The sequence below is a fragment of the Candidatus Halocynthiibacter alkanivorans genome (genome assembly GCF_003333265.1).
GTDB lineage: Bacteria > Pseudomonadota > Alphaproteobacteria > Rhodobacterales > Rhodobacteraceae > Halocyntiibacter_A > Halocyntiibacter_A alkanivorans.
Genome location: NZ_QOLB01000091.1, coordinates 1 through 105,136, shown reverse-complemented (window position 1 = coordinate 105,136; position 105,136 = coordinate 1). Strand labels below are relative to the sequence as shown.

The following is a 105,136-nucleotide window of genomic DNA, read 5'->3' as shown; positions in this document are numbered from 1 at the left end:
TACCGGATCCGGCACCGCGCTAATTTTAGTAATAAGCGCCGAAACCGACTTTTGGCTCCACTTGGCGATCCGAAGGGCATTCAGAGATTCGTCGATATCCTCGGGTGCGAAACGACACGTTTGGTTTTTTCAATCCGGCCATTCACAGGGAAAACATCAAACCGGCTGACCTGGGGCAGCAGAGCGGACAATGCCGCCGCTCACTTTTTTAGCACAAATGGCAAGCCGCAACCCAATTCGAATGTTTTGGCTGGCGCATCCTGTACCGCTGGATAGGGGCCAATGTGGTCACTCTCACAACTCCTGGAAATTACTGAACCGCACGGAATTCGGACGGGGTCAAACCCACACTAGCACGAAAATCCCGACTGAAATGGGCACTGTCGGAAAACCCGGCGCAAAATCCGATCACTGTCAGCGGGGTATTGCCAGGTTTCAGCAGGTGACAGGCCTCAAAGATACGCACCAGGCGCGAAAAACTAAGCCCGGCCTAACCCAATCTGCGTTGGAGCGTACGCGTTGACAGACCCACCGCGCGGGCCAGTTCGCCGGTTTTCCGTTGGCGTGCAACATCCCGCATCAACAGATCGGTCACTGCGTTAACCAGGGCCGTCAAGGATGTATCGGGGATCGGCGGCAAATCTATTTGCGGCAGGTCATCATCCGTGGTGCCGATGCCTTTGGGAGCGGAATGTGTCTTCCACCCGATAGTCCAGCCACCGGTCACAAGGCTGGCAGGATTATCAGGAAGCCAAAAGCCGCGTTTGTCGCGGATGCGCACAACCCCGTCACCCCGCGCCGCCATATCGCACCACAGTCCATGACAGCCAATGCCTTCCAAAAGGCCAACGATCAATCCACAAATCAACAGGTTTTCCGGTGTCGTTGGTATGCTGCCGCCGGTGGTATACCGTTTGAACCGAGCTTGGTTTTCGCTGGTAAAATCAATTTCCACTCGATTTTTTGAATGGGAAAACACTTCAAACCGACGCCACTTTCCAAACAATACCGACGGGTTTTCAGAGCGAAGTGCACTACGCCATATCGGATCATATGTGACGAGGCTGATCCCTGGCCGATTGATAACAGCGCTTCGGGACCACACTCGCGCCCGACAATTTGGAATAAATCGCGCTTGAGCTCCGCCGGAATATGAGCCTGACGCAACGCATCTGTGCCACCGGAACCCGCAGGGAGTAATTCCGGATTGGTTAGTCTGAGATAAATAACAACAAGGTCGATCAGGCTCGCTTTGGCGAAATCGCGAATGGGACAACCTCCACAATAATTTAGTAGCTCAGGTAACCGGCAATTCAGGCCGCATTTGATGCCGGACGGGATCGGCCACTAAGTTCTACAACAGATTTGTTTGGCCAGCCTCTGCAAAAGTACTTTCATAAGTCAACGGCAAGCTTCGGATGCGCCGCCCTGTTGCTGCAAATATAGCGTTGGCAATCGCGGCGGGAACCGGTGGAAGCGCTGCTTCGCCTACCGCGGAAGGAGCTGTATCGGCGGGCTCGACCAGAGCCACGGTCACTTCGGGGGCTGAAGCGTGGCGGAGAGGTTCGTACATATGGAAATTGTCTTGCTCGACACGCCCTGCGGCAATTGTGATCTGCTCCTTCAAACTCATACTGCAGCCCCAGATAATATTGCCCATTATCTTGCTTTCGACCTGATGTGGATTAACGACCAGTCCGCAATCCTGAGCGCACCAGGCCCTGGTCAGGCTCATTGCGCGCGCTGTGTGATCGATCTGAATATCCACAACAACGGCGACAACGGTTTCATCCTTATATACAGCACAGGCCAGACCGCGTCCGGTGTCGGGAAGCGCAGGTTGACCCCAATTGGATATTTTCGCCACACGGCGCAAAACATTGGCCAGGCGATCACTGCTTGCTGGCAGATTTTGCAGGCGAAACTGCAACGGATCGATACCGGCCTTGTTTGCCAGTTCATCCATCATACTCTCAATGGCAAAAGCATTTGGTCAGACCCAAGGCCGCGCCAGGCGTTGACAGGAACCGGGGTGCGGACTGCCGAATGACGGATGCGCCGGTTTAACATGTCATATTGCGGAACAATGCCGCGAACCGTTCCATCATCTGCTTTTGCCATGTCGATTGCCTTGCCGACAAAATTCGGCACCAATCCGGTTAAGATAGAAGATGATACAACGTCATGATCCCAGTGACTTATGGTCCCATCATCGGTGACACCTGCCTCGATGAAATGGGAAGATTTCGGCTGGAAATAGTTGTTCTGTAACTCAGTTTTCCGGTCCCATTGCACGCGCACTGGCCGATTGAAGGCGGCCGACAAACGCGCCGCGGCCTCGGTCGCCTGACTCGGCACCCGCCCGCCAAATCCACCGCCGATACGATGCGTGTGTACCACTACATCATCGACCTCGCGGCCAACGATCTTCGCCACCCGTTTTTGAGCAAAATAGGGGTCCTGTGTGCCGCACCTAACCTCAACTTTGTCGTCTCTGACCCAAACCAGACCAGAGCGTGGCTCAATCGCTGCGTGGGCTGCGAACGGCGTTTCATAACGACCAGTAACGCGATGCAAGGCAGTCTGCCGTCCGACACCAAGATCACCGGATGACAACAAAGTGTGGGCGAAATCATCGTCCGAACGGAATTTCTCGACATCGAGGCGTGACACAATCTGGCTTTGATTAAGTTCTTCGGCTATTTGCCATTGCGCATCCAATACCGCTATCGCGTCCGCAAGGACAAACGGGTTGTCCGCAACAATCCCTACAAAACCATCGCCCTTGTCGATATCAACGCCAATGACGCCCGGTATCGCTCTGGCCTTCGCCGGGTCGGCTTTTACAAACCGGGCCCCAAAGGCAGGCGGGTATATCGCCGCACCAAAGGCCATATCGGTGATCGAGACGTCACGGGCGTAAGTCATCTGACCCGTGACAATCTCCGCCAACTCGTGATGCCGCCTGCCTTGTCCGATGGCCTGACGTTTATCGGCAGATCTAAGGGCATACCGTGGCAATGCGTTATCCGCCAACAACTGATCGCCAGTGACAATGACCTCTGCGGCAGGCACCAATGCGCCGTAGCCGAGGGTGCTGCCGTCCGGCATGATAAACCCGGCCCGCCCGTCTTTAATCTGATCCATGGGCAGGCCATTTTTTTCAGCCGCCAGCCGCCAGCCTCCGCAATGCCTCGCGCAGTTGCGCGGCACCCCAGGAAACCGGATCAAAGAAATGCGCGATGCTCTGGCTGCCGACTGTCATCTGAAACGGCGGAGCCTGATCGGTATCAGGAAGAATGCACTCAATGTCGGCCTGATCAATATTCAGTTCTTCGGCCACAACCTGACTAAGACCCAGCCCAGCACCTTGCCCCATCTCCATTCTGGGACAGAAAAACCGGATACGCCCGAAGGCCAACGCCTGAACCCATGCCACCCCATCCTGTGCTCCAGGGGCATCAAATGTTGGCAATGCGGGCATTTTGGCGCGCACCTGACGATAAGAACCATAAACCGCAACTGTTACCCCGGCGGCAACCCAGCCGCTCTTTTTCAGAAAATGCCTTTGACTGATGGGTTTCGGATCAGTTTGCTTCCCCATTTTCAAGCCTCCTGCGCGGCACGGGTGATGGCACGGCGAATTCGATCATAGGTTCCGCACCGACACAGGTTTCCACCCATCTCCTCGCGGATGTCTGTGTCCGTTGGGTCAGGAATGCGACGCAGCAGTGCCGATGCGGTCATGATCTGTCCGGCCTGGCAGTAGCCGCATTGCGGGACACCTTCGGCGATCCACGCCTGTTGGACCGGATGCAACGCCCCGCCTGCGAAAGTTTGCGCCAGCCCTTCGATCGTGGTGACCTGTGCGTCGCCGACTTCTGCAACATGTATCTGGCAGGATCGTGTTGCCACGGCGTCAATATGCACAGTGCAGGCCCCACACAGCCCGATCCCCCAGCCAAATTTGGTGCCCGTCAGCCCGACAAAGTCGCGAAGGAAGTTCAGCAAAGTCACGTCCTGTAGTTTTTCAGGCACGGCAACCGGGCTGCCATTGATAGCTATTTCCATGAAAGGCCCCTTTTTTACCGGATTAACTACAAAGCTTCGGCGTTGATATGATGATCGCGCCAAAGAGTATGGCACCCGAGAAATCCAGATTGTATTCATCTCAATGTCACTCCGACTTGAATTGGAGAAGGGGCTCCTAAGCAGTCGGCAAGCTCACCCGCAGATAGGCCGCGACTCGTACGGATCAAAACTGTCAAACGCCTTTTCCAATTCCGCCCATTTGGCCTCGACAATTTTCCAATTGAAGCCAGCTTGGAACAGGCATATGGCCATCGCCGCGAGCCACCGCTCTGCCAAAGTCACAGAAAGCTCTGTGGGTGTGAGTGGCTTGCTGAAAAGCGCTTCGAGAGCCTCCACGCCCCCTTTTCGGTCGGCCGCTATAGTGCAGATTGCTTCAAAATCACGCAAGGTTGCCCTCGCGATACAGTCCTAGTCCCTCGAGTGTCGTTTTCACGCTCAACCACAGCTGTTCTTCATCGCGTAATGCTTTGGAGAAAACATTGATGCCGACCATGAGGTTTTGAAGGGCAAGCGCCTTTGCGTGCACGTTTGTTGTCTCGGGCAGTTCTCCATTCTGAACAGCAATGCTCAGTAATTCTTCAAGGCGGGCAGCACCGCTGAGAACAGCGCCTTTGATCAGGTCTCGAAGTTCGGCATCCGACTCGTCGAGTTCAGACAAGCTGTTGATTACCAGGCACCCGCGTCCTTCGGGGTCGCCAGCGCGCGCAGCACATATGGCCCGAAACATGTTCGTTAACAGTTCGAGGACCGGCATTTCGGGAAGCTCGCCGCGCAAGATGTTATCCGGGGATTGTGCAAAATAGACGGTCAAAGCTTCCTTAAAGAGCTCTTCTCGCGACCCAAAAGCATTGTAAAAGCTTGAGCGTTTAATGCCGAGTGTCTCGGAGATAGCTTTGACGGAGCTTGCATTGTAACCGTGACGCCACATTTCTTGCATTGCTGTTTCTATCGCCGCATCACGGTCAAAGCTTGATGGTCGACCCATCGTATTCTCCTCCTACAAAAGTTTTGTACACATATGGACAAAACTATTCGAATCTGTTTTATACATACATGTACAAATCAACTCAGGTCAAGGAGACCCTAGAATGACTGCTTTTTTTGTTTCTCGTATTAAAGTGAGCGATCCGGCGAAGATGAAGGAATATGCGCAGGCGGCTGGCGCCACAGTTGGCGCTCATGCTGGTAAGCTCGTGCTACGCGGTGATTTTGCCAAGACTCTGATCGGTGAGAGTGCCGATAATCACATAACCGCCATCGTTGAATTCCCAGACCTTGCCACTCTTGATGTCTGGTTCAATTCGCCTGAATACCAATCCCTTAACGCGTTGCGCGTTAGCGTTGGCGAGATGCAGTTCGTCGCCTACGAAGTGCCCGCAGCCTAGTCAAACTTTTCATCATCATTGGAAGAAACAACCGAGCGGTTCCACTGTCTCGGACTGGAGAAACTATGTTTAATCTAATCAAAACAACCTCCCTTGCGGCCGCCGCCGCTGTGTCCCTCACACCAGCATTTGCACAAGAGACAAGTGCTAAGTTGCCCACGCCCGTGATTTCGGAAGAACTGACCATCGAGCGCAGACAAGTAGCGGTTCTTGGGTCGACGATGTCTTATCTAGAAGAAGGCAAGGGCGATGCTGTTGTGTTTCTGCACGGCAACCCATCGGCCGCTTACCTGTGGCGCAATGTAATGCCCTTTGTCAGTACCACCCACCGTACGATTGCGCCCGACCTGATCGGAATGGGGCATTCTGGCAAGCCTGATATCGGCTATACATTTGCGGATCACGCTCAGTATCTGGATGCCTTTATCGATGCACTGGACTTAACAGAAATCACACTTGTAAGTCACGACTGGGGCGCCGCTCTCGCATGGGATTTTGCTCATCGCCATCCGGAAATGGTTGTTCGAATGGCCTTCATGGAAGGTGTTCTACCACCTGCATTCCCTCAGGCAAGTTATGACGCGATGGGTGAAGAGATGGGTGGTATGTTCCGAGCCTTACAAGATTTCGAGCAAGGGTATCAAATGGTTATGGAGGGTAACATGTTCGTAGAAAACATTTTGCCTATGATGATCAACCGTCCTTTGGGCGAGGCCGCGAAAGCCGAATACGGTACCCCATACACGACCGTCGAAAGCCGCCTGCCCACGTGGATGTGGCCTCGTGAGGTACCGATTGGTGGTCAACCAGAGTCGAGCGTACAATTGATGGACGACATCGAAACCTTTATGGGTGAAACCGATATGCCGACGCTCTTGGTCTATGCAGAGCCGGGCGTGCTTGTCCCGCCGCAAGCGGTTCCGTTCTATTCCAGTTTGATACAAGACCTCGAAACGGCCTTCATCGGCCAAGGACTCCACTTCATTCAAGAAGATCAACCCGATGCTATCGGGCGCGCGATCTCTGATTGGCTACGCCGGAATTGATCAATCTGAGGGCGCGCAGCTTTGCGCGCTCTTTCACGCCAGCCCAGCGAAGCGGACGTCCAATTATATGTCATGAACCGCGTGTTTGCCCGCAATGCTTTCTTTGAAGTATAACGCAGCGAATGGCCGGTTCCCGCCCTTCTTCATCAAACCACTGGTCCAAAGGGCGGATACCGCGATCAGCAACTGAGGCTCTGCACTGAATACAAATGACAATAGCGGCATGTACCAATCCAAGATTTCAACTGGGCTATGCATTCCTTAATCGGCTGCCTCAACATCCCAATAAGCGATATCGCTGCCAATACGATCAACCAGAAAGTCGGTAAACGCCCTGACTTTCGCTGGTATGTGACGTCGTTCAGGGAAAACTGCATAAAGTGCCTGCTCTGGCAATATGTGTTGAGGAACAACTCTTATCAAGCGACCAGCCGCAATATGCGAACTGGCAACAAACGTCGGCAGTCGACCCACCCCCAGGCCGTCAATCAGGGCTCGGCAAAGAGCTTCGCTGTTGTTGACCCGTAGCGTCCCCTTCGTTCTGATTTTCGCTTCTCCTTCTGGTCCTGCAAAGGTCCACTCCAGCGCGTCGCGCGAATACGTATAGTGAAGGCAGTTGTGATCGATCAGATCTTCTGGATGCATGGGCGCTCCATAATCAGAAACATATTTTGGAGAGGCGACTATCACGCTCTTAATAGTGGTCAGCCGCCGTGCAATGAGCGCGGAGTCGGGCATCGCTCCTGCTCGGATCGCCATGTCATATCCCGCGCTAACAAGGTCGACCACTCTGTCATCCATTGCTAAGTCCAAGGTGATCCCAGGGTGATTTTGCAAGAAGTCCGTGACCAAAGGTGCAACGTGTAAAAGACCAAATGATACTGGCGCACAAATCCGAAGTTGACCGACAGGCCTGCCTTGCAGCGCTGCAACAGCATCCTCAGCTTCACGCGCCGATCCAAGGGCCTGTACCGCATGTGCCAGATATATTTCACCTGCTTCGGTGAGCGAAATGCTTCTGGTAGAGCGATGGAACAATTGTGCGCCTAAATGCGCTTCCAATGTGGAAATACGCTTACTTACTGCAGATTTTGTCAGCCCCAGCAGCCGTGCGGCGGCTGCAAATCCCCCGGTCTCTGCCACTTTAACAAAAACAGGGATAGCTCCGATTTCGATCAAGACAACCTCACTTGGGTGAGTTAAATTCACCAATCAGTTTCAATCATAAGGCATTATCGTGAATTTGGAACCCTATTATGTTGACTGCAGTCAACTACCGGAGGCTTCCATGCCCAAAATACTCATCAATGGTGAACTCCACCAAAAGCCTGTGCAGGCAAACGGCCAGTTCCAGCGGATACCAAGCAGTTTTCGCGATTGGATAAGTGCCAGTCCTGATGCGAAGTTCCCTGCCGCACGCGGACGCTACCATCTCTATCTCTCAAAAGCCTGTCCTTGGTGTCATAGTGTCGAACTCGTTATGACCCTGAAAGGCTTAAGTGACGCATTCAGCATTACTTGGATGGACCCAATTTCGTCGGAAGAAGGATGGGTTATTGACCTATCTGACTTCAAAGAGACAGATGGGATCCTGCGGGACCAATTTCTTTATCAGGTCTATCAACGTGCAGTGCCGGACTATACAGGATCGATTTCTGTTCCATTGCTTTTAGACAAAGACACGGTCCAGATCGTCAGCACTGAGTCAGCCGACATCATGCGGATGCTCAATTCAACTTTTGCCGTTCATGGAGCCATAGGGCGGGATCTCTACCCCGCGAACCTTGCGAGTGAGATTGATCAGGTCGCGGAGCTTATTCAGGCACCAATACGCAACGGGGTTTACCGTGCAGGTTTTGCGACATCGCAGGAAGCTTACTCCGAGGCAGTCTTAACGCTGTTTGAAAGTTTGGAAGAGATCGAAGAGCTTCTCACGCACAAGCCATACCTGGCTGGAGCAGAAATCACGGAAGTAGATCTAAAGCTCTTCCCCACACTTGTTCGGTTTGATCCTGTCTACGTCACCCACTTCAAAACTGACCGCAAACGGATCGCAGATTACCCAGCACTCTCGCGATATATGCAGGCTATCGCGCGGGTCCCAGATGTCGCTTCGACAATAGACATGGGACATATTCGGGAACATTATTTCCGAAGTCACCGCCAGATCAACCCAACAGGCATCATCTCCATCGGGCCTGCAATGCAGCCCCGCAAGACTGCGGTGAAGGAAATGGTTCTATGATGTCCTTATTTAGCAAACCACTACCACCGATCGTGCTGATCATCAGCATCGGGTCGATGGTTGGCGTGAGTTTCACACTTTCCAAAGTAGCGGCAAACGCGGGAGCACCTCCTTTCACCGCGCTCTTTTGGCAGTTACTTGTGGCGACCTTAGTTCTTTTAACCTTGGGCATTGTGACGGGTCGGAGACTGCAACTCACACGCAACCATTTGGCCTACTACATGGGGGCTGGCATTCTTGGCATCAGCGCACCAGCCCTGATCGCGTACACGGTTCTGGGGCATCTATCGACAGGTTTTTACTCCGCACTTGTAACTCTATCGCCGCTTTTCACTTTCGTTATAACAGCTGGTGTCGAACGTCAGATGCTGCCGTTGCATCGTCTCATTGGGATACTGGTTGGGCTGATTGGAGTTAGCCTTGTGACCCTGACTGGCCTTGATCTGGTCGGAACCGGGATGATCTGGATCGGCCTTGCAGTGCTTGGCCCACTGGCCTTAGCCATGGGCAATGTGTTTCGAAGCCGCGCGTATCCAGTTGGCGGAGACCCCATCATGATGGCAACAGGAGCTTTGCTGTCCCAGCTCATCATAGTATGGCCTGCTCTATTTTTCTTAGGCGATAAAACTGGCGCGGAGGTCCTGGCTACGGGCCCACAGCTCGCAGTGATCTGTGTCGGTCTGATAACAGCAATCGCCTATGTTCTGACCTTTGAAGTTCAACGGCGCACTGACGGCGTGGGGTTTGCTCAGGTTGGCTATTTCGCCACGCTGTCAGGGATCGGTGTAGGTGCAGTCACATTCGGAGAACATATTAGTCCAATGCTCCTGATCGCACTATCCATTTTGTTCATGGGTCTCGCCATATCAAACGGGCAAATCAATCTTTCTTACCTCTGGCGTCGCTTCAGAATTCACGCCGGGAGATAGATATTCACATCAAAGATGAAGCTTCGTCCCCCTCACAATCAACCAAACCCTAAAAGGAGATACTCCTGTGAAAATTACCTCTAAATCCATGACTGAACACACACCTCTGATCGCTGAACTTTATTCAGCCGTCGACGCAATGGATGCGAACAAAGTAGCCAGCTTCTTAGTGGATAACGTGACCTTCCAACTTGGTAACTTTGACAAACTCACAAATCGAAAAGACGTGGAGGAAGCAAACGCGTCATTCTTTAAAACCATCAAAGCCATGCGCCACACGATTTCGGGCATTTGGGCAAGCGGTTCTACGGCATTCTGCGACGGGTTGGTCCACTACACTCGTAAGGATCTGAGCGAGCACGAAGTTCCGTTTGCTACACGACTGGAGTTACAAGACGGCAAGATCACTGACTATCGCGTCTATGTGGACATCTCTGGACTATAATCTCGGTAGACAGGTTACCGAGGAAATGCAGCCCGGCAAACGCGAAGCACTGCTCCAGTTGGGCGAATGTATGGGCAATTTCCAGAACCCAGGTGAGAAGGCCGTTGATGCGCTCACCTCACTGATCGCTGAGATTTCCGGATCTGGCAGCACCGCGCCGATTGCGACTGACGAGGAACCGCAAGACGCTGCGGGCGATGAGGCACCACGACCGCCAAACGGGAGCCCGTCGATCATGACGACGAGGGTGACAAATGAGTTTCGCCCCCACTGCCCCATCATTCCGGCCACAGAACTAGGCCGGAATGGACCAGTGCCTGAAACCCAGGCACTGGCGGATGTTTTCCGGCGTCCTTTATAAAGCCCTGATCAAACGGGACAACCCGTTGATGGGAACCATTTCACGGGCGACGACCTTGTAATTTATGTGCTGGGCTGGAGGCCCACTTCGTCCGCTCAACGGGCGTTCAGACGGAGCGCAATAAATGGCTGGTTAGAGCCCTTTCTGACAGATGCTGCTCCGAGCACATGTTGACGCGAAGGGCGGAGTGCTGGCTTTCGCTACGCGTCGCAGCAATGCCTGCTGTGCGGGCTTCCCGGACCTTCGCTCGGATCCGACCAAATAGTGTTTCCAGCCCTTTGTGGCTGTCTGTGACCACTGTGGCGAATTTCCGCTTCGTGCCCAATATTGTCAAAAAAATTCAAGCTCCAAATTTCGCCTTAGGAACGTGTTCTCCAAAGTGGGTGGAATTCAAACACTGTTTGGAACACCCTGCTTCTCGGGAATAGTATCCTGCCCGACCGGGAAAATTGAGTCGATTATCAACTTTCTCAACAGGTTAAGCCTGCACCAGCAAATGATCTGATTTGGAAAGGTATCACGGGAGCGCAAATCCGCTTCAGTCTATCGGAAAAGCGTTGAACCCTGAATCAACCAGGTCGCCAATGTAGGTGCGTGCTGCCTCTGGATTGATCGTTACAATGGCAGGCCGACATGCAAGCGACACCAGCCCGTGCACAGAAGCCCACAATAGTAGAAAAAACTGCCGGTGTTGCTCTGATTTCGGGTCGGCACCGCCAGCCTGGATCAGCATTTCTAAAAGACCAGACTGGAAATCTTGAGCCTTCAGGTCAGGCGGAACGTTGGATCTGTACTCGAACATCAACCACCAACGTTGCGGCTCTGCGATGGCAAAGTCTAAATAGGCCTCTCCCAAAGCGACAACTCGCGAACGCTTGTCCTGCGCTGATGATTCAAGGGCGGAATGCAAGCTTGCAGACAGCATCGCGGCACAATTCGCGATAACAGCGCGCACAACCGCATCCAGATCGCCAAACGCGTTATAGAGCGAACCAACAGACACATTCAGTTCTTTAGCCAGTCCGCGTGCACTAAGCGTATCGATCCCATTTTCCAGGACGATGCGCTCAGCAACTTTGGTTGCCCGTTCGCGAATGTCAGCGAGGTTGCGCTCGCGCTTCGAAAGTGTCTTCTCTTTGATCATGTTAAGTTCTTGAGACATCTTGCTGCCCTTGTCAATTTGCTACAAGAGGTCAGCTCTGTCGGGCGTTAACCGATATACTTGTGACGCCAGATCATTTGCTCGCATGAACCGAGAAATGGCTCCGAATGTCGCTGTCATGACCCTGGACCCATGGTCTTCGGTCGTCAGTGCTTTTGAGGCAGCCGGAGCCAGAAACCGCTGCAACCCATTGAGTGGGATTGCCTGTGGCTGGAAATGAGCTGCAACATTAGCTTTGATCTGGGGCACATTGTTGGTGCCGTATAAACTTGCCATCAGAACATCGAGCATATGTTCAGTGCAGTTCTGGAACTGGCTCGTGTTCGGATTGGCCAGCACTGAATAATTTGGGTTGTGCAAAGACGAATACGTAGGGCTGGCGATCACCTGCAACAGTTGCTTCTGCAGCCGGGCATCGGGTATGATGACGCCCGCATCCAGACTGTGTGCGCCTGCAAAGAAATCGGCGGGACTGTCCTGAATAAGATTGCTTCGCGTTTTGTTGTCAGCCTGCTGATATAAGTTGTACACTCGATACCCGCGCCCCGTGCTTCCGTCCGCAGATGTGATCTTTGAGTAAACCCAAAATCCCACATGCGTGTACCGGACGCCCTCCGGCAGTCGCGCTGGGTTGCGCCCTATCCGTGCCACGATCGCAACAAGCACACCGCGCGCGGCAAGATCTTGCTGGACCCGGTTGGAGAATGTCGCCACTTCAGCAGCCGGTAGTATGGGCTTGCTGGCTTCGCTGCTACCTGCCCATGCTACGGGTGGCACTGCGATAACCAGTGCGAATAATATCAATAAAATTAGGCGTGCCATAACAGCCTCCTGTGGTCGGTTCAATCAAGGGTTGGTGCAGCATTGGGCTGCACGATGGAGACGACTGCAGGTTCGCCTGCGCCCGCTTGAACAAGGTCTGCGCCTGGCAACAGCGCACCGGTGCTGGTTTCCACCAGTGCTATACCGGAAACTGTGACCGCTGATCCAAACGCAATAATTGGAACGGCGACCATCATCGAAGCGGCTGAAACAGCAGCGACAGACCCGTGACTGGCAGCCTGAGCACTGTGATCTGTGGCCTGCGCAGAATGCTGGTAACTGGGCCCGGCAAAGGATGGGGTAAAAGTAAGCGAGGCTAAAAGGGCAAGTAAAATGGAACGAAGAGTCATGAGTTCCTCCTTTTTCTGAACAGCGTTCATGTTGATTGTCGGGCAATGTATCGGATGTTAAATTGCAGGGTGACCGAAACTGCCAGAGCCCGCAAAGGGGCGCTGGCGATTTTCGAATTAGATTGTGTCGGAAGAACTTGCTTCGGCCAAAAGGCGTTCGGTTTTAGCGTCTTCAATTTTGTTGTACAGGCGATCACTTTCCTCTGAGTCCCGGATCGATTTTGTGATGGAGACAGTTGAACTGACCAACAGGATAGCAGCCATAGCGTAGAAGCCTTTTGCGGCGAAGCTTGCCTCCAGGAAGAAAATGCCTCCAGCCATCATTGAACTGGCAATAGCGAACTGAAGATAAGTAAAAAGGCTCCAGGAATTTGAAGATTTGCTAGTGTAAGCGTTCATGATTTTAGTCCTTTGGTTAGAGTTCGATTTAACCGAACTGTTGTTTTGAACTGAAGTTGGGCTTATTGAGGTTTACTTTGCTTTCTTTTTTAAGCGGTCGAGCACAGCAGTTGCGTCAGGTTTCATCGGAGCGCCGTAACCTGCTTCAGCCAAACGCTCGGTAATATTTTCGGCACTGGTGTCAGCCGACAGTTCTACCATCGCAGTGGCCGTCGCTTCGGCATGTTCTTGACGCTCCTGCAAGCGTTTCAAGGTTGTTTCTGCATCCTTTAAGTCGTTGACAAAACCAGATGGCATAACCCCACGTAGGCGTTGTGCCTTGTCGTTTGCCTCCGCCATATGCTGCCCCTGTTTTAATTCACGGAGGCAGGTCTCGCTTTCCGTCAGGCATTGTCTCAGCCTGACGATTTGCGTTTGATATGCTTCGATCACCTTACAAGTTGCGTCCCGCTCCGCTTCTAGCTGGGCAATGATACCGGCCGCCTCGGAAGCGAGTTCTTCACAATTCTGTTCCAGCGCATCCAATGCGCGTGTTTCGAGATCTAAAATCTGAGCTTCAATCCGCTTAAGAGATGCTTTTTCGCGTTCCGCATAGGCCATTACGACAGCCACTGCTTTTCGGGATTTGTCAACGCCGCGCGCGGCGTCCCGCATTTGCTGACGTAACAATGACAATGCATTCGCGTCTAACATTGCTTGTGAGCCTTCAGTCGTTTGTCCGCGAACCAAAGTTAATAATTGTTTGAACATTTTGACTTCCCTTGCGTTGTGAACGATGTTCATGGTGAGTGATATATACAATTGTGAACGATGTTCAAGTCTTTTTGTGAACATCGTTCAAAAAACTTAGAAAGCTCTGTATGGGAAGCAAATGCGAAGCCAGACGGGAGACTGTCCGAGTGCGACCATTGATACTGCGAAAGCGCGGACCGGCGCCCAAGGCTGTATGTACGGCCGGTAGCAAGTGGAAACCGCCTTGGCCGAGCATTGGTGGACGTTCGGATGAAGGCCGCTCAGGAGATGGGCTGGAAAACCCTTCTGGTTAATGCTGTCAAAGGCAATCAAGATATGTTTCGCATCTACAAGAGCCTCAGTTTTCGTTTGATTGAACGATACCCGGAGTGCTCCGACCCGACCACAAAGCGGTCATCGGTCCGTGCGGCATTGAAACCCGATACTGACAACTGAGCGGACAACCTTACACCGGAATTCAAGTCAAAAGCTTTTCATCAGGTTCACCGCAAATGTGTTGCGAAATTCCCTGCGACGCCATCGTTTTTGGGGTGACAATTCGTCAGATATTGCAGACTTTTGTGACTGATGATAGAAATGGTGCGCACCGAACCACCTATCCAAAAGACAATAGTTTCTCTGAATTTCCAATTGGTATAGCCCTTTAAACGCAGGCCACTACTACGGCGCTCCGCATCTGGAAAATGGCTACAAAATATGTCGCAGGCAATCCCCCTGGAGGGCACATGTCATCGAATGTAAGGCACAAGAACCTGCTGCGCGGAATCGTGTTCAGATTTCGCACCGGTCCATTGCGTCGCTTCCGCGCAAAAATCTCCGCAAACCGGAGACTGAAGAGCACGGCGTGCTTTATTGCGATTACAGGCAGTTCGGGGAAATCGACAACGGCTGGTCTGCTTAGCCATATCCTTTCGGTACAAGGCTCTGTTCGGAGCCAAATCCTCGACAACACTATTAATTCAGTAATCCGCACCCTCAATCGAGTGCTTCCAAAGCATCAGTTTGTTGTGGCTGAGCTAGGCGTCGGCAGCAAAGGCGAAATGGCACCGATGGCAAATATGTTCCGCCCAGAGGTTGCGATCGTAACCATGGTTGGACAAGAACACTATTCTGCGTTCCACGGGGCGGAAGCTGTTGCAGTTGAAAAAGGTGCCTTATTGGAGGCGCTGCTACCAGACGGCCTTGCTATCCTGAATGCGGATGATCCCCTGGTCATGTCGATGGCCAAGCAAACTTCGGCACGGGTTGTCACATTTGGACGAGCTGAAGACGCCGACTACCAGGTCATCGCGGTGCATGCGGCATTTCCAGAAATGATGTCCGTTTCCATTGTCGGAAAAACCGGGCAACTGGATCTTGGGAGTTGCTTTCCCGGCGAACATTTTTGGATGCCAGTTGTTGCCGCGGTAGCAACTGCAATGGAACTCGGAGTGCCACCCGAAATCATAAGGGACCGGGTTGCCGATTTTGCCCCCGTTGTGAACCGCTGCCACATTGAAGGGACACACAACGGCCCAACATTTATCGTCGATACAGTCAAGGCGCCCGCCGATACGCTTGGGACAGCATTCAAGATGATTGCCCGCGCCAATGTGCCTTTCAAAAGAATTGTTTTAGGCTCCATTTCTGACTACCGGGGTAAGTCGTCGAAACAATACAAATCCGCTTACCGCGAAGCGCGGGCAGCAGCGGATCAGGTGATATTTGTTGGCCACACTTCGGCGCGAGGGAAACCATCCGAAGCCGACCTGGCCTCTGGCCGTTATGTCCATTGCCCAACACCCAAAGATGCATTTGAACATATTCGGCGCACCGCCAGAAACGATGAGCTCATCTTGCTAAAAGGGTCTGCCAATCTACATCTTGAACGGATTTCCTTGGCGTTTCGCCATCCTGTTAACTGCTGGGAACCTGCATGCGGTACTATGGTAAACTGCGTCGCTTGTGGTGCATTTTCACAGACATTTGACCGCAAAGCGCTGCGTAAAAAGAAAAATGCAGCGCGGCTGAAATTCTGGCGCCCGCAGCAGGAAACGGAAATACATTCCGTCCGTTAATTCCCGTATTCGCCACCGCTGCTACTCCCGCTCAAACGTCGGCCCAATATTCTGGGGCGTCATAGACATTCAGTTAGACGGGCCTTCAAGACGCGGCGATATTCCACTTTGTCCCACTTATACTGACCCACTGAAAATTCGGAATCTGGCAAGGACCTCAGAAGCTGAGGCGTTAAACTGTGCATTGTCTTGGGTGCATCAAGGGTTGAAAAATAGTCATCGAATTTATACCGACCGCCCATCATTTTATCCGACGGTGCAACCCACAGGTTTGGAATTTCCAACGCATCGGCCACGATCAGCCCATGGAGCGACTGGCAGATGACCCTGCGACAACTTGAGATGTCACGAACCACGGCCCAGGGGTCGCGGCCTACGTCAATCAGGCGAATTTCGGGCGGTGTGATCAGACGCGCCCATTTAAGCGACAGGACATGAGGCACAAAACCGGTGTCACCACCTGAATCAGGAGATAGCAGTTGATCAACAAGCACCATCGGATCCCCAAGAATGACGGAATCGTCCAGTCCGAGCGCATCCCGGGACAGCGCGCCCCGCAGACTGATGATCTGTGCTGGTTTTGGCAGATTGACCGGCGGCTTCAAAAAGCCGGATCCCAGAACCAGAGACGTTTCGGTTGCTTTTTCGAGAATGCTTCCCATGCCTAAAAAATGCCTGGCGTCACGCCGTGTAACTAAGCGGGGACGCAAACCGCAAAGTGCTTCATAAAAAGACGGGTTGATATCGTCACCAAAATTCGGGCGTCCGACATGCCAAAACATCGCAGGAGCGTTTTTCGGTCCAAGTCTTGCAGACCAGTATCGTTTGACTTTAGTTAGCTTTCTGATCATGCCCGGTTACGCCTCGATTTCAATGCCACAATAGCCCGATAAATTGGTCGCCGCAGTTCACGTGATATGCGATCACCGACGCCCTTCGTTTCGCCGATCAAGCTGCCGCCCAAATCGGCAGACATCTCGGTCACACCGGATGGCCAGACTGACAACACATCTGCCTCATGCAACCACCGTGCCTGAATGAACGTATCGACCGGACGATCGAAGCAATTCGAAGTTTCGAGCAGTCTTTCTGCAGCACCCCGTGTCACAAGTTGTGCCTGCATTCCAAGGCCTATGACCCGAGGCCGAAATAGTTGTGTTTTTTGTCGCGTCGCCAGCACCCGATCCGGTCGTTCACGGTTTTGTACGGGAAACCGGATCAGCATACTCTCACCCAGTGAGCGTCGGCTCAATTCAAGGGCTTCGTCGAAGCGCGTATTCAGAAAAACGTCATCTTCGATCACTAGAGCCGCATCCACCCCTTCATCCAAGATGCGTTTCCAACACGCGCGGTGGCTAAGGAATGCTGCTATCTCTCCGCGCCTCAGCGTAAAAGGATAGCGCGGTGCGAAGCCATCGCCCATCACTTCAGAAATATTTTGCCGCGTCAGTTGTTCGCCGTCTACACCCTCGTGCACCAGGGCGTCACCCCCGAACACATTCATAAGCCGGTCCACGTTCTGCTTTCGTGCTCTGGAGCGTGGCAAATGTAAAATATAGGTTTTCAGACCTGTCATATTTTTATCCCCCTATACCGCATCCGGTGTTTCATGACCCGGAACCGGGCGTCCAGATTGGAGAGGCCAAGCAGGCTCTTAAACTTGCGGGTACGGTGGTATCTGGAGATCTCCGCATCAAGTTGCGGGAGCAGATCGGAACGCCCTTCGGAGTCTGCCTTGTCTCTGAACCTGACAAATTCAGATAGGATCGCATCGTCAAGTATATGAAAACTGCCAACCGAAGGTTGAAACACTGGAAGGGTCTGCGACTTGTCTGACATTGACAATAAAGAAAGGGCCGCCATGACAAATGTACATTTATCACAGACACCGCAATTCGACCGGGAGACATTGCAGACACGAAGGTGTCGCATCAACGTATTGACGGTCGAAATACGCGCGATCTTGTCCACTCTTTCTTCCAGGCCGAAGTGCTCAACCGCTAGCTGCTCCGTTCCAAATAAGGGGTCCAATTCTGGGTTCGAGCCCCACGGGACGTTCCTTGCAAATTCATTGCCCGAAGCGGAAATCAGTACCCTGCAAAATCGATCAGAAAGCATGTGACCGATCGCCGACAGAACCGAGCCGTGATATTCGGTCCATCCAGCATAGCGGTGAAATATCTCGCGTACATTTGTTTCAATGACGACCGGCTCGATGCCGAAATCTCTCGCTACATCGCGGCACGTCTGATCGAGGCGATCATTTGCCTCACGATCATTTAGCGGAATATCTGCCCCCAGAATCGTAATAATGCCCTGAAGATTTTCATGTTCTTGCGCGAGCGTAAAAGAGGAATCGACACCGCCCGAAAAGAACACAGCCGCCGCCCCCTTAGCAACTGATCGCGTGGGCTCGGCGACTTCGGCATCAACGCTCACTGTTCTGCACCCCGGCCACCAGGAACGGAACATACCGCTTATCTGACCTGCCCGCTCCAACAGATTGCGGTCAACGGCGGCTTTGACAATTAATCGACTTCCAACTTCGGACGCAGGAAAAAGCCCCAGGCAAAAAAGGGCGTTGCCATTTGGACCCAAAGCACGGCCTGTCCGGCTGCGAAACCAGGCCGTCCCAAGTGATTTGGACCCGGCCATTACATTAACGCGGATTTCGTCCGCACGCGTTTGGTCAGCGAAGGACAGGATCAGCGGTTCTGGCATTGTTAACTCCTTGAATACTTTTCTTGCGCCGCCATCTCTGCATCGCAGACAAACGCGCAACTACTCGGCTCAATTGGTACAAAACTGATTTTCGGCGCAAACGAATGCGCGCATCACAAATATCGACTTCCAAGAATAACGACGTGGTCTTTGCTGGCGTACCTGTCGGCGGACCAATGCGTGAATATATCCCAGTAACTGCCTGGGGCGTTTGCCCTGCCATGTCCGCCCAACTCATTGCAAAATACCGCCCAACGCCGCGAAACCTTTTCTCCAGATCTTCCAGTGTCAGGGCCGACGTCAGCACCTTTTCCGTTTGACTGACACGCCTGTATGACCCGCTGCCCGGCACTTGATCCTGCGCACGTAAATTACCGTTTAGAAATGCAGGCAGTTCAAGTTCGACCATGCTTGCTGCGCTGCGGGCGATCATGTGGTCCCATTCAAACATGTTTGACGCGTCTGATGCCGGGCATCGCCGCTGTGCAATAATCGGCCCTTCATCAATTCCCTCGGTCAGGCAATGCATCGTGATCCCACCAAATTCATCGGCTGCGTCATCCAAGAGCATTCCTTGCCGTGGTGCAGATCCACGGTAACCAGGTAACAGAGAAGGGTGAAAATTTATGGCGTGGTCTCCAAAAACCGACAAAACCTCTTGGGGCACAATATTGAGTGTCTGCAAAGTCACCAGAACGTCTGCCCCCGTGGCCCGGGCGGCACTACAGGCGCCAGCCCAATGCTTCAATGGCGGGCAAAGCCGAACATTTACACCAGCCCTCTGCAGGATTCGAACTGAGTCAAATTCAGGAAATATCTTACCGGCCAGACTTTTTGGCGGCCTCAGAAACGGGCTGTCTGGCTCACAACACCAGACTTCGGCAATCTCATTTCCCGTTTCCAACCAAGAACTAATGACCTCCGCTGTGATCAACGTCGGACTGGCAATAATTAAACTTCGATACATTTAGAACACTTTTTTATCAATCAATTTATGACTTAAGCGAGATTCAGCAAGACAAAAATTAGGCAACGTCAAGTAAGCGTCCAAAATGTTTCCAACACTTGGAGAGCTGTCCAAACGGCTTCAACAGCGATACCAAAACCCAGCGTCGCGGTTTGCGGGAAACTGACCTTGATTTGGCGAAAATCTTGAGGACGGAATAACTGCGACTGAGTGGTTCACTCGCATCGGCAGAGAATGTCGCCTTTCTCCCGTCGTGGGCCGGAGCGTGCAGCCGCGGCAAAAAGGCAGCCCCCCATCCTGACAAATTTATGCGGGTTCAGCATTGGGCATAAGGGCTCAGACCAGCCATTCGCTGCGTGAAGCATGAATGGAAGGTGAGGGCCGTTCTTGACAGTTATTGTAGAGGAACGTGGTCCGATTGCTGCACCAGATACAATTCGACGCGAAGGGCGGAGAGCCGCCATTCGCTGCGAGCCGCACCAATGCCCGCTGTGCGGACTTAGCGAACGTCCACGATATGATTTGCGCAGTACATGCAGCAGCGCTTCTCGTCCTTTAGGTCATATAGACATACCGGCGATTGACTTCCACTCTCCACCAATCGGATAATCCAATTAGAGGATTTTTGAATTTGAAACATATCATTTTTGCCACCACTTTCGTTCTTGCACTGCTGGAGCCAGCTAATGCGCAAACGCGACCAAGTGAACAAACAAACGAGCTTGTCCGAAATGTAACTGAGGCATTTTTTGACCTGCTCCCACAAGATAGTTTTGATATTGAACGCGCATTTATGTCGGATAGTTTTGCGTCTGCTATGACGCAAAAGTCGTGGCAAAATGTGCGCGAGAAATTGATCGAAGCTGCGGGAAAAACAACCCGCTATGTCGCTCACAATTTAACCTACTATCAGCGTGATTTTTTGATCGCTGCCGTCGACTTTTCAGGCCAAGCTACAAAACCGGATATGTTCATTTGCGGTTATATTTTGTGGGAAATTAGCGATCCAAACACGATCGGTTTTGTTCGTCTTGAACAAAACGTAGTGCCGGTCTCTGTATTCCAGAGCATGCCAATACAAGAAGCAGCCCAATTGATGGGCGATTGGCGCTGTCCAGTTTCCCTGATCGAAACCGTTTTGCGGTTGAACTGAATTAGTCCAAATTTGCTGTCTTTCGGTTTCGGAACGGCAGAATGTGGTGAGCACTTTGCTCGCCGATCTGAAGTGTTCGTCCAAGAGTTCTGATCAGCCCTTCGCTACAGCTTGAACGAACAAGCGCTGAGCGAAATTTGTTTTTGCGATAAGCATCGATCATAGTGGAGACAGGGCGCGACTTTCTATCCCGACAGGAGGATCAAGCGAATGACAGGAGACGTGTTTGTTCAAAGGACGTTCGAAGTCGACGGACGTGAAGTGAAGTGCCGCTTCTTCCGACCGGAAGAGTGTGAAGTCGATTATGTCTGTCGATACGAGATCGAATGGCCTGGTCAAACGCGTTCTTTTCGAGGATACGGTGTTGATGAAGTGCAAGCCCTTCTGCTCGCCATGCAAAATGCCCATATCGAACTCTTGGTCGCTCGCACGAAACAAGGACTACGGGTTGAATGGCTCGACCAGCAAAGTCTCGGTTTGCCAATTGCCGAAAACGTCCGCGATCTGGATCCTGACAACCGTTTCTGACTTAAGCCAAGCGACCGCGTACCACCCAAGTCTGGAACTTAGCTAAGTTATACAGACAGCGAAATAAGGCTCAAATCGGCGCTTCGCCGCAGTGGTTACGAATGGCCGCAATGAGTCGTTCTTGACAGTTATGGCAGAGGGACGTGGTCCACCCCTTGCATCAGTGCACTTCGACACAAAAGGCGGAAAGGAGCCATTCGCCGCGCTAAGCGCCGACGGCAACTGTGCGGACCTTGCGGTCATTCACTGTAGTTGACCCAAATTGCGCGAACGGTCCAAGCCTGCCATTTGCGATAACGCCGGCCTGAAACAGAAAGCTGTCATTCAATCATCTTGCAGCATGACGGGAACAGGCGTCGCTTGGGCCCTGCATGCGAAAAAACTCTGCCGTTGAGAGCTTCTGCAAGGCCATCAAAGTAGAGTTGCTTTGGCAGAGGACAAGCGCGCTGCGATGTATTATTATTCAAGGTCTGTCTGACGTGGTTGTCAGACAGACCGGTTTCAGAAGGCCGGCGCGCCCGTCACTGGTTGGAATATCCCGAACAGCAATGGTTTAACGCCCCGTGATCCCAGGGAACATGATTAGCAGCGCCAATGCAAAAATCTGTAATCCAATAAAGGGCAGCAAGGCCTGGAAGATTTCGCCCAACGATATATCTTTGGGGGCAACGGATTTGAGATAGAATGCCGCCGGACCGAAGGGGGGCGACAGAAAGCTGACCTGCATATTCATCGCAAAGACGACGCCGAACCAGACCGGATCAAATCCGAGATCGACCACAATCGGCACGAAGATCGGCATGGTGAGAAGCGCAATGCCAACCCAATCAAGAAACATCCCGAGCACAAACAGCATCAACATCATGAAAAGAATGATGACAGTCGGGTTGTCGGAAATGCCCGTGATAAGCGCCGAAACGAACCTGATCCCGCCCATCAGATTAAACACACCCACCAATGCTGTTGCGCCGATGCCGATCCAGACGATCATGCCAACAGTCGCCAGTGTCTGACGCGCTGCCCCTGTCAGCAACGCCAGCGAAAATTCACGCCGCACCATTGTGGACAGGGTTACGCCAAAGACGCCGACAGCAGAGGCTTCTGTCACACTGGCGATCCCGCCGTAGATTGAGCCCAGAACAAAGGTCACGACCAGCACCGGAAGGATCAGCCCTTTCAGCAGTCGCAGTTTTTCAGCGCGTGGTATCGATCCGGCTTCCGGCACCGGCGCGAGGGACGGGTTCAGGTAGGCCCGGAACAGGATATAGGCGCAATACAACCCTGCCAGGATCAGACCCGGCAGAAATGAGGCGGTAAACAGGTCGCCTATCGATACATTGGCGGTCAGACCATAGATAATCAGCACGATGGATGGCGGGATCATTGTGCCTAGCGCGCCACCGGCGCAACAGACACCAATCGCCAGTTTGCGGTCGTAGCCAAGGCGCAGCATCTGTGGCAGCGCAATCAATCCCAAAAGCACTACTTCTCCGCCGATAATGCCGGACATTGCCGCAAGCACAACCGCAACCAGCAACGTCTGAATCGCCACACCACCGCGTAACCGCCCCCCTACAAGACGCATCGCGTCAAACAGGTCACGTGCAATGCCGGAGCGGTCAAGTATGGCGGCCATCAAGACGAACATCGGCACCGAGACAAAGACAAATGAGTTCACAAAGCTGAAAATTCGACTGGTGATCAGCGGGACCGCGTTTGCCCCGAACCATCCGAGTGCAAAGATCAGCGCCACGAGCAAAGTCACAAAGGCAAGTGGCATGCCGGTCAGAAGCAGTATCAGAAGCATACCGAACATAGCGAAGGTCGCCCACTCAATGCCCATCGCTTTGAAGTCGGTCAGGTAAGAAAGCCATTCCATCTTAGTGCTCTTTTCTTGAGATATAGGAGAGGGCAAAAATCAGGAATTGAATTGCCATGATGATCAGGATGAAGAGCAGGAACAATTTCAGCATGCCTGGCGTTGGAGGGTTCCAGGCCGATCCTGATGTCTCAAGCCGGAAGTCACCGGCAGGGGTCCAGACCGCGCGTTTTACGCCCTGCCAGGCGGCCCAGGCAAAAAAAGTGGTCGCGGCACAGCACGCCAGCGAAATCCAGATATCAAATATCCTGCGGGTCGGAGTTGCAATCCAGTCGTAGATCAGCACGACCCGGATATGCGCATTGCGGGAAGCGACAAATAGACCGCCGAACAAAAATGCTATCGCGTTCAAAAAAATGACCGTTTCATGTGCCCAGATTGTCGGTCTGTTCAGCGCGTAGCGCAGGAACACTTCCAGAACCAGAATGCCAGCCGAAATCAGAATGCCAAGGGCGAAGACGATGCCGACAGCATTCACAACCCGCCCCAATATTCCCGCGCACGGGTCGGCACCCGATGTGTTTGACGGGGCGTCCCCATCTTCGTTTAGTTGATCCATCATCTTCCCCCCAAGTCGTAGAAAGGTCAGCCAGGTGATGACACCAGGCTGACCCAGCAGTTTATCCCGTTGCAGGGTTTATTCAGAGGTCATGCCCTGGTCACGCAGGTAAGTTGTCAGCGTGTCATAGACTTTCTGAGCATTTTCGGACCGGCTGGCAACGGAGGCCCACTGACCTGTGGCGATGGTACGGAAACGGTTCCGTTCTGCTGCCGACCAGTTGGAAACCGTGATATCCGGGTTGGCGTTCGCTTCTGCCACCGCTTTGAGATCCTTTGCTGCCAGTTGCGCAATCATATTGTTGGCGAAATCACGCACAGACAGTTCCAGAATGGCCTGGATGTCGGCGGGCATTTTTTCCCATGTGTCTTTGTTCATCGACACTTCAACCAATGGCATCGAGTGGAAACCCGGATAGACCGGGTACCTGGCGACATCGTGCAGCCCTTGTGCCTGGTTGGTCGAAAACACCGTGTAGTCAGCGGCGTCGATCACGCCCTTGTCCAGCGAAGTGAAGACTTCTGAACCAGGCAGGTTCACAGGCACGGCACCAGCAGCGGCGAATACTTGCTGAACCAGTCCCTCAGGCGCGCGCATTTTCAACCCCTTCAGGTCGTCAACGCCATTTAGTGGCTTGTTGGATACGAATGCCTCCAGACCAGGTGTTGTAGCGCCAATAAAGTGCAGCCCATAAGGTTCAACCAGATTTTCCATCAACTCGTTACCGCCACCATCGCGCATGAATGCAAGCATCTCATACGGCGAAGACCAGGCACCAACCGGGTTCGCGATCAAGCTGAAAGCAGCGTCTTTGCCCGAGAAGTAGGACGTATCTGTGATGTGACCGTCAATGATCCCTGCGGCGACCGCGTCCTGTGTCTCAGTGTGCTGAACGATCGAGTTCACCGGCAGCATTTCGATGGTAACACGACCACCGGTCAGGTTTTCAACACTTGCAGCCCATTCGCTTTGCAATACAAAGTTTGGATTGCCTGCTGGATCAGAGGACTGAAAGCGCAAGGCAAAATCCTGCGCCATAGCTGCGCTTGAAAGGCCAAGCGCGATGGCTGTTGAAACCACGAATGTTGTCAGTTTAAAAGTCATTTGGTTCTCCCTGTGTGTTGTCTTCATTGGTAATTTAGTATGGGTGTCAGCATCAGGTGCTGAATTTCTCGAGTATTGTTTTCACCACCCGGTCGTTGACCTGTTCTGGTGTTCCCGCCACATCAATGACGATTGAATTTTCATCGGATGCTGGCAATTCCAGAGTCGCGATCTGGCTGTCGAGCAGAGCTGGCGACATGTAATGGTCCTTGCGGGCCTGCAGTCTTTTTGCGATCAGATCCCTGTCGCCGACGAGGCAGATAAAAGACGTATTGTGGACGTGGGCGCGGATCAGGTCGCGATAGTTGCGCTTGAGTGCTGAGCAGGCGACAACAACCGGGCCGTGCTTGCGCACCGTTTCGACCGCTGTCGACAGACCTGTCAGCCAGGGTTTGCGCATTTCATCAGACAGTGGCACGCCGTCCCGCATCGCAGTGACGTTTTCAGCCGGGTGATAGTCATCCGCCTCAATATAGCTTGCGCCCAGCCGCAAAGCGATATGACGACTGACCGAGGTTTTCCCGACACCGCAGACCCCCATCACCAGCAATGCCCGATGTTCGCATGTCGTTTGCATTCAGATCTCCTCCTGCCAATACCTTAAATGATTGCGCAATCATTTGTCAATTTGCAATTCATTTTGCGGTGAAACCATGCTAAGCAGTAGTAAATAAAGGATATGTGTATGAAAAAGCCAACTTTGGTAGATGTAGGGCAAGAAGCTGGTGTTAGCGCAATCACGGTATCACGCGCGTTGCGGCAACCCGAGAAAGTATCTGATTCGATGCGTGCCAAAGTGAATGCAGCCGTGAAGAAGCTCGGATATGTGCCCGATGTGGCAGCAGCCGCGCTGGCATCCAAACGATCCAACATCATTGGAATGGTTGTACCCTCCTTCTCCAACAACGTTTTTGCCGATGTGCTGGCGGGGGCCTATGACGCAATCGAAGGAACCGGCTTCACCATCCAGATCGGTAACGTCAACTACAGCGCTCTCACCGAAGAAACTCTGTTGCCCAACTTGCTGAATCTCAGGCCGGTCGGATTGATTGTCGCCGGGGTAGACCAGACCCGACGTTCAAAAGAGCTGCTGAAAATGGCCGCATGCCCGGTGGTTCAGGTTATGGATACCGACAGTGATCCGCTGGACATGATAGTCGGATTCTCCCACTCCGACGCAGCGGCGACTGCAGTCGGGCACATGATCGATATGGGTTTTCGTCGTATCGGGTTTCTAGGGGCCCGGATGGATCCCCGGTCCCAGAAACGGATGGCGGGATACCGCTACGCACTGGAACAGCGCGGGTTGTTTGATCCAGCGTTGCAAGTCACCACGCAATCCTCCTCCAGCGTTTCGGTTGGCGGCCACCTGCTTGCCGACCTGCTTGCCATTGCGCCGGACTGCGATGCAATATTTTGCAACAATGACGACATTGCTGTCGGCGCGGCATTTGAGTGCCAAAGACGTAATCTTGCCATACCGCGTGATATGGGGATTTGCGGTTTCAACGATCTCGGAACAGCTGCAGAAATGCATCCGCGCCTGAGTTCGGTGTTCACGCCGCGTTTTGAAATTGGCCGACGCGCGGTGGAAATGGCAGTCCGGGCGATAAACGGCCCTTTGCCAGCAGAAGACAGGATTGTCGATCTGGGTGTCGAGCTCCGGGTACGTGCCTCGACCAATTTGGCGAACGTTAGCTGATTTGACGATCATGCCGCCAGGAGCAGCATGTGCTCAGCCATGAGGCACCCAAGCAGATTCATATGTCAGTTTTACTGCGCTTTACGCCCCTCGGTGCACGGCGCAGAATCATACCCTGTCGGCTCAAAGCGGAAGTTTGCTGCGCTTCGTCTGAACGGCCGGTTTGGGCGGCGGTCTCAACTGATCGACGCAAGACATGCGTTGAAACGCTCTGCGGGAGTTTCGTATCCCAGCGTTTTTCGAGGTCGCTCGTTGAGTTGTCTGGCGACGGCACTCAGCTTTGCCTGGCAATGTATCGATAAATCCGCGCCTTTTGGAAAGTACTGTCGCAGCAGCCGTTGGTGTTTTCGTTTGCGCCGCGTTGCCACGCATTGCCCGGCAGGCGATTGCCTTAGCAATCTGCCGGGAAGGGGCTGTAAGGTTCGCACGGGAAGACATCGATATCCGTCGCCAAGTTAAAGCTATTGTGCCCTGCCATCTCCTATCCGCGCTCCCAGGTCAGTGAGCGATACAGCTCTTTCGGCAACTTGCGTGACTGTTTGTTCAACGCCTGAATGACGCTGTGGCTGTCTTTGTCGCCTGCCTTGGCCAGCATCACGTAGCGCCAATGCCGCTCGACGAGAATGGCAATGAAGCTGTTGCCAGAGCCCGCAATCAAGTCGTCGTCCTGTCAGCTGGCAGGTGATGCATGCATCACCGAGAGGCCAGCGCCTTGGCACGGCCCGATCTTCGACCTCTGCTGGTCGGTCACGGATCGATACCGCGTCGTAAACCGGCCCGGGCCGATGCGCTTCAAGGTGGCGTGGCGAGACCGGCGAATGGATCGGGTGGCACGCAGATGCGCAAGCAATTCGTTCTTAAGTACGTCACGTGTCTGGATAAACAAGCTTCGGCAGATCGTCTCCCTCTCGGCAGGTTGTTTCACAATCGCCTGACGGGCAGCGCATGTGCGACCCGTTTACGTTCCTCATTGGGATGTTCGCGCATCAGCCAGCCTGCGATTTGTTGCGGGGACCATTTACGCGTCAGCCTGGCTGATATCGCGCGGCAGAGACAGGTATTGCCTTCCAACCTGCAGGGCTTTGACCGTCGCTGCTGGCGTCACTAACGACCGCAATGGGCCGTTTGCGTCCATGAGCTTCAAAACTCCCAATCTGCTGTCCGTCCCCGTCCGCCCTGTTTTAAAGACAGGATTCGGGTGCAGTCCTTGCCGACTTTCTCCCATTCAGTGGTAATGGCCTGACGGCGCAACTCACTTCCAAATGTGCTGGGCAGACGCGGGAAGGCCTCTGCTGCCTCTGTGAGGGCTGGGATACGCGCAATCAAAATCCGGTGGCGGAGCGAGGATACGTTCCAGCGCGGCGGGGCTGTCGTCGCCAAACACTTGATGCATCGACGCAACAAAGCGGGCCGTTTTGAGATCGAGGTTTCTGTGGTTATTTTCGTGGCGACGCGATTTTTGTGTTGCAGCTTCTTCCGGCGGCCTGACAGGTCACAAAGAAAGAGGTACCTTGTAGCGGACGAATCACGATGGAGAATTGTTGATGATGTACTTCGGGCCCCTGAACCAGCGCTGACAGCCGGTCCTGAAGGGTGGCGTCGCGCCACTTACGTTATTCATCACATTTTTTACCTTGCCCGGTGGAGGGCATCATGTTTCGTAAGTTTGAAAATCTCGTCAATCCGTTTGCTCACGTCGCTTCCGATACGCCGCCGGCGACGCTGTGGGCCTACATCAACACTCAACTCAGACCGTTTCGCCCCTGGTTGCCGTGGATGGCGCTGACCGGATTTATCGTCGCGATTATGGAAAGCGGGCTGATTTTTTACTCAGGTCGGATCATTGACCTGATGGCAGAGGCCGGGCCGGCGGAATTCTGGGCTGAACACCGGGCCGAGGTCATGCTGGTGGCACTTTTCATTCTGCTGCTGCGGCCGCTGATAATCACCTTCAATCATCTGTTTCTGGAACAGACCCTGGCATCGAACATGCAGGAACAGGCCAGGTGGAGGGCGCATAAACACCTGTTGGGGCAATCGTCCAGTTTCTTTCAGAACGATTTTGCCGGGCGGCTGTCCAACCGCGTTATGCAGATGGGCCCGGCAGTCGAAGACAGTATTTATATGGCATTTGAAGGCATCTGGTTCGGGGCCACCTACGTGGTTGGCGCGATCCTGATCCTCAGCCAGATCGACATCCGGCTCGGTCTGCCGCTGGCGATCTGGCTGGTGGTTTACATTCTCTACGTACGGCGCATCGCCGTACGTGTTGCTTCGGCGTCCGAGAAATGGTCCGACGCGCGTTCGCTTGTGACCGGACGGGTCGTGGATGCCTACAGCAATATCGAGACTGTAAAACTGTTCGCGCATGGCGCGCGGGAAGAAGCATATGCGCTGTCGGCCATGCGCCGTTTGCGACTGCGTTTTCAGCGGTTTTTGCGGTTGATGACCGAGTTGGCTTTCGGGTTGAACGCCATCAACGGCTTTTTGATGGTCGGCGTGGTCGGCCCGGCAATCTGGCTGTGGATGCAGGGCATCGTCAGCATTGGCGAGGTTGCGGCGACCACAGCGCTGACAATCCGCCTGAACGGGATGAGCGGCTGGATCATGTGGGTGACAATCCGTTTGTTCGAACATGCCGGCGTGATCCGCGAGGGGCTGCGCTCTATTGCGAAACCGCAGGACGTCGTGGACAAACCCTGGGCCGCCCCCTTGGTGGTGCGGAGCGCCGAAATCAGGATCGAAGGGCTGACCCACCATTACGGCAAAGACCGGGGTGGTCTGGACGCAATCAATCTGACCATCCCCAGCGGTCAGCGTGTCGGGCTGATCGGGCGTTCAGGCGCTGGCAAGTCCAGCCTGGTCAATCTGTTGCTGCGGTTCCGCGATGCCGAAGGAGGGCGCATTCTGATTGACGGGCAGTCTGTGGCGGATGTCACTCAGGACAGCCTGCGCAGCCAGATTGGCATGGTCACGCAGGACAATTCTTTGCTGCACAGATCGGTGCGGGCGAACATCCTCTACGGCAACCCAGATGCCACCGAGGATCAGTTGATTGCCTCAGCCAGGCGGGCGGAGGCGCATGAATTCATCCTGGATCTTGAGGACCCGGAAGGGCGGCGCGGCTATGATGCAAAGGTTGGTGAGCGTGGCGTCAAGCTGTCTGGCGGGCAGCGCCAGAGGATCGCGATTGCGCGCGTGATTCTGAAAGATGCGCCGATCCTGATCCTGGACGAGGCAACATCCGCGCTGGACAGTGAGGTCGAAAGCGCGATCCAGAAGACACTTTATGGCGTGATGGAGGGCAAAACGGTCATCGCTATCGCCCACCGCCTGTCGACCATTGCGCAGATGGACCGGATCGTTGTGCTGGATCAGGGGCAAATTGTTGAGGACGGCACGCACAAGGAATTACTTGCCAGGGAGGGCATTTATGCGAACTTGTGGACACGGCAGTCAGGTGGGTTCCTGGGGTAGAAATGGCACGAGCGCGATCGTGTGGATGGAAGCGTTCGTCATCCTGCCAATTGGAATTCCTCGTGTTTGAGGAGGCTGTGTTGGGAAACGTGAGCGCAGCGGGCCGCGCGGTCACGCAGCCTGTGCGGATGACCCGTGCATCGGAACGTTCTTGATATTTATTCACCTGTATTGCCCCTGTTAATGGGAACGCCTTGCGCCCTACGCGCCGCTATCGGGTCAATAATGGATTGGAAATAGTAGCAGAGAGGCGGTTATAGGATTGAGAATACAAGGTTAGGGTCGCGTTCGCTTATGTCGCTTCCATTGCTCACTGTAAACATGCTGCTGGCTACACCATCGATCAATCTTTCATGTCGTAGCGCTGCGCTATCAAGCCTAGGTGTACGGCTGCTGTGAGCTTAAAGCTGCCCTATTGCTGCTGCGCAACAATTAACACAAAGGGCGGAAAATGGGCTTTCGCTTTACGTACGCAATGGAAGTTAGCTTTGCAAAAAAGCGGACCCGGCCAGGTCCTTGGTAAATGAGCAGGCAGCCATCAGAGAATTTTGATATTCACAGCGAACGTTTTCGCCAAGTTATCTTTGCCGATGCAATGCTTGGCCGAGTGGGGTGAAAAATGTTTCCTCAGAGGTTCCGAAGCCGTTTTGCATGCCGCTGAAACAGCATGTGTATTGCCATCTGCATCGCCGGAACAACCGATTCCACGTGCCCTACACAATATACCGGAGGCCAATGATCATGATGACAGCGATAAAAGCGGTCTCTGTGACGAGCAGTGCAATGGCCGGGCCGCCGACTCTGACCACCTCCCGCAGGGATGTTTTTAAGCCGACCCCCGCGATGGCCGTCAGCAGCGCCCATCTGGACAGGCTGGCGGAGGCATCGACAACGGCCTGGGGGAACAGACTGAAGGAACTGAGCGCCACCAGCGCAACAAAGGCCAGCACGAATCCAGGCATGATCGGCGGCCGGGATCCGGCATTTTTGTCAGCGGCGCCGATAGTACGAATGATCACCGATGCCACCAGCACGACCGGGGCGAGCATCGCCACCCGGATCAGTTTCACCACTGTCGCAATTTCTCCGGTCTGCTCGGAAATCGAAAACCCGGCACCGACAACCTGAGCAACATCATGAATCGCGGCGCCGAGGAAAATCCCCGCCGTTTCATCATTAAACCCCAGCGTGCTGGCCAGCACGGGATAGAGTATCATCGCAATCGTCGACATCAGCGTGACCCCGACCACGGTGAAGACCAGCCGCTGCTCGGTATGCTCATCGCGCGGCAGGATCGCAGAGATCGCCATCGCGGCCGAGGCGCCGCAAATGGCCACGGAGCCCGCCGACAGAAATGCAAAGCGCGGCCCGTGGCCGAAAAACCGGGCAACCAGCAGGCCAAATCCGATCGTCAGGCACAGGCTGGCCACCACGAGAAGGATCACTTTCGGGCCCAGATCAGCCGCCATGCTAAAGCTGATCCGCATGCCCAGCAGCGCGACGCCAAACCGCAGGATGGTGCGGGCGGAAAACCCGATACCGGCAGCACAGCGGCCTTCGTCAGACAGAAAATTCAACGCGATGCCGAACAACAGCGCCATCAGCATGGAAGGGGCACCGTACTGGTCGGCGATAAACTGACCGGCGAGCGCGATAAGCGCCGCGACAAGAAAGCCCGGGAAGACAGATTGCGCGCTTTCGGGCAGGCGGGAAAGGGAAAGTGTGGTCATCAGAAAGGTCCATTATTGACGGCACAAAAACCAGAACATCTGGCGGGGTTTCGCGCGTCTGACTATTGTTTTTTACTGCGCTGATCAGCGTCAGCAGCTAATCTTGTCGCGCAATGGCGCCGCACTGCCCCGGATGTTTGCGTGTAAAATTCCGGATGCGGTCCGCAAATCCAGACCCGCCCTTGTCCGACGCTGGGAGTATTGGATCCGCGAGCGGGCAGAAGGGCGCGCCTGTCTGGTTCTCCGGAATAACGGCGTGCGTCCGGATGTGTAGTTCCGCGCCGCTGGGGAAAGCGGCGCGGTCAGGATCAGGCAAGGGCAGTGAGAACACGCCGCAGCGTTGCCATGATCTGATCGATTTGTTCTTTGTTGACGATCAGCGGCGGCGACAAGGCGATGATGTCACCGGTGATGCGGATCATAACCCCCTCATTATAGGCCAGCTGAACCGCTTCCGATCCACGGGCGCCCGGGGCACCTTCACGTGGGGCCAGTTCAACCGCACCCACAAGGCCGAGATTGCGGATATCGACCACATGCGGGCAGTCGCGCAGCTGATGGATCGCCTCTTCCCAATAGGGGGCGAGCGCCGTCACATTCTCATACATCCCGTCTTCTTCATAAGCGTCGAGCGCCGCCAGAGCCGCCGCAGCCGCGATGGGATGACCGGAATAGGTGTAGCCGTGGAACAGTTCAATCGGCGTATCCGCCTCCTGCAGCATAGTGTCGTGGATCTCGTTCTTCACCACCACGGCCCCCATCGGGATGACTCCGCTGGTCAGCCCTTTGGCGGTGGTGATGATGTCTGGCGTCACGCCGAAATACTCGGCTGCAGTTGCGGTGCCAAGGCGGCCAAACGCGGTGATCACCTCGTCAAAGATCAAAACGATTCCGTGGCGGTCGCAGATTTCGCGCAGCCGCTGCAAATAACCTTTGGGCGGCAACAGCACCCCGGCGGAGCCGGACATCGGCTCGACAATCACGGCGGCGATGGTCGAGGCGTCGTGCAGCGCCACCAGCCGTTCCAGATCATCGGCCAGTTCGGCGCCATGCTCGGGGCAGCCTTTGGAAAACACGTTGCGCTCCGGATCATGGGTGTGGCGCAGGTGGTCGACACCTGTCAGCATTGAGCCGAACCGCATCCGGTTGCGCACCATGCCGCCGACCGAAATGCCGCCAAAGCCGGTGCCGTGATAGCCACGTTCGCGGCCAATCAGCCGGGTGCGTGTGCCCTCGCCGCGGGCGGCCTGATAGGCCAGCGCAATTTTAAGCGCACTGTCGACAGATTCTGAGCCGGAATTGGTATAAAAGACATGGTCCATGCCTTCGGGAAACTGTGCCGCCAGCCGGTTGGAGAGTTCAAAGGCTTTGGGATGGCCAAAATTGAAACAGGGGGCGAAGTCGAGCTCTTCCACCTGGCTCTGCACCGCCTTGCGGATTTTTGGATGATTGTGGCCTGCGTTCACGCACCAAAGGCCGGCCGTGGCGTCAAGAATGTCGCGGCCGTCGTCACTCTGGTAATGCATGCGATCGGCGGAGACCAGCATGCGCGGCGCCGCCTTGAAGGCACGGTTCGCGGTAAAGGGCATCCAGAATTGTTCAAGAGAATTGGGGCGTGTCATAGGGTCACTCACAAATTTGGGTGGGGGCGGCACAGGTAGCGCCGCCCCGATGGCAGATCAGACGTCCTTACCGCCAGTGAAATTGAACTCGGCGCCGGTGCGGATGCCAGAGGGCCAGCGTGTCGTCATCGTTTTGAGACGGGTGTAGAAGCGCACACCTTCCATGCCGTGGATGGAGTGATCGCCAAACAGGGACCGCTTCCAGCCGCCGAAGGAGTGATAGGCCACCGGGACCGGGATCGGCACGTTGATGCCGACCATGCCGATGCGCACCCGCGCCCAGAAATCACGTGCCGCATCACCGTCGCGGGTGAAAATGGCGGTGCCGTTGCCGTATTCATGGCTGTTGATCATCTTAACGGCTTCGTCATAGCTTTCCGTGCGCACGACTGAGAGAACCGGACCGAAAATTTCGTCCGTGTAGATCGACATATCGGTGGTCACGCCGTCAAACAGACAGCCGCCAACAAAATAGCCGCCCTCATGGCCCGGCAGTTCGATATCACGCCCGTCCACAATCAGCTCAGCGCCCTTGTCGATACCCTGCTGGATATAGTCATGGATCTTGTCATAGCTCTGTTGGGAGATGACCGGTCCAAGCTCAGAAGACGGGTCGGTGTAGGGGGCAACTTTAAGCGCACGGATGCGGGGTTCAAGCGCAGCAACCAGCCGGTCGGCGGTGTCCTTGCCCACGGGCACAGCAACCGAAATCGCCATGCAGCGTTCGCCAGCCGAGCCGTAGGAAGAGCCGATCAGCGCATCAACCACCTGATCCATATCCGCATCCGGCATGATCAGCATGTGGTTTTTGGCGCCGCAAAGTGCCTGCACGCGTTTGCCATTGGCAGTGCCGCGCGAATAGATGTAATGGCCGATCGCAGTGGAGCCAACAAAGCTGACAGCTTCAACGACCGGGTTGTCGAGCAGCGCGTCCACCGCTTCTTTGTCCCCATTCACGACGTTGAACACACCCGCTGGCAGACCGGCTTCAGCCAGCAGTTCAGCGATGCGCATCACAACGCTGGGGGTTTTCTCGGATGGTTTCAGGATGAACGTATTGCCGCAGGCGATGGCCACAGGGTACATCCACAACGGCACCATGGCCGGGAAGTTGAACGGTGTGATACCGGCAACAACACCCACAGGCTGGCGCACCGAGAAACAGTCAACATTTCTGGCAACGGCCTCAGAGTATTCACCTTTGATCAGCTGCGGAATGCCACAGGCAAATTCCACCACTTCGATACCGCGGGCGATTTCACCCTTAGCGTCAGGCAGGGTCTTGCCATGCTCAGCCGACAGCAGTGCCGCCAGTTCGTCCATGTGTTTCTTCAGCAGGTCGCGGAAGTTGAACAGCACCATGGCGCGTTTCGCAGGTGGGGTCGCGGACCAGCCTGGCAGCGCGTCGGCTGCGGTCTGAACCACCGCATCAACGTCGGCTTTTGAGGCCAGCGTGACCATACCAAGAACACCGCCGGTTGCCGGGTTGATGATGTCCGAGACGCGGCTGGTGGTGCCAGGCCAGGATTCATTAGACACAAAGTGACCGATAGAGTTCATTGAACTTCTCCATTCGATTAAGATTAGTGGGGGGGAGCGGGGCCGCAGCCCCGCTGGTCAGAAGGCCGTGCCGCGCAGGCGTTCAGACCGGCGCCGCAGGATTTCAAGCGCCACCAGCAGCGAGACCGATATCAGGATCAGCAACGTCGCGACGGCAAGGATTGTCGGGTTGATCTGTTCGCGCAGTCCCGAGAACATCTGGCGCGGGATCGTGCGCTGTTCGGGGCCGGCAAGAAACAGCACCACCACCACCTCGTCAAAGGAGGTAACGAAGGCGAACAGCCCGCCCGATATCACCCCTGGCCGGATCAGCGGGATGACAACGTCCCAGAACACTTTGAGCGGCGAGGCGCCCATGCTGATGCCGGCGTTGTACAGCGAGCGGTCAAATCCACTCAGTGTCGCGGTCACGGTGATGATCACGAAGGGCATGCCAAGGGCAGCGTGCGCGATGACCAGGCCGGTAAAGCTGCCGACGAGATTAAAACGCGAGTAGAAGAAGAACATGCCGGCGGCGACGATGATCAGGGGCACAATCATCGGTGACAGCAGCAGTGCGGTGATAAGCCGCTTGAATGGCATCACCGGCGACGAAAGCCCGACAGCCGCGATGGTGCCCAGAATGGTCGAGAGCGTTGCCGCCATGGTGCCGATCAGAAAGCTGTTCCTGATCGACAGCAGCCACTTCTGATCGCTAAAGATCGCGGCGTACCAGCGGGTCGAATAGGCCTCCGGGTCGAGCGCGATCATGCCTTCCGTGAAGGAAAAATAGGGCTCAGCATTGAACGACAGCGGCACGATGATGAGGATTGGCAACATCAGGAAAGCGAGCACCGTGAAGGCGGTCCACTTCAGCGCGTAATGGCCGAAGATATGCCAGAAGGTGAAATAAGCAGGCAGGTGTTTCATGGTCATTATCCCAGCTTAATGTTGCTTGCGCCGACGAAGCGGTCATAGACCCAGTACAGCACCAGAATGATCGCCAGCAGCAGGGAGCCGAGCGCGGCTGCGAGTTCCCAGTTGTTGGACTGCTGCATATGGAAGGCGATGATGTTCGAGATCATCTGGCCATCCGTGCCCCCGACCAGTGCCGGCGTGATGTAATATCCGACCGAAATGATGAACACGAGCAGCGCGCCGGCACTCAGCCCCGGCAGGGTCATCGGCAGGTAGATTTTCAGGAAAGCGGGGATCGGCCTGTCGCCCATCGACATCGCCGCACGCATGTAGCTCGGATCGATGCCCTTCATCACGCTGTAGAGCGGCAGGATCATGAACGGCAACAGAATATGTGTCATCGCCAGAACCGTCGAAAACTGGGTGTAGAGCATGTCAAAGGGAGAGCTGGTCACCCCGATACCCATCAGGAAAGAGTTTACTACCCCATTGGTCTGCAAAAGCGCGATCCAGGCGGTGGTGCGCACCAGAAGCGAGGTCCAGAACGGCAGCAGCACGAAGACCATCAGCATATTCGCAGTTTTTGTCGGTGCATTGGCCAGGTAATAGGCCAGCGGATAACCCGCGATGAAGGTCAGTATTGTGATGATGAACGCGACACGCAGGGTCTTGGTGTAGAGCGTGACATAGATCTTTGCGCCGTCGCGCGCCTGAATGCCGCCCGCTTCGGATGCTTCAAGATCCAGTGCGGTCAGGTAGTAATTCGGCGTGTAAACCGAGCCGGTTTTGGCCATGGCCTTCCAGATTTCAGGATCGCCCCAGCGCGCATTGGCCTGCAGCAGCAGCGCGCGCCCCTGTTGCTGCAGGTCGGCATCTTCAACACGACGCATGCGGCGCGCGGTGGATTTGATGACGCTGGAGCTGCCGGGGAATACACGGTTGACCTGTTCCGCCAGCTTGCCGGAGCTGCGCTCGTTCGCCAGACGTTTGAGGTCTGCAGCGAAAACGGCCTGAGCGGCGTCGGAGGGCAATGCGTTCCCGTCCCACTCCGCAAGTTGTTCAAGCGTTTCTGGGATCAGGTTTGCAACGGTCGGGTTGTAAAAACTGCGCACCAGCATCGTTGCGATCGGTGCCACAAAAGCGAAAAGGAGAAACAGCAGCAGCGGCGCGACGAACAGAAAGGCGCTGAGTTTGCGGCGGCGCAACTCGCGGCGGGCGAGAACGACGTCGGCGGCGGAGAGTGTATTGTCTGTCATGTCAGCCATCCGGTTGGATATTTCTTGGTGGTCGCGCGCTGCCAAAGCAGCGCACGACCTGGGGTGGGTGAGATCACTTCAGCAGCCATTCGTTGAACCGCTCGCCCAGCGATTCGCCGTAATCTGCCCAGAAGATACCGTCGGCTTTCAGGCCTTCGTCGATATGCGCGGTCGGCAGGTCGTTGTTGACTGAGGGATCGACATAAGGCGCTGAGGAGATGCGGGTCGGGCCGTAGGCCACGTCTGCCATGCCTGACAACGGCTTGGAGCCGGTCGCGTAGGAAATGAACTCCAGCGCCGTTTCTTTCTCGGGGCTGCCGGCAACGACGGCCCAGACATCGAGATCATAGACATTGCTGTCCCAGACGATCTCGAAGGGTTTGTTGTCGTCTTTCATCGCCGAGAAGATGCGTCCGTTGGCAGACTGAACCATCACCGCGCCGCCATCATTCAGCAGCTGTGGTGCCTGGCTCCAGCTGTCAAACCAAACGATGTCGTCCTTGATCGTGTCCAGCTTGGCCAGCGCGCGGGCCTGACCGGCGTCGGTCGCGAGCACCTCATAGACCTCATCCCGCGCCACGCCATCAGCGATCAGCGCCCACTCCAGGTTCACCTGCGGCCGTTTGCGCAGCGCGCGTTTGCCAGGGAAGTTCCCGGTGTCGAAGAAATCAGCAATGGTGGAAGGCTGTGGGCCGTCGGCAGCGCCATTATAGGCGTAGACGATTGACCAGACGATCACTCCGACGCCGCATTCGCTGGCCAGCGCGTCCGGGATAAAGTCATCTTTGGCCGCGACGCCGTCATCACCGGCCGGCAGCATATCCTGAGGAATAACTTCAAGCAGACCTTCGGAACAGGCGCGTTCAAGATCAATCACTTCGATGTCGACCACGTCCCACAGGATGTTGCCAGCCTCGACCTGCGCTTTGATCTCGGCAATGCCGCCGGAATAGTCTTCGAACAGAATATTAGTGCCGGATTCCGCGACATAAGGGTCGATCATGTGGGTTTTCTGGGCCGCGCCATACGCGCCGCCAAACGACACAACGGTCAGGCTTTCGGCTTGTGCCTGCCCCAGTGACGCCATCAGCAGCGCAGCGGTTCCAGCAAGCAGTTTGGATGTGGTCTTCATAGTAGTCCTCCGGTTGGTTTATGGATCTGCACCGGGTCTGCCGCCCGGTTTAAACAGATTTATTGCGTCGTTCAGGTCGGGAACGCGATGCAATCTTTGGTAAGCCAGACAAGCGTACCTTCGTCGCCTTCTTTGAAGTCAGGCGCGGCCAGGTCATTGAGAACCTTGATGTTAATCTCAGTTCCGTTGGCAAATTTGAAGTAGTAGCGGATGAAGTCGCCGACGTAATAATGGGTCACGTGTTCGGCTTTGACCTCATTGTCATAGGCATGGCTGGTGGGCTGGATGAACAGCTTTTCCGGGCGCACCGAAATCACGCAATCGCCGCCTTCGCGCAGCCCTTCAGACGCAACAGCCGTGATCGTTGCCCCTCCGGACACTGCGACCGTTGCCTGATCCTGTGCGATCTTTACAACCTTGCCCGGGATGAAATTGTTCTCGCCGATGAAATCCGCCACGAAAGCGTTCGCTGGCCGCTCATACAGCTCTGCCGGGGCGGCGCATTGCTGCACGACACCGTCATTGAACACCGCGATCCGTGAAGACATCGAAAGCGCTTCGGTCTGGTCATGGGTCACGTAGATCACCGTAAAACCAAGTTTTTGGTGCAGGCGGGTGATTTCGTATTGCATCTGTTCGCGCAGCTTTTTGTCCAGCGCGCCAAGCGGCTCATCCATCAGGATCAGCGTGGGTTCAAAAATCAGCGCCCGTGCCAGGGCCACCCTCTGGCGTTGGCCACCCGACAGCTGACCGGGATAGCGGCCGCCAAAATCGCCCATTTCGATCAGGTTCAGGTATTCGTTCACCCGCTCCTTCACATCTGCTTTCGGCATTTTGCGGACCTGCAGCGGATAAGCGAGGTTCTCGGCGATGGTCATGTGTGGGAACAGCGCGTAGTTCTGAAACACCATGCCAATGTTGCGTTTGTAAGGCGCGGTCCTGGTCACCGACTGGCCCGCGATGCTGATATCGCCGCCAGTGACGCCTTCAAACCCTGCCAGCATCATCAGAACGGTACTTTTGCCGGAACCGGACGGGCCAAGCAGGGTGATGAATTCGCCTTTTTCAACATCGAGGCTGAAATCTTTCACGACCAGTGATTTCTGGTCGTAGCTTTTCTTTACGTTGTTAAACTTCAGAAACACTTCGCTTGTGTCTGATGGCATTCCGGTGATCTCCCCATCACAGCGCTGGCATTGCCCAGCTGTGGCCGCTTACCGGCCCGTTTTGCCGGGCGCTTTGCGGCGTGTATTTGTTCTGCTGCCCTTGAGTAGCGGCAGAAGATACAGGGGGTACAGACACAGATCTTCTGGAAGTATAGGTACAGATCAGAGCGCGTCGATCACCTTGCGCAAGATCGACAGACCAGGTTCAATCCGGTCTGCATGCACGGCGGAAAATCCGACCCGGAAGCTGAAATGTTCGGTTTTTGTGGCGAAAAAACAGGGCGCTACGGATTCCACGACCACACCTTCAATGAGTGCGTTTTGCACCACGTCTGCGGCGGGCCATCGCTTTGCCGGATCGCTCAGCATAAAGCTTGTGCCCCCGACCTCACCCTGGATACCGAAGTCGGAAAAATCGCTTTGAAGGATTTGGTTGGCGATTGTCCAGCGCCGCTCATAGGCGCCGTGAAGACGCGAACACAGCGCATCATAATGGCCGAATCGAAGGAACAATGCCGCCGCGTGTTGCAGGACCAGAGGCGGGTGGCGGATCATCATGCCCCGCAGCGCGCGCAGTTCGGTCACCAGATCCGGAGGCGCGACCAGAAACCCCAGTCTCAGCCCGGGCGCCAGGCTTTTTGACAAGCTGCTGATATAGACCACGCGGCCTGTCCGGTTCGACTGGTAGAGCGGCAAGGGAGGATTGACGCGGAAATCGACGTCACTCTCGTAATCGTCTTCGATGATCAGGAAGTCTTGTTTTTCGGCGACCTCCAGCAGGCTGGCGCGACGTGCAGCTGACAGCGAAACCGTGGTCGGGAATTGCCGGTTCGGCGTCAGATAGACCAGATCGCAGCCCTCCAGGCGGTCATCGACGATGAGCCCTTCATCATCCACAGGGATAAACCGCACTTCGTCGAACAACTGCTCAAAGATATTTCGCGCGTCCGGGTAGCCGGGGTCCTCCATTGCAACGACCCGGCCAGGGCCGCGCAACAGCGATGCGATCAGATAGAGGGCCTGCTGCGCCCCCACCGTGACCAGCACGTTTTCACTGTCGGCGGTGATGCCGCGCCGGGGCAAAAGCCGGTGGCAGATCTGATCAAGCAGCTCCTGTGAGTCCCAATACTGGTTGTCGCCGGACCAGATGCCGAGATCACGCCGGTTCATCGCCATCCGGGTGCATTCCCGCCACTCAGAGATCGGAAAACGCTGGATGTCGATCTGGTTGCAGACGAAGGGATATTCATAATCCTGCCAGTTGGGCGGCCGCAGGATGTAACTGTTTTTCGACGGCAACCGGTGCGGTGTGATGCGCGCGACAAAGTTGGCCTGTGGGGGCGCCCCCGTTTGAACAGGATCGGCAACCCGTTGATGTGGAATGCGCAGGTCGTCACATATAAAATAGCCTGATCTGGCGCGTGCTTCGATCAGATTGTCGTCACAGAGTCTGGAGTAGGCGCCAAGCACAGTGTTGATCGAGACCTTCAACTCGCCAGCCAGTTTCCGGCAGGACGGCAGCCGCGTTCCGGACCTGAGCGCCCCACCCGAAATCAGCCTGGAAATCTCGGACTGCACCTGATCGCGCAGCCCCACATCCAGGCTGCGATCGAGTTCTATAAGCTGTGCGGCGAGGTTGGCGGGAGAGGTGGGCTTTGTGCCGGAATCAGTCATGCGCTCTAGTGTCTGGCTTTTTACGCCATATGCAAGGGGTGCCAATTTCTCAGGAAAACAAGGTGGAATCGGACCGGACAGGGCCCGCACACGAGCGTCTCGTTCCATGTGGGCGCCTGGGCACAACGACATTGAACGGCGCGAAACGCCTTGGTTAGAGACTACTTTCAACAATCGTTGAGGCTGGCGCGGCGTGGGGTTTTTGCATGCGAGCCTGTGCCTGCCCGCCAGGTGACCGAAGGCGCGTTTTCCGAAAGGCTTCGCACTGCGGTAAAGCATTCTGTCTGTCATAATCCGTGCGATGAATTTTACAGCCTGGGCCATCGAAACAATGTGACCATCAAGAGCAGGCTTACGCACTGGAACGGTGCGGGATGGTGCCGTCATTGCGGATCTGTTGCGCCAGATCCACGTCTCTGCTGCGGCGGGACCACATGCGGGAAACACGCTGCGTTTGCGTCTCAGAAGTTGATCGCTGCGGCAGCGGTCTGCGCCCGAGTCCCCTTGCCCTGCGGACGGGCCATCGCTCAGATGGACGTCCACGAGCGCGTTTGATGCGCAAAACCCTGACCCGTCAGAGCCAGTAAAATGACCGGCGCCCGTTGACCATCCTGAGGTGAGTTTGCCTCTCAGCACAATTCCCTCGCAACTCTGACAAATGAAACGATTGGCTCCGTCCAGGCTGCAGGTGCCCGGCAAATATCGTGAATACAGCGCAACTTCAAAACTGGTATTGACAATGCTACTTTGAAGTAGCATCTAAAATGCATCTTCGGAATCAACCCTGACAGAGGGCCAGAAAATTCCGCGGAATACGTGATCTGCATGAAGGAAATGGTCAATGGAACACTCAGCTATCTCACGTCGCAACCTGGTAAAGCTTGCGGGTCTGGGCGCAGTTGCATCGACAACAGCGGCCCTGGCGGGCGGCACGCTGGCGCAGGAGCAGACCGCCGCCGCAGAAACACCAGTGGACCCCGGCGAGGCCACAACCCATAAATTTGACATGACAATCGAAGAGACCCGCCTGAGCGTGGCGCGGGGTTTTGACACCAATGTCTGGGCCTATAACGGTCAGGTCCCCGGCCCGCTGATCCGGGTGCGCCAGGGCGATACCATTGAAGCCAATGTCACCAACAATACCACCGGCACCCATACAATCCACTGGCACGGCATCCACCAGAAAGGGACCTGGCGCAATGACGGCGCCCCGGGGATCAATGGGCTGGCGATTGATTCAGGCGGCGCCAACGAGACGTATCGCTTCACTGCGAACCGTCCGGGCAGCCTTTGGTATCACTGCCATGTGGAAGTGCCCAACCATGTTGGCGTGCGCGGCATGTGGGGACCGTTGATTGTCGATCCGATTGATCCGTTGCCGATCGAGAAAGAAGTGACCAAAGACGCGATCCTGATGTTCTCGGGATGGAACAGCGAAGTTGCCGATGACTTTTTCGCCAAGGAAGACCCCACCGGCGGGCTGAATTATTTTTCGATCAACGGCAAGTCCTTCCCCTACAACCAGCCGATCCGCGTGCGCGAGGGCGACGTGCTGCGGTTGCGGCTTTTTGCGGCCAGCGTGCCGGTGTCCTTCCACCTTCATGGCCACGATATGCTGGTGACCCACCGCGACGGGCTGCCTGTGCCGGCGCCTTATTATGCTGATACCGTACATGTGGCGATGGGGCAGCGGGTCGATGTGATTGTGCGCATGGACAATCCCGGGCGCTGGCCGGCGCATGACCATGATGACGGTCACCTCAGCAACAATGGCAATGCGCCGGGTGGCCTGTTCACCGTGGTTGAGTATGAGGAAGTCGGCCGCGACGACCCCTGGTATCTCTGGGCCCGCAAAAAATATGACCCCGATTTCTACTTCGTTGACAGCATGAAACGCGGTCACGGACTTATCACCCAGTCGGGCTTCAGAGCCGCGAGACTGGAAAAATAACAGCCCCTCCCACGAAAGAAGACCTGAAATGAAACTTCGTAATAAATTGCCCGTACCGGCGCTGGTGGCGCTGCAACTGTCTCTGAGCCCGCTGGCGCTGAGCGTGAGCGGCATGGCCTATGCCCAGGTAATTGTACCGTTTGAAGTCCGCGCGCTGGACCGCGGCACCGATGGTGCGGCCAAAGTGTTTGAACCGGCGGTGATCCGGATCCAGCCGGGTGAGACCGTGGATTTTGTGGCCTGGGATTTTGGCCATGACCTGATTGCGGTCGACGGGTTGCTGCCTGCCGGTGCGCCCGGGTTCAAGGGCTATAAAAACGCCGATACTTCGGTGAGTTTTGACAGCGAAGGTGTCTATGTCTACCAATGCGCCGCCCATAAAGCGGTGGGCATGGTTGGCCTCGTTGTTGTCGGCGACCCGAAGGTGAATCTTGATGCGGTCCTGGCCAGCTATCAGGGCAACATGGCGCTGTCTGAACCGGGTATCGCCCGCGTCGGCGCGCTGCTGGACGCACTCAAATCTGAGTAGGCCCCGCGTCTTCCCATCCTCAATTCTGAACACCCACTCACTGAGAAACACTCAAGGAGACATCCGATGTCTGACTCAAATACGTTTACCACCAACCGGCGCAAATTTGTTCAAATGGCCGGGCTCGGGCTTGCGGCCTCCGGCGCAACGGCGCTGGCCAGCACGGCCAAAGCACATGCGGCGGTGCCAAAGCCGCCCGTGGTTGAGGGCAGTTTTGCCGGCGCAACCATCACTCCGGACCTGGTTGTGGCCGACCCTACGGTGCTGCCGGCCCCGGTGACCTGGAACAGCCCGCGCACCCACAACATCGAACTGGTGTCCAAACGGGTGGTGTCGGAAATCCTGCCCGGCGTGACCCATTCCTTCATGACCTTCAACGGCCAGGTGCCGGCGCCGATGATCCGGGCGCGTCAGGGCGACACACTCAATATCACCGTCACCAACCCGGCGGAAAACGAGGCCTCACATTCGATCGATCTGCACGCTGTTTATGGCACCGGCGGTGGTGGCGCCTTTACCGAAGTCGCGCCCGGCGAATCCAAAAGCTTCAGCTTCAAAGCCCTGTTCCCCGGCGCTTTCATCTATCACTGCGGTGTCAGCAATATGGATGAGCACATCAGCCGCGGCATGTTCGGTATGATCGTGATCGAGCCCGAAGAAGGCCTGCCCGAGGTGGACCGTGAATTTTATCTGGGTCAGCACGAACTTTACACCAAAGAAGGCTTTGGCCAGCCGGGTGAGGCGACATTCAGCGGCCGCGACATGGCGGCAGAAAACCCCACCTATGTGATGTTCAACGGCGCCGTGGCCCCGTTTGTGGCCAGCCGTTTTGGCACTATGAAAGCCGAAGTTGGCGAAACCGTGCGCGTGTTCCTCGTCTCCGGCGGGCCGAACAAAACCTCCAGCTTCCACCCGGTGGGCAACATCTGGTCCCGCGCCTGGCCCCAGGGTGGCCTGGCCAATGCACCGCTGCAATATATCCAGACCTGGCCGGTGTCGCCGGGCTCCGCCTTTGTCGGTGATATGAAGCTGCCGGTTCCGGGCCTTGTGACCCTGGTCGATCACGCGCTGTCGCGGGTGACCGCCAAAGGTAACGCTGCTCAGATCGAAGTGATCGGCGATGAGCAGCCTGAGATCCTCGACACAGGCAAATAAAGCCCGCTGAGAAAACAAAGGCCGCCGGAGACACTCTGGCGGCCTTTTTGTTCGCCAACGCCAATGTGGTCAGAGCTCGGGCAGGTTCAGCATCCTGGCCAGGGCATTTTTCGGCCGCACCAGATCGGCCAGGGTATATTTGCCCAGCACATCCAAAAAGGCGTTCATCGCCTCGGCCAGCACGCCGGTCAGCACACAGTTCCCCACCAGCGGGCAAGTGGACAAACCGCATTCGAAACACTCAACGATCCTGAAATCGGGTTCTGATTTCTGGATGACTTTGCGCAATGAGATGTCTTCCGGTGCTCTGGCCAGCAATATGCCACCAGTTTTCCCGCGCGAGGTTTCCAACAGACCCTCGCGGGCCAGGTCCTGCACGATTTTCATCACATGGTTTCTGGAGATGCCGTAGCTCTCACAAATCCCCTTCATCGTCGCCTTTTCGCCATTCTTCAGGCTGACATACATCAGCACCCGCAACGTGTAATCAGTGTAGGTGGTCAAACGCAATTCCAGTGCCTCCGCAGCAACAAATGAACGATCCGGGAAATATAAGTAGCATACTCCATCCTTGTTCACAAAAACAATCTGTTCTGATCCCGGAGCAGCAAAAAAGGCGCGCACCCTGGCCCTGTCATATCTGAGGTGAAAATCATTCAAGAGGTGTTTTGCACGAGGCTATCACGCTGCCGCAAATAACACTCAGGGCTGAATCGGCCCATCGGGAAATGGCCACGGAGAAGAAGTCGCACTCATTGTAGATATTCACAGCTTCGCGAGACACCTGCAATTCAGTCCCGACATTAGGGGTCGGCAACGTGGAAGGTATCAGCGTGCTACGCCTCTCGATAATCGCTAAGCACTTTCGAATGATGCCGGATGTTTGCGCCTTACTCAGTCTGTTGCCAACGCAAACATGTGCGATACAAGCATCCATAAAATGTCCGTGTCCAGCGCAGTTTTTGCTGGTTTTGTGTCTGTAGCGTCGAGCTGCTTCCGCCCGTCCAGCCGGGATTGACGTCGCGATGCGCCGAATTCTGCCATTCAAAGGCCACTTCCGAATGGCAGAATTAAGTCCGCACAGCGTCCGTTCATTCAGGCTGCAGCGAACGGTTGATTTGAGCCCAATGTACCGATGTTGCTGCTGCAGAAATTTGTCAGTATGGGCGGCGAGCATGCGTAACTGGGCTGCCTCTGTTCTGAGGTCGCGCTCCCCATAGGATCACAGGATAGCTGTGAACAGCGGTGCCATCAGAGCGCCAAAACAGACTGCGGAGAGAAGCGTGACTTGGATGAGCGACGATGACCCGGAAGAAAGAAGGAAAACGCGCTCAACCCGAACACCCAATTAGAGAAGCCGCCATACGCCACCACGCAAAATCCGCTGCCGGCCGTTTCCTTTTGTCCGGTAACAGTGCTGGCAGGCACAATCGGAGCGGCGCAGGTAGAGCGGTGACGGCTGCCTGTTTCTTGAAACGCGTTTTCCAGTGCGCCCCGATCTCACGCCACAATTGCAGAATGGCGATCCTTGACGATTGACACGAAAACTTCCAATGTAAATACAAATATTTGCGCGCGTCAAAGTGCCTGCCCGGCAAGATTTGCGCGCGCATCCGCTGGCAGGCGACCGGCATTCAACATTTTAGTTCGAGGTCGAGAAATGGGCGAAGACAAAATTAAGAATATGGAAGAGTTCGCGGCCAGGAGCGGTGTCTCGCGGCCGACAGTTTCTAAATATTTCAACGATCCGAACAGCGTTCGAAAATCGACAAGAATTCGCATCGAAGCGGCACTGGAGCGCTACGACTATCGTCCAAATGTCTATGCCATCAACCAAAACCGACGGTTGACCAAGAATATCGGAATCGTGGTGCCTTTCGTGGCCGATCCGTTTTTCGCTGAACTCGCCCGCAACATCGAACAGCGCTTTATCGCGGCTGGATTTTCCCCGACAACATTCAGTTCACATGGCAGCCCTCAGCATGAGAATGAAATTCTCGACACACTTCGCTCAATACGTCCGGCGGGCGTTTTGATGGCGCCGCTGGGGCGGGCGTCTGACCGCAGCAGTATCGAGAAGTTCTGTGATGACGTGCCCACTGTGCTTTTTGACAGCAATATTGAAGGCGTCGGCGAAGCGTTTGTAGGTTCAAACAATATGCAATTCGTTCAGTTGAGCGTTGAATACCTGTGCCGCACGGGTGAACCACCGATATTCCTGGAAATGTCGCCGGTGAACCCCAACGCCAACAAGCGCCGAAACGCGTTTATCCAGACGATGGAGCGATTGGGATTTGAACCACATATCGTGCGCGTCGACGGCGAAGGCTGGGGGTTTGAGGAGATTGGATACAAAGGGGGTCTAAAATTGATTTCTGAGCGCAGCCTGCCGACAAAATCAGTACTGTGCAGCAACGACCGGCTTGCGATTGGTTTTCTCGCGGCCTGCTACGAACAGGGTCTGCGCGTGGGCCATAAAGCAGATTGCGATATTCGGGTCGCCGGCCATGACGATCACCCGTTTTCGCGTTTCACCTGTCCGTCTCTCACGACCGTTTCACAAGACTACGAGGCGATTTCAGAACGCAGTGTGGAGACGCTGCTTGCTCTGATCGAAAGCGGGGGCACCGGTGATTCGAGGCACGAGACGTTGTTTGAAGGCAAGCTGGTGATGCGCGCATCTGCTTGAAACACTGCAAACTTTACGCGCGTAAATTTATTATTGACGCCGCGTAGTATTGAACCTAGGCTTCTCCAGGCATTTGATGCAAAAAGGGAGGACTAACAATGAAACAGAACACGTCACTTAGCCTGGTCAGCGTGGCCGCAATCCTTGCAGCCACCGCAGTCCACGCCGAAACCACCATCACCATTGCGACCGTAAACAACGGCGACATGATCCGAATGCAGGGTCTGACCGATGACTTCACCGCGCAGAACCCCGACATCAAACTGGAATGGGTCACGCTCGAAGAAAACGTGCTGCGCCAGCGCGTCACCCAGGACATCGCCGCCAAAGGTGGTCAGTTCGATGTGATGACAATCGGCACCTACGAAGTTCCGATCTGGGGCGCCCAGGACTGGCTGGTGTCGTTGAACGATCTGCCTGACGAATGGGACGCCGACGACATTCTGCCCGCGATCCGGGGCGGTCTGACGGTCGATGGCGAGCTCTACGCTGCACCGTTTTATGGCGAAAGCTCGATGGTTATGTACCGCACAGACCTGATGGAGCAGGCCGGTCTTGAGATGCCCGAGGCACCGTCCTGGGGCTTCATCAAAGAAGCCGCTGCCGCGATGACCGACAAGGACAACGGTATTTATGGCATTTGCCTGCGCGGTAAAGCGGGCTGGGGCGAGAACATGGCCTTCCTGACCGCCATGTCGAACTCCTTTGGCGCGCGATGGTTTGACGAGAATTGGCGCCCCCAGTTCGACAGCGAGCAATGGGCGACCACGCTGAACACCTATATGGACCTGATGAACAACTACGGTCCTCCGGGTGCCTCGACCAACGGTTTCAACGAAAACCTGTCGTTGTTTCAGCAGGGCAAATGCGGCATGTGGATCGACGCCACCGTTGCAGCGTCTTTCGTGACCAACCCCACCGATTCCACCGTTGCTGACAAAGTTGGCTTCGCCCTCGCAGCTGATGCTGGGCTTGGCAAGCGCGGCAACTGGCTCTGGGCCTGGTCGCTGGCGATCCCGACAGGGTCTGATGCCACGGAAGAAGCCAAAAAGTTCGTCGCCTGGGCCACCAGCAAGGAATACACAGCTTTGGTTGCTGCGAACGAAGGTTGGGCCAACGTGCCTCCCGGCACGCGCACCTCGCTTTATGAGAACCCTGAATACGCGAAGGTTCCGTTTGCAGCGATGACGCTCAACTCGATCAACTCGGCTGACCCGACCGCACCGACCGTGGACCCCGTGCCTTACACCGGTGTGCAGTTTGTCGCGATCCCGGAGTTTGCAGGCATCGCCACCCAGGTGGGGCAGGAATTCTCGGCAGCACTCGCGGGTCAGCAAACCGTGGAAGAGGCGCTTGCTAAGGCGCAGATCCTGACTGCTGAAGAGATGGAAGCCGCAGGCTACTGATCCTTTCTCCCAACTCCGGGGGTAGGGCAACCTGTCTCCGGAGCACTTTTTCCGTATCCTGACGGCCCACAACAACCGCGGCACATACAGTCCGCGAGGAGATCCCCATGGCAACGCAGCATTCGCGATCCGCCGCCCGATTGATGATGGCACCTGCAGTCATTTTGCTTCTTGGGTGGATGTTAGTGCCTCTGACAATGACGCTCTTTTTCTCGTTTAAGAAATACCTGCCGCTGCGTGGCGGAGACCTGGGCTGGGTCGGGTTTGACAACTATATCCGTTTTGTGACCTCCAGCGCCTTTTGGCCGTCCGTTCTGGCGACGCTGATCATCGTCGGCGGTGTGCTGTTGATCACGGTTTGCTTCGGTGTGCTGCTGGCCATCCTGCTGGATCAACCGATGTGGGGGCAAGGCATTGTCCGCATCCTTGTGATCGCACCCTTTTTTGTGATGCCGACCGTCACCGCGCTGGTGTGGAAGAACATGTTCATGGATCCGGTGAACGGCCTGTTAGCCCATCTGTGGAAAGCCTTCGGACTTACCCCGGTGGAATGGCTTAGCCAGGCGTCCCTGGTATCCATCGTGATAATCGTGTCCTGGCAATGGCTGCCCTTTGCAACGTTGATCCTGCTGACCGCGATCCAGTCGCTGGACAGTGAACAGATGGAAGCGGCGGAAATGGACGGCGCCCCGCCACTGGCCCGCTTCGGTTTCATCACCCTGCCGCACCTGTCGCGCGCGATCACCATCGTGGTGCTGATCCAGACGATCTTTCTTCTGTCGATCTTCGCTGAGATTTTCGTGACCACCCAGGGCAGCTTTGGCACCCGCACGCTGACCTATCTGATCTACCAGCGTGTGCTGGAAAGCCAGAACGTCGGCCTTGGCTCGGCCGGGGGCATCTATGCCGTCATCCTTGCCAATATCATCGCGCTGTTCCTGATGCGCATCGTTGGCAAAAATCTGGACTGAGTAGGAAGAACTGACCATGGCCCGCGCCGTAACCACACAACGCAAGATCATCAACACCGCCGCCGCCTGGGCCGTCGGTCTGCTGATCTTCTTCCCGATCCTCTGGACCGTCCTGACCAGCTTCAAGACCGAGGCCACGGCCATCGCCGACCCGCCGGTCTTCCTGTTCTTCGACTGGACGTTTGAAAACTACAAAGTCGTGACCGAGCGCTCTGACTATGCACGGTTCCTGTGGAACTCGATCTTTATCGCAGGTGGCTCCACGCTTCTGGGCATCCTCGTCGCGGTGCCGGCGGCCTGGTCCATGGCCTTTGTGCCGTCGCGCCGTACCAAAGACATCCTGCTCTGGATGCTGTCGACCAAGATGCTGCCGGCCGTCGGCGTGTTGTACCCGATCTACCTGCTCTTCATTAAAATGGGACTTCTCGACAGCCGCCTTGGTCTCACTCTCGTGCTGATGCTGATCAACCTGCCGATTATCATCTGGATGCTCTACACATATTTCCGCGAAATCCCGGGCGAAATCCTGGAAGCCGCCCGGATGGACGGCGCGACGCTGCGCTCGGAAATCCTCTTCGTGTTGATCCCCCTGGCCGTGCCCGGCATCGCCTCGACATTGCTTCTGAACTTCATCCTGGCCTGGAACGAAGCCTTCTGGACGCTCAACCTGACGGCGGCCAAAGCGGCGCCACTCACCGCTTTCATCGCCAGCTACTCCAGCCCCGAAGGGCTCTTCTACGCCAAGCTTTCGGCCGCCTCGACCATGGCCATTGCTCCGATACTCATCCTGGGCTGGTTCAGCCAGAAACAACTCGTGCGCGGTCTCACCTTTGGCGCGGTTAAATAAGGAACATCACCATGGGACAGATCACGCTTGAAAAAGTCACCAAGAAATTCGGCGATGTGGAAGTCATTCCGCCGCTGGACCTGACCATCGAAGACGGGGAGTTCACGGTTTTTGTCGGCCCCTCGGGTTGTGGCAAGTCCACGTTGCTCAGGCTGATTGCCGGGCTTGAGGACGTGACCTCGGGCAAGATGATGATCGACGGCCAGGACGCCACAGACGTGGCCCCGGCCAAGCGCGGTCTTGCAATGGTGTTCCAGTCTTATGCGCTTTATCCACATATGACGGTGAGAAAGAACATCGCTTTCCCACTGCGCATGGCCAGGATCGACCAGGCAGAGCAAAAGCGTCGCATTGATCAGGCTGCAGCGGCGCTGAACCTGACCGATTACCTCGACCGCCGGCCTGGCCAACTGTCCGGCGGCCAACGCCAACGGGTCGCCATCGGTCGCGCCATCGTGCGCGAACCTTCGGCATTTCTGTTTGATGAACCGCTGTCAAACCTTGATGCCGCCTTGCGCGTGGGGATGCGGCTGGAAATTAGTGAGATGCACAAACGGCTGGCAACGACGATGGTTTATGTCACTCACGACCAGGTCGAAGCCATGACCATGGCCGACAAAATCGTCGTCCTGCGGGCAGGGTACATCGAACAGGTAGGCAGTCCACTGGAACTGTATCACACGCCGCGCAACCTCTTCGTGGCCGGTTTCATCGGTTCGCCGAAGATGAACATCTTTTCAGGTCCGGAGGCGCAGAAACATAGTGCGGAAACAGTCGGTATCCGCCCCGAGCACATCGACGTCAGCAGGACGGAAGGAACATGGACGGGGCGTGTCGGCGTTGCCGAACATCTTGGCTCTGACACTTTCATCCATGTCCATGACACCGGCCTGACGGATATGATGACCGTTCGGATCTCCGGTGACATCGAGGTAAGTCACGGCGACATCATCCATCTGAACCCGCGGCAGGACCAATTCCATCGGTTCGATGCGCAAGGGCTGCGGATCGCATGAAACGGCTGGATGGAAAAACGGCGCTGATCACCGGCGCCGCACGTGGCATCGGGCGCGCATTTGCAGAGGCATACGTACGCGAAGGCGCGCGGGTTGCGATCGCCGATATCGACACCGCGCGAGCGCAGGCAACGGCGTCTGAAATTGGCGCGGCAGCGATAGCGGTTGAAATGGATGTGACCTCTCAGGAGAGCATCGACAATGCTGTGGCTAAAACGGCCAGGGCACTGGGTGGTATCGACATCCTGATCAACAACGCTGCCTTGTTCACCGCCGCCCCGGTCGTGGAAATCGACCGCGCCGAATTTGCACGCGTTTTCGAGATAAACGTTGCGGGCACGCTGTTCACTTTGCAGGCCGTCGCCAAGTATATGATACAGCGCGGCGGTGGCGGCAAGATCATCAACATGGCCAGTCAGGCGGGTCGCCGCGGAGAACCGCTGGTCGCGGTTTACTGCGCCACCAAGGCCGCGGTCATTTCGCTGACCCAGTCAGCGGGGCTGGATCTCATCAAGCACGGCATCAACGTGAACGCCATTTCCCCCGGCGTGGTGGATGGCGAACATTGGGACGGGGTCGATGCGTTCTTTGCCAAACATGAAAACAAGGCGCCGGGTCAGAAAAAGCAGGAGGTCGGCGACGCCGTCCCCTTTGGGCGCATGGGCACGGCCGAAGACCTGACTGGCATGGCCATCTTCCTGGCCAGCGCCGAGGCCGATTATATCGTGGCACAAACCTATAACGTGGATGGTGGCCAATGGTTGAACTGATCCCCCTGTCCGACGCAACCCTTTCGCAACTGCCCGGCAATGTGCGCACGCCGCGCTACGACCGCAGCCGGCTTTCCCCAGGCATCGTCCATATTGGTCTCGGAAATTTCCACCGCGCGCACCAGGCGTGGTATCTGCACCGGCTGTTCGATATGGGGCTGTGCCAGGACTGGGCCATCATCGGCGCCGGTGTGCGTCCGGGCGATGCCACACAGCGGGAAAAGCTGTTGGCGCAGGATTGCCTGACGACCCTGATTGAGCTGGACCCTTCGGGTAAATCCGCCGAGGTCTGCGGCGCGATGATTGATTTCCTTCCCGTGGAAGAGGGAAATGCCACACTGATCGCGCAGATGGCCGATGCTGCTATTCGCATCGTTTCTCTGACTGTGACCGAAGGTGGTTATTTCATTGATGCGGCGACCGGCGGATTCGACGCGACCCACCCGGACATCCGGTATGACGCGGCCAATCCAGAACACCCGCGTACGGCTTTTGGTGCGATCATCGCTGCCTTGCGCCGGCGTCGTGAAGGTGGCCAGGGACCATTCACCTGTCAAAGCTGTGACAACTTGCAGGGTAACGGGACGGTGCTGCGCCAGACGATTGTGTCGCTTGCGGCTCTGTCGGACCCCGCGCTTGCCGACTGGATCGACCGCAACTGCAGCTTTCCCAACGCCATGGTCGATTGCATCGTCCCCGCCACCGGCCGGAACGAAATTGCGCTGGTGCAAGGCTTCGGCATCAACGATGCAGTCCCGGTCACCCACGAAAACTTCCGTCAATGGGTGATCGAGGACGACTTTTGTGCCGGGCGCCCGGATTGGGACAAGGCCGGCGCCACCTTCTCGGACCGGGTACATGATTTCGAGACGATGAAGATCCGTATCCTGAACGGTGGGCACCAGATTATCGCCGGTCCGGGTGAGCTCATGGGGCTTGAAACCATCGCCGAAACGATGGCCAATCCCACTATTCGCGCGCTGCTGCGCAAGGTTGTGAGTGAAGAGATCGCGCCGCATGTGGCGCCAGTTCCCGGCTATACACCGTTGGAATATCTCGGGCTGATTGAGCGACGCTTCTCCAATCCCGAAATCGCGGACACCACCCGTCGCGTTGCTTTTGACGGCTCCAGTCGCCACCCTGGCTTTATCGTTCCATCCATCCGCGATGGTCTGAAAGCAGCGACGCCCGTAACTGGTCTTGCACTCGTCTCCGCCGCCTGGGCGCGGTATTGCGAGGGCACGCGCGAGGATGACAGCACAATCGAACCAAACGACCCGTGTTGGGACATGCTGACATTGACCGCCCGGTCTGCGATTGGTGCGCCCGAACAATGGCTTGGAATGCGTCAGGTCTATGGAGGGCTTTCCAGCGACGCCCGCTTCTCGAACGCGTTCGCAACCTGGCATTCCCGAATTCAAGCCGATGGCATTGAGGCGACAATCAGAGCCTATCTGGACGAGTAACTTGTCCCCGAAACAATGCAACCACGAAATCCACTCAATACAAAAGGTGCCCCATGATCCTATGCTGCGGCGAGGCCTTGATCGACATGATCCCCTTTCATACAGACACAGGCCAGACAGCATACGTCCCCCACACCGGAGGCGCCATTTTCAACACCGCGATTGCGCTGGGCCGGCTGGGCATCCCTGTTGGTATGCTTACGGGGCTTTCCACGGATCTTCATGGCCAGGCAATAGAGGCTGACCTGAAGGCTTCATTCGTCGATCCGACCTTCTCGATACGATCCCGCCGGCCCACGACACTGGCCTTTGTGCAGTTGGAAAACGGACAGGCGGACTACACGTTCTATGACGAAAACTCCGCGGGGCGAATGATCGGTCCGCATGATCTTCCGACCCTCCCCGAGACGGTGAACACCCTGTATTTTGGGGGGATCAGCCTTGTTGTGGAACCTGCAGCAGAAGCCTATGCCGCGTTGATTGAGCAATACGCAGGCACGCGGCCGATCATGGTTGATCCCAATATCCGCCCCGGGTTCATTACCGATGAAGTCAGTTACCGTGTCCGGCTGAGCCGCATCATCGCGGCTTGCGATATTTTGAAGGTCTCGGACAAAGATCTTGCCTGGCTGGTTCCCGGGTCTCAGTCACTCTGCGGCAAGGTCGCGGCCATCTCGGGTCCTTCGATTGTCATCGTCACAGAAGGGGGCACCGGGGCCACCGCATACCTGGCCGATGGGACCTCCATTCATGTCCCTGCCCAAAAGGTGACAGTCGTTGATACGGTTGGTGCCGGCGACACATTCAATGCGGGCTTCCTGGCGCGGTTGTTTCAAGCTGGATTGTTGCGGATGGGCGTTTTGCAGACCGTCAGCCTGTCTGATTTGCGAAACGCTTTACTTTTCGCTCACCAGGTTGCTGCGGTCACCGTGTCACGCGTGGGAGCTAATCCTCCACACGCCGATGAAATACCTGGCGCAGCTTCATAATCTTCACCTTTCGCGGTGCCATTCCCGACCCGGTTACGTCTGCGTCCGCGATGTGGAATACATGCAAGTCAGGACGTTCATGGAGACCCTCAATTTGGCTTGCCATCCTGCGCTCCATAGCCAGTTCACGGAAACGAGTGTGGTCACCGTTTGGCAGGATCTGAGGGCCAGGGGCTTTATCCGAAATCCCGTTGTCCGCGTTCTAAATCTGTTCACCGTGGCGCGGCCTTGCTCGATGAATGTCCGTTACGGGCTGTGGCTTCAAATCTCCGGGTAGCCAGAAATCTCCGCTTCCATCGACCAAGCCCCAACATTCGTCCGTTTTACACAGGCGGCAGGTTTGTCCCGCACAGCAGACATTGGTGCGACGCGCGGCGAAGGTCCGGAATCCGCCCTTCGCGCCGAGATGTACCTGGTGCGACAATCGGACCACGTCCCTCTGCCATCACTGTCAAGAACGGCCCTGAGCCGACGTCTGTCTCGATTGCAGCGAACGACGGCTTCGAGACCTCAGCGGATATGGTTTGGTAAGTTAATTCGGATGTTCTTCGCGTTCGCAACGAGCGAATGGCTGTCGGCCCTGGCTTTGAAACACGACCGCGTTTTGGTCTGCCTTGCGAGGCACAGGTGACTTTGTTTCGCTCGATTGATTTTGAGCTGGAAAAAGGCAGAAGCAGCGCCATTTAAGGACGCGCTCTGTTATGCGACGGCGAATTGGCCGAACACAAGATCAATGCGGTACTTGAAATCACGGCGACTACAGAAGTGCCCCGCAACTGGTGTGCAGGGCAATATACCAGAAGAACTGACTGTTTAGCAGTCGGCGCAGTCAATCTGATCGCTGTTAACGTGGGCTTCCCAGGCGCCAGTCCTTCCTGAGTGACCTGAACCGGTTGGACTCGGTTTACTCAGACTCGGATGCGTGGCACCAGGAGCCGGATTGTCAAAGCCATCAAAAACTTTCTTGTCGTCTGGCGTCGGCAACGTCAAATCAGCATATGACGCCGCAGCGGTGGTAAAAACAAGCATTGCGGCCACTACCAGGGTACCTAATAATCGCATAATTCAGACCTCCATTTGGTCAGGAATTTCCGTTCCTGAATCCGGACTGCCCGCTTGTCAACTATATCCTCTCTACGATATTGCCCCTCAACTGGTGCGAGGAGCAATATACCAGAAGGACTGATTATATAGCATTCGGCGCAGTCAATCTGATCGCTGTTAACGTGGCTTTCCAACCGCCTGTCCTTCCCGAGTGACTTGACCCGGTTGGACTCAGTATACTCAGTCTCGGGTAAGCGGAACTTGGCGACGTGTGCAGCGAACGGCTCCTTTCCGCCCTTATTGAACGTCTTGCACCGCAATATCAGCCATTTCCAGGATCGCCTCGCGTGTGCTGGCAACAGCAATAAAGCGAGCGTTATGGCAAAATTTTGCGCCTTTGACACCGCTCACATCTTCGAGTGCGCTATCCGTCAGGCCAGCCCAGGCGGCGGGCAGATCGGCGCGTTGCTCGAAGGTATCATTTGACAGCTTGATGCCGTTGAGTATCCAGTCATCGCCGCGCGGATGGATCACGAACAGCATGTGGTCGGCCTCCGCCTGATCGAGCGCAGAGCGGTAGGGCATGCCCATGGGAAGCTCGAGTATGGCCGATGTGTCAGCTTTGGCGATTGCTTCGATCACGATGCCCTGTGCCCGGGCTTTCGCCGCGAGATTGTGGATGTGGGCTTCGACAAAACTCCGCGCAATGGGCAAAGCTGCAAAGAATGCATCGTCGTCAGCCGTTGGCGACGTATCGTCAAATACCGGCTTCAAGCTTCCCAAAAGCGCGGGCAGGGTCAGTATTGACAGTGGCCCGGCGACAGACGGATCCATTGCGCCGTTGTCCAGCAGGTCAATCGGCAGTACAAATTTGGTGTCAAACTTGCTGTGGATGGCCTCGACGTCATTCGCAGGCACGTCCATCGCTGCCAGATACGCCCGCCCGTAATGCGCCCATATCAGACCAAAGGAGCTGAATGGCTGGCCATCCTCTCGCAGCGGGCCGGGACGTTGGTGGTGGTCAAAAATCTGTGCCTCGCCGTCACAGGCCCCCCCGACATCAAAAATGATCTTATGGGCCGCCGGCGTGACCCATTGCCGATCCCGACTGCGCAGCAGCTCCGCCTGAGGGAACAGGCGGGTGAGCACGGCAGAGGACAACAGTTCGTCCGCATGGAAGCCGCCAGAATGGGTGACAAGATGGGTGATGGTCATGAGCGCGTTCCAACGAGTTGGTCAAATGGAAAAGGCGACCAGCCCGGCCGCCCTCAGATGGATGTCAAAGGTATGCAGTCAGATCAAGATTTAATTTGCACGAAAGAAAATGCCCACCAATCAGTGCGGTTACGTCTTGCTAAATCTTCGCCCGATCAACGACATCACAGATATCTTGTGGTCCTGTCGGGAGCTCGGCTTCAGATCAGAGGCGGCCCAATTGCGCATGCGATCCGCCCTTCGCGCCGAAATTTGCCTGGCGCAGTAAACAGCTCCCATTCCTGTCACGAACGGCCCATTGCTGCCGGTGGTGCCCACTGCGGTGAAGGGCAGGTGTAAGCCCCTTGTAGCTATCGAAAATTGTACAAGTGTAACAGAGATTGAACTTTCAATTCCCGGACATGAACTGTCGCGGCGTTTTCCCGGTTAGAGACTTAAACGCATGGATGAAGGCGCTTGGCGTTTCAAAGCCTACATCGAACGCTGTTGTTGTAACGGATTGTCCTGCCGAAAGCTTATCAAGAGCAATCATGATCCGTGTCAGGCGCCTGAGCTCTCTGAATGTCATTCCGGTTTGGGTGCGGATTTGACGAATAAGGTTTCTCTCTGAAAACCCCAACCGTTTTGCCCATACATTGAGCGGTGTCCCGTCTGCCGGTGTGTTTTGCAAATGGAGTGCGAGCCTTGCGATGCGTGGATCACTGGGGATGGGAAGGCTGAACGGTTCCCGTATGCTTTGCCTCATTTCAAGAAGCAGGACATCGGCCAAAAGCAGTTTCAGGGCAGTGCCATCACGTTCGGTCAAACGGATAAGAATTTCGCGCATCAGTGAAGAAACTGAGACCACGAGAACATCCGGATGCGCTGAAGGACAGGCTTTGCTCAAGTAAGCCGTCCGCATTTCGACAGGTCCGACGCATTGTATAGCATGCATTGTTTTGGCGGGTATCCACAAGGCGCGCGCCGGAGGCACGAACCACACTTTGTTTTGCACGGTTACCCGCATTGTGCCCGATATCGCGTGCACTATCTGGTGCGCCGTGTGCGAATGGGATGCGATAAGGGTGCCGGCATCGTAGGTCGAAGCTAACCCGACAACCCCCAGCGTGTCACTTTCTGGCATTTCAGGCGTATAATTTGTCATTATGTCGACAGACAGTAAGATAAGAGCTGCGGTATATCAACTACGAGAAACAACTCGGAGAGATACAGATGTCACGCAACGAAGCCCTTCAATTCATCAACGTGGCTCATTTTTTTGATCACTTCTTCCTGTTGATTTTTCCAACAGCTGCGCTGGCCATTGCTCCTGCCTGGGGCATGAGCTTTGCCGATGTGCTGTTGTTCGGAACGCCACTCTACGTCATGTTTGCTCTTGGAACCCTACCGGCTGGTTGGTTTGGGGACCGGATCGACAGGCTCACTCTCATTGCGGTTTTTTTTATCGGGTGCGGCGCTTCGAGCATCTGGATTTCTCTGGCGACCGGGCCGAAGGCGATGACGTTTGGGCTTGCATCGCTCGGCCTGTTCGCGGCCATTTACCATCCCGTGGGACTGGCCCATGTGACGCAAATCGGGTTGCGTTCTGGTCGGGCGCTGGCGGTCAATGGCGTTTTTGGCAACATGGGGCTGGCCGGAGCAGCGATCATGACTGGTATACTTGCGCAGTTCTTTAGCTGGCAAACCGCTTTTGCATTGCCTGGTGTCGCATCAGTTGCCATCGGTTGCTTGCTCATCCTTCGAAACAGAAAAAATCGCCGTCTTGCAGTATCGAGCCCGGTGAACAACAAGTGTGTCGTTACAAAGCATAACAGGCGCGTTCAATGGAGCGTGTTTCTGGTGATCTGTGTTGCGGCACTTTTTGGCGGAATGGTGTTCAACATGGTGACAATCTCTCTGCCCAAATTTCTCGCTGAAAGACTTGTGAATGAAAATGCTGATTTGGCTTGGGTTGGGGTATCAGCAGGGCTGGTATTCGCGGTTGCCGCCTTTGCTCAATTACCCGTCGGTGAGCTTTTGGATCGGATCGGTGCTCGCCCGGTTTTTCTCAGCCTGCTCGCTGGAGAAACATTTCTATTGCTCGCCCTTACTCAGGCAACAGGGTGGGCCGCGCTTGCTCTGGCTCTGCTCGCAGTCACCCTGATCTTCGCGGCCATACCGATAACGACTTGGTTGATCGGGCATTATCTCGATGCGGGCGTACGTTCTCGCGCTGTATCGGTGGAATATGTTCTGTCGCTTGGTGTTGGCTCGTCAGCAGTACCACTAATTGCGTTCCTGCAACGCACGGGGCTTGGATTTGATCTCCAGTTCGCAGGTCTCGCAATGTCGTCGGCGATCATATTTGCGGCGGGGTTGTTTTTGCCAAAATCCAAACGCCTTCAACGCCAACATGAAACGACCAGAACTCAGGCAGATCAAGGTCCACGTCGTCCACACAGTGGGCATTCAGGGAGAGCAGGGTGAACGGCTGCCTGAGCCCAAAGTGGACACGTTAAGCACTCAGTCTGCGGTCGCCTGCTCCAAACGACGGCGTCCTGATGTGTCGCTGTAATCAACGGATCTTGGCCGCCGGGATATGCCACTGAATTGGCTATCCACGACGATGGCGCTGATGAATTCTAAGGCAGCAAAGCGCCCGGACCAGCCGCACACGGCCACCGAACAACTGCGTGGCGTTTTAGTGCCGATGTCAGACCAAAGCCGCTGCCTTGCACATCACGGTAAGCTTTGCCTCGGCCAGATCGGCGGGCAACAGCCCGAGGCCGCAATCCGGCGCCACCACCAGGCGGTCGCGGTCAATGTGTTCAAGTGCTAAGCGCAGACGCGCGACCACTTCGTCCACGGTTTCCACCCGGCTGCTGGCAATGGCCACCGCGCCAAATATCACCGTTTTGGACGGCATCTTGTCCAGCAGATCCAGATTGTTGCAGCAATGAGCGTCTTCAATAGACACCTGGTCAAAGGCCGCCGCGTCAATCGCCGCACTTAACCGGTGATAGCTGTCGGGGTCCGCTTTTTTGTAATCGTGATCATCCAGGTGATCGGGATATCCGCAGCACATATGCACCACGCGGGTTACCGATTTGGGCACGCCGTGAAAGCAACGCTCCAACCCTTCCATGCCAAAGCTCAGAGCATCGGCGGTCTGACGGGCAAACAGCGGCTCGTCGACCTGGATGTACTGGCAGCCGGCGTCGACCAGGGCGAGTATCTCCTTGTTCACCGTTTCTGCCAGCGCGGCATTCAGCCTGGGCCGGTCGTTGTAGAAACAGTCGGCCGTTGTATCCATAATCGTGAGCGGGCCGGGCAGCGTAAACTTGACGGGCCGTGAACTGACACCCTGGCTCGCCTTAAAATCATGCGCGCCGTAGAAATTACCAGTGTGTCTGACGGCCTGACGGATCGCGGGCAGGTCAGTTTCATAAGCCCCGTCCCGCAGCACCCGGTTTTCCAGGTCGACAAAATCGAACCCTTCCAGATGACGGCAGTGGTAGTGGATATAGTTCTCGCGCCGCACTTCGCCGTCGGTGGGGATGGAGATGCCAGCCCGGACCTGAATGCCGATCACCTCTTTGGCAGCACGGAGGAACAGCGCTTCATGCTTGTCAGTGTCTTTCTGACTGTCAGCGGTAAAATCTCGCGTGGTCTGGCTGGTGTTCATGCCGCCGGTCTCGCGGGCAAAGTCAAACCAGTCGCGTACCGGGACATAAGACGGCTTGGGGAAGGACCCTATGGTGGTGGTTTCGATTGGTTTTTTCTGTACCGGCACAATATGCACCTTTCTCGTTCCAGAGTTTCGATCAACAACCAGAGTTAAGCTTCAAATAATCAGATATTTCCCAAATAGGCGGGGCCTGAGGCTAAAGTTATGCCTGCCGACGGCGTTGTGGCAAGAAGTATCAACCTTCAGAAAGCTCAGCTGAAACGGTATATCAGCCGAATTGGACCCAAATGCGCTGACGCCAGGCAATCGAAGGGTCCCGGGCGGCGGAACCTTTTGGTTGGTTGAAGGGTGCAACGTCAGGGCATGGGACCTTGCGTCCCCGTCTGATATTCCGTGGTGTTTCATTCAGGCTTTGCGCAGTGAAATCTGGAAGCAAACGGAACTTCTTTGCATATAGATACTCTGGTCAACTGACGTGGAATTTGAATGAGAGTATACTCGGGTTTGTACATGGGGCTGCTGACGTGACGCGAGTTTGACCCGGCCGCGGGATTGCTGCTTAAAAACAAATAGATAAATGGTGAGACGTATGAAATGGGTCTTGTTTTTGATTTCTATTTCGGCAAATGGCGACACATTAAGTCGGTTAGGGGAATATGACACTATGGCTGAGTGCTTCAGAGCGTGGAGTGCTGCAGACAAGAAGTTGCCAAGCCCAAAAGTGAACAACCGGGTTATCTGTGTGAGAGTGGCGGATCAGCTGGCGATTTTTTTTCCAGCCGACCCCGGCTCTGCGATGCGTTTCGGTGACTCCGGTTTCGATCAATGATCGACACAATTCGGAAGAATTCCTGACGTTTGTCCGCAGTGGCTAAAGGGGCGTCGGAAAACGAATTTTCGGAATCCCTGTCTGGAGATCGCCTTGGGTCTGTTGTGTCCACCTGCCCAAACGCCTGCACACTCTGATATGGATGCCCTGATAATCTTTTAAAACAACGCGTAAGCGAGTAGCGTAGAGCCGTGTGGGGGCGGTATCTAAATCATATTTAATCATGTAAATCAGATGGTTGACGGTGGTGGATGTTTTTTAACCCAGCGTTCTGTCCACCTGTTAAATTGTGCCTGTCTTGTCCCGGTAAACCGCTCGTTGATGAGACGGGTTGGGACCCGTGGCTAACTTTGTCAGTTAGCGTAGCATCTGAGCGACATGTCGGTTTTTCGCGCCGTCGCTATCGGGCACGTGAGGTGCAGTCATGCTTAAAAATTGTTGGCGGGTGATGACACTGATCAGCGTCAAATTCGGAGCGTTCTTAATATCAGGTCTCGTTGCATTGAATCGCAGTATTATTCTACTTCAGGCTCTTAGCTGACCTTCATTCAGACCACAGCGAACGGCTGGTTCGAGCCCGGAATTACAGCAATCCGCGATGCAACGAATGGGAGCTTTGCGGCTCCAGGCGCATTCAAGCGGTTCCGCGTCGTCAGGCTGACACCCATTTTACCATTCTCTACAAGTCACTTGTGAGAGCAGGCGGTCAAACATCAACATGAGCGATTTTTGCTCATAATTATTTGTTCGCGCGGTTGACGCTCATCGCCCGCCAGCGCAGTGTTTTGGCGCAGCGGTTGGTGGGGGTGATCGCGATCTGAAATCCAGGCGCATATCGGTGCTGGTTTCAGAGCCTGATTGCACCCAATCCGGGCGGCTGGTGGATAAAGTCTGTGCAATTGAGCGTGGGCAGATAAGCGTCATGACGACCCGTGATGTCGCATTGGGGGAACCATGACCGATTTTGTATTCAATACCACGGCGTCGATCCGTCAATTGATCGGGGGTGCCGGTCAACTGGGGGAGATCCTGGAGGGGCTGCCATTCGCGACGACACACCGCGAAGTCTTGTTTGTAACCGACCCGGGCATCGTCAAACTTGGGCTTTGCAAACCTGCTCTGGCGAGCCTGCTGGCCTGCGGTTTCAAGGTCACTGTCTTTGACCAGGTTGAACCTGACCCGAAATCGACGACGGTTCTTCACGGCGTTGACATTGCGCGGGCCGGTGACATCGCCTGCGTGGTTGGCTTTGGCGGCGGCAGCTCGATGGACGTCGCCAAGGTGATTGCCCTTCTGGCGGCCTCTGAGCAACCGATTGATGCCGCCTATGGGGTTAACCAGGCCACCGGCACCCGATTGCCGCTGGTGCTGGTCCCCACCACCGCAGGCACCGGGTCCGAGGTCACGGCGGTGTCCATCCTGACCACCGGCAGCCAAGAGAAAAAAGGAATTGTCTCACCGATCATTCTGCCTGATATTGCGCTGCTTGATGCCGAACTCACGGTTGGTCTGCCACCCCATATCACCGCCGCGACCGGTGTTGACGCGATGGTCCATGCGATTGAGGCCTATACCTCAGCCAGCGCCAACAATAACCCGATCTCCAGGTCCCTTGCGGTGCAGGCGCTGGATCTGTTGGGGGCCAATATCCGCGAGGCGGTCAGCAACGGCAGCAATATCGAGGCCCGCAGCAACATGCTGCTGGGTTCGATGCTCGCCGGGCAAGCCTTTGCCAATTCGCCGGTGGCCGCCGTTCATGCGCTTGCCTATCCGATCGGCAGCTTGTTTCACGTCCCGCATGGTCTTTCGAATGCGCTGGTTTTGGCCGAGGTGATGCGTTTCAACGCGCCATGTTGCAGCGTTGCATATGCAGAACTTGCGCCACATGTGTTTCCTGAGATCGACAAAAACCGACCAGATCAGGATATCTGCGATGACTTCATCACCCGCCTGATCCGGCTGAATGTCGATCTGGGACTGGAGAAAAACCTGAGCGCCGTCGGCATTAAGGAAAGCGATCTCGACCGCCTGGCCGGGGACGCGATGAAGCAAACCCGCCTGTTGGCCAACAACCCCCGCAACCTCACGCGGCAAGATGCGCGCCGGATTTATCGGGCCTCGCTTTGAGCCGGCGCATACGCTCCGGAAACACCGGAGTCCGGAGCGCTGGACATATGGGATCAGTTCCCAGACAACCTTGGTAACTGGATGCCCAAGGCCATATTTCCAATTTGACCTGCTTTTGCTGCTTTGAAACGTCTCAGTTTCAATATCTGTGGGACTACGGCTGGCCTGCAAATGCAACCAGGGCTGGCCCCCCCCAAGGGTGCTGCGGCGTTGACAACAGGTATCGCTCACATATCCGCACTCTGACATACGCCAAATCGTTTTTTGTATGACTTTAAAAAATCTGACGAGCTGGAAAAGCCGCAAGCTACCGAAATTTCCGTTACTGACATGTCGGTTTCAAAGACCAGGCTGCGACCGTAGTCCAGTCGAATACTAATATAATGTTGTGAGGGGCCAACACCAGGATGCCGCTTGAAAAGCCGTTCCATCGGACGTTTTGAAATACCTTCGAGACACGTCAGTTCGTCGAAACTCAGCGGCTCTCCGGTATTTTCCTGCATCCGGTGAACGATCCTGATCAATCGCCCGTTGCGGCTGTTGATTGTAGTTGCAATCGACGCTTTCTGCCTGGTGTCTGCATTCCGTTTTTTGCCATGAACACACATGTCCATGACCAGATGAGTCAGTTTGCGGCCATAATCTTCTTCAATTATCGCAAGCATCATATCCGTGACCGCAGTCCCGCCGCCGCAGTTAATTATACCGGCGTCTTTTTCATAAATCTGCGCCGAGACCTCAAGCCTGGAAAAGCGCTCTTCAAAGGCGGGCTGGTTGCCCCAGTGCAGGGTAAATTTCTAGTCTTCAAGAAGCCCTGCACGGGCCAAAGTATAGGCGCCTGTGTATATGCCCCCGACCTGACCTCCGCGGCGATGGTGCAACTGCAGCATCCCCAGGGTCTTTGATCCAGCCGCCGAATAGCCATCATGACCCGAGCACACAATGATGGTGTCTTGCCGCTCAACCGGGTGCAAAGCAAAATCGACGGCAACCGAAATTCCATTTGAACAAACTACAGACTTGCCGTCCTCCGAAATCACATACCAGCGGTAAATGCACTGCCCGGTCAGTTGGTTGGCAACACGCAGAGGCTCCACAGCAGAGCTGAAAGCAAGCATCGTCATTTTTGGCAAAAGAACGAAATAATAGTGCCGGGTTTTTACCGCGTTTTCCAGTTTCAGAAAGGAAGGACCGGGCGTTAAAAACCGATCTGACCCAACCGATGTTTTATCATAAACTTCGGGCCACAATTCTGTCAGTTTGGAGCTCATAACCGTTGTCTCCAGACTGGCTTGTCTGTTGCGGCGTTTTCCGCTTCAGAGCGAAAGAACTGTAAACGTTGCAAAAATTCGGCAGGGCTTTTTTGCAAACCCGCGTCGGCCTTTTTGGCAAAACTGTCTGCAAGCCGGGTAAGGCTGAACCGGATAGCGGCCCCTCTGAGTAAGATGGGCAGGGCCAATTGTTCGGCATGTTTCAGAGAACGGCATGACGTGTATCCATCAAGTAAAGCGATGGCTAACTGGGGCGCGAAATCATTGTTTTTATCTAAACACCAAGCGGTTATTGCTATCGCTAAGTCATATGCGAACATATCGTTACAAGCGAAATAGAAATCGAGTACGCCAGAAATCTGCCCCTGTTCAAACAGAACATTATCGGGGAAAAGATCGGCTTGGATCACGCCCTTTTCGAGATTTTCAGGCCAATTTCTCACGACAAACTAAAGCCTTCGGGAAACCAGCTCAGGTCGCTTTCGATGCTGATATCCTGGCGTCCTGCAAAATCCTCCTACATTTCCACCCAGTTATCCGGGCCCATATTGTTGGGGCGGTTGAGAGCGTTGGGCATTTTTGCACTGTGAATTTTGGCAAGCGTCTCGCCAACGAGGAAACATTCGTCTTTCCCGATGGCCTGAACTTCATGCCCATTCAGATGCGAAAAGATCGCGCCAAATTTATTGCCGAATTCGAAGACGACCTGGCCGCTCTTATTCCCGATGGGTTTCGGAACCAGCAGAGAAGATTGGGCAAGGTTCTGTTTTACAGACAGGAAGTAGGGCAAATCATCGGTATTCACGCGATCTTCGTATATTGTTACGATGAACCGGCCAGAAGTGGTTCGAAGCCTGTAATTGGTATTTTCCACTCCATTGGATATTCGCTCCAAACTGATGAGCTCACCAATCGAATAGGGGGTCAATAGCGACGCCATGACGTCCGCTTCGATTATTGTGTATACAGCCATTTGTGCTTAGCCAGTTCTTATGAATTCTGCAGAGTGGACAATATTTTGCCCTTGAGAACGTCAATGTCATTCGCAATATCGGACTCGAATTCTTCGCGGCCCTGCAAGATATGCAGCGATTCAGGGACATCAGGTACACGGCCGGTTGCTGCCATCACGGCGTCGGGGAATTTTGCCGGATGAGCGGTTCCAAGCACAACCATTGCATTGTCGGCAGAGCTCAGAGACTGGCGCGCAGCGGCCAGACCCACCGCAGTATGGGGATCTACGATCTCGGAAGTTTCTGATAATATTCGAGCCATTTCCGCTTTGGTTTCATCATCTGACACCCGGACAGCGGAGAACAGATCACGTGCTTTTGACATAACCTCAGCCGAAACAGAGAACTCACCTGTCTCTTTGAAAGTTTGCATCAGCTGTGCAACATTCGCTCCGTTGCCGTCCAGAAGCTCAAATAACAAGCGTTCAAAGTTACTGGAATTCTGAATGTCCATACTTGGTGTCAGGGATGGCTGAACTAGCTGCGTTTTCATGCTGCTGTTTTCGAAGAAACGGGTCAGGATATCGTTGCGGTTAGACGCAATCGTTAAATTCCCGACAGACAGCCCCATCTTGCGTGCGACATGGCCAACGCAGATGTTCCCAAAGTTTCCGGTCGGAACAACGAAATCAATTTTCCTGTCCGGCGCACCAAGAGCAAGGCCGGCATAGAAATAGTACACCACCTGGGCCGCAACCCGGGTCCAGTTAACGGAATTTACGGCGGTGACATGCTGAACCCTATTCAAGTCAGGATCGTTCAGCAGCGCTTTCACCGCTGTCTGGCAATCATCAAATGTACCATCCACTGCAAAGTTATGAAGGTTGGGCGCGGATACTGTGGTCATCTGGCGGCGTTGGACGTCTGAAACCCGACCTTTTGGATGCAGCATAAACAAGTCGACTGCTTTGACTGATTTGCAGGCATGTATCGCCGCTGAGCCTGTATCCCCCGATGTTGCTCCAATGATGAGCGCCCGTTCACCTCTTTGGCTCAGTTTGTAATCCAGACTGCGGCACAACAGTTGCTAGTCGAAATCTTTGAACGCCAGCGTTGGACCGTGGAACAGTTCCAACAACCAAATTCCAGACTGCATGGATTTCAAAGGTGCAATCGCGGAGTGGTCAAATTCTGCATAAGCGCTTGAGATCAGGTCCTTCAGATCGTTTCGTGGAATGCCCGATCCAGGTAAATCAGGCAGAATTTCACTTGCAAGATCGCAATATCCCAACTTTTGCATTTCGCGCATTTTTTCAACAGAATAGCCTGGCAACCCAGCTGGCAGATACAGACCACCATCGCTTGCCAAAGCAGACAACAGTGTGTCGTCAAATTGCTTCAGATCTCCATCGCTGCGGGTGCTTACAAACATCAATGTAGAAATTCTCCATTCCGCTGAAGGCGCCAATCCAGGATACGGTTGCGTCCGTTTTTTCGGGATAATGGATTCCTGGCAGGAGGCCACACATAAAAAAGCATGCGCGGCCAACAGGTTTTGTTGCTTGTGAAGGTGCGTATTCAATTGCGTATGCTTAGTGAAAATGCCTCCAAATAACCCGGAACCCATCACATGACGCTGATTGATAGTCTAAGGTCAGAACTTGAAGCTTTGAAAAATCAAAGCTGTTTAAATCCGAACGTCCGTTTGTTTCGCCCCACGGCGGGACGGTTGAAATGCAAACCGGGTACGAAACGCGTTCGCTGATCAACCTGTGTTCGAATAATTATCTGGGCCTGTCCAATGACGGGCGATTGATTGATGCTGCACACACAGCTCTTGATGCGTATGAGCTGAATGACGGACTTATAGATGTTGCCGTGATGCAAATATTCAAATCGAACGTGCAGCCCACAGATATCGTCCTGTACGAAGATCAGTTGCACTGGATCAAATCCTTTGATTACGAGTTTGATATTTCCAAACCTATTCCCTTTCTTTCATTCGACGAAAACTGCTTTTTCAGACATTGGGCGCTGGAGTGCGGACGGTCGCAAGAACATATTATCGATATCGTACTGGAATGTTCCAGCACCGCTGGCATCGCCTCTGCGATTGTATCGGGCCTGGGTGTGTCTTTGTTAAACGGGCGCCATATTACGCCTGAAATGCAAGTGATCGACAATATTTTCACGCCGCCGCCTGACGTCGCATATGTCATTCGTTCAAACAGAAAATCCCGGTCAAAAGCCGTTGAAATTCTTACACAAGAGATCGTCCGTGAAGTCGGGAATATTGGCGCTTTACGGGTTGCTTGACACATCCATGCCGTCATTTGTCAAACAGCATGGTGTGGACTGCAGCATCAGACAGTTTGCGCTCGGAGCGACCGTTCACTGCGTTCTAAACGAATGTTGGCCCGGGATCTTTCGCTGGCTGCTTTCGCCGGGCTCTGGTTTGTCAGCGCCTAGTCCAGCAGTTTCAGAAACTCGAGAACGATAAAGGTTTCGGGGTCGACACGGATGAACTCATTGCCAAAGCGATAATAGGGGCCGCTGCCCAGCAGGCCGTAATTCCAGGGATCCTCCAGACGGTCATAGCGCTGAATATCAAAAATATCGCCGATCCCGTACCCATGCTTACGGGCCTGGCCCGGAGGCACGCAAGGCGGGTTTTTCTTGGCCAGCCCGGGCGGGCAACCGCCGACCCCGACACCCTGACCTCTGTTGGCCTTGAACTTATGGTTCCCCGCCAGCGCATCGACTGGCATCAGAGGCAGCGTAAGGGCAAGCAAAAGGGCGGGAAAATTGCGCATGGGCAAGACCTCACTATGGGCAGTATTGTACCCAGAATGCCCGAAGCCGTGGCGGAGTCCAACAGGTCTGTATCGGGACCGGCAGGAAATGGCTCCAGGCTGCAGCGCGCGGGCACCCGTCTTGCGGCGGCATACAGGCGGGTCCGATGCCTTTCCGCTGCGAAATGAAGGCCACATACGCGACGATGCGAATGCCCTGAAATCACATGGTTCCCGGGCGGAGTTCCCGGCGCAGCCCGGCAGGCCGGCAACGACGTCTGCAGGCTCAGATCGGGCCTCACGCGTCGCTGGCGACGGGCTGCCGCCCGGAATATCAGCCGCTAGTCCTGAAGCCGCATTTGCTGCATCACGGCTTTTGCGATCACGATGTCCTGCACAGCCACGCCGGTCAGGTCCGCGACGGTGATATCCGTGTCCCGGCGACGGCCCGGCTTCTTGTTCGCGACGATGTCACCAAGCTCGCTTACCTCTTGCGCCGTTATCGCCCTGGCTTTGAGGGCGCGCGATATCTCGCCCCTGCTCTGGCATTGATCAATACTGTCGACCACCACCAGATCGGCCATTCTGATCACGTCTGCCGAGATTTCTTGTTTGTGCGGCGTGTCTGAACCCATGGCGGTGATATGGGTGCCTGGCCGGATCATGCCGGCGTCCAGAAGCGGGGTTCCGGAGGGGGTGGTGGTGACGATCAACCGGCAGTCATCGCACAGTTCCTCAATCGTCTCAGCAATCCGGACCTCAAAGCCAAAAGCCGCAATGTCACGCGCCGCCGCTTCGGCCGCAGATCTTGTCCGCCCCCAGAGCGTGACCGCGCGGCACGGGTTTACCCGCTTCAGGTACAGCGCCTGCAGACGGGCCTGAACGCCGGTGCCGACAATGCCGATCCGGTTGACGCTGGCGGGCTGCAGATATTGTGCCGCCACCGCGCCCGCTGCTGCGGTTCTGTGGTTGGTCAGCACGCCCTCTTCCAGCAGCACAGCCTCAACCTGGCCGGTGGTCTGGCTGAGCACCAGCATGCAGCCCCCGAAAGGCGGCAGTCCGAGTTTGGGGTTTTCAAAAAAACCGGTGGCGATTTTGATCACAAAAACATCATCGCCGCCGATTGCGCCGTATTTGATGTGCATCTCACCGTGGCGCCCGGGGAACAGCAACTCGCCCACCGGCGGCACCTCGACCAGTCCTTGCGAGTAGGCAGCAAAGCCGGATGCAATCTCTTTCACCAGATCAATTTTTGGCAGGACGGCCTCGATATCTGCCAGGCTGTAAATCTGTGTCATAACGTGCTCTTTCTCCAGGGCCTCAGGGACAGACCGGTCGTATGCGGCGGCGGATGGCAGCGCAGGGTTGAACCGCTACGCCGTCCGGTTATGCTTTTGAAAAAGCTGCCGTCAGGCCGTCGGCAAAAGCATCAACATCTTCGACGGAATTATAGTGAGACAGGCCGATCCGCATAAGCCCGTCGGGACCCAGCCCCAGGTAGTTGCTCGCTTCAAAGGCAAACTTCTTGCCCCAGTGGAAGTGGATGCCGCGCGCAGTGAGCGCCTTTGAAACCTGAGCAAGCTGACCGTCTTTGCTGTAGAACGACAGGATTGGCGCCCTTGCACCCTTGGTTGGGGTGACACCAGGGCCCAAAAACTTTAACTGCGGAAAATCCTGAAGTTTTGAAAGCAGACGTGCAAAAAGCGCCGCCTCACAGGCCTCAATCGATTGAAAAGCACTGCTGAGCAGTTCGCGGCGGGATCCCGTTCCGCCAGCCCATTGCCCAAGGCTTTCAAAATACCCTATCGCGCCCGACAATCCGGCGAGCAACTCAAACGGCGGACATCCCACCATAAAACGGTCGGGCAATTGTTCCGGCGACACCCGGGTCTTGTAGGGGCGGCAATTTTCCAGAACCGCGCGGCGGCCCCAGATGACCCCAAGGTGGGGGCCAAAAAACTTGTATGGCGCGCAGGAGAAAAAATCGCAGCCAATCGCCGGTGCATCCACCAGGAAATGCGGCGCGTATTGCACGCCGTCGACAAACACCAGCGCGCCTGCAGACTTGGCCATCTTCGTCATGCCGGCCACATCGGCAATGGTGCCGGTCAGGTTGCTGACATAGTTCAACGCCACCAGTTTGGTGTTCTCATTCAGCAACCCGCGCAGCTCATCTGTTTCATTCTGCCAGCTGTCAGTGTTGAAGCCGAGCCAGCGGATGGTGGCGCCGGTTTCTTCCGCCAGTCGGAGCCAGGGAGAAATATTGCCCTCATGATCCCTGTGGGTGACGATGATTTCATCGCCGGGCCCGAACATATGACGCATCGAGTTGACCAGCTGAAACGTGGCCGTCGTCGCATTGGCGCCGATGATGATTTCGCCCGGATCTGATGATCCCAGAAACGCGGCCATCGACGCATAGCTGTGATCGACCAGCGCATCGATATCGGTCGAAAAACTGTCAAATACGCCGGTATAAGTGTTGTGCTCGCAATAGGTTTTGGCAACCGCGTCCGCCGCCTGGCCCGCGATCAGCGTGCCCGCCGAATTGTCGAGATAGACCCGCGGCCGGCCCTGGTCTTTCACATGCAAAGCGGGAAAACTGGCGCGAACCCTGGACAGAGGAAATGTCATTTCAGTACTTTCTTGCAGAAGCGTCATGTGGGGATCACAAATGCTTGGAGACCCGGTTTTCGACCACTTTCAAGACACGGGTCAGCACCAGGTTCATGATCAGGTAGAAAGCGCCGGCAACGATAAAGATTTCGATGGGCTTGTAGGTTGCCGAGATCAGTTTTTGGGCAATGCCGGTCACATCAAGAACCGTCACCGTGCTGGCAAGCGCCGTCGCTTTGATCATCATAATCAACTCGTTGCCATAACTAGGCAGCGCGATCCGCATGCCGACCGGAAACTGGATGCGCCGGAAGCTCAGCCACCAGGACATGCCGCCGGCCCGGGCCGCCTCCATTTGCCCGTTTGGCACTGCTGACAATGCGCCACGGAAAATCTCAGCCGAAAACGCGCCGGTGTTCAGGGCCAGCGCAATGATGGCACACCACATGGGGGACTGCAGAACCGGCCAGAGAAAACTGGCCCGCACGGCTTCCGACTGACCCAGACCAAAATAGATCAGAAACAGCTGAATCAGCAGCGGCGTGCTGCGAAACAGATAGATGTAGCTGCGTGCGACCGGCCCGGCGACAGGGCGTTGGGTGGTAATGGCGATGGCGGCGCAGATCGCGATCACAAAACCAAAACTGACGGCGGCAAACGCCAGAAGCAACGTTGTCGGAATGCCCGCCGCGATTTTTGGGATCGCATCCCACATGAGTTCAAAATCCATGGCGTTTACACCTTTATCCGGACGGTGCCACGATTGGACCAGGTCTCGATCCGCTTGATGACAATTGTGGAAAAGAACGACAAAGCGGCATAGATCAGCGCCGCCACAATGTAGAAGTAGAGGAATTTGTAAGTCGACCCCGCCGCGATATTGGCCTGACGCGTCAGCTCTACCAACCCGGTGACGGACAGCAGCGCGGTGGATTTCAGATTGATCAGCCACAGATTGCTCAGTCCTGGCAGTGCGTATTGCAACGTCTGCGGGAAAATGACCCGCCGGGCCAGGTGACTGCGGGTCATGCCACAGGCGAGCCCGGCTTCGATCAGGCCTTTGGGGATCGCGAGATACCCGCCGCGTAAAGACTCCGCGGCATAAGCACCGGCAACCACCCCGATCGCGAGCATGCCGACGATGAACGCATCCACTTCGATATAGCCGTTGTAACCAAACACACTTGCAACGGACATGACGGCAAGGCTGCCGCCGAAAAAGAAGAGATAAACCACCAACAACTCGGGAATGCCCCGGAACACCGTGGTGTAAATCTCGCCCAAAATATTCGCCCACCGGTTTTCAACCAGTTTGAGCGCGGCACCGATGCAGCCAAAGACAAGCCCGACAGCGTAAGATGACAGGCTGATTGCGATGGTCATCAGCGAGGCGGTGAAGAGCTCATCTCCCCAGCCCTGGTCACCCCATATGAGAAGTTCCATGATCCTGATCCAGTTCTGCTGTACTAGCCGTGCTTGCTTTTGGCCTCGTCCCGGAAATGGGAGAGGAAGTCTCTGCAACGTTGCGATTCAGGATTGCCAAACAGCTGCTCTGGTGGCCCCTGCTCTTCGATCTGCCCGTCGCTGAGGAATGCAACAACACTGGAAACGTCCCGGGCGAAGCGCATTTCATGCGTCACCACCAACATGGTCCGGCCTTCTTCTGCCAGCAACCGGATCACCTGCAGCACCTCGTTAACAAGTTCCGGATCCAGCGCCGATGTGGGCTCATCAAACAACATCACTTTCGGATGCATGGCCAGCGCCCGGGCAATGGCACAGCGCTGCTGCTGCCCGCCCGAAAGCTGATTTGGGAATTGGTCGCGTTTGTCGGCGATGCCCACTTTGCTGAGAAACTCCATCGCCTCGTCGAGGCATTCGGCGCGGGGTTTCTTCAACACGTGAAGCGGGCATTCCATCACGTTTTCCAGCACCGTCATATGTGGCCAGAGATTAAAGTTCTGGAACACCATGCCAAGCGAGGCGCGGATCCGTTCGATCTGACGCCGGTCGGCGATGGCGGTGGCGCCGTTCCGTCCTGGTTTGAGTCTGATCTCTTCGCCACCGACCCGGATAGTGCCCGATGTCGGGATTTCCAGCATGTTGACGGAGCGCAAAAACGTGCTTTTGCCCGACCCGCTGCTGCCGATCAGGGAAATGACATCCCCTTCCTGAGCTTGCAGGGAAATGCCTTTGAGCACCTCGAGGCTGCCGAACGACTTGTGCAGGTCGATAACCTCGAGTGCGGGTTGAGTAAGCGAAGAGACCAATGAACCAACTCCCTGGTTATTTTTTAGGCGAGGCGTCAGAGCCGAGCCACTTGACCGCCAGTTCCGCCAGGGTTCCGTCGGCAACCATTGAGCTGAGCGCAGCGTCGATGCTGGCTTTCAGCTCCGGACGGCCTTGTTTCATCGGCGCTGCGATGTCACCGCCGATGATGCCACCGCCAAACTTCGGACCAAAAGCAACAACCGAGACCTCTTCTTTGGTCGCCAGTTTTTTCCAGTAGGATTCGCCGGCCATGCCAAGATCCAACCGCTCAGCCTGCATATCAAGATCGCGGGTTTCCAGTTTATCATATTCACGCAGATCGAGATCACCGAAGAATTCTTCGACAAACGGCACCGTGTTGTTACCGGTCTGAATGCCAACGGACTGGTCCTGCATAACGGCCCGTAACGCAATGATTTCTGCCTGCGCGGCAGGCGTCATGTCATCAAGGTTTACCACATCGACGGAGGCCTGATACGCCGCAAGGCTGGAGCCTTCCTTGGCAGCAAAACTGGACAGGCTGACCGCGTAGCTGCGGGTGAAATCCATCGACTGCTTGCGCTCATCAGTGACGTTCACGCCGGCCATGATAATGTCGAATTTGCCCAGGTTCAGAGCGGGGAAAATGCCGTTCCAATCGGTTGTGATCCACTCGCATTCGGCACTGATCCGGGCGCAGATTTCGTTGCCCACGTCGATGTCATAGCCAATCAGTTCGCCACCGGAATTGGTAAATGTCCAGGGCTCAGCGCCGCCGTCTGTTCCGATTCTCAAAACTTCCGCAGCGGATGCCGCGCCTGACAACGACAGCAAAAGCCCCGTCACAGCTGCGGCCACAAAACCGCTTTTTCTGAGTGTGGTCATATTTTTATTCCTCCCAAAATCACCCTGACCGGGCATGTCCTTGCAGAAACTGTTCAAATGGCGGCCACGGCGGGCTGTCTGAATTGATCACTGCATGTGCGTGTGACAGTAAACCACGGCAGGAAGGTCAAAAAAACTGGACAAATTCTCAGTCATTGCATAACTTTTTTGCATGCAAAGATATCCAACACTGACCGGCGTTCTCGGCGCACTTCACGTTTTTGAAAGCGCGGCACGGCTCAAGAGCTTTACCAAAGCCGCCCGGGAGCTGAACCTGACCCAGCCCGCGGTAAGCCGGCGCATTTCAGCGCTTGAAGAGCGGTTGAACCTGTTTCTGTTCGAGCGGGATCACAACAAGCTGCAACTCACAGCGGACGGGCGTGAACTGTTGTCCGCCGTCGAGATCAGCCTCGAACATCTCAACAACGTGACCTCCCAGCTCACCCGGAAATCGGACCGCAGAAAGCTGACCATCGCCTGCGGCTTCAGTTTTTCCTCCATGTGGCTGCAATCGAGGTTTTCGCGGCTGCGCAAAATGCTGGACGGTATTGAGCTGCGTCTGATCGCCTCTGAATTTCCCGAGGTTCTGGACCCCAAAATGATCGACATCCGTATCCTCTGGGGAGAAAAGTGCTGGCTTGGGCGTGAAATGCGGCCTCTTTTCCCCGATGATATTTTTCCGGTCTGCAGCCCCTGGTTTGCGGAAAAAGAGGGATTTCCTGTGACCGGGGAACTGGCGCCTGAAAGTTTTCGCAACCTGCCGCTATTGTACAGCCAGTCCAGTGGCTCTGACCGGCTGGACTGGGAAGAGTGGTTTCGGGCGCTGAAAATCGGGTTTGTGCCGGAGGATCTGCGGTATGTCTATGACACCTATCAGTTCACCATTCAGGCGGCGATTGAAGGCGAGGGCGTTGCGCTGGGGTATTCCGGGCTGATTGACGAGTCCCTGAAACGGGGCGATCTGATCAGAATTGGCCAGAGCATCAGCCACCAGACCGGCGCAACATTTATCGAGTTCGAAACCAACCGGATTCCAGCCACACGCCGGGATCAGATCTACGACTGGTTTCAGTCTGAAATTGCCTCGGCGGAGTAAAACTTCATCCGGATCAGGCGCTGAACGGGCCGGCGGGCACGCCCACAGACACGTTCAGTACCCGGCACAGGGCGCCCTCAGGAACCGGACCATGCGGGGGCAGCAGAGATCACGCGCGGCACGGTACGCCCGAAAGCGGAGGCCTCCAGCCAGCGATTTTGAATAGGGAGGGGCCGCTGACAAGCACCGGAGCAATGCCCCTGAGTTCACCGATCTTGCACCACAAGCAACTGACGATGGTGCGCAAAATATGACACTGGAGATTTGCCCGGCACGCCTGGCACCATTCCATTCTTCATTATACCGAAAATATAGGCGCATATTGAGGGACCCAAGAAAGTCAGAACTGGCTGTAAGCGGCGGAGCAAATACCGGCCCGTGAGGCGGGAAAAGCAGGTCACCTTGTCTGACAGCTTTGCCCGCAAGTCTTGAGCGTATCCCGGCTAGCGTGCCAGTTCGGGATGGGCGTAGGCTTCGGGATAGCCCATCGGACGCAGCGGTCCCAGCGGCACAACATTATTCCATGACCGGCCAAAGTATCCCTGCCGGCAGTGCACCAGCGAATTGCTCGCCGCCACACCCGGGAGCGCGTAGACGCGGCACAACCAGCGCCAGAGATGTGGGTAGTCGAGGATCATGGCACCGTTCAGCTTCATCCGCACATAATACACCGGATCGTGCCGGTAGAGCGTTGGGAACAGGCGCAGGTCAGCCTCGGTGAACCTGTCGCCGGCGAGGTAGGGACGGTCATCGGCTTTGAGCCGTGCCTCCAGCGCGCCCAGGGTATCAAAATAGGTCGCGAAGGCTTCGGCGTAGACCTCCTGGCTGGAGGAGAATCCCGCTTTGTAGGCGCCATTGTTGATGTGAGTGTAAATCTGCTCATTCAGCGTGTCGATCTCTGCACGCAGAGGCGCGTTTTCATCGCCTGATGGATATAGATCGGGCCGGGCCGTGTCAGGCAGGGTGCTGCCGAGCCGACCGGCCTGCGCATTCAACATCCGGATAATTTCGGCGCTTTCATTTGCCACGATCCGGCTGGTCTTCTTGTCGTAGAGGATCGGCACGCTGGCTTCATCCGAACCCTCAGCCTCGTAGATCTGTTTGGCCAGCCGGAACTGCTGACCTGTGCCGGTCTCTGCTGTGCATTCCGGCAACGTCGTTCCCGTCAGGGGCGCGATCCGTTGCGGGTTGAATTCCCAGCGGTTTGCCTCAACAGCGTCGTCGCCATTTGTCCGGCTGGGAAAGGCGACGTCCAGGGTGATGCTGTCAGCCAGGCCAAGGATATTTCGCGCCAGTGTCACCCGGTGGCACCACGGGCAGTTCAGCGCAACAAAAAGGTGGTAGCGGCCCGGCTCGGCGGGGAAGTCGGCGTCTTTACCCAGAACAGAGCGAAACCCGCTGATACCGCGAACGAACTCGCCTTTGGCGCGGCGGGCCGCCGCGTTGGTCTGGCGTTCCTCGACAGACGTGTTGACTGCAGGCGGCTTGGAAAGGGGCATGATTAAGTCTCACTTAACAGGGGAAGCGATGTGAACGGGCGGGGTGCAAGTGCCTGGGGGCAGGCCCCGTGACCTGCCACTGAATTGTACAATGTTTCAGGCGTTCCAGACATAGATGAATTCCCCATATGCAGAAACCCATGAACCGTGAGACGTGAGTTTCGCCGGCCCGCCGTCCCATTCCCGCTGAGTTCGGCTTTCCGCTGCCCAAATGTTTCAGCGGCAACTTTTTCAAGGGTATGGCCTGTCCTGACATTTGCCGTCTTTGCGTCTTCCACGCCTTGACCTGGTTTTTGCCCAGACGAAGAACGGCGCGCCATTTTTCAGCGTATTGACGGGCTTTTGTCAGAGAAACGTCCCGCAGGCATGCAGGGTCCATTTCGCAATGCCTGTCGCGGACGGAGACGCGCAGCCCCCAGTGGGCGCCGCCACCCGCCAGAATAGTTTCACAGATCACCTGCGGTGTGCGCGGCTAAGCCGCTGCAGCCTCACGAGCGGCACGGCGACAAAGACGGCACCGGAAGTCAGCTCCGACCGTCAGGGTAAAGGCAGAAAAATGCGCCGCCGCGTGTGGCCCGAATGCACCCATACCGGACCAGTTGCCCCCTCAATCAATGGTGGCGGGTGCTTGCAGGAGCATTTTCCTCACGGGCCGCTGAGAGCAAAATATTTGACTGGCGCAAATGGCTGCGCTTCCTCTGAAACGCCACAAATTTTGCAGTCCTTCTCAAGCGCTGTCAGGAAAGCAATCTCCTGGATGCTATCATGGCGTATGACGGACAACCGGTCATTGCGTGCGCCGGGTAGGTGTTGGAAAGAGTGTATTCTTCACTGCGAACATGGGAGAGAGGCGGGCCAGAAAATAATCCGGCGAATAATTGCCCGCCGGAGCCGCGCCGGCTTCGACACATGGCGGGTGAAAACTGGCGGCATGGATGCATTCTCAATCGCCGGCGGTGCAGGAGCTGACCGAGCCAAATCGCCGGCTCAAAAAAATACTCAGCTGAGCGTCAGAGTGACGTGCTGACCGCAGTTCCCGGAAGCAGCCCCATTGTCCGCTTTTGGTCTGGCGCAACAGGACTGCGCGCTCAGGCCAGCTTTTGACTGGCAGGGCATTGCGCAGCACTGTGCCGGGGGGCTGTGAAGAGACCGTCGCGCAATATGCTTCAGGGGATCGCGAAGGTCTCGCTGCCCGATGTTGACGTGCATCATAAGATTTGCCTATCGCCAAGGTAAGAAAGAATAATTTTATTTTATGCACCGGGTTATCTACGGTTGTTGTGTCAGTGTGGACCGCATTCAATAAAGTGCCCCACCAGGCCAGGCCAGTAACAACATCAAGCTCGGAGAATGAAATGGACGGAAAAGACGCCCCAAACGAAAATGGTTGCCCGGTAATGCATGGCGGGGCCCAAAGCGCAACGTCTGGAGGCAGGTCAAATACGGATTGGTGGCCCAACCAGCTGAACCTGAAAATTCTGCACCAGCATTCCTCCAAGTCCGACCCGATGGGCGCAGGATTCAACTATGCCGAAGAATTCGCAAAACTGGACCTGCAAGCGCTGAAGCAGGATCTGAATGCGCTGATGACCGACACCCAGGACTGGTGGCCCGCGGATTACGGCCATTACGGCCCGCTGTTTATCCGCATGGCCTGGCACAGCGCCGGCACCTACCGCACCGCCGATGGCCGTGGTGGCGGCTCAACTGGCACCCAGCGGTTTGCGCCGCTCAACAGCTGGCCGGACAATGGCAACCTCGACAAAGCACGCCGTCTGCTCTGGCCGCTCAAACAAAAATACGGCAACAAGATATCCTGGGCGGATCTGATGATCCTCGCCGGCAATTGCGCCATTGAATCCATGGGCGGCAAGACCTTTGGTTTCGCCGGTGGCCGTGCGGATATCTGGGAGCCGGAAGAAGACATTTACTGGGGCGCTGAACGTGAATGGCTGACCGACGAACGCTATAGCGGTGACCGGGATCTCGAGAACCCTCTGGCTGCTGTGGAAATGGGTCTGATCTATGTGAATCCGCAAGGCCCCAACGGCAACCCGGACCCTGTAGCTTCGGGGTTTGACGTGATCGACACCTTTGGCCGTATGGCGATGACGCCCGAGGAAACCGTGGCGCTGGTGGCCGGTGGCCACACCTTTGGTAAAGGCCACGGGGCCGGCGACGCAGCACTGGTCGGTGCTGAGCCGGAGGCTGCCGCTATTGAAGACATGGGACTGGGCTGGAGCAATAGCTTTGAGAGCGGCAAGGGCGTGCACAGCACGACCTCGGGCTTTGAAGGGGCCTGGACACCGACGCCAACCACCTGGGACCACACTTACTTTGACATGCTGTTCAACTACGAATGGAAGCTGGTCGACACGCCTGCGGGGGCCAAAGTATGGCACGCCATTGACCTGGCTGCGGAAAACCACGCACCGGAAGTGGATGGGTCCGGCAAGAAGGTGCCGATCATGATGACAACCGCCGACCTGTCGCTGCGGCAGCATCCGGATCTGGCCCCGATTGCCAAGCGGTTCCATGAAAACCCCGAGGAATTCGCCGATGCCTTTGCCCGCGCCTGGTTCAAGTTGACCCACCGCGATATGGGCCCGCGCACGCTGTATCTGGGTGACGATGTGCCGGCCGAAGAGCTGCTCTGGCAGGACAATGTTCCGGCTGTGGATCATGACCTGGTGGACGCTGGGGACATTGCCGGGTTGAAAACCAGCATCCTGGCTTCTGGGTTGTCGATTGCTGACCTGGTCTCAACCGCCTGGACTTCAGCGGCGACCTTCCGCGGCTCAGACAAGCGCGGCGGTGCAAATGGGGCGCGTATCCGGCTGGCGCCGCAAAAAGACTGGGACGCCCATGAGCCCGAAAAGCTGGCCCGCGTGCTCGGCGTGCTGGACGGCATTAAGTCTGCGTTCGATGCGGCGCAGCCCGGCAAAAAGGTCTCGATCGCTGATCTGATCGTTCTGGCGGGGTCTGCGGCTGTGGAACAGGCGGCCAGCAATGCCGGTCACGCTGTCGAAGTCCCCTTCACACCAGGCCGTACCGATGCGTCTCAGGCGCAGACCGACGTCGAAAGCATGGCCGTGCTGGAGCCGGTTGCGGACGGGTTCCGCAACTACCAAAAACAACAGTACAGCGTCTCGCCTGAGGAACTGCTGCTGGACCGTGCCCAGCTGATGACCCTGACTGCACCCGAAATGACGGTCCTTGTGGGTGGCCTCCGGGCACTGGGGGCCAATCATGGCGGCGCCTCCCATGGGGTATTTGGCAATGGCGCGGATGCGTTGACGGCGGATTTCTTTGTCAATCTTCTGGACATGAGCACCAAATGGACACCGGTTGAAGGTGGCACCTATGAAGGTCGCGACCGCGCAAGCGGTGATCTGAAATGGACCGCGACCCGGGTGGATCTGGTCTTTGGGTCGAACTCGCAACTGCGGGCCGTGGCCGAGGTCTATGCTCAGGACGACGCCAAAGAGACTTTTGTGCGCGACTTCGTGGCGGCCTGGAGCAAGGTGATGAATGCGGATCGTTTTGATCTGAACTGATCTGAACCGATCCGAATTGATGGGCGCGGCTTCCCCGAAGCTGCGCCCATTTACCTTTCGTACTACCGTTGCTCAGCAGAACCCGCCGTGCACGGAATGTCCCGCAGGCAGCCTCAGGGCGACGCAGCTAAATTCCCTCCGGGCTTATTTTCTGAAAACATTTTGCGCCTTTTGGCGCATGTCAGCTTCGATCACCGAACCCGGGCATCCCGATCCTGATATCCCCAACCCCTGGACAGTAAGCACGGAAGTGCAACACAGCCCCGACATCCCCGGGTCAGATCCGGAATGCGGATGTCGTTCAGGGTTCAGCGCCGCTCATGCCACGTCCTGCGAGTGAACTCGCAAGACCAGTTTGCCAACCGTTTCGCGCCGCCCGAGCGCCTTGAGCGCCTGTGGCAGGTCAGAAAGCTCAAACCGGGTGTCCACAACCGGTTTGATCTTCCCCTGCTCCAGCAACGCGGCGGTCAGCCCGGTCAAACGCCGGATCACGTCTGCGTCACGGTCGTGATCCAACACCACACCTCTGGCGGTGACATTTTTCAGCAGCAGGTAATTTGAAGGCAGTTGCGCAATTTTACCCGAGGCAAAACCGACAATCAAAAGCGCGCCGCGCCGCGCAATGCAGCGCAGACTCTGAATGGCCACATCGCCGCCAACCGGGTCCACGATGATCGTGGCGCCAAGCCCGTCTGTGGCGGCATTGACCTGGTCTTTCCAGTCCTCGTCCCGGTAGTTGATCAGCACGTCCGCGCCGTGCTCGGCGGCCAGCGCCAGTTTGTCAGTGCTGCCTGCGGTGGCGATCACCTGAGCGCCGGCAGCATGGGCAATTTCCACCGCCGCAAGGCCAACGCCGCCCGCTGCCGCATGGACCAGCACGCGGTCATCAGGGCCGACAGAGACACAATCGTGCAGCGCCACCATAGATGTCAGATAGACCACCGGCAGAGCGGCCGCCTCAGAAAAACTCATCTGGTCGGGAACCGGGATCATCATATCCTCGCGCACCGAGGTATATTCCGCGAAGCCGCCCCAGAGGACTTTACTGGCGATCCGGTCCCCAACGTTCCACTGGCTGACCGCTGCGACTTCCACAATTGTGCCTGCCACTTCCTGACCAGGGGTGAACGGGCGCGGCGGGCGGACCTGGTATTTTTCGTCAACCATCAGAATATCGGAAAAGTTCAACGCAGCCGCTTCGGTTTTGACCACAACATATCCAGGTTTTGCTACAGGTCTCGGGCGTGTTGTCAGTTCCATATTTTCAAGCCCGGGTTCTTCCCCGGCGACCCAGCAGCGCATGGTTGATGACATCTTTTCCGTCACTGATTGTTTCCCCATATTTTCTTTGAGATTTTGGTGGCTGCGCTCGACGGGACCGGGCAAGCAGGCTGGCCGCGCTGAAAAGGGCCTGTCGTTGCGGACAGACTTGAGGCCAGGGACATGCCGGCGGGATTGTTTTGACTGGTTTGCAACGCTCTGAATACCCCAATGTGACCACCTGGCTCGCAGATAGAGCGCGGTCAGCGAGGCAGCGTCAACTCCGTTATCTCCAAAACCTTCAGGGAGAACGGTCTGAACCCAGGGGGATTATGGCCCAGCCGCACCGAAACCTCAGGAAAGCCCCGTATTGGGGCTGTGATCAGCTGATCTCTTCGACCGGTCCGCCTGCGTTCATCCAGGCCGTGAACCCGCCGGGAATATGTGACACATTTGTCAGCCCGAGTTCAGAGGCGATTTCCACCGCAAGCGTGGAGCGCTCGCCAACTGCACAATAGAGCAGGAAACAGTCAGAGTTTTCGCGGGCAGCAAGCGCCTCAGAGGACTTGAAATACTGGTCGAAATGGCCGTAGGGCGCATGGATCGAGCCAGGGATCGCCCCATAACGGCGGCGTTCGCTTGTCTCGCGAATGTCAATAAAGCGGCACCCCTTCAGCGGCCAGCCAGCGAGGATATCGGCAACTTCCCTGACCGGCACCCGGTGCTGCGCGGATGAACGCAGGCCAGGGTGCAGGTTTTCAGGCACCGCCACATCCATCATCGCCGGATTGGCAAGGTTGAGATTGTTCATGATCTCGGCATATTCATCGGCCGAACGCACTTGCAAACGCGGGTTCCAGGCTTTTTCTTCTTCTATGGTGCTGACGGTGTCGCCCTTATAATCGTGACCGGGATAGACCAGCGTATTGTCCGGCAGTTTTAACAGCCTGTCGAAAATCGAGTGATACTGATCATAGGGGTCGCCATTCTGAAAATCGGTGCGCCCGGTGCCGCGGATCAGCAGCGTGTCGCCGGTAAACACCCGGTCCCCCATCAGAAAACTATAGCTTTCAATGGTGTGACCCGGGGTGTGCAGCGCGGTCAGTGAGACGCCTTCAATGGTCAGTTTATCATTGTCCCGCACGCGGAGGGAAACCACATCTGCGGGGGATTCTTCGCCCATAACCGTGACACAGCGGGTCGCGTCACGAAGTTTGCCCATGGCACTGACGTGGTCGGCATGAACATGGGTGTCGACAACTTTTACCAGCTTCAGATCCAGCTCTTCCAGCAGCTTCAGATAGCGCTGCGTCTGCTCAAAAACCGGATCAATCAATAGCGCTTCGCCGCCGCGCCGACTGGCCAGAAGATAGGTGTAAGTGCTGGAGGTTTTGTCAAAAAGTTGTCGGAAGAGCATGTTTGGTCTCCTTCTTTTGCGCGCCATCATAGGACGAAATCGCGAATTTTGTAAGCCGGGCGCCGCCGCAGGCAGGCCAAAGTGTTCAGCGGCAGGTCGTCAGGCTGAATTTTTCCCTGCTTGCGGCGGCCAGCAGGGGCGTCAAATTTCTGAAAGCCTGAGGTTTCTCCGGGATATGGCCAGGCTCAGAACGGCGATGATCGCAATGAAAAGAAACGGCACCACTGCCTGCGTCACCGCGTCCCAGCCCCAGCGTTCAAGCAGCCCGCCTGCGGAAAACGAGGCAAGGCTGACGGCGCCAAACATCAGGAAATCATGCGCGGCTTGTGTCTTGGCTTTCTCAGCCGGGCGGTATGCTTCCGTCAGCAGCGTCGTGCCGCCGATGAACAGAAAATTCCACCCAAGCCCCATCAAAACTAATCCGGAGAGAAAATGCCAAAAACTAGTTCCACTCATCGCGATGGCGACATGCCCTGCAATAAAGCCAATACCCATCGCCATGACCGAAAGGACGCCAAAGCGCGCAATCAGGCTGCCGGTAAAGAACGATGGCAGGAACATCGCCAGCACGTGCCACTGGATCACTGTGGCAAAATCCCCGGGCAGATAGTCTTGCATCTGCATCGCCAGCGGTGTGGCCGTCATCACCATAATCATCATGCTGAACCCGACCGTCGAACCAATGAGCGCGGTCAGAAACACTTTTTGACCCATGATTTCCCACAGGCTGCGGGCGGGTTCCTGGGCAGCGGTGCTTTCTGCAGACGCGCCGGTCGCGACATCTGGCAGGGAAAGGCGGGTTAGCAGGGCCATTGAGACGAGCGACAGCGCCGACAGTGCCAAAAATGGAACGATATAGGACACCGGACCGATATCCTGAGTTACCCTGGCAATATTCGGCCCGGCGAATGCCGCAACCAGCCCGCCTGCAATCACCCAGGAAATGGCCCGGCTGCGGAACTTGTCATCGGCGGCCTCTGCGGCGGCAAACCGGTAATATTGCGCAAAGGCCTGAAAGCCGCCCATCAGCATCGTGGCACCTACAAACAGCCAGAAACTCCCGGACCAGATCGCCGCTGCGGCGGCCAATCCGGCGAAAACCCCCAGCATAGAGCCGATTTGAAAGCCGGCTTTGCGCCCATAGCGCTGCATCACCAGCGAGGCCGGGATCAAAACCGCTGCAACCGCCACCATCATCGCCGCAACCGGCAGGGTGGCGAGGCTTTTGTCCGTTGCAAGCAGAAAGCCAACCAGACCCGCAAGGGTCATGGTCAGCACCGAGCTGGTTTGAAACAGGGCCTGGGCACCGGCAAGCACCAGCACATTGCGTTTTTGGTCAGATACATGGGTCAACGTCTTGGTCCGTTCGTCAGTTTAGAGGTTTCTGCGCTGTTGAAATTTGAGGTTTGAGCCCTTTTCAGAAGCGATTTGCTCACCGCGCCAGGACGTGAATTCAGAAACGGATCTATATATTTGCTACAGACTGCAGTGGTTGCGGCACAGTCAGTGCCAACGGCCTGAAGGGGGATTGGGACGTATACGGACATGAGGCGTTGCTTTCGGTTCGTCGGAGCACGGGTTGCAAAGGAGGATGTAGTTGTTTCATTATTCAATCGATCAATTGAATGTCAATGGTTGAATCTGAAACTGAATATGACCAAAGCGAAACCAGGGCATTGCTGTTCAGACTGATCCCGTGTCTGAACCTCTTCAGAATCCCCGACAGCCCGCCCTGCCTGTGCTTTCGCGGCGCCAATCCCTGAGCGTCAGCGGATCGTTTTAACGCCCAGAAACGAAACGACATCTGGTTTATGGCTGCTCAACTTCCCCGCCGGCGTCGACCCAGTCCGAAATGGTGCCCAGCCGTCTCACGTCACGATAGCCAAGATCCATAAGAGCCTTCGCCGCCAGTGCCGCGCGCCCTCCTGAAGAGCAATAGGTTACGATCATCTTGTCTTTTGAAAACCTGGCGTCGTGGAATTTGGTCGTTCCATCGGCGCGAAACTCCAACATGCCCCGCGACACGTTGAGCGCGCCTTTGACTTTTCCGGTGCCGGCTAGTTCTGGCGCATCGCGGACGTCAACCACCAGGACATTGTCCTGGCCCAGTACTTTGATGAGTTCTTCAGGGCTGATTGACGGCACAGCTGATTTTGCGTCGGCGACGTCATTCATGATGGATTTGGACATGGGCTTCTCCTGAGATGGGGATGGCCAGTCATTGGCCATCATTTCGTTTTTGCTGTCCGCGTTTGCGGACTGCAGTGCATGGCGTTTCTTCTGTCGCGGCGATTTTCATTGCCCCGCGCCCTGGTCAGGGCCGCAGGTGCCCGACCTTAACCAGAATCGTGGTGTCCACTTCAACGCGGGGGTCATGCTTGCTCATATGAGGGCTTCTGATCCAGCTGCCGGCAGGGTAACGGCCGTGCTCATCGATGAACTCACCGCTGATGACATAAATCTCTTCACCACCAGAATGCACATGCGGCAGAAACTGCTCGCCCGCCGGCCAGTGCACCAGCGCTGTCGATGCGCCGTTAAAGTTATGCAGCGGCATGACTTGCAGGTTTCCATGACCTTCAAACCAGTCCGTGCTGTTGGTGTCGATTGTCAGTTGTTCATCGTCACCGTCTTCAAACTGATGCAGTTTGACCAGCAATACGCAGCCCTCTTTGCTGAACGGCGCATGGTGCGATCCTTCAGGGTTGCGGATATAACTGCCCGCCGGGTAGTCGCCATTTTCGTCGGAAAACGTGCCTTCCAGCACCAGAATTTCTTCGCCACCCGGGTGGGTATGCTCGCTAAAAGCCGAGCCGGCCTCAAAGCGCACGATGCTGGTTGCGTGCCCGCGTTCCGCGTCTTCACGCGCCAGTGGTTTGCGCGAGACACCTTTGCTCGGGCTTGCCAGCCAGTCTTGTTGCTGCGTGTCGATGACCACGCGTTGTTTAAAGTCCATATTCAGCATCGGAATTCTCCACGTGTTTCATATTCTGGCGGTTGCCAGACAGGTATTTAACAAGCGCTGCGACCGACAGCAGCATCAGCACCAATATCAGAACGCAAAACGAGCCCATAGCCAGCATCATGCCAACGGAACTTCCTGTCATAGAATCTGTCACTACTTTCGCTCCTTTGAGGCCGACACACCAAGTCAAACTTCCGTGCAACCGTGTGATGTTTTGTACGTTCCAAATCTGTTGCCCACATGATGATCTTATCGGCATTTCAGACGGACATGGCGGTCATTTCGATTTGTATGTCTTCTGGAAACTGAGGGCGGTTGCCCGCCCTCAGTCACATGCGCAACCCGTTTTCAGGAGAGACGCATTTTGCCGTGAGTGGCAAAGTGAATTAGTGGGCTTCGTAGATGCTCACTACGGGATCCGCATCCAGAAGCGGGCCAAGTTCGCCGACAACGTCATTGTTGAAAATGTCGCTTTTCAGGTAGGCGTTTGCCGCATCGGTAGAGGCGAAACCGTGCAGAACCTGAACATCTTCGTCGCGCACCAGAAGCGATTTGGACTCAGCGCCAGCAACGGTGTTCAGAAACGGGGCTTTATATTTGCTGTAGACAGCTGCAGCAGCGCCACGGTTTTTGTCAGAGATCTTGAGGGTGATTTGCAGGTAAGCAGACATATTGTGTTCCTTCGTCTGTGGGGTTGTTCGACAGACACAGATATAAATAACGCCGCTTTCATTTTGAAATTGATTTAAAAAATACTATTTATCGAATAATGATATGAATGCCGCGTGGCAGGCGGCGCGGCAACGGTCCGATACCTGACTGCGCTGGGCAAAGGGCAGGGGGCCAGGTGGTCAAACGCACCAGAACCCCGCATTATAGGAAATCTGAGTGAAACGATTCTATTGATCGAAAACAGCAATGAACGGCGCGCCATGAACCTGTCTCACCTGAAATTTGTGAAAGCCACAGCAGAGCTCAGCTCCTTTAGCAGAGCCGCTGAGTTTTGCAATGTGACGCAACCCACCCTGTCCAACGGGGTGTCAAAACTGGAAGAAGAACTGGGCGAAAAAATCTTCACCCGAACCACACGATCGGTAAAGATCACCCCGTTCGGGGATATGTTACTGCCCAAAATTGCGTCGATTTTGCAGCTGGAGGACTTGATAATCCAGAGCGCTAAAGAATTCTCCAATCCCGGTTCCGTGGTGTTGAAAATCGGTATGTCGCCGTTGGTCAGCACCATGTTCATTACCCCGCTTACCAACTCCTACAAGGCGCAGAACAGCAAACATGAAGTGCTGCTGATCGAGGACAATCTGAGCGTGCTCGATGCGAAACTGAAAAACCTGGAACTTGATCTCATCCTGGTGCCGTCTCTGAAGAAAATCTCCGATAAAAATGCCCTGCCGCTGTATGAGGAAGACCTGTTCCTGATCAATGACCACGGCGACGCGGCCAGTTCCACTGTGATGGTGGATGACATCCGCGACGAAACATTTGTGATGGTTCCGGACTCCTGCGGTCTGTCAGAAATCACCAGATCTCTGCTGCGCACCACACGCAAAGAGATCAAAGAATATGAAGGCAAAGCACTCAGCTACCAGGTGCTGGCCGATTGGGCAGCACACGGGCTGGGCTCGGCGGTGCTGCCCAGAAGCAAAATTCTGCCGCATATTCCCAAGAAGCAGATCTGGAAGCCTGATGAACCTGCCCGGATCTCATTTGAAGCCAGATGGGTCTCGACCGACAACAAGCCGCTGAAAAACCTGGTCCGGCACTTCAGGAAAAACATCGCCCAAATCGTAAACGGCATCGCCGACTGAGTGTCGCGTGATCAGAACTGGCGTGGGCTCTGCGTCAGCCTCATGCCAGTGCCGTCGTTCCGGATCGTTTTGCCGGTTGGCGGCTTTTATCTGAACCGGCAGTGGCGGGGGGACGACGGCATTCTGAACCAGGGAGCGGTCTTCCCCCGGTCAGGACAGGGCTGCCGCCGGCTTCGGCCGGATCAGGAATGAGGCAAAACCGGTGGTCAGCAGTATTGAAATCCCGAGCAGCGCCAGCGTGTCCGGCCAGCTGTCAAACAGCACGGCGCCAAGTGTGGCGGCGCTGATCAGTTGCACATACAGCAATGGTGCGAGCTTGCTGGCCTCTGCGCGTCGATAGGCAAGGATCAACGCGAGATTTCCAAGAAGGGAGGCAATCGCGCTGAGCATCGACAGGCTGAATACCGGTGCGCTCAGCTGCGGGATTCCGGCGATACCCAATGGGGTCAGAAGCAAGGCACCGATGATCAGCTGGGACAACAGCATCATCCGCGGGCGCGCAACGGTGACGAGCCAGCGGTTCGCGACCAGGTAGCAGCCATAAAATGCGCCGGCGAGCAGGGCATAGACGGCACCCGCCCCCATGTCTGACCCGGGTTTTACCACCAGCAATACGCCGCCAAAGCCAATCAGCAACAGCGTGGTGCGACTGCGGCTGATCTGTTCTTTGAGCAGCATTGCGGAGAGGAAATAAGACAGGATCGGGCCGACAAAGAAAATGGCATAGACGTTGGATATCGGCTCGGTGCGGAGTGCCGTCAGGATCGAACTGATACCACCGACGATAAACACAGCCCGCAGCCAGATGCGCCAGTCGAGAAACAAGCGGGCTTCAAAGCGCCCGGCAAAAGGCAGGAAGACCACCGCGCCGATGAGAAAACGACTCCAGGCGACAAACAGTGGCGAAACGCCGTGGTTCGCCACCAGCAGCTTGCCGGCGGCATCGCCGGACGGGATCAGGACCATGGCGATAAGCATAAGTCCGATAGCCTGTAGTATTTGACGTTGCTGCATTCTTTCTCCGCAATTTGCGCTCAGGTCTCTGTAGCGTGCTCCGCCAGCCGGTTTGGACTAATACCGGGTGGCAGCATGGCGCCGCCAGCCGCTTCAGGCGTCACGCCCGGCCATATCGTCATACTCACCGCCGATGATCAAGCCGGAGTGCCCGGCGCGGCCCGTTTGCACCTCGCCTGATGAATGTGGATCAGACGGCGCGTCTGAAACCGCAGAAATTGGCGCGTCGTCTTTTCTGACGCGGCCCTTCACGCCGGACGTGTCACCATGATTTGTGACCGCTCTGAACAGGTAGATATCCGGCGACGGACCCCGGAATTTCCCTGTATTAGGGTCTCATTTTCGCCGCCGGACTCGTGCTCTGCATACCGCGGGGCCGGGTGGCCTGGCTTGCACCGGATGCCCACCATCAGAACCGCGCGGGGCATGATCTCTGGGCGAATGCCCCCGCCAATATGGGCCAATCCGCCCGGGTCCGCGCTCAGCTGGACATTGAGCGTGAACAGCGAAATCCCATGTCCGCTTTGCTGGAGGGTCGTTTGCCCGCGGGTGGGCAGGCGCAACGCGCAAGCGTATTGGGCAGGCATATCTGCGCCGGTATCTGCACCGGTATCTGACCTGGCGCATCCCTCACAGCCACTGCCTGCCGCTGTCCGAAAAACGCCTGTGGGCGGAGAGCTGCCTCCAGGCCAAGGCTCCCGGACATGTGTATTGAACAGGGTACAGATCCGTGTGAACTGTCGGTATGAAACATAAAAATCCCCTCGCCGTTCTCGCGCTGCTTGGCCTCGCTTTCGCTGCCAGCCCCGCTCTTGCCCACAGCTTTAATGTCGCCCTTGTTCAACCCGCATCTTCTGCTGAGGCAGAGCAATTTCGCATGGGGTTCATGCTGGCCACAACCCTGCGTGACAGCCATCCGGACGAGACCTCCGATGGCCACCTCGGCGGGCTGGATTTCTATGTCAGCGTGGTGCCTGCGCTGGGCGCTGTTGCAGACGGCACCGATATTGTGGTGCTCCCCGCATCCGTGACGGTCGATGGCGAATTGAGCGCGGTTGTCCTGCGCCCCGGACAGTCCCCCTTTGCAGACGCAGAACAAGCTGGCGTCGCCCGCTTTGTAGTCGCCTACAGCTCGGCCTATGGCCAGGCGCCAACCGCTGACGCCGCGCAGGGCTTTAATGCCGCCCAGCGGATCGACGTGGCGGTGCGCGCCCAGGGCAGCACGGATGACAAGGCGATGTTAACGCGCAGTTTTGCCAATACCGCCGCTGATTTCAGCTGGTAACACGCCGCTTCACTCCTTCTGCTTCGCCCCATACGTCTGCGGGCCCGGCAGGGCGGCTCAGTCAGTACGTGTTTCCGGCCACATGCCGCTTTAATCTCTGGCTGCCCGCTACAAACCCGAAAACGAAAAAGCCCCGGAGCATTGTGCTGCCGGGGCTTTCTTTGTGTGTGTGTGCGAGAGGCAGGGCGCTTATTCGCCGTAGGGCACCCAGATGGTTTTGACCTCTGTCGTCTGAGGCAGCACATCGCGCATCGGCGTGGTGGCCCAGTCCCGCGCCAGGCCGTTGTTGACCCAGCTGCGTTTGAGATTGCTGGCGGATTCCGCTTCAACCACCTTCGAGAGGTCGCAGGAGGAGAAACACCAGATCGCGTCAACGCCCATATGGCCCGCCAGCGGCCGCGCCAGTTCAGAATGGCTGCCGGTGAGGATGTTGACCACACCTGCGGGCACGTCTGAAGTTTCCAGCACCTGATAAAAGTCGGTTGCCGCCAGCGGCGCCGCTTCTGAGGCCACCAGAACCACCCGGTTGCCCATCGCCAGCGCCGGTGCCATCGCCCCGATCAGACCCAGCAGCGGCTGATCATCAGAACAGATCGCGCCGATTATGCCGACCGGTTCATTCACCGCCACCGCCAGGGCGCGCATCGGCACCGCCTTGGTGGCGCCGTCAAATTTGTCAGCCCAGGCCCCGGCGGTGAACAGGGTGGATATGCTGGCCTCCACCTCAGCCTTTGCGCGGGCCTCGGTGGCGCCGGTCAGATCGCGGATCCGGGCGGCGAACTCGTCCGCACGCGCCGACAGGTTTTCTGCGATGTAATAGAGGATCTGTGCCCGCAGATGGCCCGACGTTTTGCCCCAGGCTTTGGCACCGGCAGCGGCTTCAACCGCGTTGCGCACATCTTTGCGGTTGGCCAGAGAGACATGGCCCAGCTGCCGGCCACGCGGCGAAAACACCGGGCTGGAATACCCCGCATCCGGGCGCGCCTGTTTGCCACCGACATATAGCTTGGCGGTGCGGTCCAGCTGGTTGACCTCCGCGGTAGCGGGCCTTGCGACCGGCAGGATCTGCGCCTGTTTCGCAGCTTTTGTGTTGGGGCGGGTATAGGCGCGCAGCCCTTCCCAGCCACCTTCACGGCCAAAGCCGCTTTCACGCACACCACCAAAACCGGCGGCGGCGTCAAACAGGTTGGTGGCATTGGTCCAGACCACGCCGGCCGCCAGTTTGGGGGCGATGTCCAGCGCCAGGTTGACGTTTTCAGTCCACAGCGTCGCCGCCAGGCCATAGCGGGTGTTGTTGGCAATTTCCACCGCCTCAGACGGGGTGCGGAAAGTGGTTGCGACCAGCACCGGACCAAAGATTTCTTCCTGCATCAGACGCGCGGCCGGGTGCAGCCCGGTGATCAGGGTTGGCGGGTAAAAACAGCCCGCCTCCGGCAATGTGCCGCATTGGAACACCTCGCCCTCGTGGCCGCCCTCGTTGACCAGTTTGCTCACAGCTTTCAACTGCACCGGATCGACCAGCGCGCCCACATCGACACATTTGTCCAGCGGGTTGCCGATGCGCAGCTTTTCCATGCGCAGACGCAGCCGGGCATAAAAGTCCTCTGCAATGCCTTCCTGCACGATCAGGCGCGAGCCGGCACAGCAGACCTGGCCCTGGTTGAACCAGATCGCGTCCACCAGGCCTTCAATGGCGCTGTCGATATCGGCATCATCAAAAACGATATAAGGCGATTTTCCACCCAGCTCGAGCGTCAGCGCCTTGCCAGACCCGGCAGTGGCTTCGCGGATGCGGCGGCCCACAGCGGTGGAGCCGGTAAAGGCGATCTTGTCGATGTCCTTGTGGTTGACGATCAGCTCGCCGGTGGCGCCGTCACCGGTAACGATATTGACCACCCCTTTGGGCAGGCCAGCCTCCTGACAGATCTGCGCAAACAGCAAAGCGGTGAGTGAAGTATATTCCGCCGGTTTCAGCACCACGGTATTGCCCATGGCGATGGCGGGGGCGATTTTCCACGACAGCATCAACAGCGGGAAGTTCCACGGGATGATCTGGCCGCAAACCCCCAGCGCTTCCGCTCCGGGCAGCTCTTCATCCATCAGCTGGGCCATGCCGGCGTGGTAATAGAAATGCCGTGCCACCAGCGGGATGTCGATGTCGCGGCTTTCGCGGATCGGTTTGCCGTTGTCCAGCGTCTCCAGCACCGCAAACAGGCGCGAATGTTTCTGCACCAGGCGTGCCAGCGCATAGAGATACTGCGCCCGTTTGTGGCCGGGTAGTTTTGCCCATTTTCCCTGGGCTTTGCGGGCAGCGGACACGGCGGCGTCCACATCCTCGCTGCTGCCCTGAGACAGGGTGGCAAGTGTGACGCCGGTGGCCGGGTTGCGGCTTTTGAACCCGTCGTGGTGTGCGGTCATCTTGCCGTCAATGAAATGACCAAACCCGTCGCCACGTTGCATCAGCCAGGCCATCGCTTCATCGGAGTTTTCAGGGGCGGGGCCATAATCCATGGTTTCAAATATCTCTTTCACATTCATGGTCTTATCCGATCGGGTGGCGGTTGGCGGCGGAATAGTGGCCGCTCAGATGATGTTCCAGCTGACGTTCAATGTCGCCCAGCAGCGAGGAGGCACCAAAGCGGAACAGGTCCGGTTTCAACCAGCGCCCGCCAAGCTCCTCTTTGATCAGCGACAGGTAGACCAGTGAATCCTTGGCCTTGGAAATGCCACCGGCGGGTTTGTAGCCGATGCGCACCCCGGTGCGGGCGTGATAGTCGCGGATGGTGCGGATCATCGTCAGGCTGACCGGCAGGGTGGCGTTGACGCTTTCTTTGCCGGTTGAGGTTTTGATGAAATCCGCGCCCGCCATCATGCAGACATAAGACGCACGCGCCACATTGCGCAGCGAGCCGAGTTCGCCGGTGGCGAGAATGGCTTTGATATGGGCGGGGCCGCAGGCGGTGCGGAAGGCGCGCATTTCATTGTACAGCGCCTGCCAGTCCCCGGTCAGCACATGGCGGCGCGAGATAACGATGTCGATTTCCGTGGCACCGGCTTTTACCGAGTCCTCGATCTCGGCGAGCCGCAGGTGGAAGGGCGACAGCCCGGCGGGAAAACCGGTGGAGACCGCCGCCACCGGGATGTTGCTGCCGTCCAGAGCCGCCACTGCGGTGGCGACCATTTCGTGATAGACGCAGACCGCACCGGTGGTCAGCCCGCTCATGCCCAGATCTTTGAGGATGTCTTCGCGCACCGGCTGGCGCGCTTTGGCACAAAGGCGGCGCACCCGGCCCTCGGTGTCGTCGCCAGAAAGCGTTGTCAGATCCATCAAGCTGACGGCGCGGCAGAGCCAGGCCGCCTGATAGTCCTTTTTCACGCTGCGCCGGCCCGGAAGTGTGGCGGCACGGCGCTCAATCGCGGAGGTATTGGCGGTAACAGAGCGGACCCAGTCCAGGTCCAGGTCCATGCCCGGATTGCGGGCTTCATGGATCTGCGGCAGATGCGACGATGTGACGTCGGCAAGGGATGGGGATGTTTGCAAGGTGGCCTCCTTTTGTCGCGCTCAGGGTGGCATGGCGGCGCTCGCTTTTCAAGGATTGACCAGCTGGTCAAAAGCCGGATCCGGCGATTTTTCACCCTCCTGCAGGCCAGTGGTTTGGCAATGGTGCCGGACTGGCTTGGGATTGGTTTGTTGTTGCGTTGCTCGCGGACGGGGCAGGGGCGGACCAGAGGGCGGGCGGCGATTTTGCTGATTCTGCCGCAACTTGCGTCTAATCCGGTTGTATCGGGTGCTTTGCCGCCCCGGGCAGAGGTGACAGCCGGCCGCAGAAAAGGTATCGAACGCCCGTTGCCACTTCACGCCACCAAAGGATTCGCGCCATGGCTTTTGATCGTTCCATCAAGATCGCCCCCTCTATACTTGCTGCTGATTTCGCCAACTTTGGCGCAGAATGCGCTGCGATCGAAGCCCAGGGCTGTGACTGGGTGCATGTGGATGTGATGGACGGGCATTTTGTGCCCAATATCACCTTTGGCCCGGCGACCTGCAAAGCCATCCGGCCCCATATCAAAGGCGTGATGGATGTGCATCTGATGATCGCGCCGGTGGACCCCTATATTGAGGCCTTTGCCGAAGCCGGTGCCGATGTGATCACCGCTCACGTGGAAGCCGGCGCGCATATTCACCGCACTTTGCAGGCGATCCGCGGCGCCGGGGCGAAAGCGGGCATTGCGCTGAACCCGGGCACGCCGGCGGAGAGCGTCAGCTGCCTGCTTGATATGGTCGACCTGGTCTGCGTGATGACGGTGAACCCGGGCTTTGGCGGTCAGAAGTTCATTCACAGTCAGGTGGACAAAGTGCGCCAGCTGCGCGCGATGATCGGCGACCGCCCGATCCATATCGAGATTGATGGCGGTGTGGACCCGGTCACCGCGCCACTGGTTGCTGCCGCCGGCGCTGATGTGCTGGTGGCCGGCTCCGCGGTGTTCCGCGGCGGCTCGGTTTCCGACCCGGCGCCTTATGGCGACAATATCCGCACCATCCGGGCCGCGGCTGAAGCGGCGCGCGGCTGAGCCCCTGCCACCGAGAGGGATGAGCGGCCCGGGCGATTTCCGGGCCGTGGTGCCAGAGTTGACGATATGCCCGCGGGCCTGTCCCGGACCGCTCTGCGCCGCCAGGGCGGACCGTTCAGAAGTGCTTCCACCATTTAGAATATTGCGGCTCGTGCCGGGAATACCTGCCACCACAGCCCGGTGAGTCGGCGCCTGGCAATTGGGGGCGGCAATTGCGGGCTGAAATCGCCGGGCCGGGGGGAACGCGGCCGTAAATCCAATTTCGAACTCTTATGCGCGAAAAATATTTTCACGCTTCAACGCTGAATGTAGTCACAAAATGCGATATCAGGCGGCTTACACAAAGTTTTATTGCGGATTGAAATAACCTGGATTTCTTGCGTGCGTTGTTGTCATAGCATTGATTTTATTGAGAAATTTTAGAGATTAGCAACGACATCTGTTGCTGCGACCGGGTCTTGTCTCTGCCAGCAGATGCCCATCCCGCTGAAATTCCCCCTAAATCCAGCAAATTGCGATTTGCTCCGGGGTCCGCGTCACCCGGCAGCGTTAAGCAAGAACACACGGTTTGGCTGATAAGACTGCGGCAGGAACAAATATTTTAAGCAGAAGGCAGCTTTATGAGCTTTGTAGAAAACCGAGTGGATATTCGTCCGGAGTCAGGTGAGGCGCCGTTTGAATTCAGTGAGACGTTTTTCTCCCGCACCGATAAACGTGGTGTCATCCAGGCCGGTAATGAAGTTTTCCGCAGAGTTGCACATTACGACTGGGACAAGCTGCTGGGTGCGCCCCATAAAATCATCCGTCACCCGGATATGCCCAAAGGGGTCTTTCAGCTTTTTTGGGACACGATCAAGAGCGGCCAGCCGATGGGCGCCTATGTGAAAAATAACGCCAGCGACGGCTTGCATTACTGGGTCTATGCCATCGTTTTTCCACTGCGCGAAGGCTATTTGTCGGTGCGGCTGAAGCCCGGCAGTGAACTGTTCGCCACCATCCAGGAAGAATACGCTGCTTTGCGGGAACAGGAACTGGCCGGCACTGTCACGCCTGAGCAAAGTTCCGAAGCGCTGCTGACGCGGATCAAAGCGCTTGGCTTTGGCAGCTACAGCACCTTTGCCACCCATGCGCTGGCCGAAGAGATTGCGGCGCGGGATGTTGTCCTGAATGAGGCCGAAGACCGCAGTATTGTGCTCTACCGCCAGATGATGGACGACGTGATTGAGTTGCACAAGCTCACCGATGCGCTGGCGCTTGCTTTTGGTAAAGCAGGAAATACGCCGACCAATATGCGCCTGATCGCCTCGGGGCTTGAGCCCACCGGCGGGCCGATTTCGTCGCTGTCGCAGAATTATGAGCAGATGTCGAACGAGATCTCCAACTGGTTCAACAATTTCATTTCCAATTCAGACAATTCGATGGGCACCATCCAGCGGGTGATCGAAGAAGGATTGTTCCAGAAATGCAGCCTGCGGATCATGCGGGAATCATTCAAGCAATTCGAACGTGAACGCAGATCGCGGGAAAAAATTAACGTGCCACAAGAACTCCGCTATCTGGAGTCGCTGTCTGACCTGTGTAAGCGAAATTCTGAAAGCGGTTTGAATCAGATCGGCGTCGAGGTCAGAAATATCGCCGTGGCGATCTCTACCATGCGACGCTATATTTCCGGACTGGGCGCGACCCGGGTGATGAGCAAAATTGAAGCCGCGCGCCTGGGCGGAGACAAAATGGAAAGCATGTCGGGGATTATTTCCCAGCTCGGTGATTTCCAGACCACGATTGAAGCGCAGCTTGACGTGATTGATGACAAAGTGCGCGACATTCAGTCTTGTGCTGTTCAGGCCAACGGCTGTTGAGACCGTTCTGACAATACGCAGACCGGCACGCCTGTGGTGGCCGGTCTGTTTGCGGCCTGTTTCCTGGCGCGCCAGCGGCTGCGCCCGTTCATGCCGCATACTTTTCTAAGAGTGCGCGGGTCCGGGCCTGTTGCTCCGCATCCGGCAGGCTGACGCATTGCAACCGGGCTGTCTCAGACCACGACAGGGCCACGACAGCGCATTCGCGAGGCTTTGGCAGGGTTTTTGGCGTGGCTGCATTTTTAGTGTCGCCGTTGCCGGACCGTCTCGCTCCAAAGCCAGTCTGGGCAGGTGTCACAGACGCCCGCAACCAGCGTTGTGCGGGCGCGCGCCCGGCGTTGCGAACAGCATTCTATAAAACAATGTATGCGCAGACTTTTCCTTAGCGCTGTAAACCGGCGGGCGCATCTGAACGGGCAAAAACCGCGCCCCAGGCGGGCCCTGGCCAGAGCAGGCAGCATCGCATTCTGGCGGCGGCGAAGCAGGCGGCAGCTGTAGGGCGAATATTTTGCGGTGCGGTATTGGCGGATCTGTGGCAATCTTGCAGCGTCTGACCGGGGGTATGTATGAGCCACGCAGCGATTTTGAACAGGTTCCGTCTGCGACTGATTTTTATCCTGTTTGGCCTCGTCGTGCTGGCCGGCTGCAGTCTGGCCGAAAACATTATGATGAACGCGCGCGAGACCACGCGGTTTCAGGTCTCGGGCAACCAGTTGCAGATGGACGGCATAATCAATTCGAAAACGCCCGGGCAATTGCGTGACCTGTTGCAGGGCAATCCGGACCTGCAGGAGATCGTCATGGGCTATGTGCCCGGCTCCGTCGACGACGCTGCCAATCTTGTCGCAGCCCGCATGGTGCGCGCCGCAGGACTGAACACAAGGTTGCTGCCCGGAGCGGTTATTGCTTCTGGCGGCGTTGAGTTTTTCCTCGCTGGCGTCGAACGTTACCCCGCGCCCGGTATTCTGGTCGGCGTGCACTCCTGGAGTGGGTTCAATGTTGAAGGGCGGGATCTCGCGCGGGGCGATCCGGCGCATCAGCCCTATCTGGCGTTCTTTGAGGATATGGGCATCGATCGCCGGTTTTACTGGTTCACCCTGACAGCCGCCACTTCCGAGGATATTCACATGATGTCACCGGCAGAAATTGCCCGCTTTGGCCTGTTCACCCGCTGAGCCGGGCAGGGCGCGATTGTGACGCGTGCGGCTGGCGCAACCCGGGTGCAGACAGCAGCCCGGTGGCCGTCGCAGCGGCGGCACGGGCCGGAGGTGTGTTTGCCGGGCGCTGAGCGCCGCCGTTTTGTCTGGTTTCCCTAATATTTTAACCAATACAGGCGCGGAGTTTGATCTCGCGCAAACTGGTGCATCTCCCCCTGGCCTAAACACATGGTGACTCAACTGATGACCTAATGGACCAGGGATACCTTTATGTTTGTTAAAATGATCGCAGCCGCGGCCACCTCTGTGATGCTGCTGGCGGGCGCCGCTTCGGCAGAAATATTCATTGTCGAAATGCTGGACCGCGGCAAAGACGGATTGATGGTGTTTGAGCCGGCGTTCATTGCGGCGCAGCCGGGCGATACGATCGAATTCGTCTCCACCACCAAAGGCCACAATGTGGTGTCTATCGCCGGCATGCTTCCCGAAGGGGCTGAACCGTTCAGAACAAAACTGAACGCGGATTTTTCCCTGACGCTCAAAGCCGAGGGGCTCTATGGCATTAAATGCGCCCCCCATTACGTCATGGGTATGGTTGGGCTGATCCAGGTCGGGGAAGCGGTCAATCTGCAAGAAAGCGCTGCGGTAGGCCATCCGAAGAAATCTGCCAGACGATTTGAACGCATGTTTGAACAGGTGCTTTAAAGACGCAGCTGCGCCGACGACACCGGGCGACGGAAAAAGAAGGGCGGCGGACGCCCCCTCTTTGCGGGTGTCACTTCTTTACGGGGCCCACAACTTTACATGGCCCGCATCTTTACGAGGAATGAGTGATGACAAATCCTTCTCCTGCCTCAGGGCGTCCCGCGCCCTACAGCGGCCCGGCGATCTTAAGCTACGGGTTCAGGCCGTTTTTCTTTCTGGCGGGGCTGTTTGGAGCGGTGGCGGTGCCCGCCTGGATCTATATGTTCTACAGCGGTGTGGAGCCAGGCGGTACACTCAGCGCCCGCGACTGGCATATGCATGAAATGATCTTTGGTTACAGTGGCGCGGTTCTGGCCGGGTTTCTGTTCACCGCGATCCCCAACTGGACCGGCCGCATGCCGCGCACCGGAGCGCCTCTGGCACTGCTGGTGACGCTGTGGCTCCTGGGCCGGCTGGCGATGGCTGGCGCTGGCGGCCTCGGCGCGGTGGCGCTTATGGGGGCTGATCTGGCTTTCCCGCTGGCACTGCTGGGCATGGTCGCGGTCGAGATCATCGCCGGGCGCAATTGGCGCAATCTGAAAATCCTGCTGCCGCTCGGTATTTTTCTGCTGGCCAACCTGGTGTTTCACCTGGAACAAATCACCGGCGCGCCGACTGATGCCGGCTTGCGGCTGGGGCTTGGCGTGCTGGTGTTTCTGATCACGCTGATTGGCGGACGCATTGTGCCCAGTTTCACCCGCAACTGGCTCAATAAACAGGCGCCGGGTGGGGCGATGCCGGCACCGGTGGGGCGGTTTGACGCGCTGTGCCTGCTGCTCACGGCCGTCGCGCTGCTGCTCTGGGCGCTGGTTCCCGGCCTGTATTGGTCCGGCGTGGCCTTGCTGGTGGCGGCGACCCTGAACCTGCTGCGTCTGGGCCGCTGGCAAGGCGCGCGCTGCGCGGCGTCCCCGTTGCTCATGATGTTGCACCTGTCATTTCTTTTCATTCCGGCCGGGCTCACCGCGCTGGGCCTGGCGGTGTTATTTCCTGAGCTGACCGGCGTGGCCACGGGCGTGCATCTGCTCGGCATCGGCGCGATCGGTGGCATGACAACTGCGGTGATGATGCGTGCTGCAATGGGCCATACCGGGCGGGCGCTTGTGGCGGGGCGGGTGCTGGTGGCGGCCTTTGCTCTGATCGTGTTGTCGGCCGTGCTGCGCGCCTTCGCACCGGTCTCATCTCAGGAGGCAATGACCCTGGCCGCCGCGGCCTGGGCGCTGGGCTATCTGCTGTTCACCCTGCGGCTGGCACCGTGGTTGTGGTTGCCCAAAGCCGGGCGGCGCAGCGCCGGAAAGACGCACTGAGTTCGCCTCAGCGCAGAGTGGGCCGGCACCGCAATCAGCGTGACAGTCTTCCGGGCCAGGCCAGCGTCCTTCCTGGTTTGCTGGTTTTGCACCCGGGACGTGGCGGCGGCGGGAATACGCCTGGTTGATTTGATGCGCCATGTCCTGACCTGCGGGTCGTCGCGACAACCAGAACCGGGTGCGCAATTCGAAATCAAACGTTGGTCAGGGGATAACTGCATGTGAATAATGGCTTTATTCCACTGACCTTCGGAGTTCCCTGCCAGGCGCGCCGCGCGGTAAAATCCGCGTCAGTGCGCGCGAGCCGGCCCGTAGCGGTGTTTCTCAGCGCAGCGGCGACCACGCGTTTACGGGACAAATGTGATACATCCGACGCTAACATATCCGAAGCGGATCGACTTGGCGCACACTCTGTTCTAAAGACACTGCGACAACGTGTGGCGGATATCGGTTCAGGACTGATTCTCCGGGGGAGCCTTTTGGGGGCGTCCGGGATGCCGCGCCCGCCACGTAACGAACTAAAAAGAGAATACTGCGATAATGACGAGCATGCGCCACCAAAGCTTTTCAGAGCCATCCTCCCCGGAATCTGCCCGTCACTGGGTCCGGATCCTTGCCCAGTACCGCGAACCGGTCACCTGGCGCAGTATCTTTGAAATTGGCGTCAGTTTTGGCCCGTTTCTTGCGCTCTGGGCTCTGGCTTGGTGGTCGCTGTCCTTCAGCTACTGGCTGGCCTTCGCCCTGTCCTGTTTGAATGGTGGCTTTCTGGTGCGGATGTTCATCATCCAGCATGATTGTGGCCATGGCGGCTATTTCAAAAACCGCAAAGTCAGTGACTGGGTCGGGCGTGTGCTTGGGGTTCTGACGCTGACGCCCTACGCGGTCTGGCAGCGGTCTCATGCGTTGCACCATGGCGCCGCCGGCAATCTGGACCAGCGCGGCATTGGTGATATTCATACCATGACCGTTGCGGAGTATCAGCAGCTGAGCGCCTGGGGCCGGTTTATGTATCGCCTCTATCGCAACCCGTTTGTGCTGTTTGGCCTGGGCCCGGTCTACCTGTACCTGTTCCAGAATCGTCTGCCTGTCGGCCTGATGAAATCCGGCAGCAAATATTGGTACTCCGCCATGGGCACCAATCTGATGATCGCATTGTCGCTCAGCATTATTGCCTGGTTTGGCGGTGCGGCCCCGATCCTGCTGATTTTCCTTCCCAGCATATTTGTTGCGGCAAGTGCCGGCATGTGGATGTTCTATGTCCAGCATCAGTTTGAAGACACCCACTGGGACAAAGAAGAAGACTGGCAGCTGCATGATGCGGCGCTGCACGGCAGTTCCCACTATGTGCTGCCCGCAGCACTGCAGTGGATGACCGGCAATATCGGGGTGCATCACGTGCATCACCTCTACAGCCGTATCCCGTTTTATCGTCTGACCGAAGTGCTGCGCGACCACAAAGAGCTCGCCGAAGCACAGCGCATGACGCTGCTGGAAAGCTTTGGCTGCGTGCGGCTGAACCTGTGGGACGAAAACCTGCGCAAGCTGGTGTCTTTCTCCGAGGTGCGCCGCCGGCCGGCAACCGTCTGATCTGGCCTCAGCAGTAACAAGATTTATACAGGCGCGCCGGTCAACGGCGCGCCTGTTTTGTTGGGTACAAGACTTGCCGGCGTCAGTGCGGCAGCAGTCAGCTGGGTACGCAAGTGAATTGGCAAGAGAGTTGGCAAGCGGGTTGGAATATGGGCCTCGTCAGCGCGACAGCGGCAGTGGCCAAACCACCCGGTGGTCCCGCGGCCAGCGCCGCGCCCGGCAGCTGTCCGCCGGGGTTGCCAGCACATGTCTCAGCCCCGGACGCCCCAGTTGCAATCCCAGCCCAGCCCGGCGCCGGCGGCCACAGGTGTCAGGCCAGTGACACAGACTTCGCATCATGCAGCGCTTCAAGCAGTTGGTTCTTGCGCAGTGGTTTGGAGAGGAAATAGTCCATACCAGCCTCAAAACACGCCTCACGGTCGCTCTCATACGCGTTGGCGGTCAGGGCGATAATGACCGGGTGAATACCTGCCATCGCACGGATTTCACGGGTCGCTTCAAGCCCGTTCATCACCGGCATCGACATATCCATCAGGATGATATCCGGCGCCGTGGCACGGGCCTGCACAACGGCTTCACGACCGTTTTCAGCGAAATACAGTTCCACCGGCAGATGTTCGAGGAACTTGGAAATAAGCAGGCGGTTGGTTTTGTTGTCCTCGGCCACAAGCACCACTTTGCCGGACAGTTCGTCCGGATCGGGTGCCGTGCTGTTTTGTTTGGCCAGCGTGCTTTTGGCGGTGGCAGGTGCCAGCGGCAGGCTCAGATGAAAACAGGTGCCTTCGCCCTGCACTGAAGTGACCGAGATTTCCCCCCCCATCAGCCGGGCCAGCATATTGGAAATGGTCAACCCGAGGCCTGTGCCGCCAAACCGGCGGGTAATTGCTGCGTCTTCCTGGGAAAACCGGTCAAAGATATGGCCGATATTTTCCGGGCTGATGCCGATTCCACTGTCGCGGACCTCGATGTCTAACTGGTGCCCGGTTGCGGTGGGCCTGGCGCTTACCCGGACAGATACGCCGCCGGTCTCGGTGAATTTCAGCGCATTGCCGACCAGGTTGACCAGGATCTGGCGCAGACGCCCGTCATCGGCCAGCCCATGCGTTGGCGTATCGTAAGTGGTGTCGAGCGTCAGGTATAAATTCTTTTCGATCGCCAGCGGCCGCAGCAGTTCCACCGAGGACCGGAGACAAGAGCGCAGGTCAAAAGCCACGGGAGAAACGCTCAACTTGCCTTCATCAAGCCGCGAGAGATCAAGAATATCGTTGATGATGTCGAGCAAAGCCGTCGATGAGGTGCGAATGGTTTCCAGGTAGAGCGCCTGTTCCGGCGGCAGGCCGGCATTGTGCAGCAGGTCTGCCATACCGATGATGCCATTCATCGGGGTGCGGATTTCATGGCTCATGGTCGCCAGGAATTCGGACTTGACCCGGTCGGCGGTCTCGGCAGCGGTTTTCGCTGCGGCCAGTTCCTGCTGGTGGTTCTTGGCGGCGGTGATGTCGCGTTCAATGCTGATCACCAGATCGGGTTCGCCATTTTCGCCAGCGATGGGCAGCATGGTAATTTCAACGCAAATTTCGTCCCCGGACTTGGTGTAATTCAAAATTTCGGTGTGCAGTGCCTCGCCGCGCCCGATATGAGCGTTGATACCTTCGACCACTTCTGGGTCGGTACCAGGTCCGTTCAGCAGATCGCCCGGGCGCTTTCCAATTGCTTCACTTCGAGAATAACCGGTCATCTTTGTAAAGGCGTCATTGACCCACAGAAGCTTCGCGCCGGCGTCGGCGATCATGATACTGTCGCTGGCGTGTTTGGCAATCAGCGCCAGTTGGTAGGAGTCGCGTTGTTGTTCTTTCAGATGAGCATGCGCCTGTTCCAGTTCGGCCTGACGGGACACAAGTTCGGTGTTGGATGACTGAAGCCGCTCCTGGAGGATTACATCTTCGGTCACGTCCCAATCTACACCGATCAGAATAAGTTGCCCGTCATCATTGGTGTAGGTCTTTGCGATGCTGCGCAGGGACTTGGTTGAGCCATCCGGCAGCTGAATGCGGAAATTTGACAAGGAGGTGCTCTGGTTTTCAACGATCCGGGCGCATTCAGTTTCGACACGGTCCAGATCTTCGGGATGTACCCGGGTCTCCCATGTCTTTGAATCATGGTCTGATTTATCCGCCTCAAAACCATATAGAAGGTTCATCTGGCGGTCCCAGAAGACCTCATCTGTGACGGTATTGAATTCCCAGATCCCGATTTTGGAACTTTCAAGCGCGATATCCAGCCGGCGGGACTGAACCAGCAGTTGCAGTTCCCGACGTTCAAGTTTCGCAATTGCTGCGGCGCGTTGCTGCGCGCGGCGGCCGGCAACATAGGTCGGCCACAGGATCAAAGCGCTCGCCAGAAACATGATCAGGCGCAGAATTGCACTGTTTGGCGAGGGAACGGCCTCCCAGCCGCCGGTGGGGCGTGCGGCGATTTGCCAGGAGCCGGAGGGCAGGGTGATGTCCATCAGAACGGGATCGCTGGAGAGCACTTCGGGACTGCCAAAGAACTGTTTGCCGGTCTCGCCGGTGGCATCCGCGCCGACCAGCGCCAGATCAAGTCCCAGATCCGGGTCAAGCAATCCGCTGGCGGTATACAGCCGTTCGATATCAATAACCGCCGAGACGATGCCCCAGAACTTGCCTTCGCTGTTGCCGGCAGCGCCGACAAATACCGGAAAACGCGCAATTAGTGCCGTGCCGCCCTGGACAAGATTGACCGGGCCGGCCAGCACCATCTGGCCCAGGTCCCGTACCCTGTAAGCGGCATCACGTTGTGCTTCATTCTTATTGTAGTCCAGTCCGAGGACGGGCGAATCCGGGTCATAGGGCTGGATCAGGGTCACGACCAGATCAGGCGCGGCCGCAGTGGCAATGACCTGTGGTGCATCGCCCATGATAATTTCGCTCAGCTGGCTGAACCGGAGCTGTGTCATGTCAGGTTCGGTGGACAGCGTTGCCACAAGCCCATGTACAATATGGGTATTGGCGGTCAGCAGCCCTTCCAGATTGGCCCGGAGCAGGGCGGTTTTGTTGGTGACCTGGCTGCGCGCCGACTGGTGGGTGATTTGGTGGTACTGCCATTCTGCAAAGATCCAAGCTGCAGTCAGCACCAGAGCAGTGATTATTGTTGGCAGAAACCAGTGGTTTCGCCGCCGGATTGATCTGCTCTGTGCTTCAGCTGAACGGGACATAAAATTCCTGCCAAAAGGGACCCGGTACAGTCGCCTCCGGGCGAGTCCTTTGTCCGGCAAAAGTGTTCACCGTTCGCTAATTCAGCCGCGAATTGCGAGATTTTCTGATGAATTTGATAGTTCTTTACGGACTTCTTCTAGGGATAAAGTA

At 56.4% G+C, this 105,136-nt stretch carries 95 protein-coding genes and 1 pseudogene; 36 read left to right on the top strand and 60 right to left on the bottom strand.

Annotated elements, in window-relative coordinates; genetic code table 11:
* On the top strand, positions 1–276 hold a 276-nt coding region (locus tag DWA01_RS23585), incomplete at its 5' end, for a hypothetical protein (protein ID WP_235008523.1).
* A 34-nt stretch (positions 277–310) separates the two neighbouring features.
* Here the strand turns inward: DWA01_RS23585 and DWA01_RS24030 are convergent.
* The 8 genes from DWA01_RS24030 to DWA01_RS11220 form a co-directional block, all read right to left on the bottom strand.
* Positions 311–466, bottom strand: coding sequence for a helix-turn-helix domain-containing protein (locus DWA01_RS24030; protein ID WP_160116021.1), 156 nt, complete (start codon positions 464–466; stop codon positions 311–313).
* 24 nt (positions 467–490) lie between these two features.
* Positions 491–1,105: a hypothetical protein gene (locus DWA01_RS11250; RefSeq protein ID WP_136057721.1), complete on the bottom strand. Its 615-nt coding sequence runs from the start codon at positions 1,103–1,105 to the stop codon at positions 491–493.
* A 249-nt stretch (positions 1,106–1,354) separates the two neighbouring features.
* Positions 1,355–1,966 carry a molybdopterin cofactor-binding domain-containing protein gene (locus DWA01_RS23865; protein WP_160116020.1) on the bottom strand — a complete coding sequence of 204 codons (612 nt, stop codon included), beginning with the start codon at positions 1,964–1,966 and terminating at the stop codon, positions 1,355–1,357.
* Entirely contained in the window at positions 1,966–3,147 is a 1,182-nt protein-coding gene (locus tag DWA01_RS11240; protein ID WP_114285933.1) for a molybdopterin cofactor-binding domain-containing protein, read from the bottom strand. Before DWA01_RS11240 ends, DWA01_RS23865 begins: the two co-directional genes overlap by 1 nt.
* A 16-nt stretch (positions 3,148–3,163) precedes the next feature.
* Positions 3,164–3,604 carry a molybdopterin cofactor-binding domain-containing protein gene (locus tag DWA01_RS11235; RefSeq protein WP_114285932.1) on the bottom strand — a complete coding sequence of 147 codons (441 nt, stop codon included), beginning with the start codon at positions 3,602–3,604 and terminating at the stop codon, positions 3,164–3,166.
* A gap of 2 nt (positions 3,605–3,606) precedes the next feature.
* Entirely contained in the window at positions 3,607–4,071 is a 465-nt protein-coding gene (locus DWA01_RS11230; protein ID WP_114285931.1) for a (2Fe-2S)-binding protein, read from the bottom strand.
* A gap of 153 nt (positions 4,072–4,224) precedes the next feature.
* A complete protein-coding gene (locus DWA01_RS11225) occupies positions 4,225–4,479 on the bottom strand; it encodes a hypothetical protein (protein WP_114285930.1) in 255 nt (84 codons plus the stop codon).
* On the bottom strand, positions 4,472–5,077 hold the full coding sequence (locus DWA01_RS11220) for a TetR/AcrR family transcriptional regulator (RefSeq protein WP_114285929.1): 606 nt from the start codon (positions 5,075–5,077) through the stop codon (positions 4,472–4,474). The genes DWA01_RS11225 and DWA01_RS11220 overlap by 8 nt, the downstream gene beginning before the upstream one ends.
* Positions 5,078–5,180: 103 nt before the next feature.
* On the opposite strand from DWA01_RS11220, the gene DWA01_RS11215 reads away from it, so the two are divergent.
* Entirely contained in the window at positions 5,181–5,477 is a 297-nt protein-coding gene (locus tag DWA01_RS11215) for a DUF1330 domain-containing protein (protein WP_114285928.1), read from the top strand.
* A 65-nt stretch (positions 5,478–5,542) separates the two neighbouring features.
* Positions 5,543–6,523, top strand: coding sequence for a haloalkane dehalogenase (locus DWA01_RS11210; RefSeq protein WP_114285927.1), 981 nt, complete (start codon positions 5,543–5,545; stop codon positions 6,521–6,523).
* A 261-nt stretch (positions 6,524–6,784) separates the two neighbouring features.
* Here the strand turns inward: DWA01_RS11210 and DWA01_RS11200 are convergent, their stop codons facing one another.
* Positions 6,785–7,702 carry a LysR family transcriptional regulator gene (locus tag DWA01_RS11200; protein ID WP_114285940.1) on the bottom strand — a complete coding sequence of 306 codons (918 nt, stop codon included), beginning with the start codon at positions 7,700–7,702 and terminating at the stop codon, positions 6,785–6,787.
* A gap of 109 nt (positions 7,703–7,811) precedes the next feature.
* Between DWA01_RS11200 and DWA01_RS11195 the strand changes: the two genes are divergently transcribed.
* The 3 genes from DWA01_RS11195 to DWA01_RS11185 all read left to right on the top strand — a co-directional run bounded on the left by DWA01_RS11195 (position 7,812) and on the right by DWA01_RS11185 (position 10,142).
* Complete coding sequence (locus tag DWA01_RS11195; RefSeq protein WP_114285925.1) at positions 7,812–8,768, top strand: glutathione S-transferase family protein; 957 nt, start codon at positions 7,812–7,814, stop codon at positions 8,766–8,768.
* A complete protein-coding gene (locus tag DWA01_RS11190; protein WP_114285924.1) occupies positions 8,765–9,697 on the top strand; it encodes a DMT family transporter in 933 nt (310 codons plus the stop codon). Before DWA01_RS11195 ends, DWA01_RS11190 begins: the two co-directional genes overlap by 4 nt.
* Positions 9,698–9,764: 67 nt before the next feature.
* Positions 9,765–10,142, top strand: coding sequence for a nuclear transport factor 2 family protein (locus DWA01_RS11185; RefSeq protein ID WP_136057720.1), 378 nt, complete (start codon positions 9,765–9,767; stop codon positions 10,140–10,142).
* An 899-nt stretch (positions 10,143–11,041) separates the two neighbouring features.
* Here DWA01_RS11185 and DWA01_RS11175 read toward each other — a convergent pair.
* From DWA01_RS11175 to DWA01_RS11160, 5 genes are all read right to left on the bottom strand, one after another.
* Complete coding sequence (locus DWA01_RS11175) at positions 11,042–11,647, bottom strand: TetR/AcrR family transcriptional regulator (RefSeq protein ID WP_114285921.1); 606 nt, start codon at positions 11,645–11,647, stop codon at positions 11,042–11,044.
* Positions 11,648–11,686: 39 nt separating this feature from the next.
* Positions 11,687–12,487, bottom strand: coding sequence for a DUF2145 domain-containing protein (locus tag DWA01_RS11170; protein WP_114285920.1), 801 nt, complete (start codon positions 12,485–12,487; stop codon positions 11,687–11,689).
* A gap of 20 nt (positions 12,488–12,507) precedes the next feature.
* Positions 12,508–12,867 carry a hypothetical protein gene (locus DWA01_RS22945; RefSeq protein ID WP_136057719.1) on the bottom strand — a complete coding sequence of 120 codons (360 nt, stop codon included), beginning with the start codon at positions 12,865–12,867 and terminating at the stop codon, positions 12,508–12,510.
* Positions 12,868–12,954: 87 nt separating this feature from the next.
* A complete protein-coding gene (locus DWA01_RS11165; protein WP_114285919.1) occupies positions 12,955–13,236 on the bottom strand; it encodes a YiaA/YiaB family inner membrane protein in 282 nt (93 codons plus the stop codon).
* A 72-nt stretch (positions 13,237–13,308) separates the two neighbouring features.
* A complete protein-coding gene (locus tag DWA01_RS11160; protein WP_160116019.1) occupies positions 13,309–13,986 on the bottom strand; it encodes a PspA/IM30 family protein in 678 nt (225 codons plus the stop codon).
* 728 nt (positions 13,987–14,714) lie between these two features.
* Between DWA01_RS11160 and DWA01_RS11150 the strand changes: the two genes are divergently transcribed.
* The gene (locus DWA01_RS11150; RefSeq protein WP_160116018.1) at positions 14,715–16,046 is read left to right on the top strand and encodes a Mur ligase family protein; all 1,332 of its coding nucleotides are present in this window, start codon (positions 14,715–14,717) and stop codon (positions 16,044–16,046) included.
* Positions 16,047–16,105: 59 nt separating this feature from the next.
* Here DWA01_RS11150 and DWA01_RS11145 read toward each other — a convergent pair whose 3' ends face one another.
* The 4 genes from DWA01_RS11145 to DWA01_RS11130 are packed head-to-tail and all read right to left on the bottom strand — an operon-like array spanning position 16,106 to position 19,734.
* Positions 16,106–16,897 (bottom strand): polysaccharide pyruvyl transferase family protein, encoded by a 792-nt coding sequence (locus DWA01_RS11145; RefSeq protein WP_114285915.1) that lies wholly within the window; start codon positions 16,895–16,897, stop codon positions 16,106–16,108.
* Complete coding sequence (locus tag DWA01_RS11140; protein ID WP_114285914.1) at positions 16,894–17,622, bottom strand: glycosyltransferase family 25 protein; 729 nt, start codon at positions 17,620–17,622, stop codon at positions 16,894–16,896. Before DWA01_RS11140 ends, DWA01_RS11145 begins: the two co-directional genes overlap by 4 nt.
* The gene (locus DWA01_RS11135; protein WP_114285913.1) at positions 17,619–18,767 is read right to left on the bottom strand and encodes an adenine nucleotide alpha-hydrolase family protein; all 1,149 of its coding nucleotides are present in this window, start codon (positions 18,765–18,767) and stop codon (positions 17,619–17,621) included. The genes DWA01_RS11140 and DWA01_RS11135 overlap by 4 nt, the downstream gene beginning before the upstream one ends.
* On the bottom strand, positions 18,736–19,734 hold the full coding sequence (locus DWA01_RS11130) for a formyltransferase family protein (RefSeq protein WP_114285912.1): 999 nt from the start codon (positions 19,732–19,734) through the stop codon (positions 18,736–18,738). Before DWA01_RS11130 ends, DWA01_RS11135 begins: the two co-directional genes overlap by 32 nt.
* Positions 19,735–20,365: 631 nt before the next feature.
* On the opposite strand from DWA01_RS11130, the gene DWA01_RS11125 reads away from it, so the two are divergent.
* The gene (locus tag DWA01_RS11125; RefSeq protein ID WP_136057718.1) at positions 20,366–20,887 is read left to right on the top strand and encodes a hypothetical protein; all 522 of its coding nucleotides are present in this window, start codon (positions 20,366–20,368) and stop codon (positions 20,885–20,887) included.
* A gap of 210 nt (positions 20,888–21,097) precedes the next feature.
* Positions 21,098–21,415 carry a DUF6968 family protein gene (locus tag DWA01_RS11120; RefSeq protein ID WP_114285910.1) on the top strand — a complete coding sequence of 106 codons (318 nt, stop codon included), beginning with the start codon at positions 21,098–21,100 and terminating at the stop codon, positions 21,413–21,415.
* A gap of 553 nt (positions 21,416–21,968) precedes the next feature.
* Here DWA01_RS11120 and DWA01_RS11115 read toward each other — a convergent pair.
* The 4 genes from DWA01_RS11115 to DWA01_RS11100 form a co-directional block, all read right to left on the bottom strand.
* Positions 21,969–23,294, bottom strand: coding sequence for a TRAP transporter large permease (locus tag DWA01_RS11115; protein ID WP_114285909.1), 1,326 nt, complete (start codon positions 23,292–23,294; stop codon positions 21,969–21,971).
* A gap of 1 nt (position 23,295) precedes the next feature.
* Positions 23,296–23,856 carry a TRAP transporter small permease subunit gene (locus tag DWA01_RS11110; protein ID WP_114285908.1) on the bottom strand — a complete coding sequence of 187 codons (561 nt, stop codon included), beginning with the start codon at positions 23,854–23,856 and terminating at the stop codon, positions 23,296–23,298.
* Between the two features lie 75 nt (positions 23,857–23,931).
* The gene (locus DWA01_RS11105) at positions 23,932–24,957 is read right to left on the bottom strand and encodes a TRAP transporter substrate-binding protein (protein WP_114285907.1); all 1,026 of its coding nucleotides are present in this window, start codon (positions 24,955–24,957) and stop codon (positions 23,932–23,934) included.
* Positions 24,958–25,009: 52 nt separating this feature from the next.
* Complete coding sequence (locus DWA01_RS11100) at positions 25,010–25,534, bottom strand: gluconokinase (RefSeq protein ID WP_114285906.1); 525 nt, start codon at positions 25,532–25,534, stop codon at positions 25,010–25,012.
* 108 nt (positions 25,535–25,642) lie between these two features.
* Here DWA01_RS11100 and gntR point away from each other — a divergent pair, with 108 nt between their 5' ends.
* Complete coding sequence (gntR, locus tag DWA01_RS11095) at positions 25,643–26,659, top strand: HTH-type transcriptional regulator GntR (RefSeq protein WP_114285905.1); 1,017 nt, start codon at positions 25,643–25,645, stop codon at positions 26,657–26,659.
* Between the two features lie 176 nt (positions 26,660–26,835).
* On the opposite strand, the pseudogene DWA01_RS23575 reads toward gntR, so the two are convergent.
* Positions 26,836–27,748 (bottom strand): annotated as a pseudogene (locus DWA01_RS23575) (IS30 family transposase); the annotation flags it as partial.
* Positions 27,749–28,312: 564 nt separating this feature from the next.
* On the opposite strand from DWA01_RS23575, the gene DWA01_RS11090 reads away from it, so the two are divergent.
* Positions 28,313–30,136: an ABC transporter ATP-binding protein gene (locus DWA01_RS11090; protein WP_114285904.1), complete on the top strand. Its 1,824-nt coding sequence runs from the start codon at positions 28,313–28,315 to the stop codon at positions 30,134–30,136.
* 713 nt (positions 30,137–30,849) lie between these two features.
* Here the strand turns inward: DWA01_RS11090 and DWA01_RS11085 are convergent.
* From DWA01_RS11085 to pdxR, 8 genes are all read right to left on the bottom strand, one after another.
* Complete coding sequence (locus DWA01_RS11085) at positions 30,850–31,866, bottom strand: YeiH family protein (RefSeq protein ID WP_114285903.1); 1,017 nt, start codon at positions 31,864–31,866, stop codon at positions 30,850–30,852.
* Positions 31,867–32,174: 308 nt separating this feature from the next.
* Entirely contained in the window at positions 32,175–33,488 is a 1,314-nt protein-coding gene (gene aptA / locus DWA01_RS11080) for an omega-aminotransferase AptA (protein WP_114285902.1), read from the bottom strand.
* A 57-nt stretch (positions 33,489–33,545) separates the two neighbouring features.
* Positions 33,546–35,048, bottom strand: coding sequence for a CoA-acylating methylmalonate-semialdehyde dehydrogenase (locus tag DWA01_RS11075; RefSeq protein ID WP_114285901.1), 1,503 nt, complete (start codon positions 35,046–35,048; stop codon positions 33,546–33,548).
* A gap of 57 nt (positions 35,049–35,105) precedes the next feature.
* Positions 35,106–35,957 carry an ABC transporter permease gene (locus DWA01_RS11070; RefSeq protein WP_114285939.1) on the bottom strand — a complete coding sequence of 284 codons (852 nt, stop codon included), beginning with the start codon at positions 35,955–35,957 and terminating at the stop codon, positions 35,106–35,108.
* 5 nt (positions 35,958–35,962) lie between these two features.
* A complete protein-coding gene (locus tag DWA01_RS11065; protein WP_114285938.1) occupies positions 35,963–37,201 on the bottom strand; it encodes an ABC transporter permease in 1,239 nt (412 codons plus the stop codon).
* A 73-nt stretch (positions 37,202–37,274) separates the two neighbouring features.
* Entirely contained in the window at positions 37,275–38,333 is a 1,059-nt protein-coding gene (locus tag DWA01_RS11060; protein WP_114285900.1) for an ABC transporter substrate-binding protein, read from the bottom strand.
* 71 nt (positions 38,334–38,404) lie between these two features.
* Positions 38,405–39,499: an ABC transporter ATP-binding protein gene (locus DWA01_RS11055; protein ID WP_114285899.1), complete on the bottom strand. Its 1,095-nt coding sequence runs from the start codon at positions 39,497–39,499 to the stop codon at positions 38,405–38,407.
* 162 nt (positions 39,500–39,661) lie between these two features.
* Complete coding sequence (gene pdxR, locus DWA01_RS11050; protein WP_160116016.1) at positions 39,662–41,173, bottom strand: MocR-like pyridoxine biosynthesis transcription factor PdxR; 1,512 nt, start codon at positions 41,171–41,173, stop codon at positions 39,662–39,664.
* Positions 41,174–42,014: 841 nt separating this feature from the next.
* Here pdxR and DWA01_RS11045 point away from each other — a divergent pair.
* The 3 genes from DWA01_RS11045 (at position 42,015) to nirK (ending at position 44,808) form a co-directional block, all read left to right on the top strand.
* Positions 42,015–43,124, top strand: a complete 1,110-nt coding sequence (locus DWA01_RS11045; RefSeq protein WP_114285897.1) for a multicopper oxidase domain-containing protein — start codon at positions 42,015–42,017, stop codon at positions 43,122–43,124.
* Between the two features lie 28 nt (positions 43,125–43,152).
* Positions 43,153–43,653, top strand: coding sequence for a plastocyanin/azurin family copper-binding protein (locus DWA01_RS11040; RefSeq protein WP_114285896.1), 501 nt, complete (start codon positions 43,153–43,155; stop codon positions 43,651–43,653).
* Between the two features lie 66 nt (positions 43,654–43,719).
* A complete protein-coding gene (gene nirK, locus DWA01_RS11035) occupies positions 43,720–44,808 on the top strand; it encodes a copper-containing nitrite reductase (RefSeq protein WP_114285895.1) in 1,089 nt (362 codons plus the stop codon).
* 69 nt (positions 44,809–44,877) lie between these two features.
* Here nirK and DWA01_RS11030 read toward each other — a convergent pair whose 3' ends face one another.
* Positions 44,878–45,312 carry an RrF2 family transcriptional regulator gene (locus DWA01_RS11030; protein ID WP_200832558.1) on the bottom strand — a complete coding sequence of 145 codons (435 nt, stop codon included), beginning with the start codon at positions 45,310–45,312 and terminating at the stop codon, positions 44,878–44,880.
* A 1,156-nt stretch (positions 45,313–46,468) separates the two neighbouring features.
* Here DWA01_RS11030 and DWA01_RS11025 point away from each other — a divergent pair.
* The 8 genes from DWA01_RS11025 to DWA01_RS10990 all read left to right on the top strand — a co-directional run bounded on the left by DWA01_RS11025 (position 46,469) and on the right by DWA01_RS10990 (position 54,962).
* Entirely contained in the window at positions 46,469–47,497 is a 1,029-nt protein-coding gene (locus DWA01_RS11025) for a LacI family DNA-binding transcriptional regulator (RefSeq protein WP_114285894.1), read from the top strand.
* A 98-nt stretch (positions 47,498–47,595) separates the two neighbouring features.
* Positions 47,596–48,903, top strand: coding sequence for an ABC transporter substrate-binding protein (locus tag DWA01_RS11020; RefSeq protein ID WP_114285893.1), 1,308 nt, complete (start codon positions 47,596–47,598; stop codon positions 48,901–48,903).
* A gap of 107 nt (positions 48,904–49,010) precedes the next feature.
* Positions 49,011–49,874 carry a carbohydrate ABC transporter permease gene (locus DWA01_RS11015; RefSeq protein WP_114285892.1) on the top strand — a complete coding sequence of 288 codons (864 nt, stop codon included), beginning with the start codon at positions 49,011–49,013 and terminating at the stop codon, positions 49,872–49,874.
* A 16-nt stretch (positions 49,875–49,890) separates the two neighbouring features.
* Positions 49,891–50,721 (top strand): carbohydrate ABC transporter permease, encoded by an 831-nt coding sequence (locus tag DWA01_RS11010; RefSeq protein ID WP_114285891.1) that lies wholly within the window; start codon positions 49,891–49,893, stop codon positions 50,719–50,721.
* Between the two features lie 11 nt (positions 50,722–50,732).
* Positions 50,733–51,737, top strand: coding sequence for an ABC transporter ATP-binding protein (locus DWA01_RS11005; RefSeq protein ID WP_114285890.1), 1,005 nt, complete (start codon positions 50,733–50,735; stop codon positions 51,735–51,737).
* Entirely contained in the window at positions 51,734–52,507 is a 774-nt protein-coding gene (locus tag DWA01_RS11000) for an L-iditol 2-dehydrogenase (RefSeq protein ID WP_114285889.1), read from the top strand. The genes DWA01_RS11005 and DWA01_RS11000 overlap by 4 nt, the downstream gene beginning before the upstream one ends.
* Positions 52,495–53,973 (top strand): mannitol dehydrogenase family protein, encoded by a 1,479-nt coding sequence (locus DWA01_RS10995; protein ID WP_114285888.1) that lies wholly within the window; start codon positions 52,495–52,497, stop codon positions 53,971–53,973. Before DWA01_RS11000 ends, DWA01_RS10995 begins: the two co-directional genes overlap by 13 nt.
* 53 nt (positions 53,974–54,026) lie before the next feature.
* Complete coding sequence (locus DWA01_RS10990; protein ID WP_114285887.1) at positions 54,027–54,962, top strand: carbohydrate kinase family protein; 936 nt, start codon at positions 54,027–54,029, stop codon at positions 54,960–54,962.
* A 1,341-nt stretch (positions 54,963–56,303) separates the two neighbouring features.
* Here the strand turns inward: DWA01_RS10990 and DWA01_RS10980 are convergent.
* Entirely contained in the window at positions 56,304–57,221 is a 918-nt protein-coding gene (locus tag DWA01_RS10980; protein WP_114285885.1) for an MYG1 family protein, read from the bottom strand.
* Between the two features lie 388 nt (positions 57,222–57,609).
* Complete coding sequence (locus DWA01_RS10975) at positions 57,610–58,365, bottom strand: AraC family transcriptional regulator (protein ID WP_114285884.1); 756 nt, start codon at positions 58,363–58,365, stop codon at positions 57,610–57,612.
* A gap of 68 nt (positions 58,366–58,433) precedes the next feature.
* Here DWA01_RS10975 and DWA01_RS10970 point away from each other — a divergent pair, with 68 nt between their 5' ends.
* The gene (locus DWA01_RS10970) at positions 58,434–59,687 is read left to right on the top strand and encodes an MFS transporter (RefSeq protein ID WP_114285883.1); all 1,254 of its coding nucleotides are present in this window, start codon (positions 58,434–58,436) and stop codon (positions 59,685–59,687) included.
* Between the two features lie 226 nt (positions 59,688–59,913).
* Here the strand turns inward: DWA01_RS10970 and DWA01_RS10965 are convergent, their stop codons facing one another.
* Complete coding sequence (locus DWA01_RS10965) at positions 59,914–60,993, bottom strand: cobalamin-independent methionine synthase II family protein (RefSeq protein ID WP_160116015.1); 1,080 nt, start codon at positions 60,991–60,993, stop codon at positions 59,914–59,916.
* Between the two features lie 484 nt (positions 60,994–61,477).
* Between DWA01_RS10965 and DWA01_RS10960 the strand changes: the two genes are divergently transcribed.
* Both DWA01_RS10960 and DWA01_RS10955 read left to right on the top strand, forming a co-directional pair.
* On the top strand, positions 61,478–61,717 hold the full coding sequence (locus DWA01_RS10960) for a hypothetical protein (protein WP_114285881.1): 240 nt from the start codon (positions 61,478–61,480) through the stop codon (positions 61,715–61,717).
* Positions 61,718–62,671: 954 nt separating this feature from the next.
* Positions 62,672–63,844, top strand: coding sequence for an iron-containing alcohol dehydrogenase (locus DWA01_RS10955; protein WP_114285880.1), 1,173 nt, complete (start codon positions 62,672–62,674; stop codon positions 63,842–63,844).
* Positions 63,845–64,071: 227 nt separating this feature from the next.
* Here the strand turns inward: DWA01_RS10955 and DWA01_RS10950 are convergent, their stop codons facing one another.
* From DWA01_RS10950 to DWA01_RS23280, 6 genes are all read right to left on the bottom strand, one after another.
* On the bottom strand, positions 64,072–64,512 hold the full coding sequence (locus DWA01_RS10950; protein WP_114285879.1) for a helix-turn-helix domain-containing protein: 441 nt from the start codon (positions 64,510–64,512) through the stop codon (positions 64,072–64,074).
* Between the two features lie 129 nt (positions 64,513–64,641).
* Complete coding sequence (locus DWA01_RS10945; protein WP_114285878.1) at positions 64,642–65,115, bottom strand: AraC family transcriptional regulator; 474 nt, start codon at positions 65,113–65,115, stop codon at positions 64,642–64,644.
* A complete protein-coding gene (locus DWA01_RS23860) occupies positions 65,112–65,558 on the bottom strand; it encodes a phosphotransferase (protein WP_114285877.1) in 447 nt (148 codons plus the stop codon). The genes DWA01_RS10945 and DWA01_RS23860 overlap by 4 nt, the downstream gene beginning before the upstream one ends.
* Positions 65,559–65,632: 74 nt before the next feature.
* On the bottom strand, positions 65,633–66,088 hold the full coding sequence (locus DWA01_RS23855; RefSeq protein WP_114285876.1) for a phosphotransferase: 456 nt from the start codon (positions 66,086–66,088) through the stop codon (positions 65,633–65,635).
* Positions 66,089–66,105: 17 nt separating this feature from the next.
* Positions 66,106–67,149, bottom strand: a complete 1,044-nt coding sequence (gene thrC / locus DWA01_RS10930) for a threonine synthase (protein ID WP_200832557.1) — start codon at positions 67,147–67,149, stop codon at positions 66,106–66,108.
* Between the two features lie 6 nt (positions 67,150–67,155).
* Positions 67,156–67,650, bottom strand: coding sequence for a PALP domain-containing protein (locus tag DWA01_RS23280; protein ID WP_200832556.1), 495 nt, complete (start codon positions 67,648–67,650; stop codon positions 67,156–67,158).
* Positions 67,651–67,802: 152 nt separating this feature from the next.
* Here DWA01_RS23280 and DWA01_RS10925 point away from each other — a divergent pair, with 152 nt between their 5' ends.
* Positions 67,803–68,384, top strand: coding sequence for a LysR substrate-binding domain-containing protein (locus DWA01_RS10925; RefSeq protein WP_114285875.1), 582 nt, complete (start codon positions 67,803–67,805; stop codon positions 68,382–68,384).
* A gap of 149 nt (positions 68,385–68,533) precedes the next feature.
* Here the strand turns inward: DWA01_RS10925 and DWA01_RS10920 are convergent, their stop codons facing one another.
* From DWA01_RS10920 to DWA01_RS10890, 7 genes are all read right to left on the bottom strand, one after another.
* Positions 68,534–68,881 carry a hypothetical protein gene (locus DWA01_RS10920; protein ID WP_114285874.1) on the bottom strand — a complete coding sequence of 116 codons (348 nt, stop codon included), beginning with the start codon at positions 68,879–68,881 and terminating at the stop codon, positions 68,534–68,536.
* Between the two features lie 320 nt (positions 68,882–69,201).
* A complete protein-coding gene (locus DWA01_RS10915; protein ID WP_114285873.1) occupies positions 69,202–70,158 on the bottom strand; it encodes a Rossmann-fold NAD(P)-binding domain-containing protein in 957 nt (318 codons plus the stop codon).
* 88 nt (positions 70,159–70,246) lie between these two features.
* Positions 70,247–71,494, bottom strand: a complete 1,248-nt coding sequence (locus DWA01_RS10910) for a cysteine desulfurase-like protein (RefSeq protein WP_160116013.1) — start codon at positions 71,492–71,494, stop codon at positions 70,247–70,249.
* 34 nt (positions 71,495–71,528) lie between these two features.
* Positions 71,529–72,206, bottom strand: coding sequence for an ABC transporter permease (locus DWA01_RS10905; RefSeq protein ID WP_114285871.1), 678 nt, complete (start codon positions 72,204–72,206; stop codon positions 71,529–71,531).
* Positions 72,207–72,211: 5 nt separating this feature from the next.
* A complete protein-coding gene (locus DWA01_RS10900) occupies positions 72,212–72,919 on the bottom strand; it encodes an ABC transporter permease (RefSeq protein ID WP_114285870.1) in 708 nt (235 codons plus the stop codon).
* A gap of 23 nt (positions 72,920–72,942) precedes the next feature.
* A complete protein-coding gene (locus tag DWA01_RS10895) occupies positions 72,943–73,746 on the bottom strand; it encodes an ABC transporter ATP-binding protein (RefSeq protein WP_114285869.1) in 804 nt (267 codons plus the stop codon).
* Between the two features lie 16 nt (positions 73,747–73,762).
* Positions 73,763–74,611, bottom strand: coding sequence for a transporter substrate-binding domain-containing protein (locus DWA01_RS10890; protein ID WP_160116012.1), 849 nt, complete (start codon positions 74,609–74,611; stop codon positions 73,763–73,765).
* 172 nt (positions 74,612–74,783) lie between these two features.
* Here DWA01_RS10890 and DWA01_RS10885 point away from each other — a divergent pair, with 172 nt between their 5' ends.
* Positions 74,784–75,707 carry a LysR family transcriptional regulator gene (locus tag DWA01_RS10885; protein WP_114285867.1) on the top strand — a complete coding sequence of 308 codons (924 nt, stop codon included), beginning with the start codon at positions 74,784–74,786 and terminating at the stop codon, positions 75,705–75,707.
* Between the two features lie 443 nt (positions 75,708–76,150).
* On the opposite strand, the gene DWA01_RS10880 is transcribed toward DWA01_RS10885, so the two are convergent.
* Entirely contained in the window at positions 76,151–77,206 is a 1,056-nt protein-coding gene (locus DWA01_RS10880) for a glutathione S-transferase C-terminal domain-containing protein (RefSeq protein ID WP_114285866.1), read from the bottom strand.
* Between the two features lie 1,355 nt (positions 77,207–78,561).
* Here DWA01_RS10880 and katG point away from each other — a divergent pair.
* Complete coding sequence (gene katG, locus DWA01_RS10870; RefSeq protein ID WP_114285864.1) at positions 78,562–80,763, top strand: catalase/peroxidase HPI; 2,202 nt, start codon at positions 78,562–78,564, stop codon at positions 80,761–80,763.
* A gap of 318 nt (positions 80,764–81,081) precedes the next feature.
* Here the strand turns inward: katG and DWA01_RS10865 are convergent, their stop codons facing one another.
* From DWA01_RS10865 to DWA01_RS10840, 7 genes are all read right to left on the bottom strand, one after another.
* Positions 81,082–82,089, bottom strand: coding sequence for an NADPH:quinone oxidoreductase family protein (locus tag DWA01_RS10865; protein ID WP_160116011.1), 1,008 nt, complete (start codon positions 82,087–82,089; stop codon positions 81,082–81,084).
* Between the two features lie 316 nt (positions 82,090–82,405).
* The gene (locus DWA01_RS10860) at positions 82,406–83,440 is read right to left on the bottom strand and encodes an MBL fold metallo-hydrolase (RefSeq protein WP_114285862.1); all 1,035 of its coding nucleotides are present in this window, start codon (positions 83,438–83,440) and stop codon (positions 82,406–82,408) included.
* A 141-nt stretch (positions 83,441–83,581) separates the two neighbouring features.
* Positions 83,582–84,793 (bottom strand): MFS transporter, encoded by a 1,212-nt coding sequence (locus DWA01_RS10855; RefSeq protein WP_200832555.1) that lies wholly within the window; start codon positions 84,791–84,793, stop codon positions 83,582–83,584.
* 456 nt (positions 84,794–85,249) lie between these two features.
* Entirely contained in the window at positions 85,250–85,630 is a 381-nt protein-coding gene (locus DWA01_RS10850) for a rhodanese-like domain-containing protein (RefSeq protein WP_114285861.1), read from the bottom strand.
* A gap of 124 nt (positions 85,631–85,754) precedes the next feature.
* Positions 85,755–86,405, bottom strand: a complete 651-nt coding sequence (locus DWA01_RS10845; RefSeq protein WP_114285860.1) for a cupin domain-containing protein — start codon at positions 86,403–86,405, stop codon at positions 85,755–85,757.
* On the bottom strand, positions 86,386–86,559 hold the full coding sequence (locus DWA01_RS23105; RefSeq protein WP_160116010.1) for a hypothetical protein: 174 nt from the start codon (positions 86,557–86,559) through the stop codon (positions 86,386–86,388). The genes DWA01_RS10845 and DWA01_RS23105 overlap by 20 nt, the downstream gene beginning before the upstream one ends.
* 232 nt (positions 86,560–86,791) lie before the next feature.
* On the bottom strand, positions 86,792–87,076 hold the full coding sequence (locus tag DWA01_RS10840; RefSeq protein ID WP_114285859.1) for a hypothetical protein: 285 nt from the start codon (positions 87,074–87,076) through the stop codon (positions 86,792–86,794).
* A 261-nt stretch (positions 87,077–87,337) separates the two neighbouring features.
* Here DWA01_RS10840 and DWA01_RS10835 point away from each other — a divergent pair, with 261 nt between their 5' ends.
* Positions 87,338–88,228: a LysR family transcriptional regulator gene (locus tag DWA01_RS10835; RefSeq protein ID WP_136057716.1), complete on the top strand. Its 891-nt coding sequence runs from the start codon at positions 87,338–87,340 to the stop codon at positions 88,226–88,228.
* A gap of 150 nt (positions 88,229–88,378) precedes the next feature.
* Here the strand turns inward: DWA01_RS10835 and DWA01_RS10830 are convergent, their stop codons facing one another.
* Positions 88,379–89,242 carry a DMT family transporter gene (locus DWA01_RS10830; RefSeq protein WP_114285857.1) on the bottom strand — a complete coding sequence of 288 codons (864 nt, stop codon included), beginning with the start codon at positions 89,240–89,242 and terminating at the stop codon, positions 88,379–88,381.
* Positions 89,243–89,987: 745 nt separating this feature from the next.
* On the opposite strand from DWA01_RS10830, the gene DWA01_RS10820 reads away from it, so the two are divergent.
* Entirely contained in the window at positions 89,988–90,527 is a 540-nt protein-coding gene (locus DWA01_RS10820; protein ID WP_114285855.1) for a hypothetical protein, read from the top strand.
* A 189-nt stretch (positions 90,528–90,716) separates the two neighbouring features.
* Here the strand turns inward: DWA01_RS10820 and DWA01_RS10815 are convergent, their stop codons facing one another.
* Entirely contained in the window at positions 90,717–93,065 is a 2,349-nt protein-coding gene (locus DWA01_RS10815) for an aldehyde dehydrogenase family protein (RefSeq protein ID WP_114285854.1), read from the bottom strand.
* A gap of 4 nt (positions 93,066–93,069) precedes the next feature.
* Positions 93,070–94,068, bottom strand: a complete 999-nt coding sequence (deoC, locus tag DWA01_RS10810) for a deoxyribose-phosphate aldolase (protein WP_235008522.1) — start codon at positions 94,066–94,068, stop codon at positions 93,070–93,072.
* Positions 94,069–94,406: 338 nt separating this feature from the next.
* On the opposite strand from deoC, the gene rpe reads away from it, so the two are divergent.
* From rpe to DWA01_RS10780, 6 genes are all read left to right on the top strand, one after another.
* Positions 94,407–95,099, top strand: a complete 693-nt coding sequence (rpe, locus tag DWA01_RS10805; protein WP_114285852.1) for a ribulose-phosphate 3-epimerase — start codon at positions 94,407–94,409, stop codon at positions 95,097–95,099.
* Positions 95,100–95,719: 620 nt separating this feature from the next.
* A complete protein-coding gene (locus tag DWA01_RS10800; RefSeq protein ID WP_114285851.1) occupies positions 95,720–96,958 on the top strand; it encodes a PAS domain-containing protein in 1,239 nt (412 codons plus the stop codon).
* A 566-nt stretch (positions 96,959–97,524) separates the two neighbouring features.
* Positions 97,525–98,133 (top strand): COG3904 family protein, encoded by a 609-nt coding sequence (locus tag DWA01_RS10795; RefSeq protein ID WP_114285850.1) that lies wholly within the window; start codon positions 97,525–97,527, stop codon positions 98,131–98,133.
* 252 nt (positions 98,134–98,385) lie between these two features.
* Positions 98,386–98,820, top strand: a complete 435-nt coding sequence (locus DWA01_RS10790; protein WP_114285849.1) for a pseudoazurin — start codon at positions 98,386–98,388, stop codon at positions 98,818–98,820.
* Positions 98,821–98,948: 128 nt separating this feature from the next.
* Positions 98,949–100,163 carry an NnrS family protein gene (locus DWA01_RS10785; RefSeq protein ID WP_114285848.1) on the top strand — a complete coding sequence of 405 codons (1,215 nt, stop codon included), beginning with the start codon at positions 98,949–98,951 and terminating at the stop codon, positions 100,161–100,163.
* A gap of 549 nt (positions 100,164–100,712) precedes the next feature.
* Positions 100,713–101,750 (top strand): fatty acid desaturase, encoded by a 1,038-nt coding sequence (locus DWA01_RS10780; protein WP_114285847.1) that lies wholly within the window; start codon positions 100,713–100,715, stop codon positions 101,748–101,750.
* Positions 101,751–102,060: 310 nt separating this feature from the next.
* Here DWA01_RS10780 and DWA01_RS10775 read toward each other — a convergent pair whose 3' ends face one another.
* Positions 102,061–104,985 (bottom strand): ATP-binding protein, encoded by a 2,925-nt coding sequence (locus DWA01_RS10775; protein ID WP_114285846.1) that lies wholly within the window; start codon positions 104,983–104,985, stop codon positions 102,061–102,063.
* Positions 104,986–105,136 lie beyond the last annotated feature (151 nt).

Bases quoted from the DNA above. Each gene is read 5' to 3' on its own strand.
- DWA01_RS11140 (WP_114285914.1), bottom strand. From the start codon at position 17,622: ATGACAGGTCTGAAAACCTATATTTTACATTTGCCACGCTCCAGAGCA.
- aptA (WP_114285902.1), bottom strand. From the start codon at position 33,488: ATGACACGCCCCAATTCTCTTGAACAATTCTGGATGCCCTTTACCGCG.
- DWA01_RS11165 (WP_114285919.1), bottom strand. From the start codon at position 13,236: ATGAACGCTTACACTAGCAAATCTTCAAATTCCTGGAGCCTTTTTACT.
- DWA01_RS11130 (WP_114285912.1), bottom strand. From the start codon at position 19,734: ATGTATCGAAGTTTAATTATTGCCAGTCCGACGTTGATCACAGCGGAG.
- DWA01_RS11220 (WP_114285929.1), bottom strand. From the start codon at position 5,077: ATGGGTCGACCATCAAGCTTTGACCGTGATGCGGCGATAGAAACAGCA.
- DWA01_RS10960 (WP_114285881.1), top strand. From the start codon at position 61,478: ATGAAATGGGTCTTGTTTTTGATTTCTATTTCGGCAAATGGCGACACA.
- DWA01_RS11020 (WP_114285893.1), top strand. From the start codon at position 47,596: ATGAAACAGAACACGTCACTTAGCCTGGTCAGCGTGGCCGCAATCCTT.
- DWA01_RS10815 (WP_114285854.1), bottom strand. From the start codon at position 93,065: ATGAATGTGAAAGAGATATTTGAAACCATGGATTATGGCCCCGCCCCT.
- DWA01_RS11070 (WP_114285939.1), bottom strand. From the start codon at position 35,957: ATGAAACACCTGCCTGCTTATTTCACCTTCTGGCATATCTTCGGCCAT.
- DWA01_RS11105 (WP_114285907.1), bottom strand. From the start codon at position 24,957: ATGACTTTTAAACTGACAACATTCGTGGTTTCAACAGCCATCGCGCTT.
- DWA01_RS11060 (WP_114285900.1), bottom strand. From the start codon at position 38,333: ATGAAGACCACATCCAAACTGCTTGCTGGAACCGCTGCGCTGCTGATG.
- DWA01_RS10780 (WP_114285847.1), top strand. From the start codon at position 100,713: ATGCGCCACCAAAGCTTTTCAGAGCCATCCTCCCCGGAATCTGCCCGT.
- DWA01_RS10990 (WP_114285887.1), top strand. From the start codon at position 54,027: ATGATCCTATGCTGCGGCGAGGCCTTGATCGACATGATCCCCTTTCAT.
- DWA01_RS10975 (WP_114285884.1), bottom strand. From the start codon at position 58,365: ATGACAAATTATACGCCTGAAATGCCAGAAAGTGACACGCTGGGGGTT.
- DWA01_RS10905 (WP_114285871.1), bottom strand. From the start codon at position 72,206: ATGGATTTTGAACTCATGTGGGATGCGATCCCAAAAATCGCGGCGGGC.
- DWA01_RS11150 (WP_160116018.1), top strand. From the start codon at position 14,715: ATGTCATCGAATGTAAGGCACAAGAACCTGCTGCGCGGAATCGTGTTC.
- DWA01_RS11145 (WP_114285915.1), bottom strand. From the start codon at position 16,897: ATGATCAGAAAGCTAACTAAAGTCAAACGATACTGGTCTGCAAGACTT.
- DWA01_RS11175 (WP_114285921.1), bottom strand. From the start codon at position 11,647: ATGATCAAAGAGAAGACACTTTCGAAGCGCGAGCGCAACCTCGCTGAC.
- DWA01_RS10970 (WP_114285883.1), top strand. From the start codon at position 58,434: ATGTCACGCAACGAAGCCCTTCAATTCATCAACGTGGCTCATTTTTTT.
- DWA01_RS10885 (WP_114285867.1), top strand. From the start codon at position 74,784: ATGCAAAGATATCCAACACTGACCGGCGTTCTCGGCGCACTTCACGTT.
- DWA01_RS23865 (WP_160116020.1), bottom strand. From the start codon at position 1,966: ATGGATGAACTGGCAAACAAGGCCGGTATCGATCCGTTGCAGTTTCGC.
- DWA01_RS10800 (WP_114285851.1), top strand. From the start codon at position 95,720: ATGAGCTTTGTAGAAAACCGAGTGGATATTCGTCCGGAGTCAGGTGAG.
- rpe (WP_114285852.1), top strand. From the start codon at position 94,407: ATGGCTTTTGATCGTTCCATCAAGATCGCCCCCTCTATACTTGCTGCT.
- DWA01_RS11235 (WP_114285932.1), bottom strand. From the start codon at position 3,604: ATGGGGAAGCAAACTGATCCGAAACCCATCAGTCAAAGGCATTTTCTG.
- DWA01_RS11230 (WP_114285931.1), bottom strand. From the start codon at position 4,071: ATGGAAATAGCTATCAATGGCAGCCCGGTTGCCGTGCCTGAAAAACTA.
- nirK (WP_114285895.1), top strand. From the start codon at position 43,720: ATGTCTGACTCAAATACGTTTACCACCAACCGGCGCAAATTTGTTCAA.
- DWA01_RS10820 (WP_114285855.1), top strand. From the start codon at position 89,988: ATGAAACATAAAAATCCCCTCGCCGTTCTCGCGCTGCTTGGCCTCGCT.
- DWA01_RS10995 (WP_114285888.1), top strand. From the start codon at position 52,495: ATGGTTGAACTGATCCCCCTGTCCGACGCAACCCTTTCGCAACTGCCC.
- DWA01_RS10775 (WP_114285846.1), bottom strand. From the start codon at position 104,985: ATGTCCCGTTCAGCTGAAGCACAGAGCAGATCAATCCGGCGGCGAAAC.
- DWA01_RS11090 (WP_114285904.1), top strand. From the start codon at position 28,313: ATGTTTCGTAAGTTTGAAAATCTCGTCAATCCGTTTGCTCACGTCGCT.
- DWA01_RS11240 (WP_114285933.1), bottom strand. From the start codon at position 3,147: ATGGATCAGATTAAAGACGGGCGGGCCGGGTTTATCATGCCGGACGGC.
- DWA01_RS23855 (WP_114285876.1), bottom strand. From the start codon at position 66,088: ATGGCTGTATACACAATAATCGAAGCGGACGTCATGGCGTCGCTATTG.
- DWA01_RS10945 (WP_114285878.1), bottom strand. From the start codon at position 65,115: ATGAGCTCCAAACTGACAGAATTGTGGCCCGAAGTTTATGATAAAACA.
- DWA01_RS11160 (WP_160116019.1), bottom strand. From the start codon at position 13,986: ATGTTCAAACAATTATTAACTTTGGTTCGCGGACAAACGACTGAAGGC.
- DWA01_RS10915 (WP_114285873.1), bottom strand. From the start codon at position 70,158: ATGACACAGATTTACAGCCTGGCAGATATCGAGGCCGTCCTGCCAAAA.
- DWA01_RS11065 (WP_114285938.1), bottom strand. From the start codon at position 37,201: ATGACAGACAATACACTCTCCGCCGCCGACGTCGTTCTCGCCCGCCGC.
- DWA01_RS22945 (WP_136057719.1), bottom strand. From the start codon at position 12,867: ATGAACGCTGTTCAGAAAAAGGAGGAACTCATGACTCTTCGTTCCATT.
- DWA01_RS11075 (WP_114285901.1), bottom strand. From the start codon at position 35,048: ATGAACTCTATCGGTCACTTTGTGTCTAATGAATCCTGGCCTGGCACC.
- katG (WP_114285864.1), top strand. From the start codon at position 78,562: ATGGACGGAAAAGACGCCCCAAACGAAAATGGTTGCCCGGTAATGCAT.
- DWA01_RS11010 (WP_114285891.1), top strand. From the start codon at position 49,891: ATGGCCCGCGCCGTAACCACACAACGCAAGATCATCAACACCGCCGCC.
- DWA01_RS11015 (WP_114285892.1), top strand. From the start codon at position 49,011: ATGGCAACGCAGCATTCGCGATCCGCCGCCCGATTGATGATGGCACCT.
- DWA01_RS10900 (WP_114285870.1), bottom strand. From the start codon at position 72,919: ATGGAACTTCTCATATGGGGTGACCAGGGCTGGGGAGATGAGCTCTTC.
- DWA01_RS11110 (WP_114285908.1), bottom strand. From the start codon at position 23,856: ATGATGGATCAACTAAACGAAGATGGGGACGCCCCGTCAAACACATCG.
- DWA01_RS11190 (WP_114285924.1), top strand. From the start codon at position 8,765: ATGATGTCCTTATTTAGCAAACCACTACCACCGATCGTGCTGATCATC.
- DWA01_RS10910 (WP_160116013.1), bottom strand. From the start codon at position 71,494: ATGACATTTCCTCTGTCCAGGGTTCGCGCCAGTTTTCCCGCTTTGCAT.
- gntR (WP_114285905.1), top strand. From the start codon at position 25,643: ATGAAAAAGCCAACTTTGGTAGATGTAGGGCAAGAAGCTGGTGTTAGC.
- DWA01_RS11055 (WP_114285899.1), bottom strand. From the start codon at position 39,499: ATGCCATCAGACACAAGCGAAGTGTTTCTGAAGTTTAACAACGTAAAG.
- DWA01_RS11170 (WP_114285920.1), bottom strand. From the start codon at position 12,487: ATGGCACGCCTAATTTTATTGATATTATTCGCACTGGTTATCGCAGTG.
- DWA01_RS11215 (WP_114285928.1), top strand. From the start codon at position 5,181: ATGACTGCTTTTTTTGTTTCTCGTATTAAAGTGAGCGATCCGGCGAAG.
- DWA01_RS10950 (WP_114285879.1), bottom strand. From the start codon at position 64,512: ATGATGCTTGCGATAATTGAAGAAGATTATGGCCGCAAACTGACTCAT.
- DWA01_RS11115 (WP_114285909.1), bottom strand. From the start codon at position 23,294: ATGGAATGGCTTTCTTACCTGACCGACTTCAAAGCGATGGGCATTGAG.
- DWA01_RS11000 (WP_114285889.1), top strand. From the start codon at position 51,734: ATGAAACGGCTGGATGGAAAAACGGCGCTGATCACCGGCGCCGCACGT.
- DWA01_RS11135 (WP_114285913.1), bottom strand. From the start codon at position 18,767: ATGCCAGAACCGCTGATCCTGTCCTTCGCTGACCAAACGCGTGCGGAC.
- DWA01_RS10955 (WP_114285880.1), top strand. From the start codon at position 62,672: ATGACCGATTTTGTATTCAATACCACGGCGTCGATCCGTCAATTGATC.
- DWA01_RS10840 (WP_114285859.1), bottom strand. From the start codon at position 87,076: ATGTCTGCTTACCTGCAAATCACCCTCAAGATCTCTGACAAAAACCGT.
- DWA01_RS11120 (WP_114285910.1), top strand. From the start codon at position 21,098: ATGACAGGAGACGTGTTTGTTCAAAGGACGTTCGAAGTCGACGGACGT.
- DWA01_RS10920 (WP_114285874.1), bottom strand. From the start codon at position 68,881: ATGCGCAATTTTCCCGCCCTTTTGCTTGCCCTTACGCTGCCTCTGATG.
- DWA01_RS10795 (WP_114285850.1), top strand. From the start codon at position 97,525: ATGAGCCACGCAGCGATTTTGAACAGGTTCCGTCTGCGACTGATTTTT.
- DWA01_RS11210 (WP_114285927.1), top strand. From the start codon at position 5,543: ATGTTTAATCTAATCAAAACAACCTCCCTTGCGGCCGCCGCCGCTGTG.
- DWA01_RS11195 (WP_114285925.1), top strand. From the start codon at position 7,812: ATGCCCAAAATACTCATCAATGGTGAACTCCACCAAAAGCCTGTGCAG.
- DWA01_RS10860 (WP_114285862.1), bottom strand. From the start codon at position 83,440: ATGCTCTTCCGACAACTTTTTGACAAAACCTCCAGCACTTACACCTAT.
- DWA01_RS10790 (WP_114285849.1), top strand. From the start codon at position 98,386: ATGTTTGTTAAAATGATCGCAGCCGCGGCCACCTCTGTGATGCTGCTG.
- DWA01_RS11025 (WP_114285894.1), top strand. From the start codon at position 46,469: ATGGGCGAAGACAAAATTAAGAATATGGAAGAGTTCGCGGCCAGGAGC.
- DWA01_RS11100 (WP_114285906.1), bottom strand. From the start codon at position 25,534: ATGCAAACGACATGCGAACATCGGGCATTGCTGGTGATGGGGGTCTGC.
- DWA01_RS10835 (WP_136057716.1), top strand. From the start codon at position 87,338: ATGAACCTGTCTCACCTGAAATTTGTGAAAGCCACAGCAGAGCTCAGC.
- DWA01_RS10880 (WP_114285866.1), bottom strand. From the start codon at position 77,206: ATGCCCCTTTCCAAGCCGCCTGCAGTCAACACGTCTGTCGAGGAACGC.
- DWA01_RS10830 (WP_114285857.1), bottom strand. From the start codon at position 89,242: ATGCAGCAACGTCAAATACTACAGGCTATCGGACTTATGCTTATCGCC.
- pdxR (WP_160116016.1), bottom strand. From the start codon at position 41,173: ATGACTGATTCCGGCACAAAGCCCACCTCTCCCGCCAACCTCGCCGCA.
- DWA01_RS11045 (WP_114285897.1), top strand. From the start codon at position 42,015: ATGGAACACTCAGCTATCTCACGTCGCAACCTGGTAAAGCTTGCGGGT.
- DWA01_RS10785 (WP_114285848.1), top strand. From the start codon at position 98,949: ATGACAAATCCTTCTCCTGCCTCAGGGCGTCCCGCGCCCTACAGCGGC.
- DWA01_RS10845 (WP_114285860.1), bottom strand. From the start codon at position 86,405: ATGCTGAATATGGACTTTAAACAACGCGTGGTCATCGACACGCAGCAA.
- DWA01_RS11040 (WP_114285896.1), top strand. From the start codon at position 43,153: ATGAAACTTCGTAATAAATTGCCCGTACCGGCGCTGGTGGCGCTGCAA.
- DWA01_RS10890 (WP_160116012.1), bottom strand. From the start codon at position 74,611: ATGACCACACTCAGAAAAAGCGGTTTTGTGGCCGCAGCTGTGACGGGG.
- DWA01_RS10925 (WP_114285875.1), top strand. From the start codon at position 67,803: ATGCAAACCGGGTACGAAACGCGTTCGCTGATCAACCTGTGTTCGAAT.
- DWA01_RS11005 (WP_114285890.1), top strand. From the start codon at position 50,733: ATGGGACAGATCACGCTTGAAAAAGTCACCAAGAAATTCGGCGATGTG.
- DWA01_RS11085 (WP_114285903.1), bottom strand. From the start codon at position 31,866: ATGACCACACTTTCCCTTTCCCGCCTGCCCGAAAGCGCGCAATCTGTC.
- DWA01_RS10980 (WP_114285885.1), bottom strand. From the start codon at position 57,221: ATGACCATCACCCATCTTGTCACCCATTCTGGCGGCTTCCATGCGGAC.
- DWA01_RS10850 (WP_114285861.1), bottom strand. From the start codon at position 85,630: ATGTCCAAATCCATCATGAATGACGTCGCCGACGCAAAATCAGCTGTG.